Source organism: Streptomyces sp. NPDC048504 (genome assembly GCF_043200035.1).
In the GTDB taxonomy this organism is placed as follows: domain Bacteria; phylum Actinomycetota; class Actinomycetes; order Streptomycetales; family Streptomycetaceae; genus Streptomyces.
The window spans coordinates 76845-189013 of sequence record NZ_JBICXA010000015.1 but is presented as its reverse complement, the minus strand read 5'-3'; the positions used below and the strand labels follow the sequence as shown (position 1 = coordinate 189013).

Annotated in this window: 100 protein-coding genes, 1 tRNA gene and 2 pseudogenes (1 of these 103 only partly in view); 54 read left to right on the top strand and 49 right to left on the bottom strand. The window is 70.7% G+C overall.

Features of this window, described 5'->3' with window-relative positions:
* A protein-coding gene (locus ACGFY9_RS33235; RefSeq protein WP_393760324.1) for a hypothetical protein crosses the window boundary here: on the bottom strand, positions 1-569 show its 5' portion. 154 nt of this gene lie to the left of the window's left edge; only the first 569 of its 723 coding nucleotides appear in the window; it begins with the start codon at positions 567-569; the stop codon falls past the left edge of the window.
* A 47-nt stretch (positions 570-616) separates the two neighbouring features.
* Between ACGFY9_RS33235 and ACGFY9_RS33230 the strand changes: the two genes are divergently transcribed.
* Complete coding sequence (locus tag ACGFY9_RS33230) at positions 617-805, top strand: DUF5703 family protein (RefSeq protein WP_005485166.1); 189 nt, start codon at positions 617-619, stop codon at positions 803-805.
* Between the two features lie 89 nt (positions 806-894).
* On the opposite strand, the gene ACGFY9_RS33225 is transcribed toward ACGFY9_RS33230, so the two are convergent.
* The 3 genes from ACGFY9_RS33225 to ACGFY9_RS33215 all read right to left on the bottom strand — a co-directional run bounded on the left by ACGFY9_RS33225 (position 895) and on the right by ACGFY9_RS33215 (position 3812).
* The gene (locus ACGFY9_RS33225; protein WP_393760322.1) at positions 895-1938 is read right to left on the bottom strand and encodes a chaplin; all 1044 of its coding nucleotides are present in this window, start codon (positions 1936-1938) and stop codon (positions 895-897) included.
* A gap of 132 nt (positions 1939-2070) precedes the next feature.
* A complete protein-coding gene (chpH, locus tag ACGFY9_RS33220; protein ID WP_019059153.1) occupies positions 2071-2304 on the bottom strand; it encodes a chaplin ChpH in 234 nt (77 codons plus the stop codon).
* Positions 2305-2486: 182 nt separating this feature from the next.
* Positions 2487-3812, bottom strand: a complete 1326-nt coding sequence (locus tag ACGFY9_RS33215) for a M20/M25/M40 family metallo-hydrolase (RefSeq protein ID WP_393760320.1) — start codon at positions 3810-3812, stop codon at positions 2487-2489.
* A 199-nt stretch (positions 3813-4011) separates the two neighbouring features.
* On the opposite strand from ACGFY9_RS33215, the gene ACGFY9_RS33210 reads away from it, so the two are divergent.
* Positions 4012-4099 (top strand) — tRNA-Leu (locus ACGFY9_RS33210).
* A 75-nt stretch (positions 4100-4174) separates the two neighbouring features.
* Here the strand turns inward: ACGFY9_RS33210 and ACGFY9_RS33205 are convergent.
* Both ACGFY9_RS33205 and ACGFY9_RS33200 read right to left on the bottom strand, forming a co-directional pair.
* The gene (locus ACGFY9_RS33205) at positions 4175-5008 is read right to left on the bottom strand and encodes a class I SAM-dependent methyltransferase (RefSeq protein WP_393760318.1); all 834 of its coding nucleotides are present in this window, start codon (positions 5006-5008) and stop codon (positions 4175-4177) included.
* Positions 5005-6252, bottom strand: a complete 1248-nt coding sequence (locus tag ACGFY9_RS33200; protein ID WP_393760316.1) for an MFS transporter — start codon at positions 6250-6252, stop codon at positions 5005-5007. The genes ACGFY9_RS33205 and ACGFY9_RS33200 overlap by 4 nt, the downstream gene beginning before the upstream one ends.
* A gap of 495 nt (positions 6253-6747) precedes the next feature.
* On the opposite strand from ACGFY9_RS33200, the gene ACGFY9_RS33195 reads away from it, so the two are divergent.
* The 3 genes from ACGFY9_RS33195 to ACGFY9_RS33185 all read left to right on the top strand — a co-directional run bounded on the left by ACGFY9_RS33195 (position 6748) and on the right by ACGFY9_RS33185 (position 13221).
* On the top strand, positions 6748-10611 hold the full coding sequence (locus ACGFY9_RS33195) for a Pls/PosA family non-ribosomal peptide synthetase (protein ID WP_393760314.1): 3864 nt from the start codon (positions 6748-6750) through the stop codon (positions 10609-10611).
* An 80-nt stretch (positions 10612-10691) separates the two neighbouring features.
* Positions 10692-12035 (top strand): M1 family metallopeptidase, encoded by a 1344-nt coding sequence (locus ACGFY9_RS33190; protein WP_393760312.1) that lies wholly within the window; start codon positions 10692-10694, stop codon positions 12033-12035.
* Between the two features lie 781 nt (positions 12036-12816).
* Positions 12817-13221 carry a YchJ family protein gene (locus ACGFY9_RS33185; protein WP_393760310.1) on the top strand — a complete coding sequence of 135 codons (405 nt, stop codon included), beginning with the start codon at positions 12817-12819 and terminating at the stop codon, positions 13219-13221.
* Between the two features lie 4 nt (positions 13222-13225).
* Here ACGFY9_RS33185 and ACGFY9_RS33180 read toward each other — a convergent pair whose 3' ends face one another.
* Positions 13226-13927: a FadR/GntR family transcriptional regulator gene (locus tag ACGFY9_RS33180; protein WP_328684331.1), complete on the bottom strand. Its 702-nt coding sequence runs from the start codon at positions 13925-13927 to the stop codon at positions 13226-13228.
* 130 nt (positions 13928-14057) lie between these two features.
* Here ACGFY9_RS33180 and ACGFY9_RS33175 point away from each other — a divergent pair, with 130 nt between their 5' ends.
* Genes ACGFY9_RS33175 through ACGFY9_RS33160 form a run of 4 tightly spaced genes read left to right on the top strand, consistent with a single transcriptional unit; the run spans position 14058 to position 17838 of the window.
* On the top strand, positions 14058-14576 hold the full coding sequence (locus tag ACGFY9_RS33175; protein WP_393760308.1) for a gluconokinase: 519 nt from the start codon (positions 14058-14060) through the stop codon (positions 14574-14576).
* Between the two features lie 52 nt (positions 14577-14628).
* A complete protein-coding gene (locus tag ACGFY9_RS33170) occupies positions 14629-16026 on the top strand; it encodes a gluconate:H+ symporter (RefSeq protein WP_393760306.1) in 1398 nt (465 codons plus the stop codon).
* A 10-nt stretch (positions 16027-16036) separates the two neighbouring features.
* Positions 16037-16795 carry an SDR family oxidoreductase gene (locus ACGFY9_RS33165; RefSeq protein WP_393760304.1) on the top strand — a complete coding sequence of 253 codons (759 nt, stop codon included), beginning with the start codon at positions 16037-16039 and terminating at the stop codon, positions 16793-16795.
* A gap of 17 nt (positions 16796-16812) precedes the next feature.
* Positions 16813-17838, top strand: a complete 1026-nt coding sequence (locus ACGFY9_RS33160; RefSeq protein WP_393760302.1) for an L-idonate 5-dehydrogenase — start codon at positions 16813-16815, stop codon at positions 17836-17838.
* 34 nt (positions 17839-17872) lie between these two features.
* Here the strand turns inward: ACGFY9_RS33160 and ACGFY9_RS33155 are convergent, their stop codons facing one another.
* The 4 genes from ACGFY9_RS33155 to ACGFY9_RS33140 all read right to left on the bottom strand — a co-directional run bounded on the left by ACGFY9_RS33155 (position 17873) and on the right by ACGFY9_RS33140 (position 21948).
* Positions 17873-18508 (bottom strand): cytochrome b/b6 domain-containing protein, encoded by a 636-nt coding sequence (locus tag ACGFY9_RS33155; RefSeq protein ID WP_393760300.1) that lies wholly within the window; start codon positions 18506-18508, stop codon positions 17873-17875.
* Positions 18492-19235, bottom strand: a complete 744-nt coding sequence (locus ACGFY9_RS33150) for a molybdopterin-dependent oxidoreductase (RefSeq protein ID WP_393760298.1) — start codon at positions 19233-19235, stop codon at positions 18492-18494. The genes ACGFY9_RS33155 and ACGFY9_RS33150 overlap by 17 nt, the downstream gene beginning before the upstream one ends.
* A gap of 137 nt (positions 19236-19372) precedes the next feature.
* On the bottom strand, positions 19373-20920 hold the full coding sequence (locus ACGFY9_RS33145; protein WP_393760296.1) for an APC family permease: 1548 nt from the start codon (positions 20918-20920) through the stop codon (positions 19373-19375).
* 77 nt (positions 20921-20997) lie between these two features.
* Positions 20998-21948 carry a hypothetical protein gene (locus ACGFY9_RS33140; RefSeq protein WP_393760294.1) on the bottom strand — a complete coding sequence of 317 codons (951 nt, stop codon included), beginning with the start codon at positions 21946-21948 and terminating at the stop codon, positions 20998-21000.
* A 411-nt stretch (positions 21949-22359) separates the two neighbouring features.
* On the opposite strand from ACGFY9_RS33140, the gene ACGFY9_RS33135 reads away from it, so the two are divergent.
* From ACGFY9_RS33135 to ACGFY9_RS33110, 6 genes are all read left to right on the top strand, one after another.
* The gene (locus ACGFY9_RS33135; RefSeq protein WP_393760292.1) at positions 22360-23253 is read left to right on the top strand and encodes a DMT family transporter; all 894 of its coding nucleotides are present in this window, start codon (positions 22360-22362) and stop codon (positions 23251-23253) included.
* Positions 23254-23279: 26 nt separating this feature from the next.
* Positions 23280-23801, top strand: coding sequence for an NUDIX hydrolase (locus tag ACGFY9_RS33130; protein ID WP_393760290.1), 522 nt, complete (start codon positions 23280-23282; stop codon positions 23799-23801).
* A gap of 10 nt (positions 23802-23811) precedes the next feature.
* Positions 23812-24204: a YidH family protein gene (locus ACGFY9_RS33125; protein ID WP_393760288.1), complete on the top strand. Its 393-nt coding sequence runs from the start codon at positions 23812-23814 to the stop codon at positions 24202-24204.
* Complete coding sequence (locus ACGFY9_RS33120; RefSeq protein WP_393760286.1) at positions 24201-24524, top strand: DUF202 domain-containing protein; 324 nt, start codon at positions 24201-24203, stop codon at positions 24522-24524. Before ACGFY9_RS33125 ends, ACGFY9_RS33120 begins: the two co-directional genes overlap by 4 nt.
* A gap of 643 nt (positions 24525-25167) precedes the next feature.
* Positions 25168-26190: a phosphotransferase family protein gene (locus ACGFY9_RS33115; RefSeq protein WP_393760284.1), complete on the top strand. Its 1023-nt coding sequence runs from the start codon at positions 25168-25170 to the stop codon at positions 26188-26190.
* Positions 26191-26196: 6 nt separating this feature from the next.
* A complete protein-coding gene (locus ACGFY9_RS33110) occupies positions 26197-27411 on the top strand; it encodes an acyl-CoA dehydrogenase family protein (protein ID WP_393760283.1) in 1215 nt (404 codons plus the stop codon).
* A gap of 84 nt (positions 27412-27495) precedes the next feature.
* Here ACGFY9_RS33110 and ACGFY9_RS33105 read toward each other — a convergent pair whose 3' ends face one another.
* On the bottom strand, positions 27496-28068 hold the full coding sequence (locus ACGFY9_RS33105) for an LGFP repeat-containing protein (protein WP_393760281.1): 573 nt from the start codon (positions 28066-28068) through the stop codon (positions 27496-27498).
* A gap of 198 nt (positions 28069-28266) precedes the next feature.
* On the opposite strand from ACGFY9_RS33105, the gene ACGFY9_RS33100 reads away from it, so the two are divergent.
* Together ACGFY9_RS33100 and ACGFY9_RS33095 are read left to right on the top strand one after the other, a co-directional pair.
* The gene (locus tag ACGFY9_RS33100) at positions 28267-30261 is read left to right on the top strand and encodes a sensor histidine kinase (RefSeq protein WP_393760279.1); all 1995 of its coding nucleotides are present in this window, start codon (positions 28267-28269) and stop codon (positions 30259-30261) included.
* Positions 30261-30956, top strand: coding sequence for a response regulator (locus tag ACGFY9_RS33095; RefSeq protein WP_393760277.1), 696 nt, complete (start codon positions 30261-30263; stop codon positions 30954-30956). The genes ACGFY9_RS33100 and ACGFY9_RS33095 overlap by 1 nt, the downstream gene beginning before the upstream one ends.
* A 7-nt stretch (positions 30957-30963) precedes the next feature.
* Here ACGFY9_RS33095 and ACGFY9_RS33090 read toward each other — a convergent pair whose 3' ends face one another.
* Genes ACGFY9_RS33090 through ACGFY9_RS33080 form a run of 3 tightly spaced genes read right to left on the bottom strand, consistent with a single transcriptional unit; the run spans position 30964 to position 34027 of the window.
* Positions 30964-31557, bottom strand: a complete 594-nt coding sequence (locus ACGFY9_RS33090; RefSeq protein WP_033283667.1) for a TetR/AcrR family transcriptional regulator — start codon at positions 31555-31557, stop codon at positions 30964-30966.
* A 26-nt stretch (positions 31558-31583) separates the two neighbouring features.
* Positions 31584-33266, bottom strand: coding sequence for a class I adenylate-forming enzyme family protein (locus ACGFY9_RS33085; RefSeq protein WP_393760275.1), 1683 nt, complete (start codon positions 33264-33266; stop codon positions 31584-31586).
* Complete coding sequence (locus tag ACGFY9_RS33080; protein WP_393760273.1) at positions 33263-34027, bottom strand: SDR family oxidoreductase; 765 nt, start codon at positions 34025-34027, stop codon at positions 33263-33265. Before ACGFY9_RS33080 ends, ACGFY9_RS33085 begins: the two co-directional genes overlap by 4 nt.
* 160 nt (positions 34028-34187) lie before the next feature.
* Between ACGFY9_RS33080 and ACGFY9_RS33075 the strand changes: the two genes are divergently transcribed.
* Positions 34188-35408 carry an exo-beta-N-acetylmuramidase NamZ domain-containing protein gene (locus tag ACGFY9_RS33075; protein WP_393760271.1) on the top strand — a complete coding sequence of 407 codons (1221 nt, stop codon included), beginning with the start codon at positions 34188-34190 and terminating at the stop codon, positions 35406-35408.
* A gap of 81 nt (positions 35409-35489) precedes the next feature.
* Positions 35490-36851: a serine-threonine protein kinase gene (locus ACGFY9_RS33070; RefSeq protein WP_393760269.1), complete on the top strand. Its 1362-nt coding sequence runs from the start codon at positions 35490-35492 to the stop codon at positions 36849-36851.
* Here ACGFY9_RS33070 and ACGFY9_RS33065 read toward each other — a convergent pair.
* Positions 36840-39623 carry a penicillin acylase family protein gene (locus ACGFY9_RS33065; protein WP_393760267.1) on the bottom strand — a complete coding sequence of 928 codons (2784 nt, stop codon included), beginning with the start codon at positions 39621-39623 and terminating at the stop codon, positions 36840-36842. The genes ACGFY9_RS33070 and ACGFY9_RS33065 overlap by 12 nt on opposite strands.
* A 222-nt stretch (positions 39624-39845) precedes the next feature.
* Between ACGFY9_RS33065 and ACGFY9_RS33060 the strand changes: the two genes are divergently transcribed.
* Positions 39846-40448, top strand: a complete 603-nt coding sequence (locus ACGFY9_RS33060; protein ID WP_393760265.1) for a hypothetical protein — start codon at positions 39846-39848, stop codon at positions 40446-40448.
* 145 nt (positions 40449-40593) lie between these two features.
* On the opposite strand, the gene ACGFY9_RS33055 is transcribed toward ACGFY9_RS33060, so the two are convergent.
* A complete protein-coding gene (locus tag ACGFY9_RS33055) occupies positions 40594-41400 on the bottom strand; it encodes a G1 family glutamic endopeptidase (protein ID WP_393760263.1) in 807 nt (268 codons plus the stop codon).
* A 349-nt stretch (positions 41401-41749) separates the two neighbouring features.
* Between ACGFY9_RS33055 and ACGFY9_RS33050 the strand changes: the two genes are divergently transcribed.
* Positions 41750-42646, top strand: coding sequence for a hypothetical protein (locus ACGFY9_RS33050; RefSeq protein ID WP_393760261.1), 897 nt, complete (start codon positions 41750-41752; stop codon positions 42644-42646).
* A gap of 54 nt (positions 42647-42700) precedes the next feature.
* Positions 42701-43429, top strand: a complete 729-nt coding sequence (locus ACGFY9_RS33045; protein ID WP_393760259.1) for a 3-keto-5-aminohexanoate cleavage protein — start codon at positions 42701-42703, stop codon at positions 43427-43429.
* Positions 43430-43510: 81 nt separating this feature from the next.
* On the opposite strand, the gene ACGFY9_RS33040 is transcribed toward ACGFY9_RS33045, so the two are convergent.
* On the bottom strand, positions 43511-43957 hold the full coding sequence (locus ACGFY9_RS33040; RefSeq protein WP_393760257.1) for a hypothetical protein: 447 nt from the start codon (positions 43955-43957) through the stop codon (positions 43511-43513).
* A 179-nt stretch (positions 43958-44136) separates the two neighbouring features.
* On the opposite strand from ACGFY9_RS33040, the gene ACGFY9_RS33035 reads away from it, so the two are divergent.
* On the top strand, positions 44137-45231 hold the full coding sequence (locus ACGFY9_RS33035; protein ID WP_393760255.1) for an RNA ligase (ATP): 1095 nt from the start codon (positions 44137-44139) through the stop codon (positions 45229-45231).
* A 9-nt stretch (positions 45232-45240) separates the two neighbouring features.
* Here the strand turns inward: ACGFY9_RS33035 and soxR are convergent, their stop codons facing one another.
* Entirely contained in the window at positions 45241-45756 is a 516-nt protein-coding gene (gene soxR / locus ACGFY9_RS33030; protein WP_393760253.1) for a redox-sensitive transcriptional activator SoxR, read from the bottom strand.
* Positions 45757-45883: 127 nt separating this feature from the next.
* Here soxR and ACGFY9_RS33025 point away from each other — a divergent pair, with 127 nt between their 5' ends.
* Positions 45884-46345 (top strand): MaoC family dehydratase, encoded by a 462-nt coding sequence (locus ACGFY9_RS33025; RefSeq protein WP_393760251.1) that lies wholly within the window; start codon positions 45884-45886, stop codon positions 46343-46345.
* A 42-nt stretch (positions 46346-46387) separates the two neighbouring features.
* Here the strand turns inward: ACGFY9_RS33025 and ACGFY9_RS33020 are convergent, their stop codons facing one another.
* The 3 genes from ACGFY9_RS33020 to ACGFY9_RS33010 all read right to left on the bottom strand — a co-directional run bounded on the left by ACGFY9_RS33020 (position 46388) and on the right by ACGFY9_RS33010 (position 48552).
* Positions 46388-47011: a TetR/AcrR family transcriptional regulator gene (locus ACGFY9_RS33020; protein WP_019059192.1), complete on the bottom strand. Its 624-nt coding sequence runs from the start codon at positions 47009-47011 to the stop codon at positions 46388-46390.
* An 83-nt stretch (positions 47012-47094) separates the two neighbouring features.
* Entirely contained in the window at positions 47095-47340 is a 246-nt protein-coding gene (locus tag ACGFY9_RS33015; RefSeq protein WP_019059193.1) for a YiaA/YiaB family inner membrane protein, read from the bottom strand.
* A gap of 60 nt (positions 47341-47400) precedes the next feature.
* Positions 47401-48552 carry an acyl-CoA dehydrogenase family protein gene (locus tag ACGFY9_RS33010; RefSeq protein WP_393760248.1) on the bottom strand — a complete coding sequence of 384 codons (1152 nt, stop codon included), beginning with the start codon at positions 48550-48552 and terminating at the stop codon, positions 47401-47403.
* 93 nt (positions 48553-48645) lie between these two features.
* Between ACGFY9_RS33010 and ACGFY9_RS33005 the strand changes: the two genes are divergently transcribed.
* Together ACGFY9_RS33005 and ACGFY9_RS33000 are read left to right on the top strand one after the other, a co-directional pair.
* A complete protein-coding gene (locus ACGFY9_RS33005; RefSeq protein ID WP_393760246.1) occupies positions 48646-49287 on the top strand; it encodes a TetR/AcrR family transcriptional regulator in 642 nt (213 codons plus the stop codon).
* A 149-nt stretch (positions 49288-49436) separates the two neighbouring features.
* Entirely contained in the window at positions 49437-50417 is a 981-nt protein-coding gene (locus ACGFY9_RS33000) for a DMT family transporter (protein WP_393760244.1), read from the top strand.
* A 220-nt stretch (positions 50418-50637) separates the two neighbouring features.
* Here the strand turns inward: ACGFY9_RS33000 and ACGFY9_RS32995 are convergent, their stop codons facing one another.
* Positions 50638-51114 (bottom strand): VOC family protein, encoded by a 477-nt coding sequence (locus ACGFY9_RS32995; RefSeq protein WP_393760242.1) that lies wholly within the window; start codon positions 51112-51114, stop codon positions 50638-50640.
* An 88-nt stretch (positions 51115-51202) separates the two neighbouring features.
* Between ACGFY9_RS32995 and ACGFY9_RS32990 the strand changes: the two genes are divergently transcribed.
* Positions 51203-51760, top strand: coding sequence for a TetR/AcrR family transcriptional regulator (locus ACGFY9_RS32990; protein WP_393760240.1), 558 nt, complete (start codon positions 51203-51205; stop codon positions 51758-51760).
* Positions 51761-51799: 39 nt separating this feature from the next.
* Positions 51800-52528, top strand: a complete 729-nt coding sequence (locus ACGFY9_RS32985; RefSeq protein ID WP_393760239.1) for an NADPH-dependent F420 reductase — start codon at positions 51800-51802, stop codon at positions 52526-52528.
* Positions 52529-52596: 68 nt separating this feature from the next.
* Here ACGFY9_RS32985 and ACGFY9_RS32980 read toward each other — a convergent pair whose 3' ends face one another.
* From ACGFY9_RS32980 to ACGFY9_RS32930, 11 genes are all read right to left on the bottom strand, one after another.
* Positions 52597-53679 carry a Zn-dependent alcohol dehydrogenase gene (locus ACGFY9_RS32980; RefSeq protein ID WP_393760237.1) on the bottom strand — a complete coding sequence of 361 codons (1083 nt, stop codon included), beginning with the start codon at positions 53677-53679 and terminating at the stop codon, positions 52597-52599.
* Between the two features lie 19 nt (positions 53680-53698).
* Positions 53699-55087: an aldehyde dehydrogenase family protein gene (locus ACGFY9_RS32975; protein WP_393760235.1), complete on the bottom strand. Its 1389-nt coding sequence runs from the start codon at positions 55085-55087 to the stop codon at positions 53699-53701.
* A 121-nt stretch (positions 55088-55208) separates the two neighbouring features.
* Positions 55209-55661: a DUF3574 domain-containing protein gene (locus ACGFY9_RS32970; protein ID WP_393760233.1), complete on the bottom strand. Its 453-nt coding sequence runs from the start codon at positions 55659-55661 to the stop codon at positions 55209-55211.
* A gap of 20 nt (positions 55662-55681) precedes the next feature.
* Complete coding sequence (locus ACGFY9_RS32965; protein WP_393760231.1) at positions 55682-57016, bottom strand: ABC transporter ATP-binding protein; 1335 nt, start codon at positions 57014-57016, stop codon at positions 55682-55684.
* A 174-nt stretch (positions 57017-57190) separates the two neighbouring features.
* Positions 57191-58030, bottom strand: coding sequence for a class F sortase (locus tag ACGFY9_RS32960; RefSeq protein ID WP_393760229.1), 840 nt, complete (start codon positions 58028-58030; stop codon positions 57191-57193).
* Between the two features lie 60 nt (positions 58031-58090).
* Positions 58091-58696 (bottom strand): hypothetical protein, encoded by a 606-nt coding sequence (locus ACGFY9_RS32955; protein ID WP_393760227.1) that lies wholly within the window; start codon positions 58694-58696, stop codon positions 58091-58093.
* 112 nt (positions 58697-58808) lie between these two features.
* A complete protein-coding gene (locus ACGFY9_RS32950) occupies positions 58809-60047 on the bottom strand; it encodes an MFS transporter (protein ID WP_393760225.1) in 1239 nt (412 codons plus the stop codon).
* A gap of 23 nt (positions 60048-60070) precedes the next feature.
* Complete coding sequence (locus ACGFY9_RS32945) at positions 60071-61513, bottom strand: CitMHS family transporter (RefSeq protein WP_393760223.1); 1443 nt, start codon at positions 61511-61513, stop codon at positions 60071-60073.
* 121 nt (positions 61514-61634) lie between these two features.
* Complete coding sequence (locus ACGFY9_RS32940) at positions 61635-63875, bottom strand: molybdopterin oxidoreductase family protein (protein ID WP_393760221.1); 2241 nt, start codon at positions 63873-63875, stop codon at positions 61635-61637.
* An 872-nt stretch (positions 63876-64747) separates the two neighbouring features.
* Positions 64748-65365 carry a TetR family transcriptional regulator gene (locus ACGFY9_RS32935; RefSeq protein ID WP_393760219.1) on the bottom strand — a complete coding sequence of 206 codons (618 nt, stop codon included), beginning with the start codon at positions 65363-65365 and terminating at the stop codon, positions 64748-64750.
* Between the two features lie 64 nt (positions 65366-65429).
* The gene (locus ACGFY9_RS32930; protein ID WP_393760217.1) at positions 65430-65999 is read right to left on the bottom strand and encodes a hypothetical protein; all 570 of its coding nucleotides are present in this window, start codon (positions 65997-65999) and stop codon (positions 65430-65432) included.
* Positions 66000-66206: 207 nt separating this feature from the next.
* Here ACGFY9_RS32930 and hmgA point away from each other — a divergent pair, with 207 nt between their 5' ends.
* The 3 genes from hmgA to ACGFY9_RS32915 all read left to right on the top strand — a co-directional run bounded on the left by hmgA (position 66207) and on the right by ACGFY9_RS32915 (position 69557).
* On the top strand, positions 66207-67532 hold the full coding sequence (gene hmgA, locus ACGFY9_RS32925; protein ID WP_393760215.1) for a homogentisate 1,2-dioxygenase: 1326 nt from the start codon (positions 66207-66209) through the stop codon (positions 67530-67532).
* 93 nt (positions 67533-67625) lie between these two features.
* The gene (locus tag ACGFY9_RS32920; protein ID WP_393760213.1) at positions 67626-68378 is read left to right on the top strand and encodes a GntR family transcriptional regulator; all 753 of its coding nucleotides are present in this window, start codon (positions 67626-67628) and stop codon (positions 68376-68378) included.
* A gap of 12 nt (positions 68379-68390) precedes the next feature.
* Entirely contained in the window at positions 68391-69557 is a 1167-nt protein-coding gene (locus tag ACGFY9_RS32915; protein WP_393760211.1) for a type ISP restriction/modification enzyme, read from the top strand.
* Positions 69558-69647: 90 nt separating this feature from the next.
* Here the strand turns inward: ACGFY9_RS32915 and ACGFY9_RS32910 are convergent, their stop codons facing one another.
* Positions 69648-70370: a TetR/AcrR family transcriptional regulator gene (locus tag ACGFY9_RS32910; RefSeq protein ID WP_393760209.1), complete on the bottom strand. Its 723-nt coding sequence runs from the start codon at positions 70368-70370 to the stop codon at positions 69648-69650.
* A 63-nt stretch (positions 70371-70433) separates the two neighbouring features.
* Between ACGFY9_RS32910 and ACGFY9_RS32905 the strand changes: the two genes are divergently transcribed.
* The gene (locus tag ACGFY9_RS32905) at positions 70434-71402 is read left to right on the top strand and encodes an ATP-binding cassette domain-containing protein (RefSeq protein WP_393760207.1); all 969 of its coding nucleotides are present in this window, start codon (positions 70434-70436) and stop codon (positions 71400-71402) included.
* A complete protein-coding gene (locus tag ACGFY9_RS32900) occupies positions 71399-72181 on the top strand; it encodes an ABC transporter permease (RefSeq protein ID WP_393760205.1) in 783 nt (260 codons plus the stop codon). Before ACGFY9_RS32905 ends, ACGFY9_RS32900 begins: the two co-directional genes overlap by 4 nt.
* A 4-nt stretch (positions 72182-72185) precedes the next feature.
* On the opposite strand, the gene ACGFY9_RS32895 is transcribed toward ACGFY9_RS32900, so the two are convergent.
* Positions 72186-73832: an amidohydrolase gene (locus ACGFY9_RS32895; RefSeq protein ID WP_393760203.1), complete on the bottom strand. Its 1647-nt coding sequence runs from the start codon at positions 73830-73832 to the stop codon at positions 72186-72188.
* Positions 73833-73915: 83 nt separating this feature from the next.
* On the opposite strand from ACGFY9_RS32895, the gene ACGFY9_RS32890 reads away from it, so the two are divergent.
* Positions 73916-75124, top strand: coding sequence for a CaiB/BaiF CoA transferase family protein (locus tag ACGFY9_RS32890; RefSeq protein WP_393760201.1), 1209 nt, complete (start codon positions 73916-73918; stop codon positions 75122-75124).
* Between the two features lie 42 nt (positions 75125-75166).
* Here ACGFY9_RS32890 and ACGFY9_RS32885 read toward each other — a convergent pair whose 3' ends face one another.
* The 3 genes from ACGFY9_RS32885 to ACGFY9_RS32875 form a co-directional block, all read right to left on the bottom strand.
* A complete protein-coding gene (locus tag ACGFY9_RS32885) occupies positions 75167-75433 on the bottom strand; it encodes a hypothetical protein (protein WP_266873831.1) in 267 nt (88 codons plus the stop codon).
* Between the two features lie 128 nt (positions 75434-75561).
* Positions 75562-76401 (bottom strand): anti-sigma factor domain-containing protein, encoded by an 840-nt coding sequence (locus tag ACGFY9_RS32880; protein WP_393760200.1) that lies wholly within the window; start codon positions 76399-76401, stop codon positions 75562-75564.
* Complete coding sequence (locus ACGFY9_RS32875) at positions 76398-76940, bottom strand: sigma-70 family RNA polymerase sigma factor (RefSeq protein ID WP_019059221.1); 543 nt, start codon at positions 76938-76940, stop codon at positions 76398-76400. Before ACGFY9_RS32875 ends, ACGFY9_RS32880 begins: the two co-directional genes overlap by 4 nt.
* A gap of 229 nt (positions 76941-77169) precedes the next feature.
* Here ACGFY9_RS32875 and ACGFY9_RS32870 point away from each other — a divergent pair, with 229 nt between their 5' ends.
* From ACGFY9_RS32870 to ACGFY9_RS32855, 4 genes are all read left to right on the top strand, one after another.
* On the top strand, positions 77170-78711 hold the full coding sequence (locus tag ACGFY9_RS32870) for a DUF4331 domain-containing protein (RefSeq protein ID WP_393760198.1): 1542 nt from the start codon (positions 77170-77172) through the stop codon (positions 78709-78711).
* Between the two features lie 161 nt (positions 78712-78872).
* Positions 78873-80570: a tetratricopeptide repeat protein gene (locus ACGFY9_RS32865; protein WP_393760196.1), complete on the top strand. Its 1698-nt coding sequence runs from the start codon at positions 78873-78875 to the stop codon at positions 80568-80570.
* Positions 80567-82273 (top strand): sulfite exporter TauE/SafE family protein, encoded by a 1707-nt coding sequence (locus ACGFY9_RS32860; RefSeq protein WP_393760194.1) that lies wholly within the window; start codon positions 80567-80569, stop codon positions 82271-82273. Before ACGFY9_RS32865 ends, ACGFY9_RS32860 begins: the two co-directional genes overlap by 4 nt.
* A 45-nt stretch (positions 82274-82318) precedes the next feature.
* A complete protein-coding gene (locus ACGFY9_RS32855; protein WP_393760192.1) occupies positions 82319-83941 on the top strand; it encodes a serine/threonine-protein kinase in 1623 nt (540 codons plus the stop codon).
* A 6-nt stretch (positions 83942-83947) separates the two neighbouring features.
* Here ACGFY9_RS32855 and ACGFY9_RS32850 read toward each other — a convergent pair whose 3' ends face one another.
* The gene (locus tag ACGFY9_RS32850; protein WP_393760190.1) at positions 83948-84754 is read right to left on the bottom strand and encodes an SGNH/GDSL hydrolase family protein; all 807 of its coding nucleotides are present in this window, start codon (positions 84752-84754) and stop codon (positions 83948-83950) included.
* Positions 84755-85051: 297 nt separating this feature from the next.
* Here ACGFY9_RS32850 and ACGFY9_RS32845 point away from each other — a divergent pair, with 297 nt between their 5' ends.
* The 6 genes from ACGFY9_RS32845 to ACGFY9_RS32820 all read left to right on the top strand — a co-directional run bounded on the left by ACGFY9_RS32845 (position 85052) and on the right by ACGFY9_RS32820 (position 94302).
* Entirely contained in the window at positions 85052-86260 is a 1209-nt protein-coding gene (locus ACGFY9_RS32845) for a S8 family peptidase (RefSeq protein WP_393760188.1), read from the top strand.
* Between the two features lie 175 nt (positions 86261-86435).
* Positions 86436-86861 (top strand): hypothetical protein, encoded by a 426-nt coding sequence (locus ACGFY9_RS32840; protein WP_393760186.1) that lies wholly within the window; start codon positions 86436-86438, stop codon positions 86859-86861.
* Positions 86862-87230: 369 nt separating this feature from the next.
* On the top strand, positions 87231-88094 hold the full coding sequence (locus ACGFY9_RS32835; RefSeq protein WP_393760184.1) for a glycosyltransferase family 2 protein: 864 nt from the start codon (positions 87231-87233) through the stop codon (positions 88092-88094).
* Positions 88091-89134, top strand: a complete 1044-nt coding sequence (locus ACGFY9_RS32830) for a glycosyltransferase family 2 protein (protein WP_393760182.1) — start codon at positions 88091-88093, stop codon at positions 89132-89134. Before ACGFY9_RS32835 ends, ACGFY9_RS32830 begins: the two co-directional genes overlap by 4 nt.
* Positions 89135-89654: 520 nt before the next feature.
* A complete protein-coding gene (locus ACGFY9_RS32825; RefSeq protein ID WP_393760180.1) occupies positions 89655-90455 on the top strand; it encodes a polysaccharide deacetylase family protein in 801 nt (266 codons plus the stop codon).
* Positions 90448-94302: a lipopolysaccharide biosynthesis protein gene (locus ACGFY9_RS32820; protein WP_393760178.1), complete on the top strand. Its 3855-nt coding sequence runs from the start codon at positions 90448-90450 to the stop codon at positions 94300-94302. Before ACGFY9_RS32825 ends, ACGFY9_RS32820 begins: the two co-directional genes overlap by 8 nt.
* A gap of 42 nt (positions 94303-94344) precedes the next feature.
* On the opposite strand, the gene ACGFY9_RS32815 is transcribed toward ACGFY9_RS32820, so the two are convergent.
* The gene (locus tag ACGFY9_RS32815; protein ID WP_393760176.1) at positions 94345-95760 is read right to left on the bottom strand and encodes a xylan 1,4-beta-xylosidase; all 1416 of its coding nucleotides are present in this window, start codon (positions 95758-95760) and stop codon (positions 94345-94347) included.
* A 208-nt stretch (positions 95761-95968) separates the two neighbouring features.
* On the opposite strand from ACGFY9_RS32815, the gene ACGFY9_RS32810 reads away from it, so the two are divergent.
* On the top strand, positions 95969-97063 hold the full coding sequence (locus ACGFY9_RS32810) for a DUF5925 domain-containing protein (RefSeq protein WP_393760174.1): 1095 nt from the start codon (positions 95969-95971) through the stop codon (positions 97061-97063).
* 146 nt (positions 97064-97209) lie between these two features.
* Here ACGFY9_RS32810 and ACGFY9_RS32805 read toward each other — a convergent pair whose 3' ends face one another.
* The gene (locus ACGFY9_RS32805; RefSeq protein WP_393760172.1) at positions 97210-97581 is read right to left on the bottom strand and encodes a GntR family transcriptional regulator; all 372 of its coding nucleotides are present in this window, start codon (positions 97579-97581) and stop codon (positions 97210-97212) included.
* A 105-nt stretch (positions 97582-97686) separates the two neighbouring features.
* Here ACGFY9_RS32805 and ACGFY9_RS32800 point away from each other — a divergent pair, with 105 nt between their 5' ends.
* Both ACGFY9_RS32800 and ACGFY9_RS32795 read left to right on the top strand, forming a co-directional pair.
* Positions 97687-98616, top strand: a complete 930-nt coding sequence (locus ACGFY9_RS32800; RefSeq protein WP_393760170.1) for a GNAT family N-acetyltransferase — start codon at positions 97687-97689, stop codon at positions 98614-98616.
* The gene (locus ACGFY9_RS32795; protein ID WP_393760168.1) at positions 98597-99097 is read left to right on the top strand and encodes a DUF402 domain-containing protein; all 501 of its coding nucleotides are present in this window, start codon (positions 98597-98599) and stop codon (positions 99095-99097) included. The genes ACGFY9_RS32800 and ACGFY9_RS32795 overlap by 20 nt, the downstream gene beginning before the upstream one ends.
* A 16-nt stretch (positions 99098-99113) precedes the next feature.
* On the opposite strand, the gene ACGFY9_RS32790 is transcribed toward ACGFY9_RS32795, so the two are convergent.
* On the bottom strand, positions 99114-99722 hold the full coding sequence (locus tag ACGFY9_RS32790) for a class I SAM-dependent methyltransferase (RefSeq protein ID WP_393760166.1): 609 nt from the start codon (positions 99720-99722) through the stop codon (positions 99114-99116).
* Between the two features lie 135 nt (positions 99723-99857).
* On the opposite strand from ACGFY9_RS32790, the gene ACGFY9_RS32785 reads away from it, so the two are divergent.
* The gene (locus ACGFY9_RS32785) at positions 99858-99992 is read left to right on the top strand and encodes a hypothetical protein (protein WP_393760164.1); all 135 of its coding nucleotides are present in this window, start codon (positions 99858-99860) and stop codon (positions 99990-99992) included.
* A 6-nt stretch (positions 99993-99998) separates the two neighbouring features.
* Here the strand turns inward: ACGFY9_RS32785 and ACGFY9_RS32780 are convergent.
* Positions 99999-100363, bottom strand: a pseudogene (locus ACGFY9_RS32780) (GNAT family N-acetyltransferase).
* A 193-nt stretch (positions 100364-100556) separates the two neighbouring features.
* On the opposite strand from ACGFY9_RS32780, the gene ACGFY9_RS32775 reads away from it, so the two are divergent.
* Positions 100557-101591 (top strand): lytic polysaccharide monooxygenase, encoded by a 1035-nt coding sequence (locus tag ACGFY9_RS32775; protein ID WP_393760162.1) that lies wholly within the window; start codon positions 100557-100559, stop codon positions 101589-101591.
* A 67-nt stretch (positions 101592-101658) separates the two neighbouring features.
* Here the strand turns inward: ACGFY9_RS32775 and ACGFY9_RS32770 are convergent, their stop codons facing one another.
* Both ACGFY9_RS32770 and ACGFY9_RS32765 read right to left on the bottom strand, forming a co-directional pair.
* Positions 101659-102519 (bottom strand): esterase/lipase family protein, encoded by an 861-nt coding sequence (locus tag ACGFY9_RS32770; RefSeq protein WP_393760160.1) that lies wholly within the window; start codon positions 102517-102519, stop codon positions 101659-101661.
* Between the two features lie 146 nt (positions 102520-102665).
* Positions 102666-103109, bottom strand: coding sequence for a MarR family winged helix-turn-helix transcriptional regulator (locus ACGFY9_RS32765; protein WP_393760497.1), 444 nt, complete (start codon positions 103107-103109; stop codon positions 102666-102668).
* A gap of 95 nt (positions 103110-103204) precedes the next feature.
* Here ACGFY9_RS32765 and ACGFY9_RS32760 point away from each other — a divergent pair, with 95 nt between their 5' ends.
* Positions 103205-103579, top strand: coding sequence for a cupin domain-containing protein (locus ACGFY9_RS32760; RefSeq protein WP_393760495.1), 375 nt, complete (start codon positions 103205-103207; stop codon positions 103577-103579).
* A gap of 298 nt (positions 103580-103877) precedes the next feature.
* Here ACGFY9_RS32760 and ACGFY9_RS32755 read toward each other — a convergent pair whose 3' ends face one another.
* Positions 103878-104147 carry a hypothetical protein gene (locus tag ACGFY9_RS32755; protein WP_393760158.1) on the bottom strand — a complete coding sequence of 90 codons (270 nt, stop codon included), beginning with the start codon at positions 104145-104147 and terminating at the stop codon, positions 103878-103880.
* Here ACGFY9_RS32755 and ACGFY9_RS32750 point away from each other — a divergent pair.
* Together ACGFY9_RS32750 and ACGFY9_RS32745 are read left to right on the top strand one after the other, a co-directional pair.
* Positions 104127-104600 (top strand): annotated as a pseudogene (locus ACGFY9_RS32750) (alpha/beta fold hydrolase); the annotation flags it as partial. The gene ACGFY9_RS32755 and the pseudogene ACGFY9_RS32750 overlap by 21 nt on opposite strands.
* Before the next feature lie 165 nt (positions 104601-104765).
* A complete protein-coding gene (locus ACGFY9_RS32745) occupies positions 104766-104966 on the top strand; it encodes a hypothetical protein (protein ID WP_393760156.1) in 201 nt (66 codons plus the stop codon).
* Positions 104967-104994: 28 nt separating this feature from the next.
* Here ACGFY9_RS32745 and ACGFY9_RS32740 read toward each other — a convergent pair whose 3' ends face one another.
* Positions 104995-105975: an ImpB/MucB/SamB family protein gene (locus ACGFY9_RS32740; RefSeq protein WP_393760154.1), complete on the bottom strand. Its 981-nt coding sequence runs from the start codon at positions 105973-105975 to the stop codon at positions 104995-104997.
* Entirely contained in the window at positions 105972-109424 is a 3453-nt protein-coding gene (locus ACGFY9_RS32735; RefSeq protein ID WP_393760152.1) for a DNA polymerase III subunit alpha, read from the bottom strand. Before ACGFY9_RS32735 ends, ACGFY9_RS32740 begins: the two co-directional genes overlap by 4 nt.
* A 302-nt stretch (positions 109425-109726) precedes the next feature.
* Here ACGFY9_RS32735 and ACGFY9_RS32730 point away from each other — a divergent pair, with 302 nt between their 5' ends.
* Complete coding sequence (locus ACGFY9_RS32730; RefSeq protein ID WP_393760150.1) at positions 109727-110809, top strand: DUF3533 domain-containing protein; 1083 nt, start codon at positions 109727-109729, stop codon at positions 110807-110809.
* Positions 110806-112005, top strand: a complete 1200-nt coding sequence (locus ACGFY9_RS32725; RefSeq protein ID WP_393760148.1) for an AAA family ATPase — start codon at positions 110806-110808, stop codon at positions 112003-112005. The genes ACGFY9_RS32730 and ACGFY9_RS32725 overlap by 4 nt, the downstream gene beginning before the upstream one ends.
* The last annotated feature ends 164 nt before the right edge of the window (positions 112006-112169 follow it).

Sequence of the window (112169 nt, the reverse complement as noted above, 5' to 3'; positions counted from 1 at the left end):
CACACCACCCGCTGCGGGTCGACGCCCTCGAAGGGGGCCTCCAGCCAGGCGCCGGGTTCGGCCGTCTCGTCGGCGGCGGTCACCCACAGCGTGGAGTCGCCCTCTTCGAGGCCGAACTCCTTGGGCCGGGAGGCGATCTCGTCCGCCTCGAACTCGTCGAAGAGGATGCCGAGCGCACCGTGGATCGTGCCGGAGGCCTCCGTGCCCGTGCCGTCGCCGACCGCCGCCTCGACCCGCTGCGCCTGGGCCAGCAGCCGCTGCGGCTCCGCCACGGCGTAGTCCCGGCGGATCAGCACGCTCACCGCGTTCGGCTCCTCCGGGCCGGTGTACGGCGGCAGGGAGTCGTCCGAACCGGGGATCTCGAAAGGCGTGACCTCGTCATAACGGTCGTAGAGCAGCTCGTCGTAGACCTCGGCGGCCGCGGCGAGCTGGTTGAACGCCTCGTAGACGGCCGGGTCGTCCTCCCCCGACCGGGCTTCGACCGCGGCCAGGTGGCGGTCGAGCGCGGTCTTGACCGCCTCGGCGGCGGCGCGTACCTCGGCAGCGGTGGGCTGCGCAGCATCAGACATAGTGCAGACGCTATCCGTACCGGGGCTCTGCCCGCACAATAGATGCGATGCCGGAATACGAATTTGTCGACGTGTACGTACCGCGCGGGGTCTCCCGCAAGGACGCCACACGTCTGCTGACGGACCATGCCGAGTACGGACACTGGGAATTGGACCGACTGAGCCTGCTGCGCGACGGCAGTCGCAGGGTGCGGCTGCGCCGGCGGATCATCCGCCAGGTGCGCGCCACGTGGTGAGCTGAGCCGGGCGAAACGGAGCGGGCCCCGGCAGTGCGGGGCCCCTCCGTTGCGCAGATCACACGGTCCGGGTCACATGTGCCCGGGGGTCACACCGAGGCCCGCGCCTTGCGGTACAGCACCGCGCCCGCGAGCAGCGCGCCCGCGCCGACCGGCAGGGCGAGGCCGAGCGGCAGTTCGCTGCCGGTGTGTGCGAGCTGGGCGCCGCCCTGGGACTGGACGCCGGACCGCGCACCGGGCTGGTTCACGTGCACGGAACCGATCGGCGTCTGACCGCCCTTGATCGGCGAGGTGCCCGGCGAGGTGGGGTGGGTGGGCGTGCCCGGGTGGCTCGGGGTCCCGGGGTGACCCGGCGTTCCCGGCGGGGTGGTCCCGTGGCCGCCGCCCGGGGGCGTGCCGTGGTGGCCGCCGTGACCGGGAGGCGTGCCGTGGTGATGACCACCGCCCGGGTGGTGACCGTGATGGCCGCCCTCGCCCGGAGGGGTCCCATGGTGACCGCCGCCGCCCGGAGGGGTCCCGTGGTCATGGCCGCCGCCGTTCCAACTCCCGTCGTTGGCACAGTCGTTGCCGGTGACGGCGTTGCCGATGCCGATGACGTCGATGCTGTTGCCGCAGACGTTCACCGGTACGTCGATGGGTACCTGGACGTGGTTGCCGGAGCCGACACCGGGCGAGTCCGAGGCGTGTCCGCCGGCGTGCGAGCCCCCTGAGCCGCCGTGCGCGCCGTGCCCGCCGGAGCCCCCGTGCCCACCGGAACCGCCGTGTCCGCCTGACCCGCCGTAGCCCCCGGAGCCGCCGTAACCACCGGAGTCCCCGTACCCGCCGGTCGGGCCGTGACCTCCCGGCGAACCGTGGCCACCGCCGTTGCCGTGACCGCTTCCGCCGCCCCCGCCCGGATTGCCGCACTTGTTGCCGACCGCCGGGTTGAGGACCCCCACCACGTTCACGGTGTTGCCGCAGACGTTGACCGGCACATGCACCGGTGCCTGCGCGGTGTTGCCGGACAGTACGCCGGCCGAGTCCGAACTGGAGCCCGCGGCGCCCGAGTCGGCGTGGGCGACACCGCCCGCGGCGGCGATGACCCCGGTCGCGGCCGCCACGGTCATCAAGCTCTTTCGAGTGACCTGTCGCATTGCTTAATTCCCCCCTGCCTTCAATCCTGACTGAATTCCTCGCGCGATTTCTCGCCCGAAATCCCGTCGGCCCCGGAGCGCATGGCGCGCGCTCCGGGGCCGAGGATGTGGTCACCCCTCAGAGGGACGACGTCACTTGTTGACGCAGGTGTTGCCGAAGGCGGGGTTCAGCAGACCGATCACCGAGATCGTGTTGCCGCACACGTTCACCGGGACGTGCACGGGCACCTGGATGACGTTGCCGGAAACGACACCCGGGGAGTGCACGGCGGCACCCTGAGCGCCCGAGTCGGCGACGGCCAGACCCGCACCCGCGAGAACCAGGCCACCGGTGGCAGCCGCAGCGGCGACGACCTTCTTGATCATTATTCCTCCTTGTTGGCAAAAGCGATCTCGTGTTGCCGATCGCATCACCTGTAACGAGGAGGGAGTAATGGAGCTACGAGCTTATGAGCACATTCACCCGTCCCAGTGGCTTCCGTACGGGCGGTCGAATTCCGGCGTCAACCGGCGTCAACCGGCGTCGACCGGTGTTTCAGGACGCGACTTCAGGACGCGTCGATGAACCGGTCCAGCACCCGCACCCCGAACTTCAGCCCGTCCACCGGCACCCGCTCGTCGACGCCGTGGAACATGCCCGCGAAGTCCAGCTCCGGCGGCAGCTTGAGCGGTGCGAAGCCGAAGCCCCGAATGCCCAGGTCGTCGAAGGACTTGGCGTCCGTACCGCCGGAGAGCATGTACGGGATCGCCTTCGCGGTCGGGTCCTCGGCGAGCAGCGAGGACTGCATGGCCTCGACCAGGGGCCCGTCGAAGGAAGTCTCCAGGGCCTTGTCGGAGTGCGCACCCTCACGCTTCACGTTCGGCCCGAGGATCCGGTCGAGGTCGGCGAAGAACTCCTCCTGGTACCCCGGCAGGAACCGCCCGTCGACGTGCGCGGTGGCCTCGCCCGGGATGACGTTGACCTTGTAACCGGCGTTCAGCTGCGTCGGGTTGGCGGTGTTGCTGAGGGTCGCGCCGATGAGCTTGGCGATGCCGCCGAGCCGCTTGAGGGTGGACTCCATGTCCTCGGGGTCGAGCTGGGTGCCGAGCGCGTCGCCCAGTTCGTCGAGGAAGGCGCGCGTCGTCTTCGTGACCCGTACCGGGAACTTGTGCCGGCCGATCCGGGCGACCGCCTCCGACAGCTCGGTGATCGCGTTGTCCCGGTGGATCATCGACCCGTGCCCGGCGGTGCCGGCCACGGTCAGCTTCATCCAGTGCATGCCCTTCTCGGCCGTCTGGATCAGATAGAGCCGCCGCTCCTCGCTCACCGTGAACGAGAACCCGCCGACCTCGCTGATGCCCTCGGTGACGCCCTCGAACAGGTCGGGGTGGTTGTCGACGAGGTGCCGTGCCCCGTACGTGCCGCCCGCCTCCTCGTCGGCGAGGAACGCGAGCACGATGTCGCGCGGGGGCCTGCGCCCGCTGCGCAGCCGGTCGCGGACGACCGCCAGGGTCATCGCGTCCATGTCCTTCATGTCGACCGCGCCGCGCCCCCACACGCACCCGTCCGCGACCTCGCCGGAGAAGGGGTGGTGGGTCCAGTCCGCCGCGTTCGCCGGCACGACGTCCAGGTGGCCGTGGATGAGGAGCGCGGGCCGGGAGGGGTCCGTGCCCTCGATCCGGGCCACCGTGGACGCGCGTCCCGGGTGCGACTCGAAGATCTTGGGTTCGAGGCCCACCTCGGCGAGCTGCTCGGCGACGTACTCGGCCGCCTTGCGCTCACCGGGGCCCGAGTGGTCGCCGTAGTTGCTGGTGTCGATCCGGATCAGCTCGCGGCAGAGGTCCACGACCTCGTCCTCGCCGGTGACGCCCTTGGCCGTGTCCGTGTCGCTCACGCTGCTTCCTCCCACTGTCACTGCTGGTGGTCCTTCCCCATCCTCTCTCCCCGTCGCACCTCACCCCAAGGGCGGTCCCGGCCCGTCACACGCCGTTCACGCGGGACGCGGGTGGGAACAGGGGGTGATCGGCCACCCCGGGAAGCCTGGTAATGTTTCCTTCGTCGCCGCGGGGGAAACCACGCGCGACAGACACCTTGTCCGGGTGGCGGAATGGCAGACGCGCTAGCTTGAGGTGCTAGTGCCCTTTATCGGGCGTGGGGGTTCAAGTCCCCCCTCGGACACCAGCTGAGACCCCACACTCTGTGTGGGGTCTCTTGCGTTTCAGGATCTTGCGTCCAAGGACTGTGGCGGTACGACGTTCAGTTGAATGCCAACGTGAGGGTGGCGGTGTAGTCGGTCGCCGTGTCGTCGGGGGCGGTGTCGGTGAGCTGCCAGCCGGTTCCGGCGGCCAGCTCGGCGAGTTCGCGAGGGGCCAGGCACAGGTAGTCGAACCAGGGGGTGGTCACGTCGCGGTAGCGGATCCGCAGGGTGCGCTGACCGGCGATACGGCCCGCGCGCAGGTTCCGCCGGTTGCAGGGCAGCTGCTGCGGGTCCTGGGAGTCGGTCATGTTGTGGCCCTGGCCGATGACGACGGCCCCGGGTGCGGCCATCGCGGCCAGGGCGCGCAGGAACCGGGGCGCCCGCGACCGGCTTTCCAGGAGGCCCAGGTTGGCGCCGAGCAGCAGGAAGCTGTCGTAGCGCGCCCCGGAACCGGCGTGTTCGTCGACCGTGCCGTGGACCAGGGACTGGACGCCTTGCCGCCGGCACACCTCCAGCGCGCCGGCCGAGACGTCCAGCGCGGTGACGTCATGGCCGCGCTCCATGAGGACGCGCGCGGCGCGTCCGCCACCGGCGCCGATGTCCAGGACCCGGTGGCCCTTGACCAGGTCCAGCGCTTGGCGGTCCTCGGCGGGCCACTGGTCGATCGGTGCGAGCCAGGAGGTGAGGGGAGCCGACTTCACGAAGCCGTCGTCGCGTTCGATGATCTGCAGGACCGGGTCCGTATCCGGGTCCGCGGCGGCCTGGTGGGCGGCGAGCAGCAGGTCCCCGATCGCATCGCCGGTCCGGGGGCCCTGGCGGTCTCCGGGGTCCTGGGCGTCCAGAGGTTGGCCGGATTCACCACCGGTGGCAGCCGTGACGGCGGGGGTGTTCATCGGGTCTCCTCGGTCAGCACGGGTGGCCCGGCGACCGCCCCGGGGGAGTCGGTGAGCGGCCGGAACGTGGCCAGCAGCATCAGCACAGTGCCGGCGGCGCACCAGGCGCCGATGACGGTCGGGGTGGGCAGGCGCTCGCTGAGTGCGCCCGTGATCAGGATCGCGGCGCCCTGGGCGAGTTGCACACCACCGTTCATCACCCCGAAGGCCCGGGCCCGGTATTCCTGGGCGAGCGCCTGCTTGAACAGGGTCTGGGCGGCGGGCAGCAGCAGCGCCATGGCTATCCCGGAGACGGTGACCACGACCACCACCACGACCAGCGGCGGGTTGAGCAGCGCGGGAACCAGAACCAGCGGTGCCAGGACGGCCAACGGGCGCATCAGCAGGGTCCGGACCCGGGGCGACAGCAGACGGTTCAGGACCAGGCCACCGATGGCGACGCCGAGCGGGTTGGCGGCCATGATCAGACCCTGGGTCCTGCCACCGCCGCCGAGGTCGGACGCCCAGGCGGCGGCCAGGCCCTCCGGGACGATCACGAAGGTGACCACGCCGAAGGTGATGATCGCGATGGCGCGCAGCAGTGGATCGCCGAACACCACCACGTATCCCTGTCCCGTCTCGCGCCACAGACCGACACGGCGGGCGACCGCCAGCGCCGCGGGGCGTTTGCGGACGTACAGGCGCAGAAGCAGCGCCGAACCGACGAACGTGAGGGCGTTCAGCGCCAGTGCCACCTGTGGGCTGTATCCAGCGATCACCCCGCCGATCGCATACCCGGCGACCTGGGCGGCGTGGAAGACGGAGTTGTTGAGGGCCAGGGCCAGCGGATACCGGTCGCCGGTCAGGATCTCCGGGAGCTGGGCGGAGCGGGCCGCCTCGAACGGTGGCGACGCCAGCCCGCCGGCCAGCAGCAGCGCGAAGAGGACCGGGATCGGCAGGCCCGGAATCGCGACCAGTCCGATCAGCACCGCGCGGACCAGATCGCAGGAGATCATCACCATGCGTGCGGGGTACCGTTCGGCGACCGTGGCGAGCACGGGGCCCGCGAGCAGCCAGGGCAGATACCCGATGGCGAACGCTGCGCCGGAGGCCAGCGCCGAACTGGTCCGCTCGTACACCAGCAGGGTGACCGCGGCCTTGCACAGATAGTCCCCGGTCCAGGACAGCGCACTCGCGACGAACACCGCGCGGTACTCCGTCACCGCCCACAGCACCCGATAGCCCACCGGCCGGTCGGCTGCCACCAGACGAATCCCCTTCCCCCGCCGCGAGACACCCGGTGCAAGGCGGCGACCCGCGACCGGAGTCGATTCATTCAACATTTAGCCTCATGGCCGTCCCGTGTGACAAGCCCCGACTTCATCGATTCGTGTGCGAACGCAGAGGGTTAACAGGGGAGTTGGCCGAATCTCATTCCGGGATTGTCTGATCGACGACATATGTCGGCACGGCGCCCCGCCGGAAGCCTTCGGCCCGATCCCTCCGAAGCGAGGAGAAGCCCTCGCCGGTTTTGTGGGGGATGTCTCCTTCAGGTCGAAGATCACCAGGTCAGAGCGTTGCCGGACGCTCACGGAGCGCCCCCGTTCGGCTCCCCCGAGTGGCCGTCGGCAGGCCCGGAGCCTAGCGTCGTACTAAAATTTCCGGCTTGTTACGGAACGGAGCTGGAGCTGGACAACCCCAGGCATACCTGCGGGCCCGCCAGCACCCCGGAGGTTTCCGGGTTCGAGACGCGAGGACCGATGGCAGCCATACACGAGAGCAGTGCTCTCGGGCTTGACGAAGAGATCCGCACACAGTTCGGCGATACGGCACGTTTCTCCGCGGCGCCGGCCGCCTCGGCCCGCACCCTTGTCGACATTTTCGACGCGTCGGTGCGGTCGTATCCCGACGAGCTCGCCCTGGACGACGGCACCGTCCGCCTCACCTACCGTGCGCTGGCCGTCGAGGTGGAGACCCTGCGCCGCACCCTGGCCGCGGCCGGTGTCGGCCTCGGCGACCGGGTCGGCGTGCGCGTCCCGTCCGGGACCAACGATCTCTACATCGCGATCCTCGCCGTACTCGCCGCCGGTGCCGCCTACGTCCCCGTGGACGCCGAGGACCCGGACGAGCGGGCCGAGCTGGTCTTCGGCGAGGCCGACGTGCGGGCCGTCATCGGCGCCGAGCACGCGCTGACCGTCCTTGGGCACAGTGAGGTCCCGGCCGCCCGGCCCGGTGTCGAGCAGGACGCGTGGATCATCTTCACCTCCGGCTCCACCGGCAAGCCCAAGGGCGTCGCCGTCACCCACCGCAGCGCGGCGGCCTTCGTGGACGCCGAGGCGGCGCTGTTCCTCACCGAGGACCCCATCGGTCCGGGTGACAGGGTCATGGCGGGGCTGTCCGTCGCGTTCGACGCGTCCTGCGAGGAGATGTGGCTGGCCTGGCGCTACGGCGCCTGTCTGGTGCCGGTGCCGCGCTCGCAGGTGCGCAGCGGTGCCGACCTCGGCCCCTGGCTGGTCGAGCAGGACATCAGCGTCGTCTCGACCGTGCCGACCCTGGCCTCCCTCTGGGAGCCGGAGGCACTGAACGACGTACGCCTGCTGATCTTCGGTGGTGAGGCCTGCCCGCCCGAGCTGGTGCAGCGCCTTGTCACCGAGGGCCGCGAGGTCTGGAACACGTACGGCCCGACCGAGGCGACCGTCGTGGCCTGCGCCTCGCTGATGACCGGCGACGAGCCGATCCGTATCGGACTCCCCCTGAACGGCTGGGAGTTGGCCGTCGTCGACGAGGCCGGCGTGCCCGTACCGATGGGCGGCAGTGGGCAGTTGGTGATCGGCGGGGTCGGTCTCGCCCGCTATCTCGACCCTGAGAAGGACGCGGAGAAGTACGCGCCCCTCGAATCGCTCGGCTGGGAACGGGCGTACCGCAGCGGCGACTTGGTCAAGGCCGAGCCCGAAGGCCTGATCTTCCTCGGCCGGGCCGACGAGCAGATCAAACTCGGCGGACGCCGGATCGAGTTGGGCGAGGTCGACGCGGCCCTCCAGGCACTGCCCGGAGTCGCGGGTGCCGCAGCCGCCGTACGAACTGCCCGCAGTGGCAACCAACTTCTCGTCGGCTATGTCGTCACCCAGGAGGGCTGGGACCAGGCCGCCGCCGTCGAGAAGCTGCGGGCCGAACTGCCCGCCGCCCTCGTGCCGTTGATCGCGCCGGTCGAGGACCTCCCGACCCGCACGTCCGGCAAGGTCGACCGCAACGCGCTCCCGTGGCCGCTCGAAGGCCTGGAGACCGGTGGCGCCAAGGAGCAGCTCTACGGCACGGAGGCCTGGCTCGCGGAGCAGTGGGCCGAGGTGCTCGGCATCCCCGTGAGCAGCGCGGCCGACGACTTCTTCGCGATCGGCGGAAGCAGCCTGGCCGCCGCGCAGTTGACGACTCGGCTGCGCACCCGGTACCCGAGCGCGGCCGTCCTCGACATCTACCAGCAGCCGACGCTGCGCAAGTTGGCCCGGCACCTGGAGGACTCGGCGCAGGGCGACGGCACCGCGCGGGTGATCGCCCCGGTGCCGACACGCGCCAAGGTGATCCAACTCCTCGCGCTGGTCCCCCTGTTCACCCTGGTCGGCCTGCGCTGGACGGTGGCACTGGCCGCGCTCGGCAATGTCCTGTCCGGCTACGCGTGGCTGCCGACCGCCTCCTGGTGGCTGGTCGGCGCCGGCGCGCTGCTCCTGTTCAGCCCGCCCGGACGGCTCGCGATCGCCGCGGGCGGTGCGCGGCTGCTGCTGCGTGGCGTGAAGCCCGGACGCTACGACCGCGGTGGCAGCGTCCATCTGCGGCTGTGGGCGGCGGAGCGGCTGGCCGAGTTCAGCGGGGCGACCGGGCTGACCGGGTCCTGGCTGGAGCGGTACGCGCGTGCCCTCGGCGCCAAGATCGGCCCGGACGTCGACCTGCACTCCCTCCCGCCGGTCACCGGCATGCTCAAGATGGGCCGCGGTGCCGCCGTCGAGTCCGAGGTGGACCTGTCCGGCTACTGGCTGGACGGCGACCGGCTGGAGATCGGCCCGGTCAAGGTCGGCGCGCACGCCGTCGTCGGCACGCGCAGCATGCTGTTCCCCGGTGCCCGGGTGGGCAAGCGGGCCGAGGTGGCGCCGGGTTCGGCCGTCACCGGCACGGTCCCGACCGGCCAGCGCTGGGCGGGCGCGCCCGCGGTCAAGCTCGGCAAGGCCAAGCGCAACTGGCCCAAGGAGCGCCCGCAGCGTGGCACGTACTGGCGTGTGATGTACGGCGTGACGGGCTTCGCGCTCACCATGCTCCCGGTGGTCTCCGGAGCCGTAGCGCTCCTGGTGGCGAGCGCGTTCATCGCGCCCGGTGACGGTCTCGGCGAGGCCCTGCGGGGCGCGGCGGTCGCGCTGGTCCCGGCGACGCTGGCCTTCGGGCTGACGTACGCGCTGCTGATCCTGATCGGTGTACGGCTGCTCAGCCTGGGGCTGCGTGAGGGTACGCACCCGACGCACAGCCGGATCGGCTGGCAGGCGTGGACGGTCACGCAGTTGATGGACCTCTCCCGCGAGACCCTGTTCCCGCTGTACGCCGGGCTGGTCACGCCGGTGTGGCTGCGGCTGCTCGGGATGCGGATCGGGCGCGGTGCCGAGGTGTCGACCGTGCTCGCGCTGCCGAGCCTGACGACCGTCGGCGAGGGTGCGTTCCTGGCCGACGACACGTTGACAGCGCCGTACGAACTCGGTGGTGGCTGGGTGCACATCGGGCGGGCCGAGATCGGGCGGCGGGCGTTCCTCGGGAACTCCGGGATGACCGCGCCCGGGCGGAGCGTGCCGGACGGCGGGCTCGTCGGGGTGCTGTCGGCGACGCCGAAGAAGGCGAAGAAGGGCACGTCGTACCTGGGGCTGCCGCCGGTGAAGCTGCCGCGCAGCACGAGCGGCGGCGACCAGAGCCGGACGTACGACCCGCCGGCCAAGCTGCTGTGGGCGCGCGGTCTCGTGGAGCTGTGCCGCATCGTGCCGGTGTTCTGCTCGGCCGGTCTTGCCGTGCTGACCGTGGCGGCGCTGTGCGCGCTGGGGTTGTGGGCTCCGCTGCTGTCGGGGCTCGTGCTGCTGGCGGTCGGTGCGCTGGCCGGGCTGATCTCGATCGTGGCCAAGTGGACCCTCGTGGGGCGGCACCGCGGTGCCGAGCACCCTCTGTGGAGCGGTTACGTGTGGCGCAACGAGCTGGCGGACACCTTCGTCGAGGTCGTGGCGGTGCCGTGGCTGGCCGGTTCCGTGCCGGGTACTCCGGTGCTGACGGCCTGGCTGCGCGGGCTCGGCGCGCACATCGGCAAGGGCGTCTGGGTGGAGAGCTACTGGCTGCCCGAGACCGATCTGGTGACCCTGGAGGACGCCTCCACAGTGAACCGTGGTTGTGTGCTCCAGACCCACCTCTTCCACGACCGGATCTTGCGGACGGATACTGTGGTCCTCCGTGAGGGCGCGACGCTGGGTCCTGGCGGAATCGTCCTGCCCGGCAGCGTGGTCGGGGCCCGTACCACTCTGGGCCCCGCGTCGCTCGTGATGGCGGCGGAGTCCGTCCCGGACGACACCCGCTGGCTGGGCAATCCGATCGAGTCATGGCGACCCTGAACACGGGTCACGCGGCGTCGGCTTCGGAGGGCGGTGCACGGGTACGAGATACGAGCACAGCGCAGGGAGCAGACGCAGCAGTGACCGTTCAGCAGGCGGCGGGTCCGGACCCGTATTTCCCGGCAAACGGCGATGCCCGCTACCGGGTGCACCGCTATGAGCTCGCGCTGGACTACCGTCCCGGCCCCAACCGCCTCTCCGGCACGGCGCGCATCAACGCCATAGCGGGCCGTGCCCCGCTGCCCGAATTCCAGCTGAACCTGGGCGACTTCAAGATCGGCCGGATCCGGGTGGACGGCCGCCAGCCGCACTACACGCACCGCGGCGGCCGGCTGCGTATCCGGCCCGCCAAGCCGCTGCGGGCCGGTGCCGCGTTCACGGTCGAGGTGCACTGGTCGGGCAATCCCAAGCCGGTCGCCAGCCCCTGGGGCGGCCTGGGTTGGGAGGAGTTGACGGACGGCGCGCTGGTGGCGAGCCAGCCGATCGGGGCGCCCTCCTGGTACCCGTGCAACGACCGCCCCGCCGACAAGGCGTCGTACCAGATCTCGATCACCACGCCGTCGGCGTACGCGGTGGTGGCGGGCGGTCGACTTCTCACCCGAACCACCAAGGCTTCGACGACCACTTGGGTGTACGAGCAGTCGGCGCCGACGTCGAGTTATCTGGTCGGGCTGTCGATCGGGAAGTACCAGACGGTGTTGCTCGGCGACCCGGGTCTGGGCGGTGTGCCGCAGCACGGGCACATCCCGTCGGACCTACTCCCTGAGTTCTCAAGGGACTTCGCGCGGCAGCCCGCGATGATGGCGCTGTTCCAGGAGCTGTTCGGGCCCTACCCGTTCGACGAGTACGCGGTCGTGGTGACGGAAGAGGAACTCGATGTCCCCGTCGAGGCACAGGGGTTGTCGCTGTTCGGCGCCAACCACGTTGACGGGGCCCGGGGTTCGGAACGCCTCGTGGCGCACGAGCTGGCCCACCAGTGGTTCGGCAACAGCGTGTCCATCGCCGACTGGCGGCACATCTGGCTGAACGAGGGGCTCGCCAAGTACGCCGAGTGGCTGTGGTCCGAGCGCTCCGGCGGCCGTACGGCCCATCAACACGCCGCCGCCGCGCACCGGTTGCTGTCCACGCTCCCCCAGGACCTGCGGCTCGCCGACCCCGGCCGCAAGTCCATGTTCGACGACCGGCTCTACGAGCGCGGCGGGGTCACCGTCCACGCGGTGCGCTGCGCGCTGGGCGACATCGCGTTCTTCCGGATGCTGCGGGGCTGGGCGAACCAGCACCGCAACGGGACGGTGACGACAGCGACGTTCACGTCTCACGCGTCCCGGTTCACGTCCGAGCCGCTGGACCAGCTTTTCGATGCGTGGGTGTATCGGGGGGCGTTGCCGCCGATGCCTTCGGCGGAGACGGGGATCGCGGTCTGAGGTTGTCGGCTCCGTTGCGGGTGGGGAGCTGACGGAGTATCAAGTGACTTCACGGGGGTGAAGTCATGACAGCTGCTTGGTGCCGGGCGACTGCGGGGGCGGGCGAGTGGCTGGAGGTCTACGGGGAGACCGAGCCGCAGTCCATTCCGCTGGAGCGGATCTTCGCCACAGAGGCCCACAAGCCCCATCACCTCACGGCGAATCTGTACGTCTGGACGCTCGGGTACACCGGAAAGGCACCGCATCTGCGGGTCAGGCTCCTGTTCCCGGCTGTGGGGAGTTGGCGGGTGAAAGACCTCCAGGCGGTCGTGTACCACCTACCACCGGTGAAGCACGAACGGGCTTGGCAATCGGCCTTGGCCGCAGACCTGCACACAGCCGCCCCCGTGCTGGAAGCCGCCGGCCAGATCACGGCGGCCGTGGCCCCTTTCCCAGGGCTGACGATGGTGACGGCTGCCGCCGCCCATCTGACCGCGCGCAGCGCGCCTCAGATACCGAGGTACAAGTGGTACGTCAGCAGAGTCCATCACAGCGTCGACGAGACCCCCTACTACGGAGTCGAGTGGATCCTCCCGCCGAGGTTCGTGAAGCAGATCGGCACCCGGGTCACCGGCGCCCTGCTGGTGCAGTTCATCCAGGCCACGCCTGCCGACGGTGCGTCGGAGAACACGGAGCCGCAGCTTCTCGCCTGCGCGACGCTCAAGCACAAATGGCTCCGATTCACGCGGTCAAGCCTCGATCTCCCCTACGCGCCCCTGCCTCTCAGCATCACCCCGGCACAATGGGCCCCATGTCCCGACGCACCAACCCCATCACCGACTGCCCCTGCGGCCACCCCACCCCCTACGACACCTGCTGCGGCCGCTACCACTCAGGCCCGGCGACCGCCCCCACCGCCGAGGCCCTGATGCGCTCCCGCTACACCGCCTTCGTACGGCTGGACGCGCCCTACCTGCTGCGCACCTGGCACCCTCGGACGCGGCCCGCCGAACCCCTCGATCTCGACCCGGGGATGCGGTGGACCGGGCTGGAGATCCTCAACACCGGGGGCGGGTCGGCGTTCCACTCCGCGGGGACCGTGACGTTCCGGGCCTCGTACCGGGGCGGCGCCATCCATGAGCGCAGCCGGTTCGAGCGGGTCGACGGGACGTGGGTGTACCTAGACGGCGAGTTCATCGAAGACTGAGGCCCTACGGCGCCAGGATGTCCAGTTCCTGGAGCGCGCCCACCGTGATCTCCCGGGTCAGGGTCTCCGCGCGGAGGGCGTCGCCCTCGCGGACCGCCTCCGCCACCTGCACGTGCAAGGTCACCGCCGCCGGGTCGGGGTCCTCGAACATGACCTCGTGGTGGGTGCGGCCGGCGAGGACCTCGGTGACGACGTCGCCGAGGCGGGCGAACATCTCGTTGCCGGAGGCGGTGAGGATCACCCGGTGGAAGGCCACATCGTGGACGAGGTAGGCCTCCAGTTTGTGGCCGCGTGAGTTGGCGACCATGCCGATCGCGCACTCGGTGAGTTCCGCGCACTGCTCCGCCGTGGCGAACTTGGCGGCGAGGCCTGCGGCGATCGGCTCGACCGCGGAGCGCAGCACCGTGAGGGAACGCAGTTGCTGCGGGCGGTCGGCGCCGGCCAGGCGCCAGCGGATGACCTGCGGGTCGTAGACGTTCCACTCGGCCTTGGGCCGCACCGTGACGCCCACCCGGCGGCGGGACTCGACCAGGTGCATGGATTCGAGGACGCGGACCGCCTCGCGCATCACGGAGCGGGAGACCTCGAAGTCCTTGGCGAGCTCGTCCGTGCGCAGGACACTGCCCGGCGGGTACTCGCCCGCGGTGATGGCGGGGCCGAGGGAGTCGAGTACGCGGCCGTGCAACCCGCGGCCCGGAGTGGTCATGCACTCAGCGTACGGGGCGCGTCACGGAACCAAAAAGTCAGACTTATATGTCACAGACTCTTGAATTCGTCGTACCTAATCGGTTTCAGTGGGTTCGACATCAGGTGTCGACGGAGACAGTGAGGCAGCGATGCGTACCCCCCATGTCGTCGTGGTCATGGGCGTAGCGGGCACCGGGAAGACCACCATCGGTCCCCTGCTCGCGGCCCGGCTCGGCGTTCCGTACGCCGAGGGCGACGACTTCCACCCGCAGGCCAACATCGCCAAGATGTCGGCCGGGCAGCCGCTGACCGACGAGGACCGGTGGCCCTGGCTGGACGCCATCGGTTCCTGGGCGCACGGGCGCGCCGGGCTCGGCGGGGTCGTCAGCAGTTCGGCGCTGAAGCGGTCGTACCGCGACCGGCTGCGGGCCGCCGCTCCCGGGGTCGTCTTCGTGCACCTCACCGGCGACCGCGCGCTCATCGAGGACCGGATGGCGCACCGGCACGGGCACTTCATGCCGACCGCGCTGCTCGACTCGCAGTTCGCCACGCTTCAGCCGCTGGAGGCCGACGAGGCGGGTGTCGCCGTGGACGTCACGGGCAGCCCGGAGCAGATCGCCGAACGGGCGATGACCGCGCTGGAGCAGGTCCCCGAGCCGACCGTCTGACACCTGACATCTGCAACTCCTCCCCCTTCCCCGTATCCGCAAGGAATCCACCGTGACCAGACTCAGCGTCGAGATGCTGGCAGCGGACCCCGTCGAGCCCATCACCTCGGCAGGCCACGCGCAGTTGAGCATCGCCGTACTGGCGGGCATCGCCGTCATCGTCCTGCTCATCACCAAGTTCAAGATGCATGCCTTCCTGGCGCTGACCATCGGCTCGCTCGCGCTCGGCGCGTTCGCCGGGGCGCCGCTGGACAAGGCCATCACCAGCTTCACCACCGGGCTCGGCTCGACCGTCGCCGGTGTGGGTGTGCTGATCGCGCTGGGCGCGATCCTCGGCAAGCTGCTCGCCGACTCGGGCGGCGCGGACCAGATCGTCGACACGATCCTCGCGAAGGCGAGTCCCCGGTCGATGCCGTGGGCGATGGTCCTGATCGCCTCGGTGATCGGGCTGCCGCTGTTCTTCGAGGTCGGCATCGTGCTGCTGATCCCGGTCGTGCTGATGGTCGCCAAGCGCGGCAACTACTCGCTCATGCGGATCGGCATCCCGGCGCTGGCGGGCTTGTCCGTCATGCACGGCCTCATTCCGCCGCACCCCGGGCCGCTCGTCGCCGTCGACGCGGTCAAGGCCAACCTCGGTCTGACCCTCGCGCTCGGCGTGCTGGTCGCGATCCCGACCGTCATCATCGCCGGTCCGCTGTTCTCCAAGGTCGCGGCCCGCTGGGTGGACGTCCAGGCACCCGAGCGCATGATCCCCGCCCGCCCGTCCGAGGACCTGGAGAACCGTCCCGGCTTCGGCGCGACCCTCTCCACGATCCTGCTGCCGGTCGTGCTGATGCTGTCCAAGGCGCTGGTCGACATCGTCGTCGACGACCCCGAGCACACCGTGCAGCGCGTCTTCGACGTCATCGGCTCCCCGCTGATCGCACTGCTCGCGGCCGTCATCGTCGGCATGTTCACGCTGGGCCGCCCGGCCGGCTTCACCAAGGAGCGGCTGTCATCGACCGTCGAGAAGGGGCTGATGCCGATCGCGGGCATCCTGCTCATCGTCGGCGCGGGCGGCGGCTTCAAGCAGACGCTGATCGACTCCGGTGTCGGCCAGATGATCCTGGACATCTCCAAGGACTGGTCGATCCCGGCGCTGCTGCTGGCCTGGCTGATCGCGGTGGCGATCCGGCTGGCGACCGGCTCGGCGACGGTGGCCACGATCTCGGCGGCCGGTCTGGTCGCCCCGCTGGCCGCCGACATGTCGAGCGCCCACACCGCCCTCCTCGTCCTGGCGATCGGCGCGGGCTCGCTCTTCTTCAGCCATGTCAACGACGCCGGATTCTGGCTGGTGAAGGAGTACTTCGGCCTGAGCGTCGGCCAGACCCTCAAGACCTGGTCCGTCATGGAGACGATCATCTCGGTGGTCGCCGGCGGACTGGTCCTCCTCCTCTCGCTGGTCATCTAGGGGTACGGGAATGAGTCATCCTCTCTTCGACATCAGTGGCCGTACGGCCCTGGTCACCGGTTCCAGCCGGGGCATCGGACTCGCCCTCGCCCAGGGCCTGTTGGAGGCCGGCTGCACGGTCGTCCTGAACGGCCGCGACGGCGAACGCCTCACCAAGGCCGCCGCCGGACTGTCCGGCGACGTCCACACGGCCGCCTTCGACGTGACCGACGGTCCGTCAGTAGCCGCCGGGATCAAGGATGTTGAGGACCGGGTCGGCCCGCTCGACATCCTGGTCAACAACGCGGGCATGCAACTGCGCGCCCCGCTCCTGGAGTTCACCGACTCCGACTGGCACCGCATCATCGACACCAACCTCACCAGCGCGTTCCTGGTCGGTCGCGAGGCGGCCCGACGGATGACGGAACGCGGCCACGGGAAGATCATCAACATCTGCTCCCTGCAGAGCGAGGTGGTCCGCCCCGGCATCGCGCCCTACGCGGCCACCAAGGGCGCGTTGAAGATGCTCACCAAGGGCATGTGCGCGGACTGGGGCCCGAGCGGCGTGCAGGTCAACGGTCTCGGCCCCGGTTACATCGAGACGGAACTGACCCAACCCCTCGTCCAGGACGAGGAGTTCAGCGCCTGGGTGCGCAAGCGGACCCCGGCCGGCCGCTGGGGCCGTACGGAGGACCTGGTGGGCGGGGTGCTGTTCCTGGCGTCGCCCGCCGCGGACTTCGTGAGCGGACAGATCCTCTATGTCGACGGCGGCATGACGAGCGTGCTGTAGAGAACGGGAGTCCAGACATGCTGGGTTGTGTGATTCACGGTCAGGACGACCTGCGGGTCGACGAGTTGACGGTCCCGGAGCCCGGCCCCGGCCAGGCCCTGGTCGCCGTCCGCTACGGCGGCGTCTGCGGCTCCGACCTCCACTACTGGCGCCACGGCGGCGTCGGCGACTTCCGCCTCAAGGAACCGATGCTGCTCGGCCACGAGGTGGTCGGCACGGTCGTCTCCTACGGCTCCGGGGCCGCAGGTCCCGCCCCCGGTACGGCGGTTGCCGTGCACCCGGCCACGCCGTGCGGGGTCTGCCCCGAGTGCGTGGACGGCCGGCGCAATGTGTGCCGGGACACCGCGTACCTGGGCAGCGCGGCCCGCTTCCCGCACGTCCAGGGCGGATTCGCGGCCCAAGTCGTGGTCCCCGCCGAGCAGTTGAGGGTGATTCCGGCGGGTCTGGAGCTGCGCCGGGCCGCCCTCGCCGAACCGCTCTCCGTCGCCCTGCACGCCGTACGCCGCGCCGGGGACGTGACCGGACGCCATGTGCTGGTCACCGGCGCGGGCCCGATCGGCTGCCTGGTCGTCGCGGCGGCGAAGGCGGCGGGCGCGGCCCACGTGACGGTAACGGACCTGCTTCCGGCGGCACTTCGGTACGCCACCGCGGCCGGCGCCGACACCGTCGTACGGGCCGATGACCCGGACGACTCGGGGTGGCCGTCCGAAGTGGACGTCGCCATCGAGGCGTCCGGGGTGGCGGCCGGGCTCGACACCTGTCTGCGGCTCGTGCGGCGGGGCGGGGTCGTCGTGCAGCTCGGGATGCTGCCGCCGGGGCAGAGTCCCTTCGCGGGGAACCTGGTCGTCAGCCGGGAGATCGAGCTGCGCGGGGCGTTCCGCTTCGACGAGGAGTTCAACGACGCGCTCCAACTCCTCGCGGTGGAGCCCTCGTTCGACGCTCTGGTCAGTGCGGTGGTGCCGGTACGGGAGGCGGAGTCGGCGTTCGCGCTGGCGGCCGACCGGAGCCGGTCGTGCAAGGTGCTGCTGGACTTCGGGGGCTGAGCATGGCGACAGGCACGTCAGCCAGGCGCTTCAACTACGGCTTCCACAGCGGGTGTTCGCGCTTGGCCCAGTCCCTGCTGACCGAGCCCGTGCGCAGGCCCGCCCTGGCCTCCGGGTCGCCCAGCGCCATGCCGATGTGGCCGCCGAGGACGATGCCCATCGTCAGGGCGAGCCAGTCGTGGACGAAGGTCGCGCTGGTGCGCCACTGGATCGGGGTGAGGTGGGTGAACCACATCATCAGGCCGGTGCCGAGCATCACCAGGGTGGCGCCGGCGATCCAGTTGGCGTAGATCTTCTGGCCGGCGTTGAACTTGCCTGCCGGGCGCGCCGATCGGCGTTTGTCGCGCATCAGGGCGCCGCGCAGCCAGACCCGGTCGTGCGGGCCGAAGCGGTTGAGGAAGCCGAGGTTGACGCGGAAACCGCGGGAGACCAGGCCGATCACGACGGGTACGGGAAGCGCGAGTCCGGCGCACTCGTGGATACGGACGACCAGGTCACGGCGGCCGACCAGTTCGGCGAACGCCGGGATGTACAGGCAGGCCGCCGTGAACACGCAGACGCCCATCAGCAAGGCCGTCGTCCGGTGGACCCAGCGTTCGGTGCGGCCGAAGCGGCGGACGCGGGCCGACGGCTCCGTCCGCGGGGCGTGGGCTTCAGCTCGTAGGGTCATCGTCGCGTCCGTTCGACTTGCCGACCCAGGCGTCGACGTCGTAGCCCCGGTCCTCCCAGTAGCCGGGCTTCACATGCTCGGTGACGGTGATGCCGGAGAGCCACTTGGCGGACTTGTAGAAGTACATGGGGGCGACGTAGAGGCGGACCGGGCCGCCGTGGTCGTGGCTCAGGGGCTTGTCCTGCATGCGCAGCGCCACCAGGATGTCCGAACGCCGGGCCTGCTCGATCGTGAGGCTCTCCGTGTAGGCGCCGTCGAAGCAGCTGAAGCGCACCGCCCCGGCCTTGGCACGCACTCCCGCCGCGTCCAGGAGCCGGGACAGGCGCACCCCCTCGAAGGGGGTCCCGGGGACCCGCCAGCCGGTGACGCACTGGACGTCCTTGACCAGCCGGGTCTGCGGCAGCGCGCGCAGGTCGGCCAGGGTGTAGGACGCCGGCTTGTCGACCAGGCCGTCGACGGTCAGCCGGTAGTTCTCGGCGTTCTTGTTCGGGACGGACGCGGTGACCGAGTAGTAGCGGAAGCCGCCGCCGTTCGGGAGCAGTCCGGTCAGCCCGGTGGGGTCCTTGCCGGACACGGCACCGAGGAAGCCCTCCATGCCCTTCTGCAGCGCGGGCGCGGTGACGACACCGAGGGCGCCCAGGCCGAGAGTGCCCAGCAGGACCCGGCGGCCGAGCGGCCGGCCCTCCGCCTTCTCCGCACCCTCGGGCTCGGGTTGTTCAGGTTTCACGCAGCCATTCGAACACCCGCGACCCCGGCGCGGCCAGGGATAGCGGGTGCCCGTCAGACTTCCGTAACCACTTCTTACGTGCTTCTCAGAACCGACAGTTCAACGACAGGTTCGACGACCGGTTCGACGACAGGTCTCTACGCCGTCTCCCCCGCCGCCTTCTCCAGCTGGAACGCCTCGTTGCCGAGCCCGATGCGGGCGTGCGCCTCGGGGTTGCGGGAGCGCAGGAGCAGGCCCTGGGCCAGGCCGATGAGCAGGGCGAGGCCGATGATGCCGGGCAGGATCCAGCTCAGGGACGAGTCGGGGCCCGCGCCGACCAGGACGTCGAAGTCCTTGACCGTGTAGACGGCGATGACGACGAGCGCGATGCCGGACAGCGCGGAGGTGACCAGCCGCCAGGCCTGGGCGCGGGCGGAGCCGCGGCGGGCGAAGAAGACGATCACCGAGGCGGAGGCGGCGGCCATCAGCAGGATCACGCCGAGAGCGCCGATGTTGCCGAACCAGGTGAACAGGTGCAGGACCGGTTCGGTGGGGTCGCCGGTGGGCTTGTCGTCGGCGATCGCGAAGGCGATCACGATCACGGCGGACACGGCGGTCTGGAGCAGCGAGCCGGTGCCGGGGGCTCCGCTCGAACCCGTCGTACGGCCGAAGGCGTTCGGCAGCAGGCCCTCGCGGCCCATGGCGAAGGCGTAGCGGGCGACGACGTTGTGGAAGCTGAGCATCGCCGCGAACATGCCGGTGACGAACAGGATGTGCAGCACGTCGGTGAAGGTGCCGCCGAGGCGGGAGTCGGTGAGGTAGAAGAGCAGGCCGGCGCTCTGCTTCTGGGAGACGCCGACGATCTGCGAGGGCCCCGTCGCGACGGTGAGCGCCCAGCAGCTGAGCGCGAAGAACACGGCGACGCCGCCGACGGCGAGGAACATCACGCGCGGCACCAGGATGTGCGGGCGGCTGGTCTCCTCGGCGTACACCGGGGCCTGTTCGAAGCCGAGGAACGCGGCGATGCAGAAGCACAGGGCGGTGCCGACGCCGGCGCCGCTGAGGGTGTCCGGGTTGAAGGCGTGCAGGGACAGGCCCTCCTTGGCGGGGTCGGCGACGGCCGCGATGTCGAAGATGACGACGAGCGCGACCTCGATGATCAACAGGACGCCGAGCACGCGCGCGTTGACGTCGATCTTCAGCCAGCCGAGCGCGCCGACGGCGAGCACGGCCACCAACGCCGGTATCCACCAGGCGACTTGGAGGTCGGCGTAGGTGGAGAACAGTCCGGAGACCTCGAAGCCGAAGATGCCGTAGATGCCGACCTGGAGGGCGTTGTACGCGACGAGCGCCACCAGGGCCGCGGCCGCGCCGGCGGTGCCCCCGAGGCCGCGGGAGATGTACGCGTAGAAGGCGCCCGCGTTGTGGACGTGCCGGCTCATCTCGGCGTAGCCGACGCTGAAGAGGACGAGGACGACACCGAGGAGGACGAAGAGCAGCGGCTGCCCTTCGATCCCCATCACCGCGAATGTGGTGGGCATGACACCCGCGACCACCATGAGGGGCGCGGTCGCGGCGAGCACGGAGAGCAGCAGGCCCCCGGTGCCGAGGCGGTCGGCGCGCAGGGCGCGCTCCTGCCCCCTGAACGTGCTGATACCGCCGCCGTCCGAGGTGGCGCTGCTCGTACTGGAACTGCCCGTCGTCATGGCGGGAACGTCCTTTCGGGGGTCGCTACAGGGGCGTTGCTACGGATGCGTTTCATCGATACGACGGCGTTACGGCGTTACGACGTCCCGAGCGCGCTGTCGCGTGCGGCACGGAAGGCGGTGAGCGGGTCGCGGTCCGGGTAGGACCACGGGGCCGGGGTCGGGTGCTCCCCGATGCGGTGGAACAGGGCGGCGGCCTCGGCGCTCCGGCCCTCGCAACACTTCGCGTGGGCAAGGAAGTTGAGGTCGACCAGGCGGCGCGGGTGACCTTCGTGCTCCCACTCCAGCCACCAGTCGAAGGCGGCCTTCATGACCTGCCGGGCCCGGCGTCCGGCCCAGTGTCCGGAGGAGGCAGGGTCGGCGGGTTCCAGTCCGGCGGCGGCCAGCACGCGGTAGCGCTCGGCGTGCGCGACGACCGGCAGGATGGCGAGCGGGGAGTCGGCGGGGGCCTGTTCGGCGGCCCAGTAGGCGAAGTCGTAGACCTCGTGCAGCGGGTCGACACCCGCGTCGGCGCGGCGTTCCGCGAGCCGGGCCACCATCAGATGGTGGGCGTGATGGTGGTCGGGGTACCGGTGGCGGACCTCGTCGAAGAGCTGGAGCACGCCCTCGTCGGTGCCGAGGGTGTGCTCCAGGAGGAGCAGTCCGAGCCACGGCGTCGGATCGTCGGGCAGCCGGGCGGAGGCCGTACGACAGGCCTCGCGAGCACGGACCGGCTTCTCCTTGCCCACGAGCACACGCTGGACCATGGCCAGGGCGAGCAGGACGGAGGCGTCGCCGGACTCGGGTTCGGCGAGCAGCCAGTCGCGGGCCCAGGCGGCGGTGTAGGACTCCCGGGCGAGGACGGTGACCCGGTGGGCGCGGGCGTCCCAGTCGTCGCCCGTCTGGGCGAGCAGACCACGCGCCGCCTGCCAGCGGCCCTGGGCCAACGCGGCCCGCGCGGCGACGAGTTGGGCGTCGTCGAGCGCGGCGTCGAAGGCCTGGGAGGCGCGCTTGTGGCGGCGTCCGAGGGGTGGCGGGGGTGGGGACACCCGGGTATTCCTCACGATCCTCACGCGACGCTGCGGGACATCGGCCTGCCATCGGCCGATCACGCACAGCAAACCCTCCACCAATACTTCACGTCAAGTGCCGCACCACTGTTACACCTGTCAACTTCCGTTAAACCTGGGGCACTTGTGGCTCAATCCCCTACCCGGGACGGTACGCTGCCAACCGTTCGCGGGTCACCGGTGTGGCGTAGGCCATGGCGCTCGGGCGCGCGGCGGCGGACGATGGGAGCACGGTCCCGCCGCAGCCTCCGATCGTGCCCACGGTCGTCAGAGCATCGTGACCGGAGCAACCGCCCGCATCCGGGTACTCCCAGGGGCAAGCCGGGCCCTGGGGCGCTAGAGTCGCCCAAACGCATCCCGTAGCCCGGCCTGACGATCGAGGTACGCAGCGTGTCCCTTCTGGTTCTGATGCTCGCCGTGAGTGCGGCCTGTTGCCTCGGCTTCGGGTTCGTCCTCCAGCAGAACGTGGCCCAGCAGGCACCCCTGAGCGACTTCCTCTCCCCGAGACTGCTCCTGGACCTGATGCGGGTGCCGCGCTGGCTCGGCGGCATCGGCCTGATGATCGCGGGCATGGTGCTGGGTGCAATCGCGCTGGGCCACGGCGAGGTCTCCCTCGTGGAACCCCTCCTCGCGACGAACCTCCTCTTCGCCCTGGCCCTCTCCCGCAAGCAGACCCGACAGCCCCTGGGCCGTCAGGGCTGGGCGGGCCTCGCACTCCTCGCGGGCGGCGTCACGACGTTCATCGTCGCGGGCGAACCACGCAGCGGCACAGCGGTCACCGACCCGTTCCGCCACTGGCTGATCATCGGCGTCATGGTGGGCCTGGCCCTCCTCCTCACGACGTACGCCAAACGCTCCCGCCTCAGCTCGGGCCCGGTCCTCCTGGCCCTGGCGGCCGGCCTCCTCTACGGCGTCCAGGACGCGCTCACCCGGGTCAGCGGCCAGCGCTTCACCGAGGGCGGCCTCACCGAACTCCTCACGGGCTGGCAGCCGTACGGCGTGCTCGCGCTCGGCGTGACCGGTCTGATCCTCGTACAGAGCGCGTTCGAGACGGCCCCCCTACGGATGTCCCTGCCGGCTCTCACCGCGGCCCAACCACTAGCCGGGATCATCTGCGGCGTGGGCTTCCTGGGCGACCGTCTGCGCGCCGACACCGGGGCACTGGCCTGGGAGGCGGTGGGCCTCGCCGGAATCGTCGTAGGCATCCTGCTCCTCGGCATGCACCCGGCGATGCCCCGCGGCACCACAAAGCCGAAGCCCGCACCGGCCCTCCAGCCACACTGACCACCGGCCCCTGTTTGGATGGGGGCATGAACCCAGCTGACGAAATCCTCGACATCGTCGACGAACACGACCGGGTCATCAGCCAGTCCCCCCGCGGCGAGGCATACGCACAAGGCCTGCGCCACCGCGCGGTCTTCATCCAGGCCCGCGACGCACACGGCCGCGTCTTCGTCCACCGCCGCACCCCCACCAAACTCGTCTTCCCCTCCCTCTACGACATGTTCGTCGGCGGAGTGGTAGGCGCGGGCGAGTCCTACAACGACGCGGCGCTCCGCGAGGCGGAGGAGGAACTCGGCGTCTCCGGCCTGCCCCGCCCCACGTTCCTCTTCAAGTTCCTGTACGACGACGGCGCCGGGCAGACCTGGTGGTCGGCGGTGTACGAAGTGCGCTGCGAGCTGCCGGTCAGCCCGCAGGTGGAGGAGGTCGCGTGGCACGACTTCCTGGAGGAGACGGAGATCGAGCGGCGGCTGAACGACTGGGCATGGGTGCCGGACGGCGTTGCGGCCTACACCCGACTCAAGGCGCACCGGGAAGAAACGGCCGGATAGGGTCCTGCCCGTGATCGATTTTGCACGGAACGTCCGGCTGTGGTTCGCGCCCCAGGAGATCAGCGAGGAGGGCGCCACCCCCGACTACCGCTTCTCACTCGCCAACGAGCGCACCTTCCTGGCCTGGCTGCGCACCGCGCTGGCGCTGATCGGCGGGGGCTTCGCGGTGGACCAGTTCCTGCCACACCTCCGCTGGGCCTGGCGAGCCGGTCTCGCCCTCACGCTGCTCGCGGCGGGCGTCCTGTGCTCCCTCCGCGCGGTCAACCACTGGGTGCGCTGCGAACGGGCGATGCGCCGGGGCGAGGATCTGCCGGTATCCCGTTTCCCGGCACTGCTGAGCATCGCCGTGGCGATCGTGGCCGTGGCGATGGTCGTCGTGGTCCTGGCGGGCTGGGCCGGATGACCCGCCCCCCGACCCCGGACCGCGACCCGGGCCTCCAGCCCGAACGCACCCGCCTGGCCTGGCGCCGTACAACCCTGTCGAGCACGGTGGTAGCCGTCCTCGCGATGAAGGCCGCACTGCACGGCGGCGTCCAGATCGAGGGCGTCATCATCTGCGCCCTGTGCTGCGCCCTGTGGCTGGGCTTCCTCACCGCGGCCCACCACCGCATCCGCACCCTCGCCTCCGGCGGCATCCCCCCAGCCCTGGCCCCACGCCACGCCAGTGCGGCGGTGCTGTGCACGATGGCTGTGGCGGTGTGCGCGGCAGTGCTTGTGTATTGAGGGGTGCAGCGGGCGGGGTTCGTGCGCTGGGGCGTCAAGCCGAGCGGAACATGGATGGCACCCGTACCCGGAAGCCACCAGGCCGCATCACCCGAAGACTCCCGCGTCGAGACACCGCCCCCAGCGCTATCACCCTCGCCCAGCCTGGAATCGGCCGGCGGGGGATGGACCTCGCACCCGCACCCGCCAACGAAACGGGAGCGGGTCGTGGCGGTACGGCGCAGCCCGCCGCGTACCCGGCACCAACCCGTTCAACCGTGGTGACCAACAGAGGGGCCCCACCAGCGGCGGGCTCGCCGTACCGCCACGACCCCGACCCCACAACACACCTGCGGGCGAACACACACCGGATCACCCGATATGGGCGTTTCCCGTGGCGCCCTGTCCGACGTCATCGCCCGCACTTCCGAAGGTGAGCACCATGACCACCCTTCACCTGGAGCACTCCTCCCACACCCACCCCCATGCTCACGCTCACGGCCGGGAACGGCCTGGAACCACCGACGCGCAGCTCCCCGTCGCCCGGCGCGGGGAGCTGTCGGCATATCGTGGCCCCGATCACGTTTCGCTCTCCCACTGGACGACATACCGACCGGTCGGCATGATGAGCGGAGACCTGTTCGCCCGTTCGTAGGAGTGATGTATGAGCCCCGACCACCCGCCCGGACTCGATCTCGACCGGCTGCGCGGTCTGCTCGACCACGAGCGGCCCGGTCTGGTGAGCGGCGCCCTGTCCGGCCGGCTGATCGAGGGCGGACGGTCGAACCTCACCTACGGGATCACCGACTCCACCACGAAGTGGGTCGTACGGCGCCCCCCGCTCGGCCATGTGCTGGCCACCGCGCACGATATGAAGCGCGAGCACCGGGTGATCAGCGCCCTGCACCCGACGAACGTGCCGGTGCCGAAACCCATCCTCCTGTGCGAGGACGACGAGGTGCTCGGAGCCCCGTTCTACGTCATGGAGTTCGTCGAGGGCACCCCGTACCGCACGGCCGACGACCTCGTCCCGCTCGGCCCCGACCGCACCCGGGGCGCGGTGCTCGAACTGGTCGACACGCTCGTCGAGTTGCACGCGGTGGACCCCGCCGAGGTCGGCCTCGCGGACTTCGGCCGCCCCGAGGGTTTCCTGGACCGCCAACTCCGCCGCTGGGGCAAGCAGTTGGACGCCTCCCGCAACCGCGAGCTGGCAGGCGTCGAGGAGTTGCACGCGGCCCTCGGCCACCGCCTCCCCACCTCCCCCGCCCCGGCCGTCGTACACGGCGACTACCGCCTCGACAACGTCCTGATCGGCGAGGACGACAAGATCAAGGCGATCCTCGACTGGGAGATGTCCACCCTCGGCGACCCGCTCACCGACCTGGGCCTGCTGGTGATGTACAGCATCCCCCTGGACCTCCCCGACTCCCCCATTTCCACCACCGCTTCGGCCCCCGGGCACCCAACACCCGCCGAGCTGATCGAGCGGTACGCCACCCGCTCGGGACGCGACGTCTCGGCGGTCTCCTGGTACACGGCGTTCGCGGGGTTCAAGCTCGCCGTGATCCTGGAGGGCATCCACTACCGCTACACCCTGGGCCAGACGGTCGGCCGCGGCTTCGACCGCATCGGCGAGCTGGTTCCCGTCTTCATCGAGCACGGCCTGACCACCCTTCAGGAGGGCTGATCCACCATGGACTTCGCGTTCGACGCACACACCGAGGAACTGCGCGCCAAGCTCCTGGCCTTCATGGACGAGTACGTCTACCCGGCCGAGCCCGTCGCCGAGGAGCAGCGCGCCCAGCTCGCCTCACCCTGGGACACCCCTGCCGTCGTAGGGGAGTTGAAGGCCGAGGCCCGCAGGCAGGGGCTGTGGAACCTCTTCCTCCCGGACTCCCAGTACGGCGCCGGTCTGACCAACCTCCAGTACGCGCCCCTCGCCGAAATCACCGGCCGCTCCCCGCACTTGGCGCCCACCGCGCTGAACTGCGCGGCGCCGGACACCGGCAACATGGAAGTCCTCCACCAGTTCGGGGACGAGCAGCAGAAGAAGCAGTGGCTGGAGCCGCTGCTGGCCGGTGAGATCCGCTCGGCGTTCGCGATGACGGAGCCAGAGGTGGCCTCGTCCGACGCCACGAACATCACCACCCTCATCGAGCGGGACGGCGACGACTACGCCATCACGGGCCGCAAGTGGTACATCTCCGGGGCGATGAACCCGGACTGCAAGATCTTCATCGTGATGGGCAAGACGGACCCGGACGGCGCCGACATCCGCCGCCAGCAGTCCATGATCCTGGTCCCGCGCGACACCCCGGGCGTCACGGTCAAGCGCGCGATGCAGGTCTTCGGCTACGAGGACCACTCCCACGGCGGCCACGCCGAGGTCGTCTTCGACCACGCGCGCGTGCCGGCGGCGAACCTGATCGGCGAGGAGGGCGGCGGCTTCGCCATCGCCCAGGCGCGGCTCGGCCCGGGCCGCATCCACCACTGCATGCGGCTGATCGGCATGGCCGAGCGGGCCATCGAGCTGATGTGCCAACGCGCCGTCTCCCGCGTCGCGTTCGGCAAGGCACTGGCCCAACAGGGCGTCGTCCACAACTGGATCGCGGACGCGCGGGTCGCCGTCGAGCAACTGCGGCTGCTGGTCCTGAAGACGGCCTGGATGATGGACACGGTCGGCAACAAGGGTGCCCACGCGGAGATCCAGGCCATCAAGATCGCCACGCCCCGTACGGTCGTCGGCATCCTCGACCGCGCGATCCAGCTGCACGGCGCGGGCGGTGTGAGCCAGGACTTCCCGCTGGCCGAGCTGTACGCGAGCGCCCGCACCCTGATGCTGGCCGACGGCCCGGACGAGGTGCACCAACGGTCGCTGGCGCGCCGGGAGTTGAAGAAGTACCTGTAGGCACACGCGAGTACGGGGCCGGTGCGGGCGTCCCCCACGCCCGTACCGGCCCCGTGTCTCCCCCGTCCCCGCAGGCGGTCGCGGTCAGTTGCGGGTGCTCACCGGCACCGTCCAGTGCTGAAGGCACCGGTGGCCGCCGGACCTGAGGTCGCAGCCCTCGACGATGAACGAGTAGTCGCCGCTGGTGCGCTTCTGGACCCACATCCCGCCCGTGTTCCCACCGCGGAGTTCGCGCTGGGTACCGCCCGCGTCGGCGGCACTCGTGTAGCGGACCAGGAAGACGCTGTAGCTGTACGGGTCCGTGGGGCCCCAGTTGAAGAACGCGTAGCCGTTGCGCTCCCAGGCCGCGACCACCATCCGGTGGCCCTGGTCGGGCGACCAGGCGATCTCGCCGTTCTCGAAGCGCTGCCGCTCGGCGCCGTTCGCCAGCCGCTTGTTCGCGCCGATCGGGCAGCCCAACATGCCGTTCTGGCCGCCCAGTCGGTTCCACCGCTCGTAGATGAACTGGTTGGGGATCGCATAGTTGGGCCGGCACGCGGCCCGCGCGGGCGACTCGGCCACGGTGGCGTGCGCCGCGGCCGGAATGGCGGCCGTCCCGCCGAGAGCGAGCAGGGAGCCCAGGACAACGCCCGTCAGGCGCCGCTTCGTTGACAGCATGGTGTTTCCCCCGTTGGTTCCTGCGTTGGTTCCTGTCGATCGGCCCGGCGGTGCGCCCGCCGTTCCGCTGCTACGAGCATCACGTCGACGGGTGCCGGGAGTTGAGAGGAAGCCCCCGGGCAACACCGGGGACTTCTCCCGGGTGGACCGGGAAGCGTTCCCGGGACACCCGGGCGCCGCGCCCCCACGATGGGACCCATGGACGACCGCGACGGGCGCACCCGGCGACGCACGGCGACGGCGTACGCGCTGCTGGGGCTGGCGGCACTCCAAGTGACCGTCGGGGCGGTCGCGTTGGCGGCGGCCGGGGTCTCCGCCGCGGACGTGATCCGCTACGACATGGTCGTCGACCTCGCGGTCGGCCTCGCCTACCCGGTGTGCGGCACGGTCATCGCGCTGCACCGCCCGCGCAATCCCATCGGCTGGCTGCTGATCGCGTACGGGCTGGGTCACGCGTTCACCGGGATGTCGATCGGGCTGGCCGTCGAGGGGCTACGGCTGGGCTGGTCCCCGGAGTTGCTGCACGCGCTCACGACCGTCGGCCGCCACACCTGGATCCTCGGCAGTTCCACGGCGTTCGTGCTCGTGTTCTTCCTGTTCCCCGACGGCCGGCTGCCCGACCGACGCTGGCGCTGGGCCCTGGTCGCCCAACTCCTGTCCTCCCCGCTCGACTTCGCGATCTGGGCGCGGGACGACTGGGGGCTGTTCCGCGGCACACCGGCCCAGCCGTCGTACCTCCCGGTGCCGGACGGCTGGATGCCCGCCCTGCGGGACATCGAGACGGCCAAGGCCTGCCTGGTGCTGGTCGCGGTGTTCGCGGTCATGGCCGTGCGCTACCGGCGCGGCGGCGAACAGGACCGCCGCCGACTCCTGTGGCTGATCGCCGGGATGCTGCCGCTGGCGTTGAGCGTGGCCCTGCAGATCCTGGGCTTCCCGGCGGTCTACACGTCGTGCTGCACCCTGTTCCTGCCGACCGCCATCATGATCGCCGTGGTCCGCGAGGAGTTGCTCGACATCCGCCTCGTCGTCTCCCGCAGCCTCCTCTACGGCGCGCTCACGGTCGGTGTGGCCATCACCTACGTCGGTCTCGTCACGTCCGTCCAGGCCCTCCTCAACCCCGACCCCGCGCTGCTCGGACCGGCGCTGATCGCCGTCACCCTCGCCCTCGGCTTCGAACCCGCCCGCCGCCTGCTCCAACGCATGGTCGACAACGCCCTGTACGGCGACCGGCACGACCCGGTGCGCGCGGTCTCCCGCATCGGCGAACGGCTGGCCGGCACCGGCGTCGGCGCGGTCCCGGAGGCCGTCGGCGAGGCACTGCGACTGCCGTACGTGTGTGTGGAGTCGAAGTCCGGGGTGACGGACGGAAGTTGGGGCGAACAGGGGGAACGCATCCACGCCATACCGCTCGACTACGACGGCCGCACGGTCGGCGCGCTGGTGATCGGCCTGCGCCCCGGCGAACAGCAGCCCGCCACCCCGGACTTGGCCGTCCTGGAACTCCTCGCCGTACCCCTGGCCGCCGCACTCCACGCGACCGACCTCACCCGCCAACTCCAGCACTCCCGCGAACGGATCGTCGCCGCACGCGAGGAGGAACGCCGCCGGATCCGCCGCGACCTGCACGACGGACTCGGACCCACCCTCGCCGGAGCCGCCTTCCAAGCGGACGCCGTACGCAATCTGTTGGCCTTCGATCCGGACCGGGCGGCGGCGCTGCTCACCGAGTTGCGGTCCGAGGTCGGGGGCGCGGTCGCGGAGGTGCGCCGGCTGGTGGACGGTCTACGGCCGCCGGATCTGGACCAGTTGGGGCTGCTGGGCGCGTTGCGGGAGCGTGCGGTACGGCTGTCCTGGCGGGCGGACGGCACCCCGATCGACGTACGGGTCCGGGCGCCGGAGCGGCTGCCCGCGCTGCCCGCCGCCGTCGAGGTGGCCGCGTACCGCATCGCGATCGAGGCGCTGACCAACGCGGCCCGGCATGCCCGGGCCTCCCACGTGGACCTGCACATCGAGATCGGCGAGGGGCTGCGCCTGGAGGTGTGCGACGACGGTTCGCCGGTGGACGAGGAGACCGCGTGGACACCGGGTGTGGGCATCACGTCGATGCAGGAGCGCGCGGCGGAACTGGGCGGCCGGTGTGTGGCGGGGCAGGGCCGGGTGGTGGCGACGCTGCCGTTGGGAGAGGCGATGTGATGGGGCTGGAACCTGGGGGTGAGGACGACGGGGACGCGCTGCGGGTCGTACTCGCCGACGATCATCCGGTGGTCCGTACCGGGTTGGCCGCGCTCCTGGAGTCCGTGCGGGACGGCACCCCGCGCGTGCGGGTCGTCGGGGTGGCCGCGAGCGGGCGGGAGGCGGTACGGGCGGCGGTGACCCTGCGCCCGCAGGTGGTGGTGATGGACATCCGGATGCCCGACCTCAACGGCATCGAGGCGACCCGGGAGATCGGCCGGGTGGCACCCCGGGTGGCCGTGCTGATGCTCACCATGGTCGAGGAGGACGACTCGGTGTTCGCCGCGATGCGGGCGGGCGCCCTGGGTTATGTCCTCAAGGGCGCGGGCCAGGACGAGATCGTCCGGGCGATCCGGGCGGTGGCCGCGGGCGAGGCCATCTTCGGTCCCGGTGTCGCGAGGCGGGTGCTCGGACACCTGAGCAGGCCCCCGGACCGGCCCGATCCGTGCCCGGCGCTCACCCCGCGCGAACGGGACGTCCTCGCCCTGATCGCCGACGGGAAGCCCAACTCGACGGTGGCCACCCGCCTGGGGCTGTCCCCGAAGACGGTCAGCAACCACATGTCCGCGGTCCTGGCCAAGCTGGGAGTCACCGACCGCGCGCAGGCGGCGGCCTGGGCCCGGGAGGCGGGGCTCATCCACCCACCGGACGCGTGAGGACGTATCAGGGGCGCAGCGCCCGCATCAGCAGGTCCGCCAGGTGGTCGGCGACCTCCTGGGGCGTGAGGGGGCCGCCTGGGCGGTACCAGGTCGACAGGTGGTGGACCGAGCCGAAGTGGTAGTCGACGACGAGGTCGGCCGGGGTCGCCGTGGAGAAGACGCCCGCGCGCTGGCCCTCCTCGACGAGCCCGCGGAAACGCTCGTGGTAGCGCCGGCGCTCGGCGCGCACCTGCTTGTTCTTCTCCGGGCTCAGGTGGTGCATGGACCGGAAGAAGATCGACGCGTCGTCGAGGTTGTCGATCGTCGTCACGACGACGTCCGCGGCGGCGGCGCGCAGCCGTTTCTCGATCGGCTCGTCGGCGGTCGCGAACACCTCCAGGCGTTCCTGCTGGACGCGCAGCACGCGCGCGTACACCTCGTGCAGGAGGTCGTCCTTGGAGCCGAAGTAGTGGTACAGCGCCCCCTTGGTGACGCCCGCGGCCTCGACGATCTCCTGCACCGAGGTGCGGTCGTAGCCCTGCTCGGCGAACAGCCTGGTGGCGGCGGCGAGGAGCCGCTGCGGGACAGGGGCCCCGTCTCCGTCGGTCGTCCTGGGCACTGCCGCCACCTGCCTTTTCTGACTGTTCACTCGCTGTCGTGCGACCGGGAACGCAGTTCCCGCCGGAGGATCTTCCCACTTGCCGTCTTCGGCAGGTCGGGCAGGATCTCCACCTGGCGCGGATATTTGTAGGCGGCCAGTCTCTCCTTGCAGTACACCGCGAATTCATCGGGGTCGGTTTCGGCGCCCGGACGGAGGCTGATGTACGCCTTCACGGTCTCGCCCCGGTACCCGTCGGGGACGCCGACGACGGCCGCCTCGCGCACCGCCGGGTGGGTGTACAGCACGTCCTCGACCTCGCGCGGCCACACCTTGAAGCCGGACGCGTTGATCATGTCCTTCTTGCGGTCGACGACGTACAGCCAGCCCTGCGGGTCCATGAACCCGATGTCACCGGTGCGCAGCTCGCCGTCCGGGAAGGTCTCGGCGGTGGCCTCGGGCCGCCGCCAGTACCCGGGCACGACCTGCGGCCCGCGGACGACGATCTCGCCCTGCTCCCCGAAGGGCACCTCTTCGCCCAGGTCGTCGACGATCCGTACGACGGTGTCGGGCCCCGGTACGCCCACCGCCAGCGTCCCGGACGCCGGGTCGACGGGCGCCTCCAGGTCGGGCGGTACGGAGGCGCAGGGCGCGGTGCACTCGGTGAGGCCGTAGCCGTTGCGGATGTACGGCCCGAAGCCGGCCCGGAACTTCTCCACCAGGGCGGGGGGCACCGGGGCGCCACCGGAGGAGATGTTCCGGAAGGACGCGAAGTGGTCCGGGGTGACGGCCGGGTGCGCGGCGAGCGCCATGAAGGCGGTGGACGGCCCGACCGTGTAGTGCGGCTTGTGCTCGGCGAACGCGTCGAGCACGACCCCGCCCTCGAACCGGTACACCAGCACCAGCGAGCCCCCGCTGACGAGCGAGGCGCCCAGCTGGCACACCATCCCGGTGATGTGGAACAGCGGCGCCATCGCGAAGTAGACGGGCGCGTCCGGCAGCCCGAGCCCGGTCCGCTGCCGTTCGGCGTTGTACAGGATGTTGGCATGGGTGTTGGTGGCACCCTTCGGGGCACCGCTCGTCCCCGAGGTGTAACTGATCAACGCGATGTCCGCAGGCGCCGGTTCACGCCCGTCGGGCGCCTTGTGCCCCGCCTTCGCGACGGCCACCAGGTCCTCGGCGTCGGCGGCCTGCGGGAGCCGCTCGAAGGTGAGCACGCGCGCGTCGTTGCGAGTCTGGAAATCCAACTCGCACGCGGTGAGCACGATCCGCACGGGAGACCCGCTCTTCTCAACCGCCGTGGCCGTCTCGCGCAGATACGACTCCCAGGCCCGGTCGGTACAGATCAGCGCGGCCACCTCACCGTCCCGTAGGACATGGGTGACCTCCCCCGACTTGTACATCGGGTTGACGGGCACGACGATCGCGCCCGCCTTCCAGGCGCCGAGCAGCGCGATCACGAAGTGCGGCGAGTTCTGCAGCAGCACGGCGACCCGGTCACCCTGCTCAAGCCCCCGCGCCGCCAGATACCCGGCGACGGAGTCACTCAGCTCGTCGACCTCGCGATAACTGAGCCGCCCGTCGAAATAGGTGAGGAAGGTCCGGTCAGGAGTCTCACCGACCACCCGACGCAAGGCGTGCACCAGGGAGTCATCCGGACTGATCGGCCCACGCTGGGCCTCGTTGAGCAGCCCCACCCACGGCTTGGCGGCATACAGGGAGTCGCTCACGCTCCGGCCTCCCACTTCTGCTGGATGTGGTTCATGGTGGTCAGCCAGCGATCGGGTTCGGCGGCCCTGGCCTGGTAGTAACCCGCGACCTCAGGATGCGGCAGGATCAGGAACCGCTCCTCCTCGATCCCCTTCATCAGAGCATCGGCGACGGCCTCGGGCTCAATGGCCGTCGGCTGAAGCACCAGGTCACCCGCGCTGCCGGTGGCAGCCAGCATGTCGGTACGCACACCTTGCGGACAGATCGCGTGGACCTTGATCCCCCGGTGCCGGTACGTCAGCGACAGCCACTCGGCGAAGGCGTACGCGCCGTGCTTGGTGACGCTGTAGGGCGCGGCCCCGATCATGGTGAGCAGCCCGGCCGCCGACACGGTGGACACGAACCGCCCGTCACCCCGCTCCAGCCACCCCGGGATCAACGCCTCGGCGGCCCGCACATGAGCCATGACGTTCACGTCCCAGGCCAGCGCCCAGACACCCTCCCCGGCCGCTTCCGACCCACCGGAGCCGACCCCGGCGTTGGCGCAGTAGATGTCGACGCTCCCGCCAAGGGCGTCCCGGGTTTCCCCCACAACAGCGGAGGCATCCCCGGGCACGGCGACGGCCCCGATCTCATCGGCGACGGCTTTCGCACGGTCGGCATCAAGGTCGTTCACCACCACCCGGGCCCCTCCGGCAGCGAACCGCCGCGCAAGCGCGGCCCCGATGCCACCCCCAGCCCCCGTGACAACTACCCCGGCACCCTGAACGGCTTCCACCATCGGTCTCCTTCGACTGCGGCTCCACTGCCCAGCCAGACTAACCGGTCGGTATGTAACACCGGAAGGGCGGATTGCCCTTAAGGGGCGCGAGGAACGGCGCGAGCAACCACAACCGAGTCGCACCCTACGAACTACCTGCGGCAGCCCATACCGTGCCGACATGCCCCTCACCAGAAGAACTCTCCTGGCAGCAACCCCGGCGGCAACCCTCACCCCCGCAACCACCAAGCCCCGCACCCTACGCACCGGCTTCGAACAACTAACCGCAAACGACTACACCCAGCTCAACGGCCAACGAATCGGCATCGTCACCAACCCCACCGGCATCACAAGAGACGCCCACCACATCGTCGACGTGATGCACGCCAGCTCCCACGTGAACCTCACCGCGGTCTTCGGCCCAGAGCACGGCTTCAGAGGCACCGCCCAAGCAGGCGGCTCCGAGGGCCGCTACACCGATCCGGCAACCAAACTCCCGGTCTACGACACGTACTTGAAGAGCGGCCAACCACTCGCCGACATCTTCAGAACCGCCGCCGTGGACACCATCGTCTTCGACATCCAGGACGTAGGCGCCCGCTTCTACACCTACATCTGGACCCTCTACGACTGCATGGAGGCGGCCCAGCTGGCCGGCAAACGCTTCGTAGTCCTCGACCGCCCCAACCCGGTGACCGGAAGATCGACCCAAGGCCCGGTCCTGCACAAGGAGTTCGCGACCTTCGTCGGCCGCCAGCCGATCGCCCAGGCACACGGCATGACCGTCGCCGAGCTGGCCCGGCTGTTCAACGGGGAGTTCCTGACCACGCCCGTCCCCCTGGAGACCGTACTGATGACGGGCTGGAGGCGTTCGGAGTTCTACGACGCCTGGTCGCTTCCCTGGGTGCCACCGAGCCCCAACATGCCGACACCGGACACCGCGCTCGTGTACTCGGGGACATGTCTCTTCGAGGGCACGAACCTGTTCGAGGGCCGCGGCACCACCCGCCCCTTCGAACTGCTCGGCGCGGAGGGCATCGACGGACGCTGGGCCGCCGAGGCGAATCAACTCGCCCTGCCCGGCGTGCACTTCAGGGAGGCCTACTTCGCGCCCACCTTCTCCAAGTTCGCGGGCAAGACCGTCGGCGGAGTCCAGATCCACATCCACGACCGGGCCGCGTACGACCCCGTGCGCACCGGCATCGCGCTGCTGGTGACCGCCAAGAAGGTCTGGAGCGGGTTCAGTTGGCGTTCCGACAACTGGATCGACAAGCTCACGGGGTCCTCCCGGGTGCGGACGGCGATCGACGCGGGGGCGGATACCGACGAGGTGGTGGCGGGCTGGCAGGCGGAGTTGAAGGCCTTCCGGCGGGTTCGAACTGAATACCTCCTCTACAAGTGAGTCGTGACGTATGGCCAATCTTCACCGGTAGCGGGACGATGCGCCCACATCGCACCACTACGGGGGACAAGGGGGCCTGTCATGGCGGATCCGGCGATGAGTGTGAGTCCCTACTGGGAGTTGACCTTCGACGCCGACGGGGACGTCGACCAGGGAGAACGCGACCGGCTGCTGAGCGAGGTGCGGCAGCGCGGGGTCGGCGACCTGATCGTCTTCTCGCACGGGTGGAACAACCAACGCGCCGGCGCGACCCGGCTCTACAGCCGCTTCTTCGCCCCGATTCCGCACCTCGCGCCGAAGGCCAGGATCGGGTACGTAGGCGTGATCTGGCCATCCATGGAGTTCCCGGACCAGCCGATTCCGGATTTCCCCCCATCACCGGCGGCCGCACCCGAGTCGACGCGGCCCGCACTCGACGCCGACACCCGGCACGCGCTCCTCGACGCCTTCCCCGGCAAGGCGCCGGTGATCGACCAGATCGCCCGCTTGCTGGACCAACAGCCGCCACAGGACGCCGAGTTGGAGGAGTACGGGCGGCTGGTGCGGACGCTGGTGGAGGTGGTGCCGCCGGGGCCGCAGGCCTTGTTCGGTGCGGACACGCTGGCGGAGGGGGTGCCGCAGTCCGAGCCGCGGATGTTCGCGGTCGGCCGCACAGCCGAGGTGTGCGAGCAGTTCGCGCAGGCGCTGGCCCACCTCGCGGCCCCTCAATCCCCGGGCGCCGTAACGGAGTTCGCGCTGCCCAACCCGTGGAAAGGGGCGCGGGAGCTGCTGCGGCAGGCGGCGTACTACGCGATGAAGAGACGCGCGGGCACGGTCGGTGAGCGCGGTCTCGGCCCGGCGATCGGACGGCTCGCGGCGGTGGCACCGGAGGTGCGGGTGCATCTCGTGGGGCACAGTTTCGGCGGGCGCCTGGTGTCGTTCGCGCTACGGGGTCTGCCCGAGGGAGTGCACTCGGTCAAGTCCGTGACGTTGCTCCAAGGGGCCTTCTCCCACTACGCGTTCGCGTCCCGGCTGCCGGACGACCCGCGGACCGGGGGTGTCCTGCAGGGCCAGCAGAACCGTGTCGACGGACCCCTCGTGTGCTGCTACTCGCACTGCGACTCGGCGCTCGGCACGATCTATCCGCTGGCCTCGCGGATGGCGGACGACGACTGCTCGTTCGCCGCCGTCGACATCGTCCGGGTGCTGGGCGACAAGTGGGGCGCGATGGGCCACGACGGGGTGCGGGCGGTGCCGGGCACCCGTTCGCTGGCCCTCGCCGAGGCCCTCAACTCACCGCTTCCCGCGGCGGGTTGTGTGAACGTCGACGCCTGTGCGGTGGTGTGTCACGGCGAGCCGCCGACCGGGGCGCACGGCGACATCGTGCACCCCGAACTCGCGCGGGTGGTGCTGGCGGCGGGCCGGATCGGCCGGCCCGCCGCCGCTCAGGCGTCACCGGTGTGACGTGTACTCCACCACTTGCTGGAAGGTGGGCCGGTTCTGCCAGCTGATGTTGTAGTGCTTGATGCCGCCGAGCGTCCGCTGGACGATCGAGTCGGCACACCACTGGTCGCCCGCCGAGCACAGGGAGTCCCCGGGGTAGACCGTGGCCGCGGTGGCGCCGGCCGCCGTCTTCAGGGTGCTGATCAGGATGTCCCGGCAGGCGCTGAGGCTGCCGCCCCCGCAGTACTGCTGGGCCAGCGGACCGGACACGGTCTGCCCGAGCACCGACCGGAGGTCCTTGTCGACGTAGCTCCACCAGCCGTACTGGAAGGAGCTTCCGGCATGCGACCCGGTCGGGCCGTGGGCGGCCGACGGGGTCTCGTCGATGTACAGGTTGTTGGTGAGCGCGGTGTAGAGGGTGTCACCGAGGCCGGGCTGGAACTCGGCCTTCACCAGTGCGGGCCACCAGGCGTCCAGGATCCGGATGGCGTCGGCGTTGGCGTAGGTCTTGGAGCCTGCCGAGGTCTCGGTGCGTTTGCCGCCGGCGGTGAGCCAGGTCTGCAGCTTGGTGACGGCCGCGGCGGCGGTGGAGTCGGTGACCGCACTGCTGTTGATCACCTTCAGCATGTCGGGCAGGACGTCCTCGGCGCGCAGGTCGGTGAGGGAGGCGTCGGACATCGCCTTCACCAGCGAGGATCTGGTGACCCCGCCGGCCGCGACGAGTTTCTTCACCCGGTCGTCGAGGAGATTGCCGCGATGGACGGACCCGTCGCCCCAGCTCGCGGTTGTGTAGTTGAGTGCCTGTTTGTTGTTCCAGGAGATGTAGTAGTCCTGGTCGATGGAGTTGGGGTGCGCGGAGGCCGGGGTGTAGTCGGAGGTGTTGGTGGTGGGGTTCCAGTTCTGCCACTCGTAGGCGGCCTGGCCCCAGACCGGGAACTCGGCGTCGACACCGCTGGCCCGCACCGGGTTGTTGCCGCTGTTGTAGTACGCGGTGTGCGAGGAGTCGGCGTAGAACCAGTTGAACGTGAAGTTGATGTGCTGCGCGGCGCTCTGGAAGGTCTGCGGACTCTTCACGTAGTCCGGGTCGTTGAGCATCTGGAAGCCGATGATCGAGTCGGCCTCGTGCATGTAGGAGGAGCGCAGGGTGGTGTAGGCGACCTTCTTCCCGCCGACGGTCGCCCGGTACTCGACGGGTCCGTACTCGGTCTTCCAGACCCGCATGGTGTACGACCCCGCGGCGGTGGAGTCGGCCGTGGTGGGCGCCCAGGAGTTCTTCTGCTCGATCTCCTCCATCGGCGTGCAGGTGCCGTGGAAGAGGTAGTGGTAGTCGTCCTGGCAGAGTTCGACGGCGTATGTGTCGATGATGTCCTGGCCGGAGGTCGTGGCGGACCACGAGTAGTCCTGGCCGCGGCCGAGTTCGACGTACATGCTCAGGCCCGCGAAGGAGGCGCCGCGGGCGCTGATGCCCGGGCCCTGGATCTCCTGGAGCATGAGCAACTGCGGTGCGAAGTAGCCTGTCTGGGGTCCGAAGACGGCGATCGGGTGGCCGCTCGCGGTGTATTTGCCGCTCACCACAAGGGCGTTGGACATCCCGCGCTTGGCGGAGCTGAGGGCGGTCGCGGTCGCCGCGGCGGAGGCGGCGGAGGCGCTCTGGTTGGCGCCGGTGCCGGTGGCGTCGTAGATGAGTGGTTCGGTCGTCACCGAACCGGCGTCCGGGAGCGCCTCGCCCTGGGCGGTGGTGGGCTTGGTGCCGTACGGGAAGCTCTCGCCGTTGTGGACGGTGAGCGCGGCCTCGGGGTCGTTGCGTTCGCGGAAGGACTCCCAGACCTTGGTGCCCTGCTCCACGCCGTACTTCTCCTGGGCGGCCAGCAGGGAGAGGGCGTTGTTGACCTCGCCGCCGCCGCCGGAGCCGAAGAGCGTGCCGATGACGGAGGCCAGCGCGACCAGGTCGGTGATCTTGAAGTGGTCGATCGTGCCGGCGTTGGTGATCGAGTCCTTGTGGCCGGTGAGGACGTACTCGCCGGGGAAGTAACGGCCGCTGTCCGAGGCGTCGATGTAGGCGTTGATGCCGGCCAGATAGGCGTTGGCGTCGTCGAGTGCCTGCTGGCCGCGGGTGCCGTTGTTGGCGACGGCGTTGTCGATCTGGGACTGCAACTCGGCCTCGGTGTACGGGGCGTTGCGGTAGAACTCCTGCTCAAGTCCCTGGTTGGAGGCCGCGCCGCCCGCGAAGGTGGTCAGCTGGCCGCGTCCGACGTGCCGGAAGACGTCCATCAGCCACAGCCGGTCCTCGGCCGCCGCGTAGCCGGCGCCGTACTCGGTGCCGTAGCGCGTGGTGCCTGTGATGTGCGGCACACCGGTCGCCTTGTCGCGGACGATCGTCACGTCGGTGCGGCCGCTGGGGTTCTCGGTCGAGGCGACGTTGGCGGCGGGGACCCCGAACGACGCGTCGTTGAAGAAGGTGTTGATCTTCGCGTCGGTCAGTGTGGAAGCGCCCGTGGCCAGGTTGGCATAGGGGCCGAGCTGGTCTTCGGCATGGCTGGGCTGGGTGCCGAAGACCTGGTTGAGAAGGATCTGGGCGAGGGTGGCGTTGCCGTTCTCGCCGGCCGGGAGGATGTCCGAGCACTGGCCGCCGCAGTAGTCGTTCGAGGCGGTCGCCGCCGCTGCCGTCCCCTGGGCAAGGGGAGACAAAAGGGCGGCAATGAGGGCGCATACGGATGCGGCCTTCAGGAACCCGGGGAATCCGCCGGGAGTTCTCAGTCTGTCGAGCAAGTTACGCGGGGTGCGCCGTGGCATCGCAGCTCCTACCGACCGGGGGTGGTGCGGGACGTTACCGCCGGTATCCCCGAGATTGAAGATGAACATGCGTCAAGTTTTGGATCCGGGCAAGCGGCTTATGGGGGTCATCGGAAATCGGATGGAGCCAAATCGCTTGTCGATACGTCTATTCGGCGACGTCCGTTCGACGACGCCGAGGTGACCGAAGTACAGGTGCAGGTGTGACGGAGGTGCAGGGCGATGGCCGGTTTCCGGAGTCTGGCGAGACAGGTGCGAGACCCTCGGTGCGATCTGGCGCTACGGCGCTACTCGCTGCGCAAGTGCCTTGAACGGTTCGCCCCTTATGGGCACAGGGCGACCTGGGACCACTTGAGCTCCCGGGCCGGGTTCGGACCCGAGGACCGCTCCCCCGACCCGGCGCGGCTCGTGGCCGCACTGGACGAGCTGGAGGAAGCGCGCAAGGTCTGGCTCGCCTACGAGGCAGGGTTCGCCGAACGCCGCAAGAAGGAGAAGCACGACGGGCTCCGCCGCCCGGGCACCGTGGACGACTGGCACCGGCTGACCTGGGGCGGCTTCGGTGTCGCCTGGTGCGACGACCCACGACTCCACCCCCATGAACCACTGGCCGAGGTGCTGCGACGGCTGATCGCCGCCCTGGAGCGCGAACCGGGTTCCGTGTGCCCGGTGTGCGCCGGGGAGCGCCTCCTGTGGAAGTACGACCTGGCCCACGAACCCTCCTCGGGCCCGGTCTGCACGGACTGCGGCATCGTCGTGCCGCGTCCGGTGCTCACGCCCGAGGCCCTGGCCTACGCCAGGCGCGGACGGCTGCTCATGTCCGCCTGAACCGGGGCGATCGAGGAAGGGCGCCAGGGGTGCGCCGGGGATGCCGCACCCCTTTTCTGACCCAGCCGGTTTGCGCTTGCCGGTGCAACGGCGGAGGCTGCCGACGGCGTTCCGTCGACAGCCCCCGAGTGGCGCGCCGCAGGCGTCAGCTGGCCTTCCAGACGTCGGAGAAGCTGCCGCCGGAGATCGAGCCCGGCTGGGCCCGTACGGCCGAGCCGCTGCTCTTCGTCATGACGATCTCGTTCGGCGAGTAGGTGTCGAGGTTGCTGCCGTTGGCCTTGGCGCCGGTGAAGTTCACGGTGCCGAAGTCGGCGAGGCTCGCGACCGAGCCGCCGACCTCCGGGGCTTCGGCGATGACCTCGGCCGAGGCGTTCTTGAAGCCGGAGGAGCCCGCGTGCGTGGTCGTCTTCGTCCAGCCCTCGGTGGAGTCGGCGAGGGTCATGGTGAAGGTGGAACCGGTGTAGGTCACCGTCGCGGTGAACTTGTCGCCGCCCTTCACGGTGACGCCGGAGTACGCGCTCTCGGAGGCGGGCAGCACCTCCCACCAGGCGCCGTAGGTGGCCTTGCCGCCGATGCAGTCGGCTTCCGTACCGGTCTGCTCCAGCGCGGAGTTGCTGTACCCGTCGAGGCCGACCCAGAAGGAGGAGTACGTGGTGGCCGAGGAGCAGCTGACGCTCGGCTGGGTCCAGGACGAGGTGACCGAGGTGTACGCGCCGGTCGAGCCGGTGGCCGCGTAGCCGGACCAGTTGGTGGACGAGACGGTGGCGTTGACCTTGCCGGGCTTCGCGAGCCCGTGCAGCGTGTGACTCTCGTGGCTCGCTATGGCCTGGGTGAGCTGGGCCGGAGTGTGCGTGGCGGCGCTCGGTGCGGCGGCGAGCGCGGGGGTGGCGAGGGCGGCGGTGAGGGCGGCGGCGGTGACGAGAACGAACCCGGCGGAAGATCTCGCGGACATGACTCTCCGTCATTCGAGGGGTGGGGGGGCTGCCGTGACGGCAGTGCACAGCAGCTTCCGCGAGGCTTCATGGGCATGGCAAGACAGACAAGTTCCTTCAGTCTTGCGGGAATTGGCGCCGCAACACCCGGGAAATCTCACAGGTTCGTTCAAGGTTGATCAATCACCGGGCAAGACTGACCAAACTTCAGGGCAACGCTCTTCCGCCCCACGAGTCCCCTGACTTGAGCTGGAGGACGTGACTTCCAGACCGGGGTACGTGCCGCCTGCCAGACCGGAGTACGCGCCGCCTCCAAGACCGGAGGACGCGCCCTCGGGACCCGAGAGCGCGGAGTCCGGGACCGGGGCGATGCCGTTCCACGAGGCGTTGCGGGCGGCCATCGCGGCCAGCGGTCTCAGCCTGGACCGGCTCCAGGACCGGCTGCTGCGGCGCGGCACCCCGGTGGCGTCGGCGACGCTCAGCTCCTGGCAGTCCGGCCGCTACCAGCCCGAACGGCAACGGTCGTTGGCGGCACTCGCCGTACTGGAGGACGTCCTACGGCTGCCGCCCGGAGCGCTGACCGGACTGCTGGGCCCGCCCCGGCCCCGCGGCCGCTGGCTGCCGCCGGACGGCGACCACCCCGATCTCGCCCGGGCCTGGTCGGACCACCACGACCTCACCGCCGCCCTCGCCGCGCTCGACACCCGCTGGGACGACAGCCTGACCCGGCTCAGCTGCCACAACCGGGTGGACGTGGACGCCGACCGCCGCGTCCGCTCGATGACCAGCCGGCGCCTGCTGCGCGCCGAGGCGGACGGCGCGGACCGCTGGATCGCCCTGTACCGCCTGGACGCGCCCGGCCCGTTGCCGTACTTCCGCGTGGCGGCACCGGCCCGGCTCGGCACGTTCGTCGAACTCCCCGAAGAGGGGCTGGTGGCGGCCGAGTTGCTCTTCGACAGCCCCTTGGCGCGCGGCGAGACCGTGATCGTCGACTACACGGTCGAGCACCGCGATCCGCGCCCGTACTCCCAGCGTGCCGAGACCACGATCCACGTCCCGATGCGCGAACACCTCCTGGAGGTCCGCTTCGCGAAGGAGTGTCTGCCGCGCACGTGTTACTCGTTCCGCACGAACGGCCTCGACCCCCGTCCCCGCGCCGGGCGACCACGCGAACAACGGCTCCGCGTGGACGCGTCGGGGTCGGTGCACGCGGTGGCGCTGGGGGCGGGGCCCTGCCGGGTCGGGATCCGGTGGGTGTGGGGATGAGGGAGGGGCTGGGACGAGGGGCTGGTTGTCAGTGGCGGATGGCACCATCGAGGCATGGTGCAGGTCTGTCTCAACGGGGCCCGTGAGGCCGCCGACGGCTGGATGGTGCCGGTCTCGCCCGGGGCGTTGGCCGACGCCGCGGTGGAGGCTGTCACGGCGGGGGCCACGGACGTCCACCTTCATCCCAAGTCCCCTTGCGGACACGACACGTTGTCACCGCGCGTCCTCGCGGTGACGCTGGACGCGATACGGGCGCGGGTGTCCGTGCCGGTCGGCGTGACCACGGGCGCCTGGGCCGAGCCGGACCCGTCGGCACGGGTCGAGCGGGTGCGTGGGTGGACGGTGCTCCCCGACCACGCCTCGGTCAACTGGCACGAGCCGGGTGCCGAGGAGGTCGCGACGGCGTTGCTGGACCGGGGCGTCGGGGTGGAGGCGGGCATCTGGTCGGGGACGGACGGCGCGTCCCGGTTCGCCGCCTCACCGCTCCGCACGAAGGTCCTGCGGGTCCTGGCCGAGGTGACCGACCCGGACGCGGACACGGCCGAGGCGACCGCGCGTGCGCTGCTCGCCGACCTCGACTCCGGCCACGGCCGCCCGGTGCTGCTGCACGGCGAGGACGGCAGCGCCTGGCCGGTGCTCCGGCTCGCGGGGCGGCTGGGGCTCGCGACCCGCATCGGCCTGGAGGACACGCTGCTCCTGCCGGACGGTGAACGGGCCTTGTCCAACGCTCAGTTGGTGGCTGAGGGGCTGGTCCAGTACGGGCGGGCCCAGCGCTCGTCGTAGGGCAGGGCGAGGAGTTCGGCGCGGGTGGCCAGGTCGGGGTCGGCCGTGCGTCCGGAGGCGGGCGGCACCGGGGCCGGCCGGTCACGTGCGCAGGTCCGCCGCACCGGTGTCCTCGGTGTCGTCGTACCACCAGGTGAACGGGGAGGAGCCGGACAGCAGGTGGTAGAGCCAGTGGTCGGCGCAGTGGACGAAGTGGGCGTCGGCGACCGGGCCTTGGGCCCACCCGTCCAGGAAGGGGGTCACGCTCCTGGCGATGGTGGCGCAGGTCTCGAAGACGTCCTGGATGCCGTACGGCGACTCGGGCTTCGCGAGGGCGTTCTGCCACCAGGCGTGGAGGAAGGCCTCGATCGCGGCACCCTGGTCGGCCGGCCAGGAACGCCAGTCGGTCCGGCTCAGCCCGTGCGCGCCCCAGCCGATCCCGTCCAGGCCGCCCTCCGTCATCGCGCGCGCGGTCTGCGGCAGCAGGCGTCGCAGCACGGCGGCGTGGTCCTCGAAGTGCGCGGTGTCCTTGAACACGAACCTGCTCACCAGCTCGCCGGGCGCGCGAAACCGTTGAAGACGGTGTCGATGTCGGCGAGAGCGGCGGCGAGCGCGGATGAAGTCATGGGACCGCCGACGCTAGCAGTCACAAATCCCGTCGCTCCACCCCTTTCGGATCAGGACAGTTGGGGGCGATGAAACCCAACTGAGGAACCCGAGGAGTCCCGATGTCGACGCTGCGCGTCACCGCCGAAGTGCTGACCGTCCATGAACACCCGAACGCCGACGCCCTCGAACTGGCCCAGGTCGGCCTGTATCGAGCCGTTGTCGCCAAGGGCGCGTTCCGCACCGGTGAGACCGCCGTCTACATCCCCGAGCAGGCCGTGCTCCCGGCCGACCTGATCGAGGAGCTGGGGCTCACCGGGCGCCTCGCGGGGAGCAACGCGGACCGGGTCAGGGCGGTGCGGCTGCGCGGCGAGCTGTCGCAGGGCATCGTGTGCCGGCCGAAGGCCCTCGCGGACGTCGACCTGGCCCAAGCCGCCCTGGACGGCACCGACTTCGCGGAAGGGCTCGGCATCGTCAAGTGGGTGCCACCGATCCCGCCCACGATGGACGGCGATGTCGAGCACGCGCCCGATCTGCTGCCCTGGGTCGACATCGAGAACATCCAGCGGTTTCCCGGGATGTTCGAACCGGGCGAGGCTGTGGTCCTGACCGAGAAACTGCACGGCTCCGCCTGCCTGTTGACCTACTTCGCCGAGAAGGAGGGCACCGAGGAGAGCGGTCGCGTACAGGTCTCCTCGAAGGGCTTCGGGGCCAAGTCCCTTGCCCTGAAAGAGGATCCGCGCAATCTGTACTGGCGAGCCGTCCGCGGCCACGGCGTCCCCGAGGCCGCCGCCCGCCTCGCCGAGCGACTGGGCGCGCGCCGGGTCGGCGTCTTCGGCGAGGTGTACGGCGCGGGCGTGCAGGACCTGACGTACGGCGCCGACGGGCGGCGCGAGACGCTCGGGTACGCCGTGTTCGACGTGTCCGCCGAGATCGACGGAACCGTCCGGTGGCTGGACACGGCCGAACTGGCCCAACTCCTCGACGGGGAGCTGCCGTTGGTGCCCCGGCTGTACGAGGGGCCGTACGACATCGAGCGGGTGCTGGAGGTCGCGAGCGGGCGGGAGACCGTGTCCGGGAGCGGGCTGCATCTGCGTGAGGGGGTCGTGATCCGTCCAGTGGTGGAGCGGTACAGTGCGGTGACCGGTGGACGGGCGATCGCCAAGGCCGTCAGCCCGGCGTATCTGACCCGGAAGGGCGGCACCGAGTACGAGTGAGCGCCGTCCTCAGTCGCACCCCTCGGGTTCCGGTCCCCGGTCCCTAGGGGTGCGGGCTTTTCGGCGGTCGCCCGGTTCCGACATCAGGCGTGAACCCGCGCCCCGTTCGCCGACCACGTCGTCCGGGTTGGACAGGACGCAGGCCGACAGGGACAGGCAGCCGCAGCCGATGCAGTCGGTGAGGTGGTCGCGGAGGCGGTTGAGCTGCTTGATGCGCTCGTCGAGTTCGGAGCGCCAGGCCTCGGAGAGACGGGCCCAGTCCTCGCGGGTCGGGGTGCGCTCCTCGGGGAGTTCGGCGAGCGCCTCGCGGATGGTGGCCAGCGGGATGCCGACGCGCTGGGCGGCCCGCACGAAGGCGACCCGGCGCAGGGTGTCACGGGTGTACCGGCGCTGGTTGCCCGTGGTGCGGCTGCTGCTGATCAGGCCTTTGGCCTCGTAGAAGTGCAGGGCGGAGACGGCGGCTCCGCTGCGTGCGGCGAGTTGGCCGACCGTCAGCTCGTGGATCTTCTCGGGGATCTGAGGCACCTGTCAGAGCCTACCCATCGCGTCACACCCGTGGTCCGTTGACAGGGGCCCCGCATCCGACCATGCTAAGCAGTTGCTTAGGTATGTGATGGCAATCGCTGGATGACGTGAGAGGCCGGGACAGGACATGGCAGAGCCGAGGATCTTCACCTCCGTCGACGACCTGCGGGTGGCGGTCGGTGAGCAGTTGGGGCACACCGACTGGCTGGAGATCGACCAGAAGCGGATCGATCTGTTCGCGGACGCGACGGGCGACCACCAGTGGATCCACGTGGACCCGGAGAAGGCGGCGGCCGGCCCCTTCAAGACGACGATCGCGCACGGCTACCTCACCCTGTCGCTGCTCCCGCTCTTCGGGCCGCAGCTGATCAAGGTCGAGGGCGTGAAGATGGGCGTCAACTACGGGACGAACAAGGTCCGTTTCCCCGCCCCGGTACCGGTCGACTCCCGGCTGCGCGCCACCGCGAAGATCACCGGCGTCGACGACGTGCCGGGCGGCGTCCAGGTGACCGTCGCGTTCACCGTGGAGCGGGAGGGCGGCGACAAGCCGGTGTGCGTCGCCGAGTCGGTGTCCCGCTACTACCTCTGAGCGGACACCACTGAGCAGCGCCCGACACCCGTGCCACGGCGGCTACTTGGACCCCACCATCCGCAGCACGAGGTCGGCGTAGAGCGCGCCGACCTCGTCGGGCGTCCGGGGGCCGTCGAGGCTGAACCAGCGGGCCACGTCGATGCACAGCGACAGGATCGCGAGGGTCGTGCCCTTCACGTCCGGCACGTCGAAGGAGCCGTCCGCCACCCCGTCCTCGACGATCCCGCGCACCTCGGCGTCGACCTGCCGGCGCAGCGCGAGGATCTCGGCGCGGGCGTCCGGGCCGAGCGAGTCGAGTTCGTACTGCACGACCCGCGCGGTGGTGCGCCCGCCCGCGTGCCAGCGCACGAAGGAGCTCACCGCGTCGGCGAGCCGCTCGGCGGCGCTGCCCTCGCGCCCCGCCGCCGTACGCAGGATCTCCAGGGCCTTCTCGTGGCCGATCCTGCTGATGCGGTGGAGCAGCTCTTCCTTGGTCTTGTAGTGGATGTAGAGCGCGGCCGGGCTCATCCCGGCGCGGCCCGCGATGTCCCGGGTGGTCGTCGCGTGGTAGCCGCGCTCGGCGAAGGCCTCCACGGCGGCGATCAGCAGCCGCCGGGCCGCGTCGGGCGTGACCTCCGCCCAGGCCTGCGGGTCGCCCGCGGTGGTCTCCTCCGCCGTACTCATCGCTCGTGAACCCCTCTCGATACCTCTCGATGACAAGGGCTCCACCATACCGCCGAACCTGAGCGAGCGCTTAGTCTCCCCGCTCAGAGCTTTTCGAACGGGTTGTAGGTGGTGCGCGCAGCGTCCTGCCGGTCCCGGATCACCTTGGCGAGGGTGAAGGAGGAGGTGACCAGGTACAGGACGGCGATCGCGAGGAAGGCCCGTACCCAGGCGTCGGCGTGCAGCTTGAAGATGCCGATGGCGGTTGCCGCGATGGCGACGGAGAAGGAGGCGACGGCCTGGCCGTAGAAGGCGGCCGTGTTCTGCGGTTTGCCCGATGCTTCGCTCATGGGGCAAGCGTCGGCGACCACGGCCCGTGCGACATCCGCTCAGATACTCAACTCGCGTACTCAGAAAGCCGAAACGCCTGTCAGCGCCCGCCCGATGAGCAGTTTCTGGATCTGGCTGGTGCCCTCGTAGAGGGTCATCACGCGGGCGTCGCGCAGCAGCTTTCCGGCCGGGTACTCGTCGATGTAGCCGTAGCCGCCGAAGACCTGGAGCGCGTTGTTGGCGGCGCGGACGGCCGCCTCGGAGGCGAAGAGCTTGGCCTTGGAGGACTCGGTGGCGAAGGGGAGGCCGCGGTCTATGAGGTCGGCGACCCGCCAGGTCAGCAGGCGGGCCGCGTCCACGTCGACGGCGATGTCGCTGATCAGTTCCTGGACGAGCTGGTGCTGGGCGATGGACTTGCCGAACTGCTCGCGCTCACCGGCGTAGCGGACCGCCACGTCCAGCGCGGCCTGCGCGATGCCGACGCAGCCCGCCGCGACCGACATCCGGCCCTTCGCCAGCGCCGACATGGCGACCGAGAAGCCCTTGCCCTCGGGGCCGAGCATCGTCGAGGCGGGGACGCGGACGTCTTCGAGGGCGAGTTCGGCGGTGGCCTGGCCGCGCAGGCCGAGCTTGCCGTGGATGGTGCGGCGGGTGAGGCCCGGGGTGTCGGTCGGCACGAGGAAGGCGGAGACGCCCTTGTGGCCCGGGGCGTCGGTCGAACGCGCGAAGAGGAGTACGACGTCGGCCCAAGTCCCGTTCGTGATGAACATCTTGGTGCCGTTGATGACGTAGTCGTCGCCGTCGCGGACCGCGCGGGTGGTGAGGTTGCCGGCGTCCGAACCGGTGCCGGGTTCGGTGAGGCCGAAGCAGCCGACGTACTCGCCGGAGGTGAGCCCCGGCAGCCAGCGGAGCTTCTGCCCGTCACTCCCCCAGGCCGCGATCGACTTGGCCACGAGGCCCAGTGACACGGAGACGATCCCGCGCACGGAGGAGTCGCCGCGTCCGAGTTCCTCGGTGACCAGGCAGTACGCGAGATGGTCGCCGCCCGAGCCGCCGTACTCCTCGTCGATGGTCAGTCCCAGGAAGCCGACGCCGCCGAGCTTCTTGACGATCGAGCGGTCGACCTCCTCCGCGCGGTCCCAAGCGATCACGTGCGGGGCGATCTCGCGGTCCACGAAGTCCTTGGCGAGCCGCCGTACGGCCTCCTGCTCCTCGCTGAGCTCCAGGTTCATTGCGCGTCACCCCAAGTGGAAGGCCGTACATCGACTGCTGCACATTTAAATTAGCACTGCTAGTTTGACTCTCGCAGCCCTACTATGTGCGCCATGGCCCGACCGCGCAAGCCCCTCCTCAGCACCGACCGGATCGTCGAGACGGCGCGTGTGCTGGTGGACGCGGAGGGGTTGGCGGCGGTCTCCACGCGTCGGCTCGCCGCGGAGCTGGGGGTGAGTGGACCCTCGCTGTACAACCACTTCCGCACGAAGGACCAGATCCTGGAGGCGGTCGCCGACTCGGTCAGCGCGCAAGTCGATCTGTCGATGTTCGAGGACGGGCGGGACTGGCGTACGGCGCTGCATGACTGGGCCGTGTCGTATCGGTCCGCGCTGCGTGACCATCCGAACATCGTGCCTGTGCTTGCCACCGGGCCTGGGCGGCGGCCGGCGGGGTTGCGGCTTGCGGACGCGGTGTATGGGGCGATGGTCGACGCGGGGTGGCCGCCGGCGCAGGCCACGTCCATCGGGGCGTTGATGCGGTACTTCATCATGGGGTCTGCGCTGGGGTCGTTCGCTGGGGGGTTTGTGGACGACCAGAGTGCGTACGATCCTGCCGACTATCCCCATCTTGGGCAGGCGCATCTTCTTGCCGAGCAGCAGGAGAAGGTGGATGAGCGGGCGTTCGAGGTGGGGCTTGCCGCGTTGCTGGATGGGCTGGCCGGGCAGTTCGAGGAGATGCGACGTGCCGGTTAGGTTCCAGAGCCCGCCGGCAAGCCTCACAGGCAATAAATCCGACCCCATAGGCATCGCATGCTCACTCCGACGACCGCGTCCCCTTCCCTCGACGACCGCGTCCGATTTCCGCCAGCGGTGCGGTCCTGTCGCCGCCTACTCTCGGACGCATGACCGCATCCCCTCGCCGTACCGAACGGGCAGCCGCCGCGGCCGCTGTCGTCACCGTCGTGCTGTGGGCCTCCGCCTTCGTGTCCATCCGGAGCGCGGGGTCCGCCTACTCGCCGGGCGCGCTGGCGCTGGGGCGGCTGGCGAGCGGGGCGCTGGCGCTGGGCGTGCTGTCTCTCGTACGGCGGGAAGGGGTGCCGCCTCGGTCCGCCTGGCGGGGGATCGCGATCTCGGGCGTGCTCTGGTTCGGGTTCTACATGGTCGTCCTGAACTGGGGCGAGCAGCAGGTCGACGCCGGTACCGCCGCCCTCGTCGTGAACATCGGGCCGATCCTCATCGCCCTGCTCGGCTCGCGGCTGCTCGGTGACGCGATGCCGCCGCGGCTGCTCGCGGGGATGGCGGTGTCGTTCGCGGGTGCGGTGACCGTGGGTCTTTCGATGTCGGGCGACGGCGGTTCGTCCGTGCTCGGTGTGGTGCTGTGTCTGCTCGCGGCGGTCGCGTACGCCGGTGGGGTCGTCGCCCAGAAGCCGGCCCTGGCGAGGGCGAGCGCCCTCCAGGTGACGACGTTCGGGTGTCTCGTCGGGGCGGTGATGTGCCTGCCGTTCGCCGGGCAACTCGTCCATCAGGCGGCCGACGCGCCTGTCTCCGCCACCCTCAACATGGTCTACCTGGGCGTCTTCCCGACCGCCCTCGCCTTCACCACCTGGGCGTACGCCCTCGCCCGTACGACCGCCAGCAAGATGGGCGCGACCACGTACGCGGTGCCCGCACTGGTCGTCCTGATGTCGTGGCTGGCGCTGGGCGAGGTACCGGGGTTGCTCACGCTGGGGGGTGGCGTGCTGTGTCTGGCGGGCGTGGCGGTGTCGCGGTCCCGGGCGCGGACGGCAGTACAGGAGGCGGGCGCGAGCGCCCATGCCGGTGCGGGGGCGACTCCGGTGGTCGGGGCCGAGCCGCCGGCCGAGGACGCGCCCGTCAGCAAGTGACCGGCGCCCGCTGAAGCACCCGCCAACCAGGGCCTGCCGGGAAAGTGGATCAAGGTCGTGGGTGGGCGTCCGCCACGAAGCGACGGTGCTCGTCGCGGCCATCAACGAGTAGCCGCGATCGGCACCCTCGCGACACTCCCAAGTACCGCTGCCGCACAACCACGCGTGAGCCTGAGGCCTCCTCGCCGCGGGCACAGCCTGGATGGAGGGGCGTGCCCGTTCACAGGGCGGAGTCGAGAACGGCCGGCCCGGCGTACTGCGAGCCGGCCGGGAACAGGTCACGCAACTGCGGGCGGTCGCTGTGCAGATCGCACAGTTCCACGATCGTTCCGGACGGCCCGGCATTGAGCAACGGTCGGTGGCCGACGGTCGCGTAAGGGCCGAGCCCCAGGGCCGTCAGTCGCGCGCTCTCCTGGGCCGTGCCCTCGACCCAGTAGCCGATGTGGTGAACGCCCCCGCCCGGCGGAGCCGCCAGCGGAGTGCCCGGGATCGCCTCCCACAGCTCGACGGCGAACGGGCCGCCCTGCGAAAAGGTCACGTGGCACTCGACCTCGTGGTCGGCGCCCCGCGCGTCGGTCAGCGTCAGCCGGCGCACCCGGGTGGGACGCCAGGAGAGCCCGAACACGTCGGTGAACTCCTCCTTTCCCTTCGTGAGGTCATCGACCGCCACTCCGATATGCCAAATCCTCTGACTCATGTCTGCGCTCCTATGCCTCGGTGGGCGGTGTGTCCTCACGCTAGCCCATAAGTGGGCACTGTGCCCACTTAGCTGGTAGCGTCGAACCATGACGACCGACAACTGGGTGATGCGAGCCGACGCGACACGGAACGTGAACGCCCTCCTCGCCGCCGCGAAGGAGGTCTTCCGGGACCTGGGAGCGGACGCCCCGCTCGATGAGATCCCCAGAAGGGCGGGGGTGGGCCGGGCCACGATGCATCGCCGCTTCCCCACGCGGGAACACCTGTTCGCGGCGATTCTCCGCACGCAGGTGGCCACCCTCGTCGAGGCCGCCGAGGCTCGAACGGAGGCCGCGGACCCTTGGGAGGCGATGCTGGAGTGGATCCGCGCCTACGAGGAGATCGGCGCCGAGTACCGCGGGATGAGCGCGCGCCTCAGCAGCGCACTGCTTGAGGACGGATCGCCCGTGGAGGAACTGTGCGCGCCGATGAGGGCCGCATTCGACGTGCTGTTCCGCCGGGCCCAGGAACACGCGCGAGTGCGCCACGACATCTCCTCCACCGATGTGCTCGCCATCGTCTCCGCGCTGCCGCGCGACCCGGACACGGGCCGAGCCAGGACGGCGCACCTCGCCGTGGTCCTGGACGGACTCCGGACCCGCTGAGGCGGCCCCGCCCAGCGGAGAACAGGACCACGGCCGCTCTTGCAGCGGCCAGCAGAACCCGAGGACAACGAAAAGGAAAACAAGACCATGGACATCTCCATCGTCGGAAGCGGAAGCATCGGCGGCACGCTGGCACGCCAACTGGCCCACCGCGGCCACACGGTGACGATCGCGAACTCCCGCGGGCCCGCGTCCCTCGCACAACTCGCGGACGAGACCGGCGCCACAGCGGCCGAGACGACCGAGGCCATCACTCGTGCCCGAGTGCTGATCATCAGCGTTCCGATGGGTGCGCTGCCAGAACTGGGCCGCACCATCGACAAGCATCTGCCGGCCGACGCCATCGTCGTCGACACCAGCAACTACGTACCCGGACTGCGGGACGAGCACATCGCCGCGATCGACGAGGGGCTCACGGAGAGTCTCTGGGTCGAGCGACAGCTGCGGCGGCCGATCATCAAGGCGTTCAACACCATCGGAGCCGCCAGCCTCGCCTCCGGCGGCCGGCCGCACGGGGACTCCCGGCGGATCGCCGCTCCGGTCTCCGGTGCCGACGCGACCGCCAAGCAGACCGTCATCGCCCTGCTGGACGAGCTCGGCTTCGACGGATTCGACGCCGGGGATCTCGGCCACTCCTGGCGGCAGGAGCCGGGCACCGCGGTCTACACGACGGACCTCCCGCTCGATCAGGCGCGCAAGGCCGTCGACGCGGCCGTGCGCAGCGACACCGCGGCCTGGCGAGAACGCATGGCCGCGCTGCGGCAGTAGTCCCGAACTGAGCTCCGGTGCCCACCCGCAAGTGACCGGCGCCCGAGCCGCCCTCGGCAAACAACCGGTCAGAAAATGACCAGCGCCCGGCCGCCCTTCCCCGCCACCATGTTCTCGAACGCCGCCGGAATCCCCTCCAGCGCGATCCGTTCCGTCACCAGCGCTCCCAGGTCCAGGCGTCCGGCGCGGACGTGTTCGGCGAGTACCGGGACGTCCTTCGCCGGGTCGGAGTTGCCGTAGACGCAGCCGCTCAACGTCCGGCCCCAGTGGAAGAGTTCGAGGGCGTTGAAGGTGACCTGCTGGTCCTTGCCGCCGATGCCGACGACCGTGGTGCGGCCGCCGCGGCGGGTGGACTCCCAGGCGGTGCGGATGGTGACCGCCCGGCCGACGCATTCGACGGCGACGTCTACGCCCTGTTTTCCGGTGAGGGCGCGGATCTCCCTGGCCGTGTTCTCGGAAGCGACCACGTAGTCCGTCGCTCCGGCCGCGCGGGCCAACTCCTCCTTCTCCGGGGAGACATCGACGGCGACGATCGTCGTGGCGCCCGCGATCCGGGCCGACTGGAGGGTCGACAGTCCTACTCCTCCGACGCCGAAGACCGCGACGGTCTCGCCCTCCCTTACCCGCGCCGAGTGGTGGATCGCGCCGTAGCCGGTGAGGACGGCGCAGCCGAGGAGGGCCGCGTCCGTCAGCGGGATTCCGTCCGGGAGCGGCAGGACACAGGACGCCGATACGACCGTCTCCTCGGCGAACGCGGCCACGTTCAGGCCGGGGTGGAGGTCGCTGCCGTCGGAGGCGCGGTGGGCGTAGACGTCGGCGGCGCCGTTGAGGGCGTTGGCGCAGAGCCAGACCTCGCCGAGGGTGCAGGCGTGGCAAGTGCCGCAGGACGGGGCCCAGTTGAGGATGACCGGGGCGCCGGGTGAGACGTGGGTGACTCCCTCCCCTACGGCTACGACCGTGCCCGCGCCCTCGTGGCCCAGGACCGCCGGGACCGGGACACGCATCGTGCCGTTGGAGAGGGACAGGTCGGAGTGGCAGACCCCGGCGGCTGCGAGGCGGATGCGGACCTGGCCGGGGCCGGGGTCCGGGAGGTCGATCTCGGCGATCTCCAACGGAGCGCCCACGGCGGGCAGTACGGCGGCGCGGACCATGTGAGGCCTCCTGAGGGGTCTAGAACTGAAGGGACTTGGTCTGGAGGTACTCGGACAGGCCGTGCGCGCCGAGTTCCCGGCCGACACCCGACTGCTTGTAACCCCCGAACGGGGCACGGGGGTTGAACCGTCCGCCGTTGATGTCCACCTGTCCGGTCTCCAACCGCCGTGCGAACGCGACCGCTTCGGCTTCGTCACCGGCCCACACCGCGCCCGCGAGGCCGTAGACCGTGCCGTTGGCGATGCGGACGGCGTCGTCCTCGTCGTCGTAGCGGAGGATGGAGAGGACCGGGCCGAAGATCTCCTCCTGCGCGATCGTCATGTCGGGGGTGACGTCGGCGAAGACTGTCGGGCTGATGAAGTAGCCCTGGTCGGAAGGGGATTCGGGGCCGCCGACCACCAGTCGCGCGCCCTCCGCGACACCCTTCTCGATGTAACTCCGTACCCTCGCCCGCTGTTTGGCGTTCACGACCGGGCCGATGCGGGCGCCGTACTTCGCGGCGGCTGTCGCGGCCAGTTCCACCGCCTCGTCGTACTGGTCGCGGTGGACGAGCATGCGGGTCCAAGCGCTGCACGTCTGGCCGGAGTTGGACATCACGTTGGCAACGCCGACGTTGACGGCCTTGGCGAGGTCGGCGCTCGGGAGGATGACGTTGGCGGACTTGCCGCCCAGTTCGAGGGCGACCTTCTTCACCGCGGCACCAGCCGTCGCGCCGATCTGGCGGCCCACCGCCGTCGAGCCGGTGAAGGAGACCAGGTCGACGCCCGGGTGCTCGGCGAGGGCCTGGCCGGCTACCGGACCCAGGCCTGTCACGAGGTTGAAGACGCCCGCCGGGATGCCCGCCTCGTCGACCGCCTCGGCGAACAACTGGGCGGTGAGCGGGGTGTCTTCGGCCGGCTTGAGCACCACCGTGCAGCCCGCCGCGAGGGCGGGGGCGACCTTGGCGACGATCTGGTGGAGGGGGTAGTTCCAGGGGGTGATCGCGCCGACCACGCCGATGGGTTCCTGGTAGACCGTCGAGTTGCCGACCTTCTCCTCGAAGGCGTGGGCCGCGGCGAGTTCGGCGTAGGAGCCCGCGACCGCGATCGGCACGGCCGCGTGGACGGCCTGCGAGAAGGCGAGCGGGGAGCCCAGTTCGGCGGTGACCGTCTCGGCGATCTCGTCCTTGCGGGCCGCCAACACGTCCCGCAGGGACGCGAGTCGGGCGGCTCGTTCGGCGGGCGGGGTCGCGGCCCAGCCCGGGAGCGCGGCACGGGCGGCGCGTACGGCGGTGTCGACGTCCGCGGCGGTACCGGCCGGGACGCGGTCGATCACCTGCTCGTCGACCGGGTTCACCACGTCGATGGTGTCCCCGCTCGCGGCGGGGCGCCAGGCGCCGTCGATGTACATGCCGTCGTGTGCCTTCATCGTGCTGCCTCCCGAGCGTGACTACGTCGTCCGCCCCACAAACTAGCGATGTTAGTTTTCCGGCGCCAGAGACCCCGGGTCACAGACGCGCGGAGACCGCGGAAGCCGGGGCGCGGGCAGCTCAGAAATCGGCCCGCGTCCGGTCGTCGACCCGGGCCACCGCCTCCTGCCCGAAGGCCTTCTCGTAGGCCCGCCGGACCTCCTCGATCTTCCGGTCGTTCGCACCGGCCGCCGTCACCGGATACAGCAGGATCAGCTCGTACGACCGCTCCTTCTCGATCTTCCCGTTGGCGTCCCGCCACTGCCCGCGCCCGTTCTGCACGGTCAGCCCGTCCGGGAAGTCGGGCGTGACCTCCTGGTCGACGAAGGCCATGAACTGCCGATCGGTGACGGCCGGTCCGCCGTCCGGCCGCTCGGTGCCGAAGAAGAGCTGCGTCTCGACGTACGGCGTTCCGCGCGTCGGCGCGGGGGCGGTCTCCGTGTCCAGGCCGGCGTAGGCGGTGGGGGCCGCGGCCGCCAGGAGGAGGCCGGCGGTCGCGAGGGCTGCCCGGTTTCGGGTGAAGTGCAGGGTCATGCACCTATCCGTACCGGGCGTCACTCCTCCAGGTCGGGCAGCCGCGCCGGGGCCGGGGAGATCCGTTCGCCGTGCTGGTCGAAGACGAACAGGTGGGCGATGTCGACGAGCAGCGGGACGTGCATGCCGTGCCGGAGTTCGATGTCGGGGGTGGTGCGGACGACGAGGTCGCCGGGGAGGCGGCCCTCCGGCGGTACGGGATCGGATTCCGGGGCCGCCGAGGGGTCCAGCACCACCACCGGTCCCGCGCGCAGTGCGCCCGCGCGTTCCCGCAGCCGGTCCAGGACACCGCCCTCGCGTCGGCGGCGGCGGACCGGGCGGGCGGTGCGCGGGGCCTCCAACTCCGGTACGACGGCGGGCCGGGAGCCGGTGTTGAAGTGGACGAGGACCTCGTGGCCCTGGAACTCCACGTGCTCGACCAGGCCGCTGATCGCCACCTCGCCGGGGCGGGCGGCGGCGGGCTTGGCGATGCGTACGGCCTCGGAACGCAGGCCGACGATGACCTCGCGGCCCTGCTGCACGCGGAGCAACTGATGGTCCAGGCACAGGGGTTCGGGCAGCCGCAGGTACTGCTTGCCGAGGCTGATGGTCATCGCGCCGTCCAACGGAGCCCGGACCAGGCCGCGCAGAAGGTTGATGCGCGGAGTGCCGATGAAGGCGGCGACGAAGACGTTGCGGGGCAGCGCGTACACCGAGCGCGGGGTGCCGACCTGCTGGAGGACCCCGCCGCGCAGGACGGCGACCCGGTCGCCGAGCGACATGGCCTCGGCCTGGTCGTGGGTGACGTAGACCGTGGTGACGCCCAACTTGCGGGTGAGGGAGGAGATTTCGGCGCGGAGGTGGTTGCGGAGTTTGGCGTCGAGGTTGGAGAGGGGCTCGTCCATGAGGAACGCGGAGGGGTGGCGGGCGATGGCCCGGCCCATGGCGACGCGCTGGCGTTCGCCGCCGGAGAGCTGGCTGGGGAAGCGCTCCAGGAGGTCCTCGATACCGAGCATGCGGGCGGTGGCGTCGACGCGGGCGCGCGGGTCCTCGCCGGGGGTCTCGATGCGCAGCGGGAAGCCGATGTTGTCGCGGCTGGTCATGCTCGGGTAGAGGGCGAAGTTCTGGAACACCATCGCCATGTCCCGTTCCGAGGGGGCGAGTTCGTTGGCGTACTCGCCGTCCAGTCTTAACTCGCCCTCGTCTATCTGCTCCAGTCCGGCGATCATCCTCAGCACGGTCGACTTGCCGCACCCGGACGGCCCGAGCAGGACGAGGAACTCCCCCGGCGCGATGTCCAGCGACAGCCGGTCCACCACGCGGACGCCTCGCGTGTAGGCCTTGCTCACGTCGTGCAGGGAGATGGCGCGTGTCATGACGAGTGCCCCCGGGGGCTCACTTGGGCGACGGTGCTCCGCGGTCCGGTCACCTCGTACGGGTCGTACGAGGCTTGTGAGTCACGGAAGCTAACGGAATGTGCGCACCCGGGGGAAGAGACCGGACGGGATCGGGCGTGTCGGTCCGGGTGGTGAGAAAACGGACGGTCATCTTCAGCCGGTTCGGGCGCGCTCACGGGTCGCGAGGAGGTGGGCGAAGACGACGGTGTTGCCCGCGTAGCCGGTCCTGCGGTCGTAACTGCCGCCGCAGGTGATCAGGCGCAACTCCGGGCGCCCGCGGGCGCCGTAGACCTCCCGGTCGGGGAAGTGCGCCTTCTCGTACGTCCGTACCGCGTCGACCGTGTAGACGGCGGTCCGTCCGTCGGCGCGCCGGACCTCGATCCGGTGGTCGGGCTTGAGTTCGCCGAGGCCGGCGAAGACGGCGGGGCCGGTCATGGTGTCGAGGTGGCCGACGGCGACGGCGGTGCCCTGCTCGCCCGGGGAGGGCCCGTCGGCGTACCAGCCCACCCGCTTCGGGTCGTCGTCGGGCGGCGCGGACATCCGGTGCCCGCGGTCGAGCCGGAGGGGCATGACCGGGGCGTCGACGTCGAGGTAGGGGATGGCGAGGGTGATCGCGCGGGAGTGCGGGAGGGGGCGGGGTGGGGATGCGGTTCGGACGGGGCGGGCGACGGGATGTGACGGGCGGCTCGGGCGGGCCGTCGGCCGTGCCGGGGGCGCCGGTCGGCCGCCGCGCGCGTCCGTGCGGAGGTCCGTGGCCGGCGGAGTCGCCCGGGACGGGCCGGAGGCGTCCGCGCCCCCGGCGCACCGGGCGCCGCCGACCATCATGACGACGGCCAGCACGAGGGTCCGCGCGAGCCGAAAGGCGCGCGTCCGGTACCAGGGCCGGCCGTACCGCACCACGCCGAGGGCGGTGCGGCCGGACGCCCCCCGGAAGGTTCGGTCACCGGGCCGCCGACCGTCCCCGGCCGGTCGCGGCCCGTGGCGCGGGCGCATGGTGTCAGCGCCCCGCGCCCGTGCGGGGCGCGGGGCAGAGCCGGAGTTCATCGCATCCGCTCAGGACGCACCGTGGGGACGGCGACGCAGCCGGAACCAGACCGCCCCGCCGACCGCGGTCAGGCCCACCGCCGCGGCGCCCGCGAGCGGAGACAGGGCCGCGTCCCGGGCCAGCCCGCCGCCACCGGCGGGCGGACCGCCGTTGGGGCCGCCCGTGCCGCCGCCGGTACCGCCGGTGCTGCCGCCGGGCGGCGGCGACGGGCAGTCGACCTTGAAGACCTTGTGCTTGCCCGCGCCGTTCTCGCCGGTGAACGTCCAGGTCAGCTTGTACATGCCGTTCGGCAGCTGCGCGATGGGCATGGTGTGGCCGGAGCCGTCGTTGTTCGGAATCGTGAGGGAGCCGGAACGGGTCGCGCCGCCCGGAATCGACGGCTGGGTCTCGATGGACCAGGTGACCAGCAGGTCCCTTTTGAAGTTGAACGCGTCGAGGTAGAAGTCGCAGACCTTCGGCTGGTTGCTCTGGTTGTCGAAGGGCGTGCCCACCTCGTGGATCTTGACGTCTCCGTTGTCAGCGGCGACGGCGACGGGCGCGCCGGAGACGACGGTTGCCGCTGCGGCGAGAACCGTCCAGGCGGCGGCTCGACGGGGCAGGAATGAGGTCGGCATGAACAGCCCTCCGAATCAGGGGATTATCGTACGAATCACTCGTTAACCTGATTCCCTTTCACGTTCGGCCCGCCGAACGCGTGCGCAGCGCCGCACGCGCCGTCAGATATCGCTAGATATCGCTCTTCCGGCCCAAGGACGGCTCGGCCCGCCGCGTCCTGCGGGGTGCCGTCCGCCCCTGTGACGATCGGCCCGGTGAGCGCAGTGCGACCCCCGCCGACACCACCAGCAGCGCGCCAAGCATCACGAACGGCGCGGCCACACCCGCGACTCCGGCGACGAGACCCGCGCCGGCGAGTGCGGCGACCTGGCCGAGGCGGTTTCCGGTGAGCCGTAGGGCCAGGGCGGTGGAGCGGGCGCCGTCGGGGGCGGCCTGGACGACTGTCGTCATGGAGAGGGGCTGGCCGACTCCGAGGCAGAAGCCCAGGATCGCGAGCATCAGACCGACGGCCCAGACCGGGAGCGGGAGGGCGATGCCCGCGCACAGAACGCCCGCCAGCAAGCAGGTCGCGGTCAACAGGGCTGCCCTGCCGAGGCGTTGGAGCAGCGGGGTCAGGACCAGTCGGCACGCGATGGTGGCCGCCGCGCGGATGCTGAGCAGGACGCCGATCACGGAGGGCGCGATGCCCCGGTGTTCGCCGACCACCGGAAGGTAGGCGGTGAGGATGTCGGTCGCGGAGAGCACGGAGAGGCTGATGAAGATGCCCGCGGGTACGCCCCGGGCGCCGAGGATGCTGCGCATGGGCACGCGGTCGCCTTGTTCTGTACGGGACTTGACGGCCGTACGGTCCTCGATGCGCCACAAGGACGTGAACGAGACGGCGGCGCCCCCGCCCGCGACGAGCAGGGCGAGCGCGCTGGTGCCTGCCATGTCGGAGCCGCCGATCAGGGCGCCCGCGGCGATGGGGCCGATGAGCTGGCCGAGGGAGGCGCCGATGGTGAAGTGGCCGAAGTTGCGGTCCTGTTCGTGCGGGGCGGACTGGCGGGCGACCAGCGACTGGGCGCCGATCACGAAGCAGAGGTGGCCCAGGCCCATCACACCGCTCCACATCGCCATCGCCCAGAGGGAGTTGGCGAGACCGCTGAGCGCGCAGCCGCCGGAGATGAGAACCACGCCGACGGGCAGCAGGGGTGCGCAGCGGCCGTGGTCGGTGCGGCGGCCGAGCGGTACGGCGGCGAACAGCGGGAGCAGCGCGTACACGCCCGCGATGACGCCGATCGCCCGCTCGTCGGCGCCGAGCGCGAGGGCCCGGTAGGAGACGGCGGGGCGGGCCATCGACACCGCCCCCTGAGTGAAGCTGAAGGCGATGACGAGGCGGAGCAGCCAGCCGCGGTTCCTGCCGGGCGCCATGGTGAAGTCCCTTGCCACGTGGGTCAGATGATGCCGAACAGGATTCCTGCCCCGAGGACGACGAGCGATGTCAGGGCCGCCCACTTGACGACGAACCTGGTGTGGTCGCCGAACTCGACCTTGGCCATGCCGACCAGGACGTACACGGCGGGCACCAACGGGCTGGACATGTGCAGGGGTTGACCGACGAGGGAGGCGCGGGCGATCTCCAGGGTCGAGACGCCGTGGGCGTTTCCGGCCTCGGCGAGCACCGGGACGATGCCGAAGTAGAAGCCGTCGTTCGACATGAAGTACGTGAGCGGGATGCTGAGCACGCCGGTGACGAAGGCCATGTGCGGGCCCATGCCGTCGGGGATGTTGCCGACCAGCCAGGTCGCCATGTGGTCGACCATGCCGGTGCCCTGGAGGACGCCGGTGAAGACGGCGGCGGCGAAGACCATGCCGGAGACGTTGAGGACGTTCTCCGCGTGGGCGCCGAGGCGGGCCTTCTGGTCGGGCATGTGGGGGAAGTTGACCGTCAGGGCGAGGGCGGCGCCGAGCAGGAAGAGGACCGGGATCGGCAGCCACTCCATGATCATGGCGGTGAGCAGGATGACCGTGAGGAGCGCGTTGAACCAGTAGAGCTTGGGGCGCAGGGTCGCGCGGTTGGGGTCGAGGCCCTGGAAACCGTCGCCCTCGTCGGGGAGTTCGGCGTCCGCGTCCGTGCCGGAGCTCGAACCGCCGGTGGCCTTGGGGTCGTTGCCGACGCCCGAACCGCCGGCGCCCTTCTCGGCACCCTTGCCCGTGCCGGCGCCCACGAGGACCGTCTCCGACTCGGCCGGCTCCTCGACGAGCACCTCGTCCAGCGTGAGCACTCCGAGCCGCTTGCGCTCGCGGCGGCCGAGGACGTACGAGAGGACGAGGACCGCCAGCATGCCCACGGCGAGCGCCGGGATCATCGGGACGAAGATGTCGCTGGCGCTGACCTTGAGGGCGGTCGCGGCACGGGCGGTCGGGCCGCCCCAAGGGAGCGTGTTCATCACGCCGTTGGCCATCGCGGCGACGCCGGTCATCACGACTAGGCTCATCTTCAGGCGCTTGTACAGCGGGTACATCGCCGAGACCGTGATCATGAAGGTGGTCGAGCCGTCGCCGTCCAGGGAGACGATCGCGGCGAGGACCGCCGTACCGACCACGATGCGCAGCGGATCCGCCTTGCAGAACTTGAGGATCCCTCGCACGATCGGGTCGAAGAGACCCACGTCGATCATCACGCCGAAGTAGACGATCGCGAACATGAGCATCGCCGCGGTGGGCGCGAGGCTGGTGACGCCGTCGATGACGTAGTCGCCGAGCTTGGCGCCCTTTCCGACGAAGACGCAGAACAGCGCGGGTATCAGCACGAGCGCCGCGATCGGCGACATCTTCTTCAGCATGATCAGGACCAGGAAGGTCGCGATCATGGTGAAGCCGAGAATGGTCAGCATGAGTGGAACACCTAACGTTCGCCTTTGAACCCCACCAGGGACGGCGGTCCGACGACGTTAGGTCGCGCAAAGCCGCGTTAACAAGATGTTGACGCGCGAGCAATAAGCGCAAAACTCCAGGTCACAGCCGTGCGGTGAGTGCGGCGACCTCCACGGGCACTCCGTTGAGCACCGCGTTGCCCGACAGCGGGTCGAGCTGACTGCCGTCGAGCAGCTGGTTCACGTTGACGCCCGGATCGGTGGCCGCGTGGCTGAGCCGGGTGCCTGGACGGTCGTGGCCCCAGCCGTGCGGAAGGCTCACGACGCCCCGCCGCAGCCCGTCCGTGATCTCGGCGGGCGCGGTCACCTCTCCCCCGGCCCCCTTCACCCGGACCGACACCCCATCGACGACGCCCAGCCGCTCCGCGTCGTCGGGATGGATCTGCAGGGTGCAGCGGTTGGTGCCGCCGGTGAGGGCGGGCACGTTGTGCATCCAGCTGTTGTTGGACCGCAGATGCCGGCGGCCGACGAGCACGAGCCCGTCGACGCGGTCGGTCATCGCCTGCCGGAGCCGGGGGAGGTCGTCGACGATCGGCTGCGGCAGCAGTTCGACCTTCCCGCTGCGGGTCTTGAGCGGTTGCGGCAGGCGGGAGGCAAGCGGGCCGAGGTCGATGCCGTGCGGGTGCGCGAGGAGTTTCTCCAGCGACAGCCCGTCGGGTCGTACGCCGAAGCCGTCGCCGTAGGGGCCGAGGCGCAGCATCATGTCCAGCCGTCGCTCGGGGCCGGTGTCGCCGGTGAGTTGGGCGGCCACCTCGCGGGAATCGCGGCCGTGGACAGGCGAGTTGGGATCCTTGACAGCCTTGCCGAGGGTCTGGTCGATGACCATCGCATCGACGGCGGCGGGGTCGGTGCCGTGCATGCCGGTCGCGGCGAGGATCAGCCGGGCCAGGATCTCGGTCTCGGCCATCCGGCCGGGCTCCAGCGGGATCGCCGGGCGGGTGTAGCGGACCTGGTTGTGGACGGCGAGGGTGTTGAACGCGAAGTCGTGGTGCGGGCTTTGGGACGGCGGAGGTGGCGGCAGTACTACGTCGGCGTGGCGCGCGGTCTCGTTGAGGTACGGATCGACACTGACCATGAAGTCGAGTGAGTCGAGGGCCTTGTCAAGGCGGGCGCCGTCCGGTGCGGAGAGCACGGGGTTGGCGGCGACGGCGATCAGCGCGCGGATCGGTTCGCCCTCGGCGGTCGCGGTGTCGATCTCCTCGGCGAGCGCGGACAGCGGCAACTCGCCCTTGGCCTCCGGGTATTGGCTCACCCGCGAGTGCCAGCGCCCGAGCGCGAAGCCGCGGCCGGGTCCGGCGGGCCCGGGTGTCCGGTCAGTCGCGGCCTGCGGGAAGAGGGCACCGCCGGGCCGGTCGAGGTTACCGGTGAGGACGTTGAGGACGTCGACGAGCCAGCTGGCCAGGGTGCCGTGCGGGACGGTGCAGCTACCGATACGGCCGTAGACGGCGGCAGTTGGAGCGGCGGCGAGTTCGCGGGCGAGGAGGCGGATGTCGTCGGCGTCCACGTCGCAGGCGCCGGCCACGGCTTCCGGGGTGAAGTCCTGTACCGCGGCGCGGAGTTCATCGACCCCTTCCACATGCGGAGCCAACGCCCCCATCTCCACGAGGCGTTCGTCGAAGAGGACGTAGGTCATCGCCGCGAGCAGCAGGGCGTCGCCGCCGGGGCGGACCGCGATGTGGCGGTCGGCGAGTTCGGCGGTGCGGGTGCGGCGCGGGTCGATGACGGTGAGGGTGCCGCCGCGGGCCTTGAGCGCCTTGAGCTTGCCGGGGAAGTCGGGTGCGGTGCACAGACTCCCGTTGGACTCAAGGGGGTTGGCGCCGATGAGGAGCAGATGGTCGGTGTGGTCGAGGTCCGGGACCGGGATCGCGTTGGCGTCGCCGTAGAGCAGACCGCAGGAGACGTGTTTGGGCATCTGGTCGACCGTGGAGGCGGTGAAGACGCTGCGGGTGGCGAGGGCGCCGAGCAGGACCTGCGGGTAGAGGGCGCCGGCCATCGTGTGCACGTTGGGGTTGCCGAGGACGACACCGACGGCGTGCGGGCCGTACCGCTCGACGACCGGGCGTAGGCCTGCGGCGACCGCGTCGAACGCCTCCTCCCAGGTGGCCTCGCGCAGCTCGCCGTCCCGGCGCACGAGCGGGGTGCGCAGCCGGTCGGGGTCACTGTCGACGGCGCCGAAGGAGGCGCCCTTGGGGCAGATGAACCCCCGGCTGAACACGTCGTCGCGATCGCCTCGGGCGCCGGTCACCCGGCTGCCCTCGATGGTGAGCGTCAGCCCGCAGGTGGCTTCGCACAGGGGGCAGATACGCGGGGCGGTGCGGGACACGGGGCCTCCCAGGGCTTCGTTGCCTCTTGGCGGCGAGCATACCGATCGGTATGGGAGGTGGCGAGGGGGTGACGGGGGTGAGGTCGGAAACCTGCGGGGGTGGGGTGGGTGGAGGGGTGCTTGGCCGGGCGGCGGGCGGTGCTTGACCGGGCGGGCGGTGCTTGACCGGGGGCGGGTCGATGCTTGGCCGGGGGGTGGAGGGGTGCTTGGCGGGGCGGCGGGCGGATGCTTGGCGGTAGGGGCGGGCGTTCAGCTGTGAGGCGGGCGAGCCTTCCGGCGTCCGGCCAGAGGCCGATCCGGCTGCCCGCGTCCGGCCCGGGATCGTCCGGCACCCGCTGCGGGGCAGGCACGCGGCCCGAGGCCCGCCCGGTCGCCGCCGAGAACCAGCCGCCGACCGGAGGTCAATCCAAGACCCGCTGCTGGACAAGCGCACGGCCCGAGGCCATCCGGTAGCCGCCGAGAACCAGCCACCCGGACCGGAGGTCAATCCGACACCCGCCGTGGGACAACCGCACGGCCCAAGGCCCATCCGGTCGCCCCCCAGAGCCAGACACCCGGACCAGAAGTCAATCCAAGACCCGCTGCTGGACAAGCGCACGGCCCGAGGCCATCCGGTAGCCGCCGAGAGCCGGCAGCCCGACCGGAGGTCAATCCAACACCCGCCATGCAGGGCAAGCGCACGGCCCGAGGCCATCCGGTAGCCGCCGAGAGCCGGCAGCCCGACCGGAGGTCAATCCAACACCCGCCGTGCAGGGCAAGCGCACGACCCGAGGCCCACCCGGAAGCCACCCGGACCGGAGGTCAGTCCAACAGCGCGCACCCCTACACCCGCCCGGCACCCGCGGAGCGCCACTCGGCGCCCCGACCGCAGGTCAGTCCAGCACCCGTGCCAGATACGCCCGCAGCATCTCCCGTGTCTCCCCGATGACCTTCTCGTCGCCCTCCGGCGCGACCCGGAATGCCAGGTGGACAAGGGCGTCGGCGGTCTCCACGGCGACCAGGAAGGTGCGGCGGAGGTCCTCGTCGGGCTCGCGGGCGAGGTAGCCGGAGAGGAGGTCGGTGAGGCGGTCGGCGACGCGGATGTTGGGTTCCGCGTGGCCCGAGCCGATGGGGATCTGGTTGCCGAAGTCGACGAGGGAGAAGCCGGGCGCGGTGCGCTTCATCGCGAGGTACTCGTCCAGGACGGCGTCCACCGCCGTCCGCCAACCCTCCGCGCCACTCTCCTTGAGGCGCTCGGTGACCCGCTCCGTGTAGCGCTCCAGGTTCCGTTGGGCCAGCGCGTCGGCCATCGCACGCTTGTTCCCGAAGAAGCGGTAGACCGAGCCGATGGGGACGCCGGCGCGCAGGGCCACGGCACGGGTGCTCAGCGCGTCGTAGCCGACCTCGTCGAGCAGGTCGGCGCAGGCGTCGAGAATCCTGGTCAGCCGTTCGGCGCTCCGCCGCTGCACGGGCGCACGCCGGAGCGATGTCGTGTGGGGCACGGGCTTCATGATGCCTTTCCGCCGCGGTCAGGTGAAGCTCGCACCTGAGTACGGAATTGGGTGCCCGTAGCACTCATTTCGACCCCTGCGCCGGTGTGGAGCCGGAGCTGGGGACCTTGCTGCCGTCGGGCGTGGCCTGGACCGCCGACGCCGTGATGTCCGCCGTGCTCTCCACCGGTTTGCCGTGCACGGCCCACACCGTGCCGTCGTCGGCGTAGAGGCGCGCGGTGACGTGGTGGGTGCCGTGCGGGACGAGGTCGGCGGCGAGGCGGTACTCGGGGACGCGGAGCCGCGCGACGGTACGGCCGTCGACGAGGAGGCGGACGGTTCCCCGGCCCGCGACCGCGACCGGCTTCGCGCCGGCGGGCGAGAAGCGGAAGTCGTGCACGGTCAGCGTGACGTCCCAGCTGTCGTCCGCGGCGTCGGGCTCCACTTCGACACCGACCTCCGGCGCGCCCTTCTTGTCCACTTCGCGGTAGTGCCGACCCTGCTCGTCGGTGTCGTCGAGCACCTTGCCCACTGGTGACGGCGACACCCGGTCGCCCTTCCGCGCATGGGCGTCACCCGAGCCGCAGCCCGCCGATCCGGCCAGCAGCAGGGCACAGACCGCGAGCGCGGTGAGGAGTGCGCGCGACCACGACATGCGGGGGAGAGTAGAACACCGGTCCGACAGCCGGATCCCCCTGGAGGCTGGTTCTTGGTCTCCACGAGTCGGATTTTCCGGCCGCACCCCTCTTCTTTCCGGCCGGCCCCTCTCCGTTTCCTTCCGGCCGACCCCTCTCCGTCCCCTTGCGCCGACGAAACCGCAATCCTACGGTGATGCATAGGAATCAGACCGCAGGGAGCAGGCATGAGCGGGGACGCACGCAAGACCGCCGAGGGACTGACCTACCTCACCGGTTTCGGCAACGAACACAGCTCGGAGGCGGTACCGGGCGCCCTGCCCGAGGGCCGCAACGCCCCGCAGCGCGCACCGCTCGGCCTCTACGCCGAGCAGCTCAGCGGTACGGCGTTCACCGAGCCCAGGGCACACAACCGCCGCTCGTGGCTGTACCGGATCCGCCCCTCGGCCGCGCACCCGGCGTTCACCCGAGCCGACAACGGCTCGATCCGTACGGCGCCCTTCACGGAGACGGTGCCCGACCCGAACCGCCTGCGCTGGAACCCGCTCCCCGACCCCGCGCCCGGCACCGACTTCCTGGCCGGCCTTTGGACCCTGGGCGGCAACGGCGACGCGACCCAGCGCACCGGTATGGCCGTGCACCTCTACCACGCCGACGCCTCCATGGACCGTGTCTTCAGCGACGCGGACGGCGAGCTGCTGATCGTCCCGGAGCGCGGCGGACTGCTGCTGCGCACGGAGTTCGGGCTCCTCCATGTGGAGCCGGGACATGTGGCGTTGATCCCCCGTGGGGTGCGCTTCCGTGTGGAGCTACTGGATGCTTCAGCCCGCGGATATGTGTGCGAGAACTATGGGGCGCCCTTCCAGCTCCCCGACCTCGGCCCGATCGGCGCCAACGGCCTCGCCAACGCACGGGACTTCCGGGCGCCGGTCGCCGCGTACGAGGACGTCGAGGGCCCGGTCGAGGTGGTGAACAAGTTCTGCGGCAACCTCTGGACGGCGACCTACGACCACTCGCCCCTCGACGTCGTCGCCTGGCACGGCAACCATGTGCCGTACGCCTATGACCTGCGCCGGTTCAATGTGCTCGGCTCCATCTCGTACGACCACCCCGACCCGTCGATCTTCACCGTGCTGACGTCTCCGTCGGACACTCCGGGCCTGGCCGGTGTGGACTTCGTGGTCTTCGCGCCGCGCTGGCTGGTGGGCGAGGACACGTTCCGGCCGCCGTACTTCCACCGGAACGTGATGAGCGAGTACATGGGGCTCATCGAGGGCGCCTACGACGCGAAGACGTCTGGTCCCGGGGGCTTTGTGCCGGGTGGCGGCTCGCTGCACAACATGATGTCGGCGCACGGCCCGGACCGGGAGACCTTCGACCGCGCCAGCTCCGCCGAACTGCGCCCGCAGAAGATCGACGACGGCCTGGCGTTCATGTTCGAGACCCGGTGGCCGGTGACGGCTTCGACCCAGGCGGCGCGGGCCGATCACCTCCAGCAGGGCTACGACGGCGTCTGGCAGGGCCTTCAGCGGCACTTCCGCCCCGAGCATTGACCCTTCGCCGCCGATCGACACCCCGCACACCGGCAATTCCCCACCGGTTTACGGCCCTTGCACTGATCCCTCCCTACCGGTACGGATGGCCCCGTGACCTCCTTCGCCCCGGACTCGATCGTCCTGAACCGCAAGCTGCCGCTCTGGTACCAGGTGTCGCAGTCGCTGCGCGCCTCGATACTCGGCCGCTCGCCCCGGGACCCGTTGCGGCTGCCCACGGAGGAGCAGCTCGCGGGACACTACGGCGTCAGCGTGCTCACCATGCGGCAGGCGCTGAAGGAGCTGGAGGACGAGGGCCTGATCACCCGGCACCGCCGCCGGGGCACGTTCATCGAGCCGGGCGTCCAGCGGGCCACCCCGGTACGGCTGTTGGGCTCGGTGGACGCGATCGTCGCCCAGCAGTCCGGAATGACGACCGAACTCCTCGACCACGGCAAGGCGTCCGTGCCGCCCGAACTCACCGAGTACTTCCCGGACTTGGCCGAGGCGGCGACGTACCACCGTTTGCGCAGCGACGAGAAGACCGGCGAGCCGACGAACCACGCCCGCAACCACATCCGCCCCGAACTGGCCGCCCGCCTCGACCTGGACGACCTGATCCGCTGGCCGATGACCAAGGTGCTGCGGGACGTCGTCGGCGCGGACATCAGCCGCATCACGGACACGGTGGAGGCCCGCCTCGCCGACCCGGAGACCGCGCGCCTCCTCCAGGTCCCGCTCCTCAGCCCGATCCTGCACTACACAGGCATCACCTACGACACACAGGGCAGGGTGCTGGACGTGGCAGTCATCCATTACCGAGGCGACCGGTTCTCCTTCTCGGTCACCCTCGACGTGGCGAACTGACGTCGTCGTACGATGCCCAGCGTGACGCACGACGACGCTCCGCTGCTCGCGGACCTGATGCCGTGGTCCGTCGCACCGATCCGGCTCGGCCGGGGGTGGCCGACGGCACCCGACGCGGCAACCCTGAAAGCGCGCTGGGACGCGCTGGTGAAGGCCGAAGTCCCCGACCGGGAAACCCTGTTCGAGCCGACACGTTCACGCACGCTGCACTCGGCGGTGTCCCAACTCCCGGGCCAGCCCAGCGGCACGGAGAAGCTGATCCGCGCCACGGGCCCCTGCCCGGAACCGATCCGCGTCCTGCACGCCCCGTTCGACGAGCAGTGGCTCATCCCCGATCACCGTCTGATCGACGTGGCCCGGCCGGAGTTGTGGCGGGTGGCGGACGAGCGCCAGATCTTCGTGATCGAGACACCGGCCGTCCCCGGCACCTCCGGCCCACTCCTGCTCGCGTCCACGATCCTCCCCCTGGTCCGCCCGGGCCGCGTCCGACCGCTCTACCGACGCCCCGGCGCCGAGGAGCCGAACCTGGCGCCGGGCCTGTTGCCCCACCTCGCCACCCACCTCGGCCACTCCCCCACCCCGGCGGACGTCCTCGCCTGGACGGTGACGACGGCCCAACCGGGCCCGGCGGTACCCCTGACCCGGGACCCCGAACTCTGGGCACGCGGCGTCGAGTTGGGCCACCGCCTCCTCTGGCTGATGCGCCGCAACGGCGACCGCCCCAAACTCCCCGGCGGCCGACGCCCCTACGTCCGCGCCCCGCTGCCCTCGCTCCCCCTCACCCTCCACTACGACCGCGACGAGGAGACCCTCCACCTCGACGAGGGCCGCATCTCCCCGGTACCGCCCGAGTCCTGGGACTTCGAGGTGAGCGGAGTACGGGTACTGGAGCAGTGGTTCAACTCCCGCACGGCAGAGGCCGATCCGGGCACGCTGGCGGCGATCCGTCCGGGGACCTGGCAACAGACGTGGACGTCGGAGCTCCTGGAGCTGATCACCGTCCTGGCCCTGCTGGCGGAACTGCGCCCACAGCAGCAGGAGTTGGAGGTGACGGATCAGATCTCGGCGACAGAGCTGCGCAGGGCAGGCGTCCTCCCGGCCCCGGAGTGGACCCACCACCCGGCATCGGTCCTGGACCACCACGAGGAGGGCCCAGAGGGCCAGTTCGCTTTGATCTGAGGGCCCCCGCAACCCCCAGGGGCGCGGGGCTGTATTTGATATGCGGCTCCGCCGCGTGGGCGCGACCAGCCCCCACGAACCCGCACCCGCCTACGAGCCATCCCCCCGCGGCGCGAACGCGTCCAACACCTTCCCCAACGCCATATCAAACACCGCGTCCAGATCAATAGGCCCCGGATCCTCCATGAACGCCGCAGCCATCCGCGGATACGCCCCACCCGCGATCTGACTCCCCAGGTACGCGATCCGCACCGCGTTCTCCTGCTCCTCCGACCACGGCAACGACCGCGACCGCTCAGCAGTCGCCAGCTCATTGCTCACGTACATCGTCACAACCCCGTTGAGCAGCCCAACGAGCTGCATCTTCGTGCCGTACGACGCCTCGACCGGATCGAGACAGGCCAGGCAGTGCTCCAGATACCGCAGCGCGTTGGGGCTGAAGCCATACACCGGTGACATCAACCGAGGCAGCCAGGGATGCCGATGCATCAGCGTCCGCGTCTGATGCGCGACCCGGATCATGTCCGCCCGCCAGTCCCCCGACGGCTCCCACGACTCGTGCTCACCGCTGACCGCGTCCACCATCAGCTCGTAGAGGTCCTCCTTGCGGGGGACGTAGTTGTACAGCGACATCGTCCCGCACCCCAGCTCGGCCGCGACATGCCGCATGGACACCGCGTCCAGCCCCCCACCGTCGGCGATCCGCACGGCCGCCGCCGCGATGTCCGCGCGGCGGAACGCCGGCTTCGGCCCCCGCCCCGCACGCTCGGGGCGTGCCCAGATCACTTCGGGTACGGCCGCTCGGTCCGCCATTGATCATCACCTCGACCACCATGCTAGTTACGTACAGCGTACGTAGTGCGCTATGGTCGACCCATGACTACTACGTACGCTGTACTTAGTGAAGGTCTGGAGAAGCGCTTCGGCTCTGTGCGCGCCCTGCGCGGGCTGGACCTGGCGGTGGCGCAGGGCACGGTCTGCGGAGTCCTCGGGCCCAACGGCGCGGGCAAGACAACGGCCGTACGGCTGCTCACCACACTGCTGCGGCCCGACGCGGGCTCCGCGCGGATCGCCGGGCACGATCTCGTCCGGGAGGCTTCGGCCGTACGGCGTCGGATCGGGGTCACCGGGCAGTACGCGTCGGTCGACGGCGACCTCACCGGCCGGCAGAACCTGCGGCTGTTCGCGCGGCTGCACCGGGTGCGGGGTCCGGCGGAGCGGGCCGGTGAGCTGCTGGACCGCTTCGGCCTGACCGAGTCCGCCGACCGGCCCGCGTCCACCTACTCCGGCGGAATGCGCCGCCGACTCGACCTCGCGGCGAGTCTCATACGACGTCCCGACGTGCTGTTCCTCGACGAACCGACGACCGGGCTCGACCCGGCCAGCCGGAACCGGATCTGGGACGCCGTACTGGACCTGAAGAGGGAGGGTACGACCGTGCTGCTGACCACGCAGTATCTGGAGGAGGCCGACCAACTCGCCGACGACATCGCCCTGGTGGACCAGGGCCGGGTCGCGCACAGCGGTTCACCGGCTCAACTGAAGGCGCTCATCGGCACGTACGCCGAGGTCGTCGTCGCGCACGCCGACGCCCTCGCGAAGGCGGCCGGATTCCTCGACCAACTCACCGGTACCGAGCCGTCGTTCGACCACGAGCGGAACGCCGTCGGCGCGGTCACCGGCGACCCGACGCTCACCCTCCCCCGGCTCGTCCGCGAACTCGACGCGGCGGGCGTGCCGTTGCTCGACGCGAGCATGCGACCACCGACCCTCGACGACGTGTTCCTCCGCCTCACCGACACGGAACCGGGCACCCGCACCGACATCGAGGAGCGTGCCGCATGAGCACGCTGGCGTACGACGGCACCGCGATGCTCGGCCGCCAGTTGCGCCGGGTGCGGAACAACCCGGCGCTGGTGATCCTCACCCAGACCATGCCGATCACGATGCTGCTGTTCTTCGGGTACGTCTTCGGCAGCGCGCTCGCGATGCCGGGTGACGCGTACCGCTCCTACCTCGTTCCGGGGCTGCTGGTCGCGACCGCCGCCAACGGCATCATGACGGGCATGTTCCAGGCCGCCCAGGACTCGCACCGGGGCGTGACGGACCGCTTCCGCACCCTGCCGATGAGCAGGGCGGCCGTACCCCTCGGGCAGGCGACCGCCGACCTGGTCGTCACGGCGGCCGGCACCGTGCCCTTCCTGCTGGTCGGCCTCGCGGTGGGCTGGCGGATCGAGGGGTCGGCGCTCCAAGCCGCCGCTGCCGTGGGCCTGTTGCTGCTGTTCCGGTTCGCCTGCGCCTGGGGCGGCATCCTGCTCGGGCTCGTCTCCCGCAGCGAGGAGGCGGCCGGTCAGCTCGGCAGCGCGACCTTCATGCTGCCGCTGCTGTCCAACGCGTACAACCCGACCGACCGGCTGCCGGGCTGGCTGCGCACGCTGGCCGAGTGGAACCCGATCAGTGCGGTGACGACGGCCCTGCGGTACCTGTTCGGCAACTCCCCCGTCCCCGAGGGAGCCGCCTGGCCGGTGGCCCATCCGATCGCCGGTTCGCTGGCCTGGTGCGCCGCGCTGATCGCGGTGTTCGCCCCGCTCGCCGTGCACCGGTACGGGCACGGCGAGCGGTGAACCGCTACCACTGAGGCGGTAGTTCGGGACCCAGTGACGAGAACTTCTCCTGGGACACCACCTGTTGGGGCGGCCAAGTGATGTTGTCCGGTGGCCAGGTCTGACCGGTCCGCTCCAGGAACCACTCCGGCGGTTCGTACATGGGCGGTTCGTAGCCGTCGGGAAGGGCTGTCCGCCATGCGACGCCCTCCCTACGCTCCTTGAACTCGTCCTTGATCGCCCTGAGTTGTTCCGGCTGGGTGAGCAGGTCGATCGCCGTCGCCGTGAGATAGCGGGCGGCGGCGATGACGGTTGCCCGGCCGGGTGCCGACGCCGCGCAGGACGTGAGGGCCCAGGTGTGCAGCTTGCTGCCGATGGGGGCGAGGGCGGCGCCCATGGAGACGGTCGGCACGTTCCAGCTGATGTCGGCGACGTCCGTGGAACCGCCACCCAGGAACACCGGGTTGGGCGGGGCGAGTTCGGCGATCTCGGTGTGCAGCCCCTTCTGTGGCAGCCCGAGCGACTCCTGCAGCTCCCGCGCCAACTGCTGTGCCTCCTCGGTGAATTCGGGCGGGCCGAGCTGACGCATGTTGTCGTACATCAGCTCCGCAAAGGTCCTGGAGGGGAGTTGGTTCCAGCAGGCGGCGGTGATGCGGTGCCGTACCGATGTCTGCGAGGCCTTCGCCGCCGCCTCGGAGACGGCGATCACCTTGTCGAGGAGGACCTGGACCCGGGCGGGGCTGCCCTCACGGACGTAGTAGCTGATCTCCGCGATCTCGGGGGTGACGTTCGGGATGTCACCACCGTTGTTGATCACCCAGTGGAGGCGTCCGCTCGGCGCCAGGTTCTCCTCGCGGAGGAACTCGGAGAGGGTCGCCATCATCACGGCCGCGTCCAGCGCGCTCTTGTTGCCGAGCGGATGGCCGCCGTGTCCGGCCACGCCGAGGAAGGTGAAGGTCACCGCCGTCATCGCGGTGCTGGTGCCCCAGCCGGTGGCGTTGGAGGTCGAGGGGTGCCAGTCGAGGAAGGCGTCGAGGCCGTCGTAGACGCCCTGGCTGACGGCGTAGGTCTTGCCGATCAGGTTCTCCTCGGCGGTCGAGCCGAAGAACCTGACGGTGACCGGGAGTTGGTGCCGTCGCGCTGCCTGCGCCACGGCTGCCGCGGCCGAGGCAGCCGCCGTACCGAGGGCGCAGTGGCCGCAGCCGTGTCCGGGGCCGTAGCCGGGTGCGAAGGGGTCGTGGACGTACTCGCGCGGGTCGTGGTGGCCGACGCCGCTGTGCTGGGAGAGGCCGGGCAGCGCGTCGTACTCGCCGCTGAAGCCGAGGACCGGGCCGCCGGTGCCGTGGGAGAAGTTCGCGGTGAAAGCCGTGGGGAAGCCGGCCGTGCCGAACTCGACCTGGAATCCGGCCTGTTCGAGGAACGCGGCCTCGGCGAGCGACGAGTTCCACTCGCGGAGGCTGAGTTCGGCGTGCTCCCAGATCTCGGAGTTGAGGCCGGTGATCCGGTCCGTGTGCTCCGCGATCCAGTCCAGCGCGGTCGTCTTGGCGGGGCTGTCCCGGGCCAGGCCGGTGGGCGGGACGTAGGCGGGCGCGGTGACGTGGGCGGAGGCCGCCATCACCGGGTCGGTGGCGGTCGTCGCCTCGTGTTCGTGCTGGTCGTGGGGGTCACACACGTGCGCCTCCGGGAGCGGCGAGGATCAGTGCATCAGCCATACGCATCATGCTCCCCACATGACAAAGGGGTCAGACGCGGGACATGATCCCCGCCATGGAGCCCTTGCCGCTGCCCCTGGAGGGCATCACCGTCGTCGCCGTCGAGCAGGCCGTCGCCGCCCCCTTCGCCACCCGCCAGCTCGCCGATCTCGGCGCCCGGGTGATCAAGGTCGAGCGGATCGACGGGGGTGACTTCGCCCGTGGTTACGACACCGCGGCGGGCGGTCTGGCCTCGCACTTCGTGTGGTGCAACCGGGGGAAGGAGTCCATCGCGCTGGATCTGAAGGATCCGCGCGGGCTGGACGTCGTACGTCAACTCGTCGCCGGCGCGGACGTGTTCGTGCAGAACCTCGCACACGGGGCCGCCGCCCGACTCGGGCTGGACGCGGCGACGTTGTGCGCGGCGCATCCTCGGCTGGTCGCCGTGGACATCTCCGGATACGGCCCGAGCGGCCCGTACGCCGACAAGCGGGCCTACGACATGCTCGTGCAGTGCGAGGCGGGGCTGGTGTCGGTGACCGGGACGCCGGAGCAGCCCGTGAAGGCGGGGATTCCGGCCGCCGACATCGCGGCGGCCATGTACGCCTTCTCCGGTGTGCTCGCGGCGCTCGTGCGCCGGGGTGTGAGCGGGCGCGGTGGGCCCGTCGAGGTGTCGATGCTGGACGCGCTCGCGGAGTGGATGGGGCATCCGCTGCATCACGCGATGCACGGCGGAACTCCCCCGGCGCGCACGGGACTTGCGCACGCCGTCATCGCTCCGTACGACGCCTATCCCACGGCGGACGGCGGGCGGGTGCTGCTGTCGGTGCAGAACGACCGGGAGTGGCGGCGGCTGGCCGAACAGGTCATGAGGAGGCCCGAGTTGGGGACCGATCCCGACTTCGCCACGAACGCGGCGCGGGTCGTGAACCGGGAACGCACCGACGGCCTCGTCGGTGAGGCGCTGGGTGGGCTGGGCGCCGACGAGGCCGTGGTGCTGCTGGAGCGCGCGGGTGTGGCCTGCGCGCGCCTCAGGGACGTACAACAGCTGGCGGAGCACCCGCAGTTGGCGGCCCGGGAGCGGTGGCGGGAGGTGGGTTCGCCGGTCGGGCCGCTGCGGGCGCTGCTGCCGCCCGTCACCTTGCCGGGCGGAGGCGAGGCGCGGATGAGCGACGTGCCCGCACTCGGGGAGCACACCGTGGCGCTGCTGCGTGCCGTGGGGATGGCGGACGTAGAGATCGCAGCACTGCGCCGGGACGGTGTGGTCGCCTGAGCGCGGGCCCCCGGGAACTCCCCGGGGACGCCGAGGACTTGCTCAGCGCCCGCCGAACAGCGAGCGGCGCAGCCTGCGCAGTGGCGCGAAGAGCTTGACGCGGCTCACTCGGGTACCTGTGGCGCTGCGTTCCTGCGTGGTGTCACGCGAGGTCAGCTCACGCATCAGCAAGGTCGCCTCTGCCGTCTCACGCTGCGGGACGACGGGGCCGCCCAGCACTGAGAGATGGCGGTCGAGACGCGAACTGGTCGCGCTGCTCCCGCACGTGATCGCAGGGACCCTTGCCCTGCTGCGCACTATCTGTTCCATGTCACTCCCCACCCGCGTACGACTCCACCCGGCCCGGGCAGGGTAACCCTATCGCCCCAACCGAGCACTCGTGTATCGAGGTCTCGGGATTCACCTTCCCCGTAAGGGTGTTGACGACCCCTCCTTGATTACTCTCCGAATCCAACCGATTTCAGGGCGAGTTGGACAACTGGCTGCGTTGTGGGCTGCGCTGAGCCTCCGTCGGGCTCGACGGTCACTGCGAGTGATGTTGCGGTTTTGTCGAGTCCGGTGGCCACCAAGGGCGTGTCGTCCTTGAAGAGCCCGAGGGAGCGCGGTTGCACATCGGGGCGCATCAGCCACAGTTGATGCACGCGCCCGCTCGGCAGCGCGCCGTACCCGCTCAGGGTGACGACCGCGCGCCCCTCCGACGCGGAGGCGATCACGCCGATGCTCCGGCCCGATGTGTCCGCGCCGGTGGTCGCACGGGCGTCGGGAGCTGCGAGAACGTGTGCGATGTCACGTGACTGCGCCTGCGCGGCGTCCAGCTTGTCCTGTGTCTTGTTCGCCTGCACGGCGAAGAGCGAGGCCACGACGAGGGCGGCGGTGGCCGTCGCGGTGGCGAACGGCACGAAGAACGGGCGCCGTTGGGGTACGCGGGCACGCGACGCCTGCGGCTGTGTGCCCCACACATGGGCCGGCAACCGGGGTGTGTACTCCCGCGCCTGTGGTTCTCGCACATGTTCCCGTAGGGGTCCGGGCTCCTGCGGGGTCTGCCGTACGGCGGCCAGCACGCGGTCGCGCATGGCGAGCGGCGGCTGGGCCACCGTGGACCAGGCGAGGCGGACCGCGTCCTCGGTCATGGCCCGCACCTCCTCGGCGCAGCGGTCGCAGCCCCTCAGGTGCTTCTCGAAGGTGCGGCGCTCGCCGGGTTCGAGGGCGTCCAGGGCGTAGGGGGCCGCGAGCGAGTGGAGATCCCCCCGGCCGAACAGTCGGGCGAGGATGCTCATGCGACACCTCCCAGGCAGTCGCGCAGCCGGGTGAGTCCGTCACGCATGCGGGTCTTGACCGTGCCCAGCGGCAGCGAGAGCCGCTCGGCCACTTCACGGTACGTATAGCCGTCGTAATAGGCGAGGGTGACGGACTGCCGCTGCAGAGCCGTGAGGCGGTCCAGGCAGCGGCGCACCAACTGCCGTTCCAGGCCTGCCTCGACCTCCTCGGTCACCTGGTCGAAGGCGGGGTGGTGGGAGCGGCGGGCCTCGCGCTGCTCGCGTTCGCCGGCCGCGCGGGCGCTGCGCACCCGGTCGACGGCCCGGCGGTGGGCGAGGGTGAGGACCCAGGACAGGGCGCTGCCCCGGCCGGGGTCGAAGCGGGCGGCGGACCGCCACATCTCCAACAGCACCTCCTGGGACACCTCCTCGGACTGCGCCGGGTCGCGCACCACCCGGCGCACGAGTCCGAACACCGGCCCGGACACCAGTCCGTACAGCTCCTCGAAGGCCCGTTGATCACCTGCCGCCACCTGCACCAGGAGCTCGTCGGCCTCCACCCGTCCCCCACTCTTCGACCGCACGCGGCCCATCCCCTCATCACATCCCGTCACACGAGGCGTTCGTAGCGAACACCTCTACGGATGGGTTACGGATCAGCGGGCCCAAAACGCGGGTCAAGGGACGGATTGGAAGGCGCCAAAAAAACTTTTCAGGTTTGACCAATCCGCCCCGGCACCTGCTCCGAATCACCGTGCGTCAGGCAAGTTGGCACTGAGGACGGACGGCATGACACCTATCTCCAGGAGCGGTGCGGGACGCAGGAAGCTCGCGGCCCTCGTATGTGGCGCGCTGGCCGCCGGGGGGCTCGCAGCCGCCGGTACGGCCGCGCTGGAACCGGGAGTGGCCGCGGCCTCCTCCCACCGGGAGGCTCCCCTGATCTCGGGGACCCCGCAGTACGACAACACGGACCTGTACGCGTTCGTCAGTCCGGACAAGCCGGACACCACGACGATCGTGGCGAACTGGATCCCGTTCGAGGAGCCCGCCGGCGGCCCGAACTTCTACCAGTTCGCGGACGACGCCCAGTACGACCTGCACATCGACAACAACGGTGACGCACTGGACGACTTCATCTTCCGCTACACCTTCAGCACGCAGATCAAGAACAAGAAGACGTTCCTGTACAACACGGGTCCGGTCACCAGCCTCACCGACCCCGACCTCAACATCACGCAGTCGTACGACGTCGAGCTGATCAAGCTGAAGAAGGGCAAGGCGGTCTACAAGACGAAGATCGCCGACGACATCCCGGCGGCACCGTCGGACGTCGGCGACGCGTCGATGCCGGATTACGCGAAGCTGCGCTCGCAGGCGATCTACAAGACGACCAACGGCGGCGCGACCTTCGCGGGCCAGGCCGACGACCCGTTCTTCGCGGACCTGCGCGTCTTCGACCTGCTCTACGGCGGCAACCTGAGCGAGGTCGGCAACGACACCCTCAAGGGCTACAACGTCAACACGATCGCCCTCCAGGTGCCGAACGACCTGATCCGGCAGTCCAAGTCCCGCCCGACCGTGGGTATTTACTCCACGACCCAGCGCAAGAACGCCAAGGGCTACTACACGCAGGTCTCGCGCCTGGGCAACCCGCTGGTCAACGAGGTCGTCAACCCGCAGAAGGACAAGGACAAGTTCAACGCGTCCGAGCCCAAGGACGACGCGCAGTTCCTGAAGAACGTGACCGAGCCCGAGATCCCGAAGCTCATCGAGTCGATCTACAAGATCAAGGCACCGAGCGAGCCGCGCAACGACCTCGTCAGCGTGTTCCTCACGGGCGTCAAGGACCTCAACACCGAGCAGCCGTATGCGAAGCCGTCGGAGATGCTGCGCCTCAACACGTCGATCCCGCCGGCCGCGCACCCCAAGCGCCTCGGTGTCCTGGACGGCGACAACGCGGGCTTCCCGAACGGGCGCCGGCTCACCGACGACGTGATCGACGAGGCGCTCCAGGTCATGGAGGGTGAACTCGTCGGTTCCAAGAACGACTTGGGCGACGCCGTCGACAAGAACGACAAGGGCTTCGAGAAGTACTTCCCGTACGTCGCCGAGCCCACCTCGGGTTCCCGCGGCCCGCTCGCCAAGCGCACGACCAGCGGCAGCGACGTCAAGAACCAGCTGGGCGACGCGTTGCAGCCGGCGGGTTCGTCCTCCGGCAACGACAACATGATGCTGATGGTCGCGTCGGCCGCCTCGGGTGTCGCCGGCGTCCTGCTGATCGGCGCGGCCGTCGCGTGGTGGCGCCGCCGGATGACCCACCGCCCGTACTGACCCCCCGAACTGGCGCGGCCCGCACAGTACCTTCCCCCACGGTGCGGGCCGCGCCACCCCGTGTCGCGACTCCCTTGAGCAGTACGGCACTTGACCCACGTATCCCCACGTATCCACCGATCCGCAGATCCACGGAACCACCCAGGCGATGGAGGAACGGCATGGCCCCGCGCGAGAACGACCACAAGCCGACGGAGGACGAGCAGCCGGCGGCGACACAGCGGGAGTGGGAGCGACTGTGGGAAGAGGGCGACGACTCGGGGAGCGAGGACGAGGGCGGCACGAAGGAGGACGCCGGGACGGAGGGTGAGCGGGACGCGGACGCGGACACCGAGGCCTCCGAGGCCGCGGTCGACGACGCGGACCAGGCCCCGACTCCCGTGCCCGGCAACGCCGATGAGCCGGGCCACTCTCACGACCATCACCACGATCACGATCACGATCACGCCGATGGATCCACCGCCCCCCACAGCCACACACACCCCCACCTCGGCGACGAACGCATCGCCGCCGTCCGCCGAGTGGCCGCCGCGAGCCGCCGCTGGCGGACCGTTCAACTCGCCGGGTGTGCCGCCCTGTTGGCCGTCGCGATGACCGCCGGCGCCATCGCCATCGGCGCGGCGAAGGACAGCGGGGCCACCGGGGTCGCCGCATCCAATGCCGTGTCGCCCGAGTTGCTCGCCAGTGGGAGTCTGGACGCGAGTATCGCCTCGCTGCAGGCTCATCTGCGCACGCAGCCGAAGGACTTCGACGGGTGGGCGACGCTCGGGCTCGCGTATGTGGAGCAGGCGAGGACGAAGGGCGACCCGTCCCGGTATCCGCAGGCGCAGGCCGCGTTGCAGCGGTCGTTGAAGATCTCGCCCGGCAACGAGAACGCCCTGGAGGGCCGCGCCGCGCTCGCCGCCGCCCGGCACGAGTTCGCGGAGGCGCTGACCTACGCGGACCAGGTGCTGAAGGAGAACCCGTACAGCGAGCGCGCCCTGTGCTCGCGTATCGACGCGCTCGTCGAACTCGGCCGCTACGCCGACGCGGAGAAGGCCGCCGACCTCGCCGACGCCCGCAAGCCCGGCGTCCCGGTCTTCACCCGGTACGCGTACGTGCACGAACTGCGCGGTGACGTCACCACGGCCCGCAAGGTCCTGGAACAGGCCCTCGCGGCCGCCACCTCCCCCGGCGACATCTCGTACGTGGCCGGCACGCTCGGCCAACTCGCCTGGAACCAGGGCGACTACAAGACCGCCCTGAACGACTACGGCCGCGCCCTCGCCGCCGACGAGAACTACCTCCCCGCGCTGGAGGGCCGCGCCCGCGCCCAGGCCGCCCTGGGCGACCGCGCCGAGGCCATCAAGGGCATGGAGCTGGTCGTCTCCCGCTACCCGCTCCCCCAACCCCTCGTGGAGCTGGGCGAGTTGTACGAGAGCCGGGGCGCCGCGGGCGACAAGGCGAAGGCCGACGACCAGTACGCGCTCGTCGACGCCTGGATCGCGCTGGCCCGTGCCAACGGCGTCAACGCCGACCTGGACACCGCGCTCGCCGCCGCCGACCACGGCAACGTCAAGTCCGCCCTGAAGGCCGCCCGCGCCGAATGGGCCCGCCGCCACACCGTGCACACCGCGGACGCCCTCGCCTGGGCCCTGCACGTCAACGGCCGCGACAAGGAGGCCCTCCCCTACGCCCGCCAGGCCACCGCCACGAACTACCACAACGCCTCGTTCATCTACCACCTCGGCATGATCGAACTCGCCACGGGCCACAAGGCGGACGGCCGCGCCCACCTGGCCAAGGCCCTGAAGCTGAACCCGGGGTTCTCGCCGCTGGGCGCGAGCAAGGCCCGTAAGGCGTTGGAGGCGACCAAGTGACGCCGGTCCGCCGCCTGTTGGCTTCCGCGGCGGCCGTCCTCACGGCCGCCGGCGCGCTCCTCCTGGTCCCCACGGCCGCCGCGAGCGCGCACCCCCTCGGCAACTTCACCGTCAACCGCTACGACGGACTCGTCGTCGCCCCAGGGCAGCTGCGCGTCACGCACATCGAGGACCTCGCCGAGATCCCGGCAACCCAAGTGAAGCCGGAGATCAAGCAGTTGGGCATGGCCGAGTGGGCCCGGCAGCGGTGCGACAAGGCCGCCGAGGGCAGCAAGGTCACCGTCGACGGCCGTACGGTCGCCCTCACGCCCGGCGCAAGTACCGCGCGGCTGCGGCCCGGGCAGGCCGGGCTCAACACCCTGCGGGTGGAGTGCAGTTCGACGGCCGCGCTGCCCAAGAGCACGACAGTGACCCTGGGCTTCCACAGCGCGGGGCTGACCACCGGCCCGGGCTGGCGGGAGATCACCGCGCGCGCCGACCGCATGACGCTCACCAGGTCGGACGTGGCGACGAAGTCGAACTCGCACGAACTCACCAGCTATCCCAAGGACTTGCTCTCCTCCCCCGACGACACCACGACCGCGTCCCTGCACGCGCGCCCCGGCGGCCCGGCCCTCACCGACGCCGACCAGTCCACGTCGGAACCGCCCGCCGCCTCCGTGCTGCCGCGCGGCGCCGACCGCTGGACGCAGGCCCTGAACAACATCGTGGCCCGCCACCACCTCACGGTCGGCTTCGCCGCACTCTCCCTGCTCATCGCCGTCGCCCTGGGCGCGATGCACGCGCTCGCGCCCGGTCACGGCAAGACCCTGATGGCGGCCACGGCGGCCGCGCGGGGCGGTCGCGCCCGCCTCAAGGACGTCCTCCCGCTCGCCGCCTCGGTCACCGTCACCCACACCCTCGGCGTGGTCGCCCTGGGCCTCCTGGTCACGGCCGGCTCCGCCGCGACCCCGTCGGTGATCGCCTGGCTCGGCATCGCGAGCGGCGTCCTGGTCCTCTTCGCCGGCGCCAACCTCGTACGCCGCGCCTGGCGCAACCGCCCACGCCCGCAAGCGACTTCACACCCCCACCCGCACCCCCACCCCCACGATCACCACCAGCACGAGACCGCCAAGGCCCCCGAGCGCTCCCTGGTCCTGGTCTCCGCGCACGCCGAAGCCGGGTCCACCCGGACCGAGGCCCACCCGCACCCGCACAGCCACGACGACGACCACACCCACAGCCACGACCACGGCGACACTCACGACCACGAGCACGGCCAAGACCACCCCCACCCCCACGACCATGGCCACACGCACGACCACGACCACGCCGTAGAACACACGCACGGCGGCTTCACCCACACGCACGAAACCGCCCCCACCGTCCGCGGCACGATCCTGCTCGGCTTCGCCGGCGGGCTCGTGCCGAGTCCGTCCGCCGTGGTGGTCCTCGTGGGGGCCGCCGCGCTCGGTCAGGCGTGGTTCGGGCTCCTGCTCGTCGTCGCGTACGGCGTCGGGCTCGCCCTCACCCTCACCGCCGCCGGATTCGCCGTCGTCAAGCTGGGTACAGGGATGAACCGAGTGCTGGACCGGCGCCCCCGCTGGACCACCAGCCCCATGGCGGTGCTGGTCCGCCGGACCCTGCCGCTGGGATCGGCGCTCGTCGTCGTGGCCCTCGGGGTCGGACTGGTGCTCAAGGGGGCGGCATCAGCGCTCGGCTGAGTTACGTTTGGCGAGAATTCGCCCGGCTGCGAATGGGGGGAGCCCATGTCCGAAGATCCGGGCACTGAACGTGTGATCGCGGGCCGCTACCGGCTCCTGTCCCCCCTCGGTGAGGGCGGAATGGGCACGGTGTGGCGGGCCCGCGACGAGGTGCTGCAACGCGAGGTCGCCGTCAAGGAGGTGCGCGCGCCGAGCGGGCTGGCGTCCGACGACGTGGAGCGGATGTACGCCCGTCTCGAGCGCGAGGCGTGGGCGGCGGCGCGGGTCGCCAACCGCAACGTGGTGACGGTGTACGACGTGGCGACGGAGGACGGCCGCCCCTGGATCGTCATGGAGCTGGTGCGGGGCGTGTCCCTGGCCGATCTCCTGGACGCCGAGGGGCCGTTGACCCCGCAGCGGACCGCGCACATCGGTGCCGAGGTGCTGGCCGCGCTGCGGGCCGCGCACGACGCCGGGGTGCTGCACCGGGACGTGAAACCGGCCAACGTGCTGATGTCGAACGACGGCCGGGTGGTGCTGACCGACTTCGGTATCGCGATGGTGGAGGGCAGTTCGGCGCTCACCATGACGGGCGAGGTCATCGGTTCGCCCGAATTCCTCGCCCCGGAGCGGGCGTTGGGCCGTACGCCGGGACCCGAGTCCGATCTGTGGGCGCTCGGCGTGCTGCTGTACGCGGCGGTCGAAGGGCACTCGCCGTTCCGTCAGAACACCCCGCTGAGCACTCTGCGGGCCATCGTCGACGAGGAGTTGCCGGCCCCGCGGCTGGCGGGGCCGCTCACCCCGGTCATCGAGGGGCTGCTGCGCAAGGACCCGGCCGAGCGGATGTCCGCGGAGCAGGCGGAGCAGGATCTGCGGCTGGTCGCGGCGGGCGGTACGCCGCGCGCGTCCACGGCGCCGACGACGCCGTACTCGCCGACGATGGCGGGGTATCCGCAGGACGGCTACTCCGGGCAGGACTCGCGGACGCCGTCGCAGCCGGTGCGGGGCTTCGGGCCGCCGCCCGACTCCTACTCGACGCCGACGGCCGCGGACGAACCGCCCCGCAACCGGCGGGCGGCCGTCGTGCTGGTCGCGGGGCTGGTCGCGCTGGCCCTGGCGATCGGCGGGCTGACGTACACGCTGATCAACCGGAACAACGACGGGGACGCGAACGCGGGCCAGGGCACGAGCACTCCCAAGAGCCAGCCCTCGGACGGGACTTCGGCGAGTGCGAGCAGCACGACCCCGGCTCCGAGCGACACTCCGAGTCCGAGCAGCAGCAAGTCCTCGTCGGCGCCGCAGTCGGTGAAGGCGACGGTGGAGGGCGCCAACACCGAGTACTCCGGCAGCTGTCCGCCGCCGAACGCGAAGGCGCCGACCTTCACGGCCAGCATCACGGTGGGGAAGCTGCCCGCGGAGGTGTCGTACCGGTGGGTGACGAAGACCGGTTCGGTCTCCGACCCCGGCTGGAAGACGCTGTCGTTCCCGTCGGGCGGCGGGAAGACCAAGCAGGACCGGGTGTTCCTCACGACGTACTCGAACAGCGGGACGTTCCAGAACGAGATCAGTGTCGAGATCCGCAGCCCGGTGAACGGGGAGTCCAACTCCGTGCCGTTCTCGGTGACGTGCGTGGCGGAGACCCCGTCGGACGGGGCCTCCGCGTCGGACTCGGCGACGCCCTCGGAGTGAGAGGGGTCAGGCCGCGCTGGTCAGGACCGGCAGATAGCCGCCGGACTGGCCGGCCGCGGTCGGGTGGTACGACTCGCTGATGCTCAGCAGGTTGAGGCTGTGCAGCCAGGAGCTGCCGGAGCAGATCTCGTGGCCGGTGAACGTGGTGCGTACGTCGCCGTAGGTGAAGCCGTGGTCGGCGGCGCGCTTGGCGACGGCGGCGTCGAGGTAGTCGGCCGCGCCGTTGATGGCGGAGCGCTTGGTCGCGGAGAGGCCGAGGCAGGTGGTGCCGAGTTTGTAGAAGCGCGGGTAGCCGAGCACCACCACGTGTGCGGACGGGGCTTTGGCGCTGATCGTCGAGTAGACCTTGTCGAGGAGGCCGGGCAGCGTCGAGTCGACGTATGCCTTCGCGGTGGCGATCCGGCTGAGGCAGGAGCTGTCGGACTGCAGGACGCAGGTCGTCATGACGTCGGCGAAGCCGGCGTCGTTGCCGCCGATGCTGATCGAGACGAGGGCCGTCGAGCTGCTGAGGGTGCCGAGCTGGTTGGCGAGAACATCACCCGTACGAGCGCCCGAGCAGGCCTGGAAGTCGAACGTCGAGGGTGAATGCGCGGCCGCCCAGAGGTAGGGGTAGGCCTTGGTGCTGCGGTCGCAGGACCCGCTGGAGCTGATCTTGCTGCCCGCGCCGACACCCGAGGAGTAGGAGTCGCCGAGGGCCACATAGCCGCCGGTGGCGGCCAGTTGGGACGCCTGCGCCGTCATCGCCCCGGTGAGGGCGAGTGCGGCGGCGAGGAGGAGCGAGGTCACGTATGCCGTAAATCGGGAACGTCTCATGGAACCTCCCTTAGCAGGATCTCTGCCACAACTGTCGTAGCAGCGACGCGCGTTGACGGGAAGTGTGCATGCCAATGGAGAGCGCGACAGAGGGGCCCACGGGACGCTTGATTACGTGCTCATGACAGCTCTGTGACAGGCCGTCAACTCCCTTGAACCACACCGGTTCATGACCCAGGCTTTGCTCAGCCTTGGCGCGGAACGCAACGCTCCAGGGTTGTGCGCACGACGACGCGCGCACCCCCACAGCCGCGCGCCGACCCGGGCGCGCGCCGCCTGGAGGAGGACTCCCTCGTAATGGCACTCCTGCGTAGCAACAAGCTCCGGCTCGCCGCGATCACCGGCGCCGCCACCGCCGCCCTCGTCGGCGGGCTCACCGCCCTCCCCGCCCAGGCCGCCCCGGCCACGGGCACGGTACTGGCCGACGGCTCCCCCACAGCCGTCGACGGCAGCTACATCGTCACCCTCAAGAAGAGCGCCGGCCTCAAGGCGTCCTCGGCCGCGGGCAAGGGACTGATCAAGGAGTACGGCGGCACGGTCAAGAAGACGTTCGGCACGGTGCTGAACGGCTACACCGCGAGCCTCTCCGCGACCGAGGCGAAGAGACTCGCCGCCGACCCGGCCGTCGCCGCGGTGGAGCAGAACCAGCGCGTCCACCTGACCGACACCACCCAGTCCAGCGCGCCCTGGGGCCTGGACCGCATCGACCAGGCCGCACTGCCGCTCTCCGGGACGTACACCTACCCGGACAGCGCGGGCAGCGGCGTGACCGTGTACGTCATCGACACCGGCGTCCGGATCACCCACACCCAGATCAGCGGCCGCGCCTCGTACGGCTACGACGCGGTCGACGGCGACACCACCGCCTCCGACGGCAACGGCCACGGCACGCACGTGGCCACGACGATCGCGGGCTCGACGTACGGCGTCGCCAAGAAGGCGAACATCGTGGCGGTCCGGGTGCTCGACAACAGCGGGTCAGGTACGACGGCCGGGGTGATCGCGGGCATCGACTGGGTGACCTCGAACCACACCACGCCGGCGGTCGCCAACATGTCGCTCGGCGGCTCCGCCTCCACCTCGCTCGACACCGCGGTCGCCAACTCCATATCCAGCGGGGTGACTTACGCGGTCGCGGCGGGCAACAGCAGCGCCAACGCCTCCTCGTACTCCCCCGCCCGGGTCTCCACCGCGATCACGGTCGGCGCCACCACCAGCGCCGACGCCAGGGCCAGTTACTCCAACTACGGTTCGATCCTGGACATCTTCGCGCCCGGCTCGTCGATCCTGGCGGGCTACAACACCAGCGACACCGCCACCGCCACCCTGTCGGGCACCTCGATGGCGACACCGCACGTGGCCGGCGCCGCCGCCGTCTATCTCGCGGGCCACACCTCGTCCACTCCGGCCCAGGTCGCCACCGCCCTGGTGAACGGGGCCACTTCGGGTGTGGTGACCAGCGCGGGCACCGGTTCACCGAACAAGCTGCTGAAGCTCGTCCCGTAACACCCGCCTGCTCCACCCGAACAACCGTTTCCCCGGAGGCAGCACACGCCTCCGGGGAACATCCATTCGGGGGTGCACGAGAACCGGTGCAAGCGGCTTCCGCACCTTGACGTGCCCGGTCGGGCTGCGCGACATTGAAACCCGGCATCCGGCGCGCTGGGGGGCAAAGTCGCCAATGCAGACCTTACGCATCAAGAGACCATCCACCTCTGACACCGAGCGGGCACGGCCAGGACCGGGGAGGGATCTGGCACCGCTGCTCGCGGGCGCGGCAGTCGCCGTGGGAGGGGTCGGGGCGCTGCTCGCGCTCGTCGACTCGGGATCACCGTTGCGCGGTCCGTTCGCGCTGTTCTTCCTGTTCGCCGCACCGGCTTCGGCAATTGCCGCGGTGTTGCGCGGACTTGATCCCTTCGGCCGTGTTCTCACCTCGGTGGCGGGCGCGCTGGCCGTCGACATGCTGGTGGCCCAGGGAATGCTGGCCGTGCACCGGTGGTCGGTCGACGGTGGAATCATCACGGTGGCGGTGATCAGTGGCTTGATTTCGCTATCGGTATTCATACGGCATATGCCGGGCCGCACAACGGCTGACAAAGTTGTGTAACGGTCAAACCAACAAAAACGTGAGGCCTCGTTCCAGGTCTTGCCATACAGGTTAAATCATCAATACCGTCGTACATCTCACCCGCACTGGTTCATCATCGAGCGGCTCTAGGGGAGGGCTCAAGGACCGCGATGGATCCGGGGCGGGGCGCGGTAGGGGGGTGCCGTGCTCGGTGACCGCATTAGTGACCGAGTCGTCCGCGCGGCCGGCTTTCACGTTTTCCGGGGGTCGACCAGTTTTGCCAGCTCACCACGCGTGCACGGAGATCCATATTCTCCGTCGCGTCCGTGAGAACCCCCCTTTCGAACCGGAGCACAGAGCCGGGCCGCCCAGGGGCGGGCGGTCCGCCGGACGAGAGGGACCAGACTCGTGAGTTCTGTTCTGCGCCCAGCGACATCGGGCCAAGATCCGTTAATGTCGGCCAAATACCGGCCGATCTCCTCTCACCTGGCGATCACACCGCCGGTGAGCATCGTGATTCCCGCCATGAATGAGGCGGAGAATCTCCCCTACGTCTTCAAGACACTTCCCGCGTGGATTCATGAAGTTGTTCTTGTGGACGGCAATTCCACTGACAACACCGTCGAGGTGGCCCGCGAGCTGTGGCCCGGGGTCAAGGTCGTCGAACAGCAGGGAAAGGGCAAGGGGGATGCCCTGATCACCGGGTTCGAGGCCTGCAGCGGCGACATCATCGTGATGGTCGACGCGGACGGTTCGGCCGACGGGAACGAGATCGTCAGCTATGTCTCCGCCCTCGTCTCGGGCGCGGACTTCGCCAAGGGCTCACGCTTCGCCAACGGCGGCGGCACGGACGACATGACGTTCATCCGCAAGCTCGGCAACTGGGCGCTGTGCACGATCGTCAACCGCAAGTTCGGCGCCCGCTACACCGATCTCTGCTATGGATACAACGCGTTCTGGCGGCACTGCCTCGACAAGATCGACCTCGACTGCACCGGCTTCGAGATCGAGACACTCATCAACATCCGGGTGGTCAAGGCCGGTCTCAAGGTGCAGGAGATCCCCAGCCACGAGTACCTCCGTATCCACGGCACGAGCAATCTGCGCGCCGTGCGGGACGGGATCCGGGTGCTCAAGGTGATCCTCAAGGAGCGCTCCAACCGGCGTGCGCTGCGCCGCCGTTCGCACTCCACGATGATCGACACGCTCGACCCGCAACGCGATCCTCAGCTCGACCCGCAGCTCAACTCGGTCCGGGGAGAGGTGTCTTGAGCAGTCCCGACATCTCTGTCGTGATCTGCGTCTACACCGAGGACCGCTGGGAGGACATCCTCGCGGCGGTCTCCTCGGTGCGGGCGCAGTCACGGCCGGCGCTGGAGACGTTGCTGGTCGTCGACCACAACCCCGCTCTCCTGGACCGACTCACCAGGGAGTACAAGGACGTTGCGGAAACCGGCGAGGTCCGCGTGCTGGCGAACGCGGGCCCGCGCGGTCTGTCCGCGGGCCGCAACACCGGCATCGCCGCCTCGCGCGGTGAGGTCATCGCCTTCCTCGACGACGACGCCGTGGCCGAGCGGGAATGGCTGCGGCACTTCGCCGAGGCGTACACCGATCCGAGGGTGATGGCCGTCGGCGGCCGCACGATGCCGATCTGGGCGTCGGGCCGCCGGCCCGCCTGGTTCCCCGAGGAGTTCGACTGGGTGGTGGGCTGCACGTACAAGGGCCTGCCGCCGGGCCGGGTCCGGGTGCGCAACGTCCTGGGCGGCAACGCCTCTTTCCGGCGTACGGCGTTCGACGCGGCCGGCGGCTTCGCGACCGGCATCGGGCGCGACGGCGACAAGCGTCCGCTGGGCGGCGAGGAGACGGAGCTCTGCATCCGGCTCACCCGGGCCAGGCCGGACGCGGTGCTGCTGATCGACGACCGCGCGGTGATCCACCACCGGGTGCCCGCGGTACGCGAGCACTTCGGGTACTTCCGCACGCGCACCTACGCCGAGGGCCTCTCCAAGGCCCTGGTGGCCCGAAGTGTCGGCGCCGACAAGGGACTTGAGTCGGAACGCCGGTACACGACCCGGGTCCTGCCGGCCGGAGTCGCACGCGGCCTGCGCGACGCCGTGCTCGCCCGGCCGGGCGGCGCGGGCCGGGCGGGCGCGATCGTCGCGGGGGTGCTCACGGCGGCGGGCGGGTATGTCGTCGGGAGCGTCAGGGCCCGACGCGGCGGGGCCACCTACGCGGTGGTGGAGATCGAGGGGGACGCACACGAGCGCGGGGGCGGGCGCGGAGGCGGCAAAGAGCGCGGGGGGCGGGCATGAGCACGGGGAGGCACGCGGACGCGGGGAGGCACGCGGGCATGGGGACACACCCGAACGCGCGGACGCACCCAGACGCGAGGAGCCGGCCGGGCGCGGGGACGCACCCAAACACGGGAGCGGACACGCGCGCAGGGACGCACACGGACGCAGGAAGGCGCCCCGACGCGGAGAAGCACCCGGGCACGGGGACACACCCGAACGCCCGGACGCACCCAGACGCGAGGAGCCGGCCGGGCCCGGGGACGCACCCGAACACGGGAGCGGACCCAGGCACGGGAACACACCCGAACGCGTGGACGCACCCGGGCGCGGGGGCGGCAACGAGCACGGGGGGCGGCCATGAGCACGGGGACGCACGCGGACGCAGGCAGACACCCACGCATGGGGCCGCACCCGGACGCGGGAGCGGACACAGGCACGGGGACGCACCCGGACGCGGAGAGGCGCCCACGCACGGGAACACACCCGAACGCCCGGACACACCCAGACGCGATGGCGGCAACGAGCACGGGAGGCGGCCATGAGTGACACACCGGTGCCGATCCTGATGTACCACTCGGTCGCCGCCGCCCCGAACGACGCCACCCGCGCCCTGTCCGTCGCGCCCGAGGCGTTCGCCGAGCAGCTGGCACTCCTCGGCGACCTGAACTTCACCCCCATCAACACGGCTGATCTGGCCGCGAGTTGGCGCTCCGGCAAACCGCTGCCCGAGCGCCCGGTCCTGATCACCTTCGACGACGGCTACGAGGGCGTACACCGGCACGCGCTCCCCGCGCTGGCCCAACACGGCTTCGCGTCCACCCTGTTCGTCTCCACCGGCTGGATCCGGGGCGCCCACGACACCGGCGGCGGCCTGGACACCATGCTCGACTGGGACCAGGTGCGCGAACTCGCGGGCGCGGACGTCGAGATCGGCGGCCACAGCCACACCCACCCGCAGCTCGACCAGCTCGACGACGACAACCTGCGCACGGAACTGGTCCGCTGCAAGGAGATCGTCGCCGACGAACTCGGCTCCGTACCCGTCTCGTTCGCGTATCCCTACGGCTACTCCAGCCGCCGGGTGCGCCAAGCGGTACGGGAGACCGGGTTCGCACAGGCGCTCGCCGTCGGCAACGACCTCGCCCGGCGCCGCCAGGGACCGTACGCGCTGCGGCGGGTGACTGTGCGCCGCAGTACGGGAGTCGAGGAGTTCGAGCGGCTCGTCGAGGGCCGTGCGATCGCCCGCAACTTCGCCAGGGACCGTGCCCTCACCCAGGGTTACGCCATGGTCCGCAGAGCTCGACAGGTCCGCCGGAAGGCCATCCGTTCCCGTGTCTGACACGACGACCACCACCCAGGACGCGGCGCCCGGGACCGAGGCGCCCCAGCAGACGGGGCGCCGACTGCGCCTGCCGGGGAAGGGCAAGTCCCCCGGCGGCAGCCCGCTGTTCCGCAACGCCTATGCCCTGATGCTCAACACCGGGATCTCCGCGGTGCTGGGGCTGGGCTACTGGCTGATCGCCGCCCACTACTACTCGCCGTCCGCGGTCGGCCAGGGCTCGGCGGCGATCGCCGCGATGAAGCTCCTGGCCGGGCTCACGGCGGTCACGCTGACCGGCGCCCTGGCCCGCTTCATCCCGGTCGCCGGACGTGCCACCGGGCGCCTCATCTTCCGTACGTACGTCGGCAGTTCGGTCGTCGTCGCGCTCGGGGCCGGGGTCTTCCTGCTGACCCTGAACACATGGGGACCCTCCTACCGCTTCCTGCACGGGCCGGTCAACGGCCTCGGCTTCATCCTGGCGATCGTCGCCTGGAACGTGCTCACGCTCCAGGACGGGGTGCTGACCGGGCTGCGCAGCGCGCCCTGGGTGCCGGTGGGCAACACGGTGTTCTCCGCGGTGAAGTTGGCGCTGCTCGTCGGGCTGGCCTCGGTGCTCGCCACAAGCGGTGTCTTCGTGTCCTGGGTCGCCGCGATCGCGTTCTCCGTGGTGCCGCTCGGGTGGCTGGTGTTCCGGCGGCTGGTGCCCCGGCACATCAAGGCGACCGAGGAGCACGCGAGGCCGCCGACGCTGCGGGAGATCGGGCGGTTCCTCGCCGGTGACTACACCGGCTCGCTGTTCTCGCTCGCCGTGGTCTACCTCGTGCCGGTGATCATCGCCTCGCAGGTCAGCTCCGAGGACAACGCGTACTTCTACATCACCACGACGATCGGCGGCACGGTCAACCTGCTCGCCATCAACATGGGCGCCTCGCTGACCGTCGAGGGCTCCCACGATCCGGCCCGCCTCGCCGCCAACACCCGTGCGGCGATCAAGCGGATGGCCCGGATCATGCTGCCGATCTGCGGGCTGCTGTTCATCGGCGCCCCGTGGATCCTCGGCGTGTTCGGCGCGGGCTACGCGGACGCGGCGACGCCGCTGCTGCGCTGGTTCGCGGTGGGCGCGCTGCTGCGGGTCCTCATGGAGACGTACTTCGCGGTGCTGCGCGCCCAGAGCCGTACCGCTGGACTCGCCTGGCTGCAGGGCCTGTTGTGCGTCCTGGTGCTCAGTCTGACGCTGCTGCTGCTCCCCCGCATGGGGCTGACCGGCGCGGGCGTCGCCGAGATCTCCAGCCTCGCGGTGATCGTGGCGATCGCCGCGCCCAGACTCTTCAAGACGCTACGGGCCGCCCCGGCCGCGGAGTTGCCCGAGGACGCGGCACCCGACGGGGACCTCGCCGACCTGGGGGCACGCGAGGTCCCGGCCCCCGCGCCGCGCCGTCGGGGCCCGGCCTGGGCGCTCGACTCCGACACCCTCGCGCTCGGCATCCACGTCGACTTCGACCACCTGGAACGCCGGCCGGACGTACGCCCGGGCCCCGGCACCCCGCCCACCGGCACGCCGATCGTGTCCGGCGAGCAGCATCCGACCTGGGCGCTCGGCATCAAGCGGTCCGAGATCGTCGGGCTGCCCGTCGAGGAACGTGAACCCGGCTCGGAGTCCTCGCTGAGCCCGTCCGCCGAGCCGGAGGTGGACGCGCCGTTCGAGCCCGCCACCGGCTCCGACCGGGTGGTCGTATCGGAGGAATCGCTCGTACGGGAACAGGCGCGGGAGGACGCGGCGGAGAAGGAGCGGGAGGCACGGGAGTCCGAAGTCCCGCCGCCCGCCCGCCCGTTGTCCCTGCGCGAGCGTCTGGTGCCCACGCGCCCCGGTGTCGTGCTCGGCTGTCTGCTGGTCGCCGCGCTGCTCCTGTACTGGGTGCCCGCGGCGCGGCTCGGCGAGTCCGACCTGGACCGCATGGGCGGGCTCGGCCTGATCTCGGTGCTGCCGCTGCCCACGCTGGTCGGCGCCGCGCTGCTGATCACGGTGTTCGCCGCGCTGCTGTGGCTGGGCCGCGAGCACAAGGCGCTGCTGCTGATCACCCTGCTCGCGACAGTCGTCTCACTGCACGCGCTGCCCGCGGTGATCGAGACCGAGCCGCGCTTCCCGACGGCCTGGCAGCACCTCGGGTTCATCGACTACATCGACCGCACCGGGTCGGCCGTACCCGACCTGGACGCGCGCTGGAGCTGGCCGGGCTTCTTCGCGGTGGCCGCGTTCATCGGCAAGGCGTGCGGGATCACCGACTGGTCCGAGGTGATCCGCTGGTGGCCCACGGCCATCCAACTCGCCTATCTGGCACCGATGTTCCTGCTGGTGCGCTCGCTGCGGGCGAGCTGGCGGGCGAAGTGGACCGGCATCTGGATCTTCGTGCTCAGCGGCTGGGTCGGCCAGGACTACTTCTCCCCGCAGGGCTTCACCTTCCTGCTCTATCTGGCCTTCGTGGCCATCCTGTTGGTCTGGTTCCGGGCACCCCACGTCCTGTGGACGAGGATGCGGCCCGGCGAGGCGGAGGTCGAACCCACCGACCGGCGCCAACAGGCCGTCCTCCTCCTGGTGTTGATCGGCCTGTTCGCGGCGAGCGTCCCGGCCCACCAGCTCACGCCGTTCGTGATGCTGGGCGTGCTCACGGTCCTCGTCCTGATCGGCCGCTCCGAACTCCGGGGCCTGCCCATCCTGTTCGGGGTGCTGGTCGCGGTCTGGCTCGGCTTCATGGCCGAGCCGTACTGGTCCGGACACTTCAACGACCTCTTCGGCGGGGTCGGCGGCGTCGGCAGCAATGTCTCGACGTCCGTCTCCGGCCGTATCCAGGGCGGCAGTTCGACCCACAAGCTGGTCCTCTACACCCGCGTCCTGCTGGCCGGCGGCGTCATGGCCTTCGCCTGCTGGGGCTGGTGGCGCCGCCGCGACCACAAGTACCGCGAACGCTCCCTGCTCGTCCTCACCTTCGTCCCGTTCCTGGGCTTCGGCATGCAGTCCTACGGCGGCGAGATGGCGCTGCGTGTCTTCATGTTCGCGGTGCCCGGCGCGGCCCTGCTCGCGGGCCTCGCCCTCTTCCCGCGCACCGGCGCCACCGCCAAGGAGCGTGAGAAGGACCGCGTGAGCCTCGCCCCGCTGGCCGCCCTGCTCGCCGGGCTGCTGCTCATGGCAGGCTTCCTGGTGGCCCGTTGGGGCAACGAGGGCTTCGAGCGGGTCCGGCCCGGCGAGGCCGCGGCCATGAACTACGTGTACGCCCACGACAAGCCGACCGTACGGCTGCTGTGGCTGAGCGACGACACGGTCAACGACGTGACGCCGGCGATGCCGTGGGGCGCGAAGGACATGGAGCGGGTCAACTACGTTCCCACGCTGGCCCCTTCGGACCCGGTACTGGTGTCCGGGCTGGTCAAGGCGCTCAAGGACGCGGGCCCGAACTCGTATCTGATGCTCAACAAGAGCCAGGTCGTCTCGCTCCAGCTGGACGCGGGCTACTCGGCGACCTGGGAGTCCCGGCTCATCCAGAACCTGGACAACCGGCAGGAGTTGAAGAAGGTCCTCGTCAACGCCGACGTGACCATGTACTCCCTGCGCGAGCAGCCGGCCGGCGTGGTCCCGAAGCCCGATCCCGGGCCGATCGGACCGCAGATCACCTGGACCCCGTGGTCGGTGGTCGGGGCGCTCGCCGCGCTCGCACTGATCCTGATGCTGACGGCCCGTGAGGTCGTCCGAGTCGCGTTCCGGCCGAGTGTGCGTCAACTGCGGTGGCTGCAGAGCAGTTTCTGGTTCTCGCTGCCTCTGCTGGCGGTGCTGCTGGCCTCGCTGGTGCAGCGGTTCCTGACGATGAAGTGACCGTGAGGCAGCGGAGTTCCGGGGTTTACGGGGTCAAGTGGCTTATCGCGTCAGCCACTTGACCCCATAGGCCGCCATGTCGAACTGCTTGCCGTCGACCTTCGCGCTGATCTGCCGGTCCAGGGTGTTCACGACCAGGACCGTCTTGTCGGTGGCGAGGACCTTCACGTTGGGCACGTCGTCCGCGGCGACCGACACGGTCTCCAACTTCGTACCGGGCCCGAAGGCCGCGTCGAAGCGGGAGACCAGGTCGTACATGGGGAGTTGCTTCCCGCCGTCGGAACTGTCGGTCGGCGTCCACAGGCAGCCCGCGCAGCCGGTGCCCTTCTCGTCCTCCGGGTTCCAGTAGAAGCCGGAGGTGGCGCCGCCCTTGGCCATGGCGATCATGCCGGTGGCCTGGACGGCGACGCGGTGGGTCTCGGACCAGCCCTTGCGGTCGTCGTTGCCGTCGGCGGGCTCGACGTAGTACTCGGCCCACCACAGCGGCAGATCGTGCGTCTGCTCACGGACCCACTCGCTCACGGCCGTCAGCTTGTCGGTGGCCCCGAACTCGTTGGGCAGCAGGTCGTCGTCGTTGGTGTAGCTGGAGCCGTCGACGACCACGAAGTCCGCGCCGGCCTTGTTCTTGTTCCAGTAGTCGAAGGCGTCGATGATCCGCTGGTCCATCGCGCCCCAGGTGCCCTTGAAGGTGCTGGAGGCGTTCGCGTCGCGCGGGTCCACGCTGTCCATCACGAGATACGGGCCGCCGACCATGATCTTCGGGTTGACCTTCTTCAGCGCCTTGTAGACCAGGTTGTAGAGCCGGGTGTAACCCTCGTAGTCCCAGCGCTGTTCGGCGTTGTTCCAGAAGCCCTTGAACTCGTTCCACACGATGAAGTGGGTGACGTCCGGGTACCGTTTGGCGACGGTCGCGGCGAGCGCCGCGTAGTCCGCGTAGTGGTCGGGCTTCGGCGCCGTCTCCAGCGAGGCCTGGCTCCAATCGGTGTTGTCGACGCCGGACTTGCCGCCCTTCATCCAGTCCGGGGAGCAGCACAGCGTGATGACGGGGGTGCCGCCCGACGTGCGCATGAAGTCGATACGGCGGTCCAGGGCGCCGAAGTCGTAACGCCCCTTCGTCGGCTCGGGGTTGTCGGCGCCCCAGCCCATGATGGCCTGGTCCTGCGGGAGTTGGGCCTTCGCGAGCAGCCCCTCGACGCGCTCGGTCGCGGTGTCGCTGCCCTCGTCGGCGCTGTACTGGGTGTGGGTGAAGCCCCAGCCGACCTCGGGCCGGTCCTCGTCGGGCGGGGTCGCCGGGGTGCCGTGCACCTTGTCGCCGTCGCGCGAGGTGCCGGCGGTGCTTCCGCCGCCGGGAAGCGTGTTGATCAGGGTCACGATCAGCGCCAGTGCGGCCACTCCCACGCCGAGCAGCGCGGTGAGCCGCCACCGCAGTGCCCCCGAATTCCACCCATGACGTCCCATCAAGGGCAACAGTAACGTCGGTGCCGGGCGGTGGGGCAGGTCTCCGCGTGCACAGCCTTGTAACAGGGCGGAGGGGATACACGGCGGACACACTCAGGAGCCGGCGGACACAGTCAGGACACAACGGATGCACCGGACGGAGGCGACACTGGGGGGCGCACTGCGGAAAGCGGGTGCACACGGCGTCCGTGTGCCGGATCATGGCCCCATGTCCGCTAACCCACACGACGCTCTGCCGATCCGGCTCAACGTCGACGACTCCGACTCCCCGTCCGACGTCGTCGACGCGCTGTTCCTCGGCCGCTTCGCGACGGGCGAGCAGCCGTACTCGCACGCGGCGAACATCGACCGCGTCCGGACCGGGGCGACCCTGCTCCCGCCGGGCGCCCGCGTGCTGCGCGCCGCCCGCGACGACGACCGCAGCGCGACCCTCGCCGAGGGCGACGGCTGGACCCTGCTGATCTCCCGCTGGAACCGCGGCGCCGACGTGACGGTGACGGCGACCAGCGAGGAGCTCGCCGAGAAGGTCCTCGACCAGGCGACCGACGGCGCGGCGGACGAACCCGAACCGCAGCCGGAGAACGTGACGATGGGGTTCTGGTACGTCTCCCCCCGGCGCGGCCCGCACCGGACGACCCGGCAGATCTCGGCGGGCACGTGGGACGAGGTGCGCCCCAACTACACGCGTCCGGTGGCCGATGCGATGGACACCCTGATGAAGACGACCCCGGAGGACATCGCGGGCCGGCTGCTGTTGCTGCACGGCCCTCCGGGCACCGGCAAGACCTCGGCGCTGCGCACGCTGGCGCGTTCCTGGCGGGACTGGTGCCAGGTGGACTGCGTGCTGGACCCGGAGCGGCTGTTCAGCGACGTCGGCTATCTGATGGACATCGCGATCGGCGAGGACGACACGGCGGGCAAGGGCCGCTGGCGGCTCCTCCTTCTGGAGGACTGCGACGAGCTGATCCGCGGCGAGGCGAAGCACACGGCGGGCCAGGCCCTGTCCCGGCTCCTCAACCTCACGGACGGCCTCCTCGGCCAGGGCCGCAACGTCCTGGTCGGCGTCACCACGAACGAGGACCTGGAGCGCCTCCACCCCGCCGTCGTCCGCCCCGGCCGCTGCCTCGCCCGTATCGAGGTCGGCCCCCTCACCCGCAAGGAGTCGGTCGACTGGCTCGGCACGGAGGAGGGCGTGGGCCGCGAGGGCGCGACCCTGGCGGAGCTGTACGCCCTGCGCCGCGGCACGCAGCCGACATCGGTACCGGACCAACGGGAGGGCGCGGACGCGGGGTTGTACCTGTAGCGACACCGGCTCCGCCACGCCGGTAGCCACGTCGGCCGCGCCGCCCTTTCAACACCGGCCGCACTACGCCTCCATCCGGCCGGCATGTGTCGCCGCCGCAACGGCGCTCAGCCACAACGGCGCATAACGGCGGTGCCGAACTCACCTCACCCCTCCCCATAGGCCGCCCGCAGGGCATCCCGCACAGCCGCCACCGCATCCCCCTCCGCAAGCCCCAACCGCCGCACCTTCTCCGCATACGCCTGCGCGGCCGACGACGCCTCACGCTCAGCCGCCGAGCCCGCGGCAGCGACAAACGTCCCGTTGCGTCCGCGCGTCTCGATCACCCCGTCCGCCTCCAGGGCCCGGTACGCCTTGGCAACCGTGTTCGCGGCGAGCCCGAGCGACTCGGCCAGCCCCCGGACGGTGGGCAGCCGGTACCCCACCGGCAGCACCCCCGCCCGCGCCTGCTCGGAGATCTGCGCCCGCACCTGCTCGTAGGGTGCCGCACTGTCGTCGATGTGGATCTTCAAGGTCACGGCCCGATTGTCCCGCACCCGCCGGAGAACGCGCCCCCCGTGAAGAACGCACCGTCCGGAAAATGAGAGGCAATCCGGCGCGGCTCCGCCGTAGCGTGCGGCCCCATGACCGTGATCGCACGCGACCTGCGCCCCGATGTCCGGGCCGACCTGGACGGTTTCGTCGAGGTGCGCCGACTCACCCTCCCCTACATGCTGTTCACCCCGGAGTCCGTCGCCCACGACATCGCCCACGCCCACCCGGAGGCCGCGCTGCGCAGGCTGGTCGCGGAGGAGGACGGCGAGATCATCGGCACGGCCCAGGTCGGCATCGCCTACGACAGCCCGGAACCCGACCGGGGCGTCGTCAACGTGTACGTGCACCCGGAGCGCACGCGCCGGGGCGCGGGCTCGCTCCTGGCCCGCGCCGCCGAGGAGCACCTGGCCGCCCAGGGCGCGACCAGGCTCTACGCCTGGGTCCTGGACGAGCCGGCCAACCACGCCTTCGCCAAGCGGTTCGGCTATACGGCGAGCCGTTCCGCGTACTTCCTCCGCCTGGACCTGGCGCACGGCACACTGCCCCCGCTCCAGACCCCGCCGCCGGACGTGGAGATCCGCCCGGGCTCGGACTTCGCCGAGGACCCGCGCCCCCTGTTCGAGCTGGACGCGGAGACGATGGCCGACGAACCCAGCGACATCGGCGTCGAGTTCACCGACTACCGGACCTGGCTGGACGACACCTGGCAACACCCGCTGTTCAGCCAGGAGTTGACATCCGTGGCCCTCGTCGACGGACGCCCGGCGGCCTTCAGCGCCGCCCGCACGGACGGCGGCACCCGCTACGGCACGGTCATGACCGGCACCGCCCGCGCCCACCGCGGCCGGGGCCTCGCCAAGCTCGCCAAGAACGACTCCCTGCACCGCGCCCGTGCCGCCGGCTACACCGAGGCGTTCACGGGCAACGACACCGGCAACGGCCCGATGCTCGCGATCAACACCTGGTTCGGCTACGAGACCTGCGCCACGGAGGTGCGCTATGTCCATGAACTCACCTGATCCCCTTCGCCGGTTGGACGTCGTCCTCGTCAAGGCGGGCCGCACGAAGATCCGTTACGCGGCGGACCTGCTCTTCGACGACGGCACCCGCCTCGCCGTCCGCGCCCCGTGGGCCGGTGACGGCGTCCGCGACTTCGGCTTCGTGCGCTTCGAGCGCGGTGACGTCTTCACCGAGTACTACTGGCGGGACCGCTGGTACGCGGTGAAGGAAGTCCGGGACGGCGCCGGGCAGTTGAAGGGCTGGTACTGCGACATCGCCCGCCCCGCCACGCTCTCCGGCGCCGAACTCGTCGTGGAGGACCTCGACCTGGACCTGTGGATCTCCGCCGACGGCACGGACGTACGGCGGCTGGACGAGGACGAGTTCGAGGAGAGCGGGCTGGCCGTGTCGGACCCCGCGGCCGCGGCGGCGGCCGTGGCCGCCCTCGACGAGCTGGAGAGGCTGGCCCGTGAGGGCGGGTTCGACGCGCTGGTGGCGTGACGGCGGGCGGGCTCGCTCAGGGGATGGCGGGGATGGCCACCACCGCGTACCGCTCGTCGTCCACGTCCTTCCCCCACAGCAGCAGGTCGTCCGACAGCCGCTCCACGTGCACGTACCCGGCCAGGGGTGCCAGGAGTTCGGTGAGGCGGTCGGCGGGTATGCCGGCCGGGTTGACCGTGCCCCACACGCCCTCGACCAGCACGAGCCGGCCGCCGGGGCGAAGCAGTCCGCGCCAGTGCCGCAGGACCCGGGCAGGGTCGGGCAGCGCCCAGAGCACATGCCGTACGAGGACGACGTCGAAGCGCTGCTCGCCCACCGGAGGTGCCGCCGCGTCACCGACCAGGAACGCCGCGTCACGGCCGGCCAGCTTCGCGCGGGCCAGGTCCACCATCGCCGGGGACAGGTCGACGCCGGTGACGTGGTGCCCCTGCTCGGACGCGAGGAGCGACAGGCTGCCGGTGCCGCAGCCGAGGTCGAGGATGTCGGCGGCGCTGTCGGGCAGCCAGCCGCGCAGCCGGTCGGCCCAGGCCCGGCGGATCTCCGGGTCGCGCAGGCCGTGATCAGGCTCTTCGTCGAAGGCGGCCGCCTCCGCGTCCCAGTCGAAGTTCGCTACAGGTTTACTCATGCGTCCAGCGTGACACCCGCCACTGACAGTCCCATCGTGACAGCCGCCACAGACAGACCCGCGCCGATGAGTCACTCTCCCCGGAACGGTCTACCCCGTGAGAACACGACCCCGGGTGGACACAAGGAGGCAGCCATGCGCCGCGTGACCGTGCAGAAGCCCCTGAAGAAGTCGGACACGCGCCGTGTGCGCGAGGAGCCCGACGAGCGCCCCGCGGAACGCCCGGAGATCCGCAAGGACATCGCCCGAACCTGGTGGCCGGACGGCTGACCCCGGTCAGTCCAGCCGCTTCCGGTAGTGGACGCGGTCGTACGGCCCGTCCGTGCGCCGCTCCACGACCTCGCACCCGGGCCTCGGGTAGATCTGCTGGTTCTCCCACGTCAGCGCGTTGGTGCAGAGCCTGATCTCGGACAGCCCGAGCGCACGCGCGCGTGCGTCCACGAGGTCCAGGAGCAGCCGCCCGGCGCCCCTGCCGTGACGTACATCCGCCCCGCGACCACATTCGCCATGTGGTCCGCCTCCATGGGCTGCGGCACCACACCGATGCGCGCGATGTAGTGGCTGTACTCCATGTCAGGCACGGCCTTCACGGCCGACACATCGGCGACGACAGCGGCACGAACCCCTTCCGGTCCACTCATCCGCACCACCTCTCCGGACTCACGGAACCGTCCCTCCCTGAGCCCTCAGTTAGCCCTGCCTTAACGCCACCATAAGGATCTCCCTCCCCCTCCTCCAGCAGGCGATTCCGCGGTTTCCAGGGGCTAGCTTCTGATCACCCCCACGGGATCCGTCCCCCGCGCCGAGCACCGTCCGAGGAGTTGGAGTTCCCCCATGCCCGCACGCCGCACGGTCGCCGCTGTCGCCGTCCTCGGGATGACCCCGCTCGCCCTGACCGCGCTCGCCGCGGCGCCCGCGGCGGCGCACGGTTCGATGGGCGACCCGGTCAGCAGGGTCGCGCAGTGCTACGCGGAGGGCCCGGAGAGCCCCAAGTCCGACGCGTGCAGGGCGGCGGTCGCAGCTGGTGGCACGCAGGCGCTCTACGACTGGAACGGCATCCGGATCGGTGACGCGAACGGGCAGCACCAGACGCTGATCCCGGACGGCAAGCTGTGCAGCGCGAACACCGAGGAGTTCAAGGGCCTCGACCTGGCCCGCGCCGACTGGCCGGCGACGAGCGTGAGCAGCGGCTCGTACACCTTCAAGTACCGCGTGACCGCCCCGCACAAGGGCACCTTCAAGGTGTACATCACCAAGTCCGGCTACGACCCCGCCCAGCCGCTCGCCTGGGCGGACCTGGACCTGGAGCACCCGGTCGCGACGTCCACCGACCCGGTCGCGACGGGCGGCTTCTACACCTTCTCCGGCACCCTCCCGCAGCGCTCCGGCAAGCAGCTCCTGTACGCGATCTGGCAGCGCTCGGACAGCCCGGAGGCGTTCTACTCCTGCTCGGACGTCAGCTTCGGCGGCAGCGGCAGTGGAAGCGGCACGGGCGCCAACGGCGGTGGTACGGCGAGCAGTTCGACGCCGACCGCGGCCGCTCCCACGACTCCGGCGCCCACCGCCTCCGCCCCTTCCAGCCGGCAGATCGCGGCCGGCGCCGACAGGTCGACCGTCGAGCACAACGGCCACGGCGACGCGGACGCGAGCACCTCGGCGGAGCCGGTCGCCGCGACGAACCAGGCGACCACCGAGGCCAACGAGCCGCAGGCGGCGGGTAGTTCGAAGAACCTCGCCGAGACCGGTGCCAACAACAGCTCGCCGTATCTCATCGTGGGCGGCGCCGCCTCCCTGGCGCTCGGCGCCGCGGCCCTGTTCGCCTCGGTCCGCCGCCGCGCGACCAACGGCGGTGGACGGCACGGCCGTTAGGTGGCCGTGCAGGGGGCGGGGCCTGTCCGGCGGCTCAGGTCGGACAGGCCCCGCGGTGTGCCTACGGTCAACTGAGCGCCGACAGGCAGGTGGTGGCGGTGGCGTGCGCGGGATCGAGGGCGTTGGCGACCTCGTGGAAGGCGATCCGGTCCGTCAGCCCGAGCAGGGCGTGCTCGGAGAGATCCACTGAACACAGGTTCTGGATCAGCACGTTGTGTACGTCCGACCCGCTCAGGAACTGACTCGTGTAAGGCGTGACGACCTCGTCGTACCTGGTGGCGATGACGGTGTAGTGGACGCCGGGGACGGTGTCGCCGCCCGCGTTCAGCTTGGCGAGGAAGGCGGAGCCGGCGACCTGGTCGGCGAGGCCGGGAGCGGCCGCGGAGATCACGTCCTCGGCGCCGGGGAAGTACGGCAGGAGTTTGGTGAGGCCGTCCAGGGTGGTGCCGTGGTTGTCGGGCGCGATGCCGACGAAGGTGTTCACCTTGGCGGCGCCGCCGAGGAACTTGAGGTAGTAGCGGGGCATCATCCCGCCCTGCGAGTGCCCGACCAGGTCGGCCTTGGCGGCGCCGGTCGCGGCGAGCACCTTGTCGACGTAGACCTGGAGTTGCTCTGCCGACTTGTCGATGGGACCGAGGCCGTAGACGAGCGGGACGCCGGGGAGTTGGCCGTAGTCGAGGGAGAAGACGCAGTAGCCGCGGGCTTCCAGGTACGGCGCGAGGGTCAGCCAGTTGTCGGTGGCGTTGGCGAAGGTGCCGTGCACGAGGACGACGGGGCGGGGGTGGGCGGCGGAGGGCTTGCAGCTGTAGTCGTTCCAGCCACTGGTCGGGGCGCTCGACGCGTGAGCGGCGGTGGCGGGAACGGCGACGACCGCGGCGGTCAGCAGCAACGCGGTCAGGGGTCTGAGCAGTCGTTTCCAGGGCAGCATCGTGTGATCTCCTTGCGGCTCAAGGGAGTTGCGACGGCCTTACGCCCTGTGATCCGGATCACAAGAATGCTGTTCACTCGTCAAGTTACGAGCGAGTAGGTGAAGTGTGAAGTTACGCGTCAGTAAAAACTTCCAGTGATAACCAGTCACCAGGTGGGCCTGATGGGACCGTAGGGCGCAATACGCCGCAAACAGTCACACAACACGCGCACTTCACCCTCACCCAGAAGTTCGACCCAGGGCCGCACCGCCTCCAGGGCCGCCTCTTCCGCGGCCCGCGTACACGCCCACCCCAACTCGGTAAGCACGACCAGCCGGGCGCGGGCGTCGCCGGGGTGCGGGCGCCGCTCCGCGTACCCCTTGCGCACGAGGTCGTCGACAAGCTGACTCGCCGCCTGCTTGGTGACTCCGAGATGAGAGGCGAGGTCGGTGACCGTCGCCCCGTCCGGGGCGAGCCGCACAAAGGCGAAGCCGTGCGCCGGGCGCACCTCGAACCCACGCGCCACGACCCCGTCGTTGATGCGCTTCGTCAGGTCGCCCGCGGCGGCGAGCAGGGCGGCGGTCAGGGCCATGGCCTCGGAGTTCTCCACCACGGCATTGAAACACCCTTGACGAACTGGTCAAGCTGCTTGACCATGTTGAGGACATGGTCAAGCAGCTTGACCATCGACTTCTGGAGGCAGTCGTGCCCGTCGTCCACCCGTCCGACGCCGTCGTCCACGAGATCCACGGCGCCCGCTTCGTCTCGTACGCCCATCCCCGCACCGGCAGCAAGGAGCTGTGCGCGTGGCGGGGCGAGATCCCCGCCGGCACCAAGGCTCCCCTGCACACCGTCAACCACGAGGAGATCCTGCACATCCTCGAAGGCGAGCTGGTGATCACGCTCGACGGCCGTACCGAACGGGTCGGCGCGGGCGACACGTTGATCATCAACCCGGGGGCGACCTTCGGCGCCGAGAACCCCACCGACCGGACCGTGATCACCTGGGTCACCACGGCCATCGGCCTGGAGGCGGAGCTGGCGGACGGCACGCGCATTGTCGCACCGTGGGCCAACTGACGTACGAACAGGGGGTCTTGGTCACCTGTGGACGATCGGGTCGCTCGGTCAACCGCTCTCGGGGCGACCGGTGGCCCGGGTGGGTGTCCTGCCGACGAGGCAGGCGGTCGCGGCGAGGGTGCTGAGCAGGGCGGTGCCGATGACAGCAGGCCCAGGGGCACGAAGATCTTGGGGCAGGCCTTGGGCAGCGGCACGCTGATGGACAGCTGGGCGACGACCATCAGACTGCCCATCATCAGCAGGAACGCGAGCCCCGTCCTGACGGGACTGAAGCCCCGCGGGGACTGCAGGTAATAGGTCAGGAAGAGGGAGACACCGAAGAGTCAGCGCCCGGCCCGCCCGGGCCGGGCGCCGGGATGGGGACATCGCCGGTACGGAGAAGTTCGAGAGCTCGCTCGATGGCCAGGCCCAGGGCGGAGGGCTCCTCGCCGCGCACCCATTCCGCGACCGCGGTCTCGACGACGGCCGCGATGTTCGCGGCGGCGAGGGCCGCGACCATGTCAGTGGTACGGCCTCCGGTGCGCCGGCTGATCTCCTCCGCGAGGCTCTCGCGCCACAGCCAGTTCACGGCACGCAGCGTAGCGCCGAACGTCGCCGGCTCGTCTACGTCGCCGCCCGCGCCCCGGAGGCCGACGAGGACTACGCCGCGCTCGCCGCGAAGTTCCCCACCTCGCCGGTCACCTCCGGGATCGTCACCTCGGGCGGATTCAAGTGGATCGGCCGGTTGGCGTTCCTCAAGGACTTCGCCAACGGCGTGCCCAGGATGGAGGCCCTCGTGCTCTACGCGGCCCAGGGTCTGCTTTCGACCGCTCCGCCCACCACGAGCGTCGCCGCCTGGCACCGGAAGCCGTCCTGGTACGCGGTCTCGAAGAACGACCGCACCATCGATCCCGACCTCGAACGCTTCATGGCCCGGCGTATGAACGCCACGACCATCGAGGTCGACTCCGGCCACCTGTCGCTCGTGACGCACCCGGAAGTGATCACCAGGCTCATCCTGCGCGCCGCGGCGAACAGCTGACGCGCCCGCGTCCATGCCCCCAACACCTCTGTCGGTACGACGTTCTCGTTCCGTAAGGTTTTCGACCGCCCCAGCCGCACCGAACGGGACGAAGCTGAGCGGTGAACGGGGGCGGCTGCCGCCCACGTGACGTACCGGTGCGGGGAATGAATGGAGTGCGTGCCCATGGTGGTCCGTGGTGTCGGCGGGATCATCCTCGTCGTGCTCGGCGCGGTCTGGATCGCGCAGGGTGTCGGAGCGATGAACGGCTCGGCCATGTCCGGCCACGGCCAGTACGCGGTGCTGGGCGTGGTGGTCGCGCTGGTCGGACTCTTCTTGGTGCTGCGGGCCTGGCAGATGCGGAACACCCCCCGCCAACGCCCTTGAGCGCAAGGACAGTTCCGGGCGACAGAGGTCAGTCGGCCAGCGCCGCCGGGCGTACCGCCTCCTGCCCGAAACGCCGCCGGGCACGGTCCGCGGCGGTTTCGACCGCGCGGGCGCGGGCGTCTGCCGGGTCCATGGAGAGCTGACGGTAGGCACTGCCGGCCGGCCGCAGGTCGTCGGCGCGGAGCACGAAGGCCCGGACGCGGGCGCGTTGCAGTCCGAGGGAGGTCAACAGGCCCAGGGCGGTGGCGGCGACGGCGGGTGAGTGGTCGGTGGGCTCCGGCAGCGCACGCGTACGCGTGGTGGAGCTGCGGTCGGCGTATCTCACCGTGAGGGTGAGCCGGCCCGCGAACTTCCTTTCCCCGCGCAGGCGTTGGCCGATCCGGTCGGCAAGTCCCAGGACGGCTCGGTGGTGTTGGGCCGGGTCCAGGCAGTCCCGGCTCAGGGCCAGGTCGGCGGCCAGATGCGCCGCCGGTTCCGCGGGGACGACCGGGCGCGGGTCGTGGCCGCGGGCGCGCTCGGTCAACAGCCGCGCCTGGCCCGCGCCGAGGAGCCGTTGCAGGGTCGCCGGAGGCAGGTCGGTGAGCTGGCCGATGGTGTGCAGGCCGTATCGGTGCAGCGTGTCCGCCGTGGCGCGGCCGATCCCGGGCAGTGCGGTGACCGGCCGGGGGTACAGCCAGTCGGCCGCTTCGCCGGTGGGCACCCAGGTGGTGTCCCCCGGGGCGGACGCGTCGGCCGCCATCGCCGCCAGCATGCGGTTGCCCGCGAGCCCGGCGCTGCTGTCGATGTCGTAGAGAGCCTTCAGTCTCATCTTCACCGTCTGAACCGCGTCGTAGGCGGACATGTCGAAGTACCGGAGCGCCGAAGTCAGGTCCACCTGAAGGGCGTTGGGCGGGATGGCCTGGACGTGAGGCGTGATTCCGGACACCAGTTCGATTATGTCGTCGTACTGGGTCTCGGTCAGCGCGGTGTGCAGGTGAAGGTGGGCGATGTGCCGCTGCCGCGTGGTCATCCCGCACTCCCCGGGCTGTGGTGGCCGAACTTCTTCAGGTCGGCCGAGCGGGTGCCCGCGGGCTGGAGATCGGCGTACGGGTGCAAACGGGCGCCGCTGGTGCCGTTGGCCAGGGTGCGCCGCGGCTGAGCGGGCGTCGGGTACGGGCGGTCGGCGCCCAGGAGGGCGAGCGCCGCCTCCGGGCCGTCGTCCCGACGGGCGCCCGCGATCTCGTCCAGGTCCCAGGCCATGGAACCGACGACCGTACGACGGGTGCCGCGCACCTGGACCGTGCCGCGCACCAGCAGCAGCCCGCTGTGGAAGACGGTGTACGCGCAGGCCGGATGGGAGTCCTCGAAGAAGGCCAGGTCGACCAGACCCGAGCCGTCCTCCAGGGTGACGAAGATGATCCGCTTGCCGCTCGCGATCGGCGGGGTCTGCGTCGAGGCCCGCACCCCGGCGACCAACACCTGCTGCCCCGCGCGCAGTTCGGCCAGATGGGCCGCGTCCGTCGCGCCGATCTCGCGCAGCAGCCGATGGTGATGCTCCATCAGATGCCGGGAGACGTCGATGCCGAGGGTGCCCAACTCGGCGCTCAGCGCCTCGCGTCCGGTCATCTCCGGCAGACCGCTCGGCTCCGCTCCCCCAACAGCACCCGTATCCATGGGAAGTTGACCGGCCCCCGCGGTCCGGTTGCGGGACTGCCGGTGCAACTCGGCGATCTGGAGCAGGAGATCACGCCGGGTGAGACGGCCGTCGTGCAGACAGGTCAACGCACCGATCTCCGCGAGGCGTTCGGCGACCGGTCTGCTGGGACGGGCCCGCTGCCAGAAGTCCGACAGCGATCCGTACGGCTGCCCCTCCTCGACCCGCGCGCACTCCTCCTCGCTGATCCCGCGCACCCCGGACAGTGCGAGCCGCACGCCCCACTCCTCCTTCTCGGTCATCTCCACCGTGTGCTTCACCCTGGAGCGGTTGATGTCGACGGACAGCACCGGCACACCGCGCCGGCGGGCGTCGGAGACCAGGACGCGCTTGGGCCACATCCCGGGGTCGTGTTCGAGCAACCCGGCCAGCAGGAACGCCGGATGATGCGCCTTGAGCCACGCGCTCTGCAGGGCCGGTACGGCGAACGCGACCGCGTGGGCGCGGCAGAAGCCGTACGCCCCGAAGGCCTCGACGGTCTTCCAGACCTCCTCCCGGACGGCCGCGCTGTAGCCACGCGCGCGTGCCTTCTGGTGGAACCAGTCCTTGATCCGGGGCAGTTGCTCCTTGTCGCCGAGAGCCCGCCGGGTGACCTCCGCGAAGGCCCGCTCGCAGCCGGTCAGTACATGCAGGGTGTCGATGATCTGCTCGTGCCAGATGGTCACGCCGTAGGTGTCGGCGAGCACGGGTTCGAGATCCCGGTGCGCATACACCGGCGTACCCCCATGACGCGCGGCGATGTACCGCTCGGGCATGCCGCCGGCGACCGGACCCGGGCGGAAGAGGCTGATGTCGGCGATGACGTCCTGCACGTCACGGGGTTGCAACCGGGACAACAGGTCCTGCTGGCCAGGGGATTCCAGCTGGAACAGCCCCAGCGTCTGGCTCTCCTGGATGAGCTTGAAGGCGAACACGTCGTCGAGCGGCACCTGTTGGGGGTCGTCGAGGTCGATGTGGTTGCCGGTGGCGCGTTCGATCTCGGTGACGGCGTGGGCCATCGCGGACTGCATGCGCACGCCCAGGACGTCGAGTTTGATGTTGCCCAGCGCCTCGATCTCCTCCTTCGCGGCCATCGCCATCGGGTAGTCGCCCTGCGGAGTGGGCTGCACGGGCAGCCGGTCCAGGAGAGTGGCGTCGCTGATGACCACACCGCACGGGTGCATGGCCATGCCGTGGACCAGGGAGTCGAGGCCTTCGGCGAGTTCCCACAACGGCCCGTACCGGCCCATCTCGCCTGCCAGTTGCCGTAGTTCGGGCAGTTCGGCGAGCGCGCTCGTGATGTCGGAGGCGCGCAGGTGCGGGAAGCTCTTGGCGATCCGGTCGACGTCGGCCGGGGCGATCCCCAGCGCGAGGCCGGTGTCGCGCAGTGCCCTGCGCGCGCGGTAGGTCTCGGGCATCGCGGTGACCGCCACCCGCTCCTTGCCGAAGCGTTCGAAGATCGTGTCGTAGCACTCCAGGCGGCGGGCGGACTCCACGTCGATGTCGATGTCGGGCAGCGACTCCCGGCGGGTGCTCAGGAAGCGTTCGAACAGCAGGCTGTGGTCGAGCGGGTTGGCGGTGGCGATGTCCAGCGCGTGGCAGACCAGCGAGCCGGCGCCGGAACCGCGGGCGGCGACGCGGATGCCCTTGGCCCGGATGTCGGCGACGACCTGTCCGACGGCGAGGAAGTACGCGTCGTAGTTCCAGTGGGAGATGACGGCGAGCTCCTCGTCCAGCCGGTCGAGTGCCGCCCGGTCGCGGTCGAGGCCGCGTCGGGCCAGGCCCTCCTCGGACCTCAGGCGCAGCAGCCCGGCCGCGCCGCCCGTCTCCGGTCCGGCGCCGAAGAGCGACGGTTCCGGGAAGTGCGGTGTACCGAGGCCGAGGTCGGCCGCCGGGTCGACGGCGCACCCGGCCGCGGTGTTCGCGGTGTCCGCCAGCAGCCGGCGGGCCCGGCGGACGTCCGCTCCCGCGCACTCGGCGATCATCCGTGCCACGACCGTCATCTCCCTCTCGTCCTTGAGCCAGCGCTGCCCGCTGTCCAGCCGGCGCCGGTCGATGGGGCGCAGCAGGCGTGCCGCGTCCAGGACGTCGGCGAGGCGGTGCTGGGCGGGGTCGGCGTAGCGGACGGCATTGGAGAGCACGGCGGTGGTGCGGGTGCGGTCGGCCAGAGCGAGGGTGCGGGCGGCCAGACGGAGGGAGCCCGGAGCTGTGCCGAAACGATTCTGCGCTACGGCTTCCAACCGGACGCCCCTCCCGAAGATCTCCCGCCAGGGCGCCAGCAGCTTCATCGCGACGTCCTCCCGGCCCACCGACAGCGCCCGCACCGGCTCCGAGAGCGGCCCGAGCAGGACGGTCAGTCCGGGGCCGCCGTACTCGCGCAGCGCCTCCCACGGCACCACCGGCGCCGTACCGGACAGGGCACCCTCGTGGGCGGCCGAGGTGATGCGGCACAGCCGGGCCCAGCCCTCCCGGTCCTGGGCGAGCAGCACGAACCGCAGCGGCGGCTCGATCACATGCGCGCCACCGCGGGCGGGGGTGCGCGGGCGCTGTGCGGGCGGCGGGGGTGCGAGGGCCTCCACCGCCAGGTCGATGCCGAAGACCGGCCGGACCCCCTCCTTCGCGCATGCCTGCGCGAAGCGGACGGCGCCGGTGACCGTGTCCCGGTCGGTGAGCGCGAGCGCCGTCACGCCCCGTTCGGCCGCCCGCTGGGCGAGCTGCTCGGGGTGGGACGCGCCGTAGCGGGCGGAGTAACCGGACGCGACGTGCAGATGGGCGAAGCCCGCCATGCCGCACCTCCATCACTCCGCCCCTTTTCAGCCATCCGCCCGATATGTTCATCGTACGCTCGTTCGATTACTCTAGCCCCATCAGCCCCGGTCAGCGACCCACGTCAATCCCGGTCGGCGACCCACATTCGAACACACCAGCGATTCCTTGGGGAGGTGTGCGATGTCCGAAACAGACGCCACTCCGTCAGCTCCCCACCTGGACCGAGCAGTTGGGAAGAAAACTTTTCCGAACACATGCACGACACCCGTTCGGCCTCTTCCCGCCTGCGCGAACACCCGGCCACCGAGACCGTGGGGACATGACAGAGCCCCCCGGTGCCGGTACGTCCCGTACGTCCTTCTTCGGTGAGGTGAAGGACGCGGTCACCCTGCGGGCCGGCCTGCTCGTCGTCGGTGTGGTCGCTCTTCAGCTGCTCTTCATCGCCTCCTACGTAGGAGCGCTTCACCATCCGAAGCCCAGGGATGTGGCTTTCGGAGTCGTCGCTCCTCAGGTCACGGCCGAGCAGACGGTGGCCCGGCTGAAGCGGTTGCCCGGCTCGCCGCTCGACCCGCGCGCGGTGTCCGACGCGGCGACCGCGCGGAGGCAGATCCTGGACCGGGACATCGACGGCGCCCTCGTCATCGACCCGCGCGGCACCACGGACACGCTCCTGGTCGCCACCGGCGGCGGCACCGTCCTCGCGACCACCCTGGAGACCATCACCGCCACCCTGGAGAGGACCGAGCAGCGCACGGTCCGGACGGTGGACGTGGCACCGGCCTCGTCCCAGGACTTCGACGGGCTGTCGTCGTTCTACCTGGTCGTCGGCTGGTGTGTCGGCGGCTATCTGTGCGCCTCGATCCTGGCGATCAGCACCGGCGCCCGGCCCGCCAACCCGCGCCGCGCGGTGATCCGGCTGATCGTGATGGCGCTGGTCGCGATCGTCGGCGGCCTCGGCGGCGCGGTGATCGTCGGGCCGGTCCTGGGAGCGCTGCCGGGCAGCGTGCCGGCGTTCTGGGGACTCGGCGCGCTGATCACGTTCGCCGTGGGGGCGGCGACCCTCGGGCTGCAGGGGGTCTTCGGGGTCGTGGGCATCGGTCTCGCGATCCTGCTGGTGGTGATCGCGGGCAACCCGAGCGCGGGCGGCGCCTTCCCGCTGCCGCTGCTGCCGCCGTTCTGGAACGCGATCGGGCCCGCGCTGCCACCGGGCGCCGGGACCTGGGTGGCGCGCTCGATCGCCTACTTCAAGGGCAACGCCGTGACCGGCCCGCTGCTGGTCCTCTCGGCCTGGGCGCTCGCCGGGATCGTGGTCACCCTGCTGGCGGCGACGCTGCGGCGGAAGCACGAGGACCTCCTGGGCCGACCGGGACTGTCAGACCCGTCTGCAACCCTGGACGCATGATCAGCACCCTCGCCGTCGAGAACTACCGCTCCCTGCGCCGCCTGATCGTCCCGCTGACGCGACTGAACGTGATCACGGGGGCGAACGGCACGGGCAAGTCGAGCCTCTACCGCTCGCTGCGCCTGCTCGCCGCGTCCGCGCGCGGCGGCGCCGTCGCCGCGCTCGCGCAGGAGGGCGGGCTGCCGTCGGTCCTGTGGGCCGGCCCGGAGAAGATCGGCCGCGCGGTGCGCGAGGGCAGACATCCCGTGCAGGGCACGGTCCGCTCGGGCCCGGTCAGTCTGCAACTGGGCTTCGCGGGCGACGAGTTCGGGTACGCGATCGACTTCGGGCACCCCAGTCCGTCCCCGGGGACGGACCGCGTGGCGTCCATGTTCAACCTCGACCCGGAGATCAAACGCGAGTCCATCTGGAGCGGCCCGGTCCTGCGCCCGGCCTCGGTGCTCTCCGACCGCGCGGGAGCCGCCGTCAGACTCCGCGGCGCGGGTGGCGGTTGGTCCCGCACCCACGGCACCCTGCGCCCGTACGACAGCATGCTCGGCGAACTGGCCGACCCCCAGCACGCACCCGACGTCCTGGCGGTACGGGAGTTCATCAGGTCCTGGCGGTTCTACGACCATGTCCGCACCGACGCGGACGCCCCGGCCCGCGCCGCCCAGATCGGCACGCGCACGCCCGTGCTCAGCGGTGACGGCTCCGACCTGGCCGCCGCCCTGCAGACGATCCGCGAGGTCGGTGACGCCGAGGCACTCGACGCGGCCGTGGACGCGGCCTTCCCCGGCAGCCAGGTCCACATCGCCGACCTCGGCGGACGTTTCCAGCTCGCCCTGCGCCAGCACGGGTTGCTGCGCGCGCTCACCGCCGCCGAGCTGTCGGACGGCACCCTGCGCTATCTCCTGTGGGTGGCGGCCCTGTTGACACCCCGGCCGCCGTCGCTGCTCGTGCTGAACGAGCCGGAGACGAGCCTCCACCCGGACCTCATCCCGCCGCTCGCCGACCTGATCCTCACCGCCACGAAGGACACCCAGATCGTCGTGGTCACCCACGCCCGGCCGCTCGCGGACGCCCTCCAGAAGGGCGCGATACGGCATCGTCTCGACGTCAACTCCATAGAGCTGGTGAAGGAGTTCGGGCAGACGACGGTGGCGGGCCGCGAGGGCCCGCTCGACGAACCGCTGTGGTACTGGCCCACGCGCTGAGCCGGCCGCACGGACGCGGACAGAGCACGCGCGCGAAGGTCCCGCCCCCTCGCGCGGGGGGGGGGGGGGGGGGGGGGGGGGGGCCCCCCGGGGGGGGGGGGGGGGGGCACCCGCCGGTTGGTCGCCGATCAGGCCGGCCCACGTGGGAAGCGGCCGCGTTGGCG

Bases quoted from the DNA above. Each gene is read 5' to 3' on its own strand.
- ACGFY9_RS33230 (WP_005485166.1), top strand. From the start codon at position 617: ATGCCGGAATACGAATTTGTCGACGTGTACGTACCGCGCGGGGTCTCC.
- ACGFY9_RS33225 (WP_393760322.1), bottom strand. From the start codon at position 1,938: ATGCGACAGGTCACTCGAAAGAGCTTGATGACCGTGGCGGCCGCGACC.
- chpH (WP_019059153.1), bottom strand. From the start codon at position 2,304: ATGATCAAGAAGGTCGTCGCCGCTGCGGCTGCCACCGGTGGCCTGGTT.
- ACGFY9_RS33205 (WP_393760318.1), bottom strand. From the start codon at position 5,008: ATGAACACCCCCGCCGTCACGGCTGCCACCGGTGGTGAATCCGGCCAA.
- ACGFY9_RS33195 (WP_393760314.1), top strand. From the start codon at position 6,748: ATGGCAGCCATACACGAGAGCAGTGCTCTCGGGCTTGACGAAGAGATC.
- ACGFY9_RS33185 (WP_393760310.1), top strand. From the start codon at position 12,817: ATGGGCCCCATGTCCCGACGCACCAACCCCATCACCGACTGCCCCTGC.
- ACGFY9_RS33180 (WP_328684331.1), bottom strand. From the start codon at position 13,927: ATGACCACTCCGGGCCGCGGGTTGCACGGCCGCGTACTCGACTCCCTC.
- ACGFY9_RS33175 (WP_393760308.1), top strand. From the start codon at position 14,058: ATGCGTACCCCCCATGTCGTCGTGGTCATGGGCGTAGCGGGCACCGGG.
- ACGFY9_RS33165 (WP_393760304.1), top strand. From the start codon at position 16,037: ATGAGTCATCCTCTCTTCGACATCAGTGGCCGTACGGCCCTGGTCACC.
- ACGFY9_RS33160 (WP_393760302.1), top strand. From the start codon at position 16,813: ATGCTGGGTTGTGTGATTCACGGTCAGGACGACCTGCGGGTCGACGAG.
- ACGFY9_RS33155 (WP_393760300.1), bottom strand. From the start codon at position 18,508: ATGACCCTACGAGCTGAAGCCCACGCCCCGCGGACGGAGCCGTCGGCC.
- ACGFY9_RS33145 (WP_393760296.1), bottom strand. From the start codon at position 20,920: ATGACGACGGGCAGTTCCAGTACGAGCAGCGCCACCTCGGACGGCGGC.
- ACGFY9_RS33130 (WP_393760290.1), top strand. From the start codon at position 23,280: ATGAACCCAGCTGACGAAATCCTCGACATCGTCGACGAACACGACCGG.
- ACGFY9_RS33120 (WP_393760286.1), top strand. From the start codon at position 24,201: ATGACCCGCCCCCCGACCCCGGACCGCGACCCGGGCCTCCAGCCCGAA.
- ACGFY9_RS33115 (WP_393760284.1), top strand. From the start codon at position 25,168: ATGAGCCCCGACCACCCGCCCGGACTCGATCTCGACCGGCTGCGCGGT.
- ACGFY9_RS33110 (WP_393760283.1), top strand. From the start codon at position 26,197: ATGGACTTCGCGTTCGACGCACACACCGAGGAACTGCGCGCCAAGCTC.
- ACGFY9_RS33105 (WP_393760281.1), bottom strand. From the start codon at position 28,068: ATGCTGTCAACGAAGCGGCGCCTGACGGGCGTTGTCCTGGGCTCCCTG.
- ACGFY9_RS33100 (WP_393760279.1), top strand. From the start codon at position 28,267: ATGGACGACCGCGACGGGCGCACCCGGCGACGCACGGCGACGGCGTAC.
- ACGFY9_RS33095 (WP_393760277.1), top strand. From the start codon at position 30,261: ATGGGGCTGGAACCTGGGGGTGAGGACGACGGGGACGCGCTGCGGGTC.
- ACGFY9_RS33080 (WP_393760273.1), bottom strand. From the start codon at position 34,027: ATGGTGGAAGCCGTTCAGGGTGCCGGGGTAGTTGTCACGGGGGCTGGG.
- ACGFY9_RS33075 (WP_393760271.1), top strand. From the start codon at position 34,188: ATGCCCCTCACCAGAAGAACTCTCCTGGCAGCAACCCCGGCGGCAACC.
- ACGFY9_RS33070 (WP_393760269.1), top strand. From the start codon at position 35,490: ATGGCGGATCCGGCGATGAGTGTGAGTCCCTACTGGGAGTTGACCTTC.
- ACGFY9_RS33065 (WP_393760267.1), bottom strand. From the start codon at position 39,623: ATGCCACGGCGCACCCCGCGTAACTTGCTCGACAGACTGAGAACTCCC.
- ACGFY9_RS33060 (WP_393760265.1), top strand. From the start codon at position 39,846: ATGGCCGGTTTCCGGAGTCTGGCGAGACAGGTGCGAGACCCTCGGTGC.
- ACGFY9_RS33055 (WP_393760263.1), bottom strand. From the start codon at position 41,400: ATGTCCGCGAGATCTTCCGCCGGGTTCGTTCTCGTCACCGCCGCCGCC.
- ACGFY9_RS33050 (WP_393760261.1), top strand. From the start codon at position 41,750: ATGCCGTTCCACGAGGCGTTGCGGGCGGCCATCGCGGCCAGCGGTCTC.
- ACGFY9_RS33045 (WP_393760259.1), top strand. From the start codon at position 42,701: ATGGTGCAGGTCTGTCTCAACGGGGCCCGTGAGGCCGCCGACGGCTGG.
- ACGFY9_RS33035 (WP_393760255.1), top strand. From the start codon at position 44,137: ATGTCGACGCTGCGCGTCACCGCCGAAGTGCTGACCGTCCATGAACAC.
- ACGFY9_RS33025 (WP_393760251.1), top strand. From the start codon at position 45,884: ATGGCAGAGCCGAGGATCTTCACCTCCGTCGACGACCTGCGGGTGGCG.
- ACGFY9_RS33020 (WP_019059192.1), bottom strand. From the start codon at position 47,011: ATGAGTACGGCGGAGGAGACCACCGCGGGCGACCCGCAGGCCTGGGCG.
- ACGFY9_RS33015 (WP_019059193.1), bottom strand. From the start codon at position 47,340: ATGAGCGAAGCATCGGGCAAACCGCAGAACACGGCCGCCTTCTACGGC.
- ACGFY9_RS33010 (WP_393760248.1), bottom strand. From the start codon at position 48,552: ATGAACCTGGAGCTCAGCGAGGAGCAGGAGGCCGTACGGCGGCTCGCC.
- ACGFY9_RS33005 (WP_393760246.1), top strand. From the start codon at position 48,646: ATGGCCCGACCGCGCAAGCCCCTCCTCAGCACCGACCGGATCGTCGAG.
- ACGFY9_RS33000 (WP_393760244.1), top strand. From the start codon at position 49,437: ATGACCGCATCCCCTCGCCGTACCGAACGGGCAGCCGCCGCGGCCGCT.
- ACGFY9_RS32995 (WP_393760242.1), bottom strand. From the start codon at position 51,114: ATGAGTCAGAGGATTTGGCATATCGGAGTGGCGGTCGATGACCTCACG.
- ACGFY9_RS32990 (WP_393760240.1), top strand. From the start codon at position 51,203: ATGACGACCGACAACTGGGTGATGCGAGCCGACGCGACACGGAACGTG.
- ACGFY9_RS32980 (WP_393760237.1), bottom strand. From the start codon at position 53,679: ATGGTCCGCGCCGCCGTACTGCCCGCCGTGGGCGCTCCGTTGGAGATC.
- ACGFY9_RS32975 (WP_393760235.1), bottom strand. From the start codon at position 55,087: ATGAAGGCACACGACGGCATGTACATCGACGGCGCCTGGCGCCCCGCC.
- ACGFY9_RS32970 (WP_393760233.1), bottom strand. From the start codon at position 55,661: ATGACCCTGCACTTCACCCGAAACCGGGCAGCCCTCGCGACCGCCGGC.
- ACGFY9_RS32965 (WP_393760231.1), bottom strand. From the start codon at position 57,016: ATGACACGCGCCATCTCCCTGCACGACGTGAGCAAGGCCTACACGCGA.
- ACGFY9_RS32960 (WP_393760229.1), bottom strand. From the start codon at position 58,030: ATGCGCCCGCGCCACGGGCCGCGACCGGCCGGGGACGGTCGGCGGCCC.
- ACGFY9_RS32955 (WP_393760227.1), bottom strand. From the start codon at position 58,696: ATGCCGACCTCATTCCTGCCCCGTCGAGCCGCCGCCTGGACGGTTCTC.
- ACGFY9_RS32950 (WP_393760225.1), bottom strand. From the start codon at position 60,047: ATGGCGCCCGGCAGGAACCGCGGCTGGCTGCTCCGCCTCGTCATCGCC.
- ACGFY9_RS32945 (WP_393760223.1), bottom strand. From the start codon at position 61,513: ATGCTGACCATTCTCGGCTTCACCATGATCGCGACCTTCCTGGTCCTG.
- ACGFY9_RS32935 (WP_393760219.1), bottom strand. From the start codon at position 65,365: ATGAAGCCCGTGCCCCACACGACATCGCTCCGGCGTGCGCCCGTGCAG.
- ACGFY9_RS32930 (WP_393760217.1), bottom strand. From the start codon at position 65,999: ATGTCGTGGTCGCGCGCACTCCTCACCGCGCTCGCGGTCTGTGCCCTG.
- hmgA (WP_393760215.1), top strand. From the start codon at position 66,207: ATGAGCGGGGACGCACGCAAGACCGCCGAGGGACTGACCTACCTCACC.
- ACGFY9_RS32915 (WP_393760211.1), top strand. From the start codon at position 68,391: ATGCCCAGCGTGACGCACGACGACGCTCCGCTGCTCGCGGACCTGATG.
- ACGFY9_RS32910 (WP_393760209.1), bottom strand. From the start codon at position 70,370: ATGGCGGACCGAGCGGCCGTACCCGAAGTGATCTGGGCACGCCCCGAG.
- ACGFY9_RS32905 (WP_393760207.1), top strand. From the start codon at position 70,434: ATGACTACTACGTACGCTGTACTTAGTGAAGGTCTGGAGAAGCGCTTC.
- ACGFY9_RS32900 (WP_393760205.1), top strand. From the start codon at position 71,399: ATGAGCACGCTGGCGTACGACGGCACCGCGATGCTCGGCCGCCAGTTG.
- ACGFY9_RS32890 (WP_393760201.1), top strand. From the start codon at position 73,916: ATGATCCCCGCCATGGAGCCCTTGCCGCTGCCCCTGGAGGGCATCACC.
- ACGFY9_RS32885 (WP_266873831.1), bottom strand. From the start codon at position 75,433: ATGGAACAGATAGTGCGCAGCAGGGCAAGGGTCCCTGCGATCACGTGC.
- ACGFY9_RS32880 (WP_393760200.1), bottom strand. From the start codon at position 76,401: ATGAGCATCCTCGCCCGACTGTTCGGCCGGGGGGATCTCCACTCGCTC.
- ACGFY9_RS32870 (WP_393760198.1), top strand. From the start codon at position 77,170: ATGACACCTATCTCCAGGAGCGGTGCGGGACGCAGGAAGCTCGCGGCC.
- ACGFY9_RS32865 (WP_393760196.1), top strand. From the start codon at position 78,873: ATGGCCCCGCGCGAGAACGACCACAAGCCGACGGAGGACGAGCAGCCG.
- ACGFY9_RS32855 (WP_393760192.1), top strand. From the start codon at position 82,319: ATGTCCGAAGATCCGGGCACTGAACGTGTGATCGCGGGCCGCTACCGG.
- ACGFY9_RS32850 (WP_393760190.1), bottom strand. From the start codon at position 84,754: ATGAGACGTTCCCGATTTACGGCATACGTGACCTCGCTCCTCCTCGCC.
- ACGFY9_RS32845 (WP_393760188.1), top strand. From the start codon at position 85,052: ATGGCACTCCTGCGTAGCAACAAGCTCCGGCTCGCCGCGATCACCGGC.
- ACGFY9_RS32840 (WP_393760186.1), top strand. From the start codon at position 86,436: ATGCAGACCTTACGCATCAAGAGACCATCCACCTCTGACACCGAGCGG.
- ACGFY9_RS32825 (WP_393760180.1), top strand. From the start codon at position 89,655: ATGAGTGACACACCGGTGCCGATCCTGATGTACCACTCGGTCGCCGCC.
- ACGFY9_RS32815 (WP_393760176.1), bottom strand. From the start codon at position 95,760: ATGGGACGTCATGGGTGGAATTCGGGGGCACTGCGGTGGCGGCTCACC.
- ACGFY9_RS32810 (WP_393760174.1), top strand. From the start codon at position 95,969: ATGTCCGCTAACCCACACGACGCTCTGCCGATCCGGCTCAACGTCGAC.
- ACGFY9_RS32800 (WP_393760170.1), top strand. From the start codon at position 97,687: ATGACCGTGATCGCACGCGACCTGCGCCCCGATGTCCGGGCCGACCTG.
- ACGFY9_RS32795 (WP_393760168.1), top strand. From the start codon at position 98,597: ATGTCCATGAACTCACCTGATCCCCTTCGCCGGTTGGACGTCGTCCTC.
- ACGFY9_RS32790 (WP_393760166.1), bottom strand. From the start codon at position 99,722: ATGAGTAAACCTGTAGCGAACTTCGACTGGGACGCGGAGGCGGCCGCC.
- ACGFY9_RS32785 (WP_393760164.1), top strand. From the start codon at position 99,858: ATGCGCCGCGTGACCGTGCAGAAGCCCCTGAAGAAGTCGGACACGCGC.
- ACGFY9_RS32775 (WP_393760162.1), top strand. From the start codon at position 100,557: ATGCCCGCACGCCGCACGGTCGCCGCTGTCGCCGTCCTCGGGATGACC.
- ACGFY9_RS32770 (WP_393760160.1), bottom strand. From the start codon at position 102,519: ATGCTGCCCTGGAAACGACTGCTCAGACCCCTGACCGCGTTGCTGCTG.
- ACGFY9_RS32745 (WP_393760156.1), top strand. From the start codon at position 104,766: ATGGTGGTCCGTGGTGTCGGCGGGATCATCCTCGTCGTGCTCGGCGCG.
- ACGFY9_RS32740 (WP_393760154.1), bottom strand. From the start codon at position 105,975: ATGACCACGCGGCAGCGGCACATCGCCCACCTTCACCTGCACACCGCG.
- ACGFY9_RS32735 (WP_393760152.1), bottom strand. From the start codon at position 109,424: ATGGCGGGCTTCGCCCATCTGCACGTCGCGTCCGGTTACTCCGCCCGC.
- ACGFY9_RS32730 (WP_393760150.1), top strand. From the start codon at position 109,727: ATGACAGAGCCCCCCGGTGCCGGTACGTCCCGTACGTCCTTCTTCGGT.
- ACGFY9_RS32725 (WP_393760148.1), top strand. From the start codon at position 110,806: ATGATCAGCACCCTCGCCGTCGAGAACTACCGCTCCCTGCGCCGCCTG.